This window comes from Martinezella sp. CNPSo 3732 (assembly GCF_057784515.1).
In genome coordinates, this window is sequence record NZ_JBXSOO010000008.1 from 57672 (window position 1) to 172555 (window position 114884).

The following is a 114884-nucleotide window of genomic DNA, read 5'->3' on the forward strand; positions in this document are numbered from 1 at the left end:
CAAGCGTGCGCAATGTGAGCTCGCCTCTCGGTTTGACGCTGTCATTCATTCTTCGGCTCCTGTTCACGGTCGATTCCGACAATCAGCCTATGCAATCCTGCCGCGATGGAAAAGCCATGCTGGCATTTCCATGGAGGACTCCTATGGGCCGCGTGCTTGCTTCATGCCATTCCAGGGCGACATGGTGCCGGCGTGAAGCAGCGAGATTCCCTGCGGTAAGCTTTCGTTCACCCTTCCCATTTAGGATTTGTAGTCGTTACCGACCGTGGCTGGGGCAGCGGATCAGGAGTATGACCATTTTACCCATTCTACGGCGGGCCGCGCTGCCATTGCTGTTGTCGTCTGCGCTGGTCGCCTGCACGGCAGATAGCCTCGTGCCGCCTTCCGGCATTGACAGTTCCTCGCGCGTCGGCTCCATCAAGCCGCATCGCAGCGTGCCGCAGCGGCAGTTTGCTTATCAGGGGGGGCAGGATCCCGTCGTTTCCGCATCGAGCAATTACAAAAGCGGCGGTCCCGTTCGTTCCAGTGCACCCGGCGAAGCCGTGACCACGACGGATGTCGAAGCCGGCTTAGCGCAGCAGTCGGATGCCCCCTCTCAGGGCGTTAACATGGATGCCGAGCTTGGCGTCGGGCCGAGCGAAGAGGCGCAATCCGCCTCGGTTGTCGGGTTGGCGCAGGAGGAGCAGCAGAACATCGCCGAAGGTCAGTCCGACCAGCCAGTGGTCGACGGCATCGGCACCGATGCGCCCGTACAGACCAACCGCTCCACCCTTCAGCGGCCGGCCGCCCAATCGGAAATCAGGCAGTCGCAGATACCGAGGCAGCAGCCAGGAACGCAGGTCGCGATGTTGCCGCGGGTCGAAAATCCGATACCGCGTCTCGATCAGCAGTTCGAAGCGCCGCAATCGACGCCGGGCATGATGCCGCCTTCGGAAATCGCCTGCCGCCAGGAATTGCAGCGGATGGGCGTCGTCTATACCGACAAGCCGGCGATCTCGAACGGTCCTGCATGTCAGGTTCCCTATCCGGTTTCGCTGAGCGGCCTTTCCGGCAATATCGCGGTCCGACCGGCGGTGACCTTGAATTGCCAGGTGACGCTCGCCTTCGCCAAATGGGTGAAGAACGAACTCGCCCCAGCCGCACGCACGCGCTACTGGACCGGCATCGGCACGATCGTACCGCTCGGCGGCTATTCCTGTCGGCGGATGAACAATAGCCGGCAACGCTATAATCCGATGTCGGAACACGCGCATGGCAACGCGATCGATGTTGGTACCTTCGTCCTGAAGAATGGCCATGTGATCGACGTGCGGAAGAAGGGCTTGTTTTCCTTCCGGGAAGGGCGGCTGCTCAAGGCGGTACGCAGCGACAGCTGCCGCTATTTCGATACTGTGCTCGGCCCCGGCAGCAATCCGGAGCACTGGAACCACTTCCATTTCGACCTCAGGGACCGAAAGGGCGGTCGGCGCTATTGCAGCCTTTGATTGGCCCTTTGCCGGAGCAGCATCCACCTTGCCAAATGGGAAAGCCGATTTACCTATCGGTGGAATCGCGCTTAATTGCGCGGGCCGCGGGCAGGAGAGGGTTCATGGAAGACGTACCAAGACGAAAGAGAAGCCTGGGAAGGGCACTCCTTGCCGCCCTGATTGCCATCATTATCGTCATCGGCGGCCGCTGGTATGCTTATGTCGCCTATGCCGACGATCCGTTCGATGAAGTCGGCATCGGTCTCAACTCCATGATGCCCGGACCCATCCGCGACAAGGGTTGTGCGATGCTGAAGGCACGTTTCGAGCACAAGACGCTGCCGCCCGCCGGTTGCGGCGTCAACGGCAACTGGTAGCGGTCGTTTTCCAGATCGTAAGCTGGCAAAAAGAAAAAAGCCGGCTGAGCCGGCTTGAGCGGAGCATGGCAACGACGGGGAATCCTTGCCAGCCCCAGAAAAGAACTTCATGTTGCAATGATGATGCACGCAATATGAATGCGAGGGCAATAAATCGGCCAGTACAACAGGCGCTGACGGTGCCGCCAAGAGGCGTTGGGCGGAGTTGCGACAAACGTTGCTCACCTAAGGAGCTATATGCCCGACGAAGGTCACGATTTGATGACAGCTTATTCCGCTTAAACGAACGCAGTGTTTCACTACCGTGGGGTGGTAAAAGCCCAGGACCGGCTATATAGCGGGCAAACGCCGCGAAATTCATCATAAAAGCCGGACTTTGCCTGACCATGGCTGCGATCATTTCCATACGCAATCTTACTAAAACCTATGCCAACGGATTTCAGGCGCTCAAGGGCATTGATCTCGACATCGAGCGGGGCGAAATCCTGGCGCTGCTGGGGCCGAACGGTGCCGGCAAGACGACGTTGATTTCCATCGTCTGCGGGATTGCCAATCCGAGCGGTGGATCTGTGACCGTCGGCGGTTATGACGTCGTGCGCGATTTTCGCGCCACGCGCAGCCTGATCGGCCTCGTGCCGCAGGAATTGACGACCGATCAGTTCGAAACCGTCTGGAATACAGTCAGCTTTTCGCGCGGGCTTCACGGCAAGAGGCCGGATCCCGAATATATCGAGAAGATATTGCGCGATCTCTCGCTCTGGGAGAAGAAAGACAACATGCTTCGCCAGCTTTCCGGCGGCATGAAGCGACGGGTGCTCATCGCCAAGGCGCTCTCGCATGAACCGGAGATCCTGTTCCTCGACGAGCCGACGGCCGGTGTCGACGTGACGCTGCGCAAGGATATGTGGCATGTGGTCGAGCGCCTGCGCGCGTCCGGCGTCACGATCATTCTCACAACGCATTACATCGAAGAGGCCGAGGAGGCCGCCGATCGCGTCGGCGTCATCAATGGCGGCGAGCTGCTGCTGGTGGAGGAGAAGAAGGCGCTGATGGCCAAGCTTGGCCGCAAGCAGCTCATCCTCGATCTGAACGAGCGGCTCGACGTCGTACCGGAGTCTCTCGACGGGAACGGGCTTTCGCTCGGTCCGAACGGCCTGACGCTGATCTATGATTTCGATGCCCAGCACGAACAATCCAGTATCGCGGCTCTGCTGTCGAAACTCGCTGCCGAGGGAATTCATTTCAAGGACCTCTCGACGCGCCAGAGTTCGCTCGAGGATATTTTCGTCTCGCTGGTGGAGGCAGGCAAATGAACTTCGAAGCGATAAAATCCATCTATTCGTTCGAAATGGCCCGTACGCGCCGCACCCTGTTGCAGAGCGTCGTCTCGCCAGTCATTTCCACGTCACTCTATTTCATCGTCTTCGGTGCGGCGATCGGTTCGCGCATCAACCTGGTCGAGGGCGTTTCCTACGGGGCGTTCATTACGCCCGGCCTGATCATGCTGACCTTGCTCGGCCAGTGCATCAGCAACGGCTCCTTCGGTATCTATTTCCCGAAGTTCACCGGTACGATCTACGAGGTGCTGTCTGCGCCTGTCGCCATGACGGAAATCGTTCTCGGTTATGTCGGCGCAGCCGCGACCAAGGGGATGCTGATCGGCCTGATCATCCTCGCGACCGCGAGTTTCTTTGTCGATATCAGGATCGAGCATCCATTGATGATGATCCTGTTTTTCGTGCTGACGGCGGTCACCTTCAGCCTCTTCGGTTTCATGATCGGCATATGGGCTGGGAATTTCGAGCAGCTGAACCTCATCCCGATGTTGATCGTGCCGCCGCTGACCTTCCTCGGCGGGAGCTTCTATTCGATCAACATGCTGCCGCCCTTCTGGCAGGCGGTCAGTCACCTCAATCCGGTCCTCTATCTGGTCAGCGGCTTCCGCTGGAGCTTCTATGGCATCGCAGATGTTAATCCGGGCTTGAGCCTTGCCATGATCACGCTTTTCCTCGTCGTCTGTCTGATCGTCGTGGGATGGATTTTTCGGACGGGATATCGCTTGAGAAATTGATGGCGATGCTTGACTTGTAGGCTTAAGAAGGCCTGCGGCTTTTGCAGCCGCAACAAAATGGTCCAGGAAAAGCATCCAATGTCGCAGGCGCCACTCAATCCTTCGCTGTCCCAGGTACTTTCCCGGCTCGATCAACTGACCAATTGGGAGCGTAAGCCGCGCGGGGAGATGCGGGTCGGTCTCGAGCCGATGCTTGATCTCATGCAGCGTCTGGGCAATCCGCATCGGAGCTTTCGCGCGATCCATGTCGCCGGCACCAAGGGCAAGGGGTCGGTTTCTGCGCTCCTCGAGGTTGGATTGCTGCGGGCTGGCTGGCGGATCGGACGTTATGGGTCGCCCCATGTCGATCGGGTGAATGAGCGTGTCAGCATACTTGGCCAGGAGGTCGAGGATGATGCCCTGGCGACGGCAATCACGCAGGTTCTGGACAGCTATGAGGACGCGAAGCGGGCGGCAACCGCGGCTGAGGACGCCACCTGGTTCGACGTGATAACGGCGGCCGCTTTCGTCGTCTTCAGGGACGCCGGTTTGAGCTGGGTCGTGGTCGAGGTCGGGCTAGGCGGCAGGCTGGATTCGACGAATGTGGTCTTCGGCGAAATCGCGATCGTCACGAATATCGACCTTGAGCACACGGAGATTCTGGGAAGCACGCGCGAGGCGATCGCGCAGGAGAAAGTCGGCATATTGAAGCCCGGCGCGACGCTTGTGACGACGCTTGCCGCCGGCGATGTCGCAGGACAGGTGTTGCAGCAGCGTGCCGATGAGCTGGGCTGCAAGGTGCTTCGAACCAATCTTCCAGACGATGAGACGATTGCCGCAACGAATATCGCCCTGGTCGGACTCGCGTTCGATCATCTGGGGCGGCAGGGTGAGAGTATGCGGGAGGGAGGCGAAAAGGGTCAGCCGATCGGTGCATGGCTGCTCGAAAAAGCTGTAATCGACAAGGCGCGTCTGCCGGGGCGGATGGAGCGTTTCGACGTCTCTCTGTCGCCTGTATTGGCAAAGGGGCGGCAAAGCCTGCCCATGATCATGGATGGGGCACATGTGCCGTTCAATATCGAGGCTGTGTTGCGCGATATCACGCGCTCCTCCTCGGTCAGCGGCGAATGTGTTGCCGTCGTCGCACTGGCATCCGACAAGGATGCGCCCGGCTTTCTGGATGTGTTATCGCGATACGCGGCTTATGCTGTCTTTACGGAAGCGTCCGGATCGGGGCGGGCCCATCCAGCGATCGAGCTGGAAGCGTTGGGGAGGTCCTTGGGTATGAGTTGCGAAGCCGAGCCCGACCCGCACAGGGCGCTGGATCGGGCGACGGTGAAAGCCGCTGAGCGCGGCGGCTGGATGCTTGTTACCGGTTCGCTCTATCTCGTCGGTGCGCTGCGTAGTACCGTCCTCAGAAATGCCCAATGATGACGGACATAGAGATCAGGCCCGCGCTCACCGGTGATGTTGCTGACATCGCCAGGCTTCATCGCGCGATCTGGTGCGATACCTATCGCGATCTGGCGCCCGCCGAAGTCTATCGAATCCTTGATGAAGATTACCGTCGCGCGCGATGGGCCGATATGCTGGCCACCCCGCGTCGGGATCAGCGTGTGTTCCTGGCTGAACAAGGTGCGCGACTTGTCGGCATCGGCGCGATTGCAGCTGCGTCCGAGCCAGCATTCGAGGGGCGCGGTGAGATAAAATCGCTCTACATCGATCCCTCCATCAAACGCCAGGGACTTGGCCGCCGGCTCATGCGGACAATGATGGAAGAGTTTGCTGCCATGGGATATTCGGGCGCCGCGCTCGGCGTTGTCGTCGGCAACGAGCCCGCGGTCGCCTTCTATCGCGCCCTTGGAGGGCAGCTGATCGGCCGTTACACCGATCCGGGACCTATCTGGCGCTCCGACAATCTCATTTTCGCATGGGACGATCTGTCTCTTCTAAGCTGAACGTCCCATGCAAGCGCTGAACGTGATTGCCTTTTCACGCCACGGCCTTCCTGCGCGGTGCGATGGTCATGGCCATGACACCTGCCACGGCGCAGACAAGACCGATGGCTGCCGTCGGGGAGAGAGGCTCGCCGAGGAAGGTAACACCGATGCCGACGCCGATCGGGACGCGAAGATAGGCCTGCGCCGTCGTGCCGACCGAGCCCAGGGTCTGGATAAGTCGGAAATAGATGCTGAAGGCAAGCGCGGTGGATACGACCGACAGGCCGAGCAGTGCCAGGATCGAGGCTGTCGACGGCGCAATCTGCCAGGGATGTTCGACAATCAGGCTCGCCGGGATCAGGAGAGCCGCACCGCAAAGCAGGGAACCGGCTGCCGGCATCATCGGGTCCAGCCCCTTGAAATTGCGGCCGAACAGGGCGGCACAGGCATAGCAGACCGATGCCGCGACGACGGCGAGCTGCGGCAGCAGTTGGCGGCCCATGCCATGCAGCGCATCGAGGCCGATGATCAGGCAGATACCGGCCATGCCGGCAATCACGCCGAGAAGCTTGCGGCTCGTCAGCGGTTCGCTGCGCAACAGAAAGGCGGCAATCAGAAATGCGAAAATCGGCGTCGTGGAATTCAATATGGTCGCGAGGCCGGCATCGACAGTCTGTTCCGCCCAGGCGATCAGCGTGAAGGGAATGGCGCTGTTGAGGCAGGATTGAATGAGGAAGCGCTTCCAGGTGCCGGCGTCGTGCGGCAGATTCAGACCACGCCAGCGAATGATCGCAAGCAGAACGAGACCGGCGATCAAGGTGCGGGCGGCGATCAGGGTGATCGGTGGAATGGTCGCAACACCGACGCGGATGAAGGTGTAGGAGGCGCCCCAGCAGGTGGCGAGGGCGAGGAGAAGCAGAAGTTCCGTCGTCAGATTAGGTCTCGCCGGCATCATCGTGTTCACTCTTATAAGGTTTGGACATGCCCTCTTTTAGAGTGAATAGACTGGCGAATGCTTCGCTCCCAGCCGAACTATCGCATGCGTGGTTCGTTAGTCGCGCAGCCGAAGCTCGTCGGTTTGCATCTGCAGCGATCCCAGGGTTTCGAGAAAGCTCATGCCGAGCAGGCTCTGATCGAGCCTGCCTGCTTCGGCCACGCTCGCTTCGACATCCCTGCGCTTGATGGGGCCGATTGCCACCGAGCCGAGTTCCACGGGAGCCGCCCTGGCGCGGCCGTTGGCGGTCAGTACCGTCTGCGAATAGGTGAGGTTCTCCGGAATGATGCCGACGCGTTCGGCGTCTTCCTGCGATAAGGCGATGGTGCTGGCGCCGGTGTCGATCAGCATATCGATCGGCTGGCCATTGATCATGACGCGCGCTTCGAAATGCCCGTTCGAGCGCTTGTGAAGGATGACTTCCTGACCGCCTTCGCTCGTCGTGACGACGACGGCGTGGCCGGGCATCAGGCCGGCGAAGACGCGGTTGCCAACCTGTTCGGCATCGCGGCGATAGATATAGACGGTTGCAAGCGCCATGATGATGACGAACCAGATCAGCAGGTTGCGGATCGACTGGCTGACCGTATGCCGGCTCGCCCAGACTGCGGCGCTCATCATCAGGGCGATCGGCAGGAGATAGACGACACGCGCGAAGTCGTCATTGCGCATGCCGAAGGTAGAGCCGGTATTATTGTTGAAGACGAGCAGTGCGAGGCCGATACCGAGAATGGCGAGAACGATGTTCAGGCGGTTCATACGGCACTGCGCTCCCGTGCCATCCTTTGGCGGCGGGTCTCCCGACGTGGCTTGCGCTCGACCTTGGTCAGGCGCTCCGGAAGCATTTCCATGATCTGACGCCGTTCGTCATCGCTATAGTTCATCCACGCGCCGATTTCGGCTGATGTGCGGCCGCAGCCGAAGCAATAGCCGGTATTCTGGTCGATGGAGCAGACGAGGATGCAAGGTGTCAGCATGGGATCATATATCGATGCTTCAAACGCACATGGCAAGGGTACAGAGCGACGCGATCTCGCAAATCTGCTGGGTCGCACCGATCGTATCGCCTGTATGGCCAGTCAATTTTTGACGGATATGTCGCGTGACCAGAAACGCCGCGACGCTTGTTGCAAGAAGGCAGCCAACCAGAGCCGGAACACCCATGGCAGGACCGACGAGCAGTATCGCAAGACCAAGTGTCGCGAGCAGCGCCAGCTGCATGGCGTCGCCATCCGGCTTGCCCGCCGATGCCGCGATCCCATCCGGTTTGGCTGGTGGCAGGGCGTACCAATGCCAGACTATGGCACCGCGGCTCAAGGTGGCGGCAGCGAGGATTGCGACAGCGGCGTCCTCAGGCGAAAGATGCCGGGCGATGGCGGCAAGTGCTGCCGCTCGCAATCCGAAGGACAGTATCAACGCTGCCGCCCCGTACGTGCCGATACGGCTGTCCTTCATGATTTCGAGCGCGCGTTCGCGGTCCTTGCCACCACCCAATCCGTCCGCCGTGTCGCTGAGCCCGTCTTCATGGAGGGCGCCGGTCAGGAGCGTGTGCACGGCAAGCGCAAGCAATGCGGCCATCAACGGATCGGCGTTCAGGGCAAGCAGAACGCTGAAGGTCAGTGCAGAGGGCAGGGCGATCAGCAGGCCGGAGACAGGAAAAGCGCGTGAAACACGCGAGAGCTTGCCGTCGTCGCCTTCGAAGAAGGACGACGGCACGGGAATGCGGCTCAAGAAAGCGACGGAGCGCGCGATGTCACGCATATATTCCCGCATTTCTTCTTCTCCCCGCCATACGCGCGACAGCATCGGGCGCTTTTGGAGTTGTTCACGCCGATTCCCAGGACTAATAGAGTCGCACGCAAAGAACCCGATTTGAGACCAAAAGACAAGGAACGCATTCATGAGCGTCAGCGGCCTCCCATTCGACGATTTCCGCGCATTGCTGCGCGACCTTCCAGGCCCGGATGCCCGGGCGCTCGTGGCCGCGCGCGAACGTGATGCGCAGCTCACCAAGCCGCCGGGCGCGCTTGGAAGACTAGAGGAAATCGCTTTCTGGCTGGCGGCCTGGACCGGACGTTCGCCGGCCGTGACCCGACCTCTGGTGGCAATCTTTGCCGGAAATCATGGTGTCACCAAGCAGGGAATTACGCCATTTCCGCCTTCCGTGACGCAGCAGATGGTAGAAAACTTCGCGGCCGGCGGTGCAGCAATCAACCAGATCTGCGTTGCCTATGACCTCGGCCTCAAGGTCTTCGACCTCGCGCTCGATTTTCCGACCGGCGATATCACGGAAGAGCCGGCGCTAAGCGAGCGCGACTGCGCAGCCACCATGGCCTTCGGCATGGAAGCGATTGCCGGCGGTACCGACCTGCTCTGTATCGGCGAAATGGGCATCGGCAATACTACGATCGCCGCGGCCATTCATTACGCGCTCTATGGCGGCAAGGCCGAAGACTGGGTCGGTCCCGGTACCGGCTCGGAAGGTGAGATGCTGAAGCGCAAGATCGCCGCTGTCGAGAAGGCGGTCGCGCTCCATCGCGATCATCTCTCCGATCCGCTGGAAATCCTGCGCCGCCTTGGCGGCCGCGAGATCGCCGCCATGGCCGGCGCCATCCTCGCTGCACGCATGGAACGTATCCCAGTCATCATCGACGGTTATGTCGCGACCGCCGCTGCCTCTATTCTCAAGGCTGCCAATCCCTCTGCCCTCGATCATTGCCTGATCGGACATGTCTCGGCCGAGCCGGGTCATCTCCGTTCGATCGAAAAGCTCGGCAAGACGCCGCTTCTGGCGCTCGGCATGCGGCTTGGCGAAGGTACGGGGGCGGCATTGGCCGCGGGTATCGTCAAGGCTGCGGCAGCCTGCCATTCGGGCATGGCGACGTTCGAAAGCGCCGGGGTTACGAACAAGCACTGAAAAGCGGAGCGGCGAGACATTGAAATAAGCGTTTCGCCGCTCAATTTCCTGTAGATGATCGGTTTTTCGTCATAAATCTGCAATGAATTCTGAGGCGACGAGGACGTGTCGCCTTGCTTCGCCCACGGTGAGGCGGTATTCGCAAGGCATCCAGATTGCAACCGGGACAATACGGGCGGAGCGCGAATGGCTGAGTTTTCAAAATCAGCGGTCAATAAGGAGACCGGGATTCGGCATTTTTTCGCCGCCGCCGGCTATTCCTGGGGCGGATTTCAGCGCCTGTTGCAGGAATCGGCCTTTCGCCAGGAACTCCTTTTTGCCGGAGTGGGACTGATCCTGTTGATCGCCGTCGGTGCGACCATCGGTGAGATCGTCATCGCGATGGTCTTGTTCCTCGCCGTCTTCGCAGTCGAAGCCATGAATACGGCGGTGGAAGAGGTGATTGACCGAATCTCGCCGGAGATTTCCAACGTCGGCAAGCACGCCAAGGATCTCGGCTCGTTTGCCGTTCTGTGCATGCTGGTCGCGTCCGGCATCTACCTTCTTTACGTTATCGGCAGCCATCTGCTGTTCCGCTAAAAGCAATTCCAGGAAAAGTGCGTAGCGGTTTTCCGTCCTCCAGCGATCAGCGTTTGGGCTTTGTTTAAGCGAAGCTCTTCTTGCGCCGCTCGGCGAGTGGGGCATCCTCGACCGCCGGCAGACTTTGCAGTACGCGCTTGGGCGGCAGGATGGCGATGACTTCCGTGCCTTCCCGCAGCTTGGATTTCAGCATGAACTGACCGTCGTGCTTGGCGAGAATAGCCTGTACGATCGGCAGTCCGAGGCCCGTGCCCTGTTCGGCGCTCTTGATGGCGATGGAGCCCTGGCCGAAGGCGGACAGGACAATCGGGATCTCCTCTTCGGGGATGCCCGGGCCGTTGTCCTTGATCGCTACATATTCTCCTCCGCCAGCCGTCCAGCCGACCTTGACGCTGATCTCGCCGCCTTGCGGCGTGAATTTGACCGCATTCGACAGGAGGTTGAGGATCACCTGGCGCATCGATTTCTCATCGGCCCAGACGGAAGGCAGCTGCGCTTCGAATTGCGATGAGATCGAAATGTTCTTGGCGCGGGCGCGCAACTGCACCATGCCGATGCAATCCTCGGCAATATCGAGGAGGGAAATCGCTTCTTCGTTCAGCTCGTATTTGCCGGCCTCGATACGAGAGAGGTCGAGGATTTCGTTGATCAGGTTGAGCAGGTGCTGGCCGGATCGATGGATGTCACTGGTGTATTCGCGATAGGTCGGGTTGTTGAGCGGCCCCATGACCTCCGCCGACATGACCTCGGAAAAGCCGAGGATCGCATTCAGCGGCGTTCTAAGCTCGTGCGACATGGAAGCAAGAAAGCGCGATTTGGCGAGGTTTGCTTCTTCGGCGCGCCGACGGGCCTCGTCAGACATCGATTTCGCGACTTCGAGTTCCGCGATAAGATCGTCCTTCTCCGATTGGAAAGAGAGAATCTTCAGGTTCGACTGATACATGCGGTTGGTGATGAAGCTGAAGAATATCACGGCAACCGAAATGGCGGCGGTGAGGGCGATATCGGAAGGCCTTCGCGTGAGGATCGCTGCCACGGCCAGTGCGACTGTCGCTGGTGCGAAGGAAAACGGAACGGCCCGCGGCAGCATGAAGCTGGACATGGCCGTAATGCAGATTGCCGCTAGCAGGGTCGTGCCCTTGTAGAAGGCGAAACTATCGCCGCCGCAGGCCGCACAATTTTGCATCGCAAAGAGCGCCCAACAGAAGCCGACGAGCAATTGCCCTAGCAAGAGCAGCTGTCGCCACTTTCTGGCGCTTTCGGCCGACATTTCCTGTTTCTTGGCGCGCCGCCCGATCAGCATGTTGATGGCATGTGCCGTCAGGATCGGAATAGTCCAGAAGAGAATACCCGCATCATGCGTCAGATAGACGCCGAGAACGGCAACGACGATGACGAAGATCGGCACGACGGCGGCACTCTGCCGCAAGGTGTCGATATGCATCATCATCAGTTCGCGGTCGAAATTGCGGCTATGGCCGCTTTGCAAGCGCTCGCGCGTTTGCCGCACGGCCTTCGACACAGCCCGGTTACGGTGACTGCGCGATCGGTCGACAATGTTTTTATCTGTCGATGTGCTGACGCCGGTGCTCATGGTTACATTGAAACTTGGCCTGCCTGAGGCTACACACTAGCGTTCAAATCTTAAGAAGATGCTGCGCCGAAATGATTTGTTTGCCATCTTCGCCAAGGATTTATTCTTAAAGGAGGCAACAACGTGATGCGGTCGCGCCGCCTGTTTCGTGACGGCGTGGTGACTTTCGCACTGCTTGCCATTCTTGCAATATTCGCGTTGAAGATGAACAATCGACCGGAAATCGTTCAAAACGGCAGCTTTTATGTCATTGACGGAGACACGCTTTCCGCCAATGGCGAGCGCTTGAGGCTGAAAGGTATCGATGCTCCCGAATATCGGCAGCACTGCCAACGCAATGGCGGGGATTGGGCCTGCGGCGAAGAAGCACGCAAGGCGCTTGCCACAATGATTAAGACCGGAGGGCCCGAATGCCGAGGGCGGGAGAGGGATCGCTATGGTCGCCTGTTGGTGACATGTGTCGCCGGCGATGTCGATATCAATGCCGCGATGGTGCGCAATGGTATGGCGATTTCCTATGGTGCTTATGCCAGCGAGGAGCGGAGCGCACGGCAGGCGAAGGCCGGGCTCTGGGCCAGTGATTTCGAGAAGCCTGGCGACTATCGGCGCGAGGAGCGTATGGCGCATGACAATAGCGATGATCCGATTGCCGGATGGTTCGGCTATTTGCGCCAGCTTGTCGGATGGAGCGCCCCATGAAGCAGGAGAGCGAATTGCAAATCGTGCGTTCGGCGATTGCGGCCTGCCGTCTCTGTCGGGACGCGCCGGTCAAGGGTGAGGCAAATCGCCTGCCGCATGAGCCGCGTCCGGTTGCGACACTATCGTCGACTGCGCGGATACTCATCGCAGGGCAGGCCCCGGGATTGCGCGTTCACGAGAGCGGCCTGCCATTTAACGATGCCTCGGGTGACCGTTTGCGTCAGTGGCTCGCCGTCGATCGCGAGAGTTTCTACAATCCGGATCATTTCGCCATCATGGGCATGGGCTTCTGCTTTCCGGGCTATGACAAGGCGGGAAGCGATCTGCCGCCGCGCAAAGAGTGCGCGCCATTATGGCGGCAGCGGGCGATGGATGCGATGCCGCAGATCGAGTTGATCCTGACGATCGGTCAATATGCGCAGGCTTGGCATCTTGGGGCGGGGCGCATGGGTTCGATGACCGAGACGGTCGCACAGTGGCGGCGCTACCTTCTAACCAACAGGTCGCCGTCGGTCCTGCCATTGCCGCATCCGAGTTGGCGCAACAGCGGCTGGCTGAAACGCAACCCATGGTTCGAGGCCGAGTTGCTTCCCGTTTTGCAACAACGTGTGAAAAGCCTGCTTCCTTGAGAAAAAGTTTCTTTTCTATCGCTAAAAATACGCTATAGAGAGAATATAATTCGAAGGGATGCTTTAAATGGACCGTCTTGACCGCAAAATCCTGCGCCTGCTGCAGGAGGATTCCACTCTGGCCGTAGCCGATCTTGCCAAGAAGGTCGGTCTCTCGACGACGCCCTGCTGGCGCCGTATTCAGAAGATGGAAGAGGATGGCGTCATTCGCCGTCGCGTGGCCTTGCTCGACCCCGAGAAGGTCAACACGAAGGTCACGGTTTTCGTGTCCATCCGCACCAACAGCCACTCGATCGAATGGCTGAAACGCTTTTCGGAAGTAATCGCCGATTTCCCGGAAGTGGTCGAATTCTATCGCATGAGCGGCGATGTCGACTATCTGCTGCGCGTCGTCGTCCCTGATATCGCTGCTTACGACGCCTTCTACAAGCGCATGATCGCCAAGATCGAAATCCGCGATGTCTCCTCGGCTTTCGCGATGGAGCAGATCAAGTATTCGACGGAACTGCCGCTTGACTACATGCTGCTGGAAAATGCCAAGTCCAACGAGGACTGACATAGACTGAGCGCCGCTCTCATGAGGCGCTCAGCAGAAGCTGTTGATTTCCCGGCAGCCTTTTACTTCTTGTCCAGGCGCGCGAGCAGCGAGGAGGTGTCCCAGCGATTTCCTCCCATCGCCTGGACGTCGCCGTAGAACTGGTCGACGAGGGCGGTGAGCGGCAGTTTGGCTTGGTTGCGGCGGGCTTCCTCCAGCACAATGCCGAGATCCTTGCGCATCCAGTCCACTGCAAAACCGAAATCATATTTGCCTGAATTCATGGTCTTGTGGCGGTTTTCCATCTGCCAGGAACCCGCAGCTCCCTTGGAAATGACCTCAACGACCTTCTCGATATCGAGCCCCGCCTGCTTGCCGAAGTGTATGCCTTCGGCTAGGCCCTGGACGATGCCGGCAATGCAGATTTGGTTGATCATCTTGGTCAGCTGTCCCGCGCCGACCGGCCCCATCAGACCGACCATGCGCGCATAGGCGTCGATGACGGGGCGGGCTTTTTCGAATACAGCTTCATCGCCGCCGCACATGACGGTCAGCACGCCGTTTTCCGCGCCTGCCTGTCCACCGGAAACCGGGGCGTCGATGAAGTCGACGCCCTTTTCCCCGGCGGCGGCATAGAGCTCGCGAGCGACTTCGGCGCTTGCGGTGGTGTTGTCGATAAGAATAGAACCCGCCTTCATTGTTGAAAGGACGCCGTTTTCACCCGTCGTCACCGAGCGCAGGTCGTCATCATTGCCGACGCAGGTGAAGACGAAATCGGCGCCTGCAGCGGCTTCGGCCGGAGTAGGGGCGAATTTGCCGTCATATTGCTTGGCCCATGCCTCTGCCTTGGCGGTGGTGCGGTTATAGACGGTGACATCATGCCCGCCTTTGACCTTCAAATGCCCGGCCATGGGATAGCCCATGACGCCCATGCCGATGAACGAGACCTTTGCCATTTCATAACTCCGTGACCGAATTTGTTTCGAAGGCTTAGCCGAAAGGCCAGGGAGACGAAAGACCGATTTGTCGGCCAACTTGTCACCATGGCATGTGATTTGAAATCTGATTTCCGTTTTATTCATTTATTGGAATGGAATTTCGCTGCTGTTGCGAATCTTCATAATTTCCTTTGTCGATATAATCTATGGATTTGCGATCTTAGGCTATCGACAACGAGCCGATGGCCGCGGAAGCGCCGGGGCCACATGAAAAGGGATCTTCGATGATTTCGCGCAGACAGACACTCGGCCTTCTCGGTGCGACGGCGGCTGCTTTCGCTTTGCCTTCCGCTCGACAGTCACGCGCGGCCGCGGCGACGACGCTTCGGATCGGCTGGCAGAAGAACGGCGTATTGGCATTGGCGAAGCGTCAAGGGGCATTGGAGAAGCGGCTTTCCGATCGCGGCATATCCGTGGAATGGTCGGAATTCACATCCGGGCCGCCGCTGCTGGAAGCTCTCGGCGCCGGTGCTCTCGATTTCGGCGCCACGGGCGACGTGCCGCCGCTGTTTGCGCAGGCTGCCAATGGCAATCTGCTCTATGTCGGCCTTTATACCGGCAGTCCCGAAAGCTCCGCCATTCTCGTGCGCAAGGATTCGCCGATCCAGACGCTTGCCGACCTCAAGGGAAAGAAGGTTGCCTTCAAGCGTGGCTCCAGCGCCCACAACGTCACCGTTAAGGCGCTTCGTAAAGGTGGGCTGACGATCACCGATATCCAGCCGCTCGATCTCGCACCGCCGGATGCGTCCGCTGCGTTCAAGACGGGCGCGATCGACGCCTGGTCGATCTGGGATCCCTATCTTGCCATTGCAGAGGCTGATCCGGATACGCGCATCCTGGCGACGGCGCGGGGCATCGTCGATTCCTTCAGCTATTTCCTGGCAAATGGCGATTTCGCCAAGCGCAACCCGCAGGTCATCATCGATGTCATCGATGAATTGGCCAAGGTCGGGGCCGCGGCGCAATCGAATCTGGACGGCACCGTTAAGGCCCTGTCCGAAATCACCGGTGTCCCGGCTGAGGTGACGCGGGTGACACTGACGCGTCCGGGTGCAAATCTTGGCGGCGTCTCCACCATTACGGATGCGGCGATCGCCTATCAGCAAGGGCTGGCTGACGAGTTCTATAATCTTGGCATCGTTCCGAAGAAGCTCAATGTCACGGACATCGTCTGGCGACCAAAGGCGAGCTGAGGCTGACCAGACCCATGGATATCGTCTGTGCCCGTCACACTACGGGCGTGGACTTTATGGGCAAAATATTTCGTCAAACGCCGACAATTAGAAAATCCATATTGTCGATGTAATCGATAGTCTATGCCATTATCCGGATCGAACATCGGGAGGTGGCTCCCGACCACGCGCATCCAGAAAGCAGGAAAGCTTCATGACCGCGACCGCAAACCCCATCGATTTTCTCTGGTTCATCCCGACCTCCGGTGACGGCACCTATCTGGGTACGGCCGATCTCAACCGCGGCCCGGAGATCGGCTATCTCCAGCAGATCGCGCAGGCAGTCGATCGGCTGGGTTATACGGGCGTGCTTTTGCCGACCGGTGTTTCCTGTGAAGAATCCTTCGTGACGGCTGCGGCGCTCTCGGCGCATACGCAGAAGCTTAAGTTTCTGGTCGCTATCCGCCCGGGTACGGCCTCGCCCGCCTATTACGCCCGTCTCGCCTCGACGCTTGATCGCGTTTCAAACGGCCGCGTATTGCTCAACATCGTCGTTGGCGGCAGCCCGGCAGAGCTCGCCGGTGACGGTATTCACCTCGAGCATGACGAACGCTACGCCCATGCCGATGAATTCTTCCATGTCTGGGAGGAGCTGTTGGAGACGGGGTCGTCCACCTTCGAAGGAAAATATATCAAGGCGACGAATGCGCGGCTCGGCCTGCCGCCGGTGCAGGCACCGCGCCCGCCGCTCTATTTCGGCGGATCGTCGGATGCGGGTATCGAATTCTCCGTCGGTCGCGTCGATAAGTACCTGACCTGGGGTGAGCCGCCAGCGCTGGTCGCAGAGAAAATCGCAAAGGTTCGCGCCGCAGCTGCCAAGCGCGGACGTGAGGTCAGCTTCGGTATCCGCCTGCATTTCATTGTTCGCGAGACGGACGAAGAGGCATGGGCTGCGGCCGACAAGCTGATTTCGAAGCTCGACGACGAGACAATCCGCGAAGCGCAGGAGCAATTCGTCAATCAGTCCGATTCCGTTGGCCAGAAGCGCATGGCCGCGCTGCATGGCGGTCGCCGCGACAAGCTCGAAGTTTCGCCGAACCTCTGGGCCGGTGTCGGCCTGGTGCGCGCCGGAGCGGGTACGGCGCTTGTGGGATCGCCGAAGACGGTGGCTGCAAGGTTGCGGGAATATCAGGAGCTCGGCATCGAAACCGTGATCGGCTCCGGCTATCCGCATCTGGAGGAAGCCTATCGTGTGGCCGAGCTGCTCTTCCCCGAGCTAGGATTGAAGCGTGACGAGCAGCGCGCCGGGTTCCGCAACGAGTTCGGCGCAAAGCAGATTTTCGCGGGCGGCAGCCATGGCGGCAATCTCAAGGTCGTGTCCGGCTCGTAACGCCAGATCAAAGGGAGATTCCCATGTCGGCATTCGACACGTCCTTCGCCCGCGTGGCCTCGGAACGACGCACGCGCCAGACCAGGGTCGCGCGGCAAGGCATCTCGTTCCAGAGATTCCTGCCCTTCCTGCTTCCTGTTGTCGTCATCGCGGCATGGCAGCTGGGTTCGTCGCTTGGATGGATCTCCAACCGCATTATGCCGTCGCCGGCGGCAGTCGTGGTCGCCTTCTGGCAAACCACGATCTCCGGGCAACTGCCGAACAATATCCTCGTCAGCGCCGGCCGCGCCTTTGCTGGCCTGCTGGTCGGCGGCTCGATCGGCTTCCTGCTCGGTATCGCCAACGGCGTGTCACGGCTGTCGGAGCAATTGACCGATACGACGTTGCAGATGCTGCGCACCATTCCGCATCTCGCCATGGTGCCGCTCGTCATTCTCTGGTTCGGGATCGGCGAGGAATCCAAGCTGTTCCTGACGGCGCTCGGCGTGCTTTTCCCGATCTATCTCAACACCTACCACGGCGTGCGCAATGTCGATCGCGGGCTGATCGAGATGGGACGGGTCTACGGCATGAGCAACTGGACGCTGTTCCGGAAGGTCATCTTCCCCGGCGCACTTCCGTCCATTCTCGTCGGCTTGCGCTTTGCTCTCGGCATCATGTGGCTGACGTTGATCGTCGCTGAATCGATCGCCGCATCGTCAGGCATCGGATATATGGCCAACAATGCCCGCGAGTTCGGCATGACCGATGTCGTGGTGCTGACGCTGGTCATCTACGCGATCCTCGGCAAGCTCGCCGATGTCGTTGCGCGGGCAATCGAGCGAAGGGCCTTGCGTTGGAATCCGGCCTATCAGAATTGAGGAGCTTCCGATGAGCGTCAACACACTCGATCGCCCACGGGCGGAAGATAAAAATGTCGCCTCGCAGGTTACGGGCGCTGCAGCCATCCATATCAAGGGTCTGGAGAAGAGTTTCGGCAACAACCGCGTCCTGCGTGGCATCGATCTTGATATTCCCGCCGGCCAATTCGTCGCCGTCATCGGTAAAAGCGGCTGTGGGAAGAGCACGTTGCTGCGCATTCTGATGGGGCTGGAAGAGCCGAGCGCCGGCCATTTGCGCTTCGAAGCGGTCGATGGCGGTGACACACAGCCCAATACCCGCATCGTCTTTCAGGAGCCGCGGCTGCTGCCCTGGCTTTCGGTCGCGGACAATGTTGCGGTGGGCCTGGGCGAGGGTGTGCCGCAGGATATCTCGCGCAAGGAGACGGCATCCGTTCTTTCCGAGGTGCAGCTTGCCGAGAAAGCCGGCGAATGGCCGTCCAGCCTTTCCGGCGGGCAGAAGCAGCGCGTGGCGCTGGCCCGAGCGCTCGTCAGCAAACCCGGTATCCTTGCCCTCGATGAACCGCTCGGTGCACTGGATGCTTTGACCCGCATCAGCATGCAGGAACTGCTGAACCGCGTCTGGCGTGAACTCGGCTTTACCGCTGTGCTCGTGACTCACGATGTCAGCGAAGCCGTGCATCTGGCTGATCGGGTCGTGGTGCTGGACGAGGGCAGGATCGTGCTCGATCTTGCCATTCCCTATCCGCATCCGCGCCGCCATGGCAATCCGGCGCTCGCAGAGCTCGAAGGGCAGCTGCTGGCGGCAATCCTCGGTGATGCACGGGGTTAGAGCTTTTCCGCTTTTCTTAATCGCGAAAACGCTCTAGCTCTTTGTTTTTACGCAATTCCGGACAGAAAACCGCTACGCACTTTTCCTGGAATAGCTTTAGTTCGGCCTGCTATCGTCTCCCTCGACATAGAGCTTGAGGTTGTCGAAGCCGATTTCCGTACCCATCAGCCGCGAGCCGTTGTCGCTGTAGCCGTCGAGGAACGCGACCTGTTCGACGAAGGTCATTTTCGTGCCGCCGGGCTCGGGAGCGAAGCTGACCGTTGCCAGCGATACCGAGATTCTGACGTCGCCGAGCATCATGTCGAAGGCATAGATGAAACGCTCGTTCTGGACGACGTCGATATAGCGCGCCTGATAGGCATGAATGACGCCCTCGGTTGAGGCGACGCGATTGCTTTCGCTGCCGCCGGCACGGAAATCTAGCTGGAACTCCAGCTGCTTCCAATCATCATGACAGCCGAACCATTGCCGCTTCTGCTCCGGTATTGCCCAGGCATTGAAGACCTTGGGCAGGGGTGCTTTGAAATGACGCTCTATGGTGATCGTCGTATGATCTGTGGATCTTATGCTCATTCGTCCGTCGTCTCCGTCGATGTATCAGCGAGAAAGAGGTCGAGCCGGTCGAAGGCCCGGTTCCAGGATGCCTTGCGCTCGGCGATCCAGCGCTCGATGGCTGCCAGCGCTTCCTTGCGCAGATGATAGGTGCGCACTCGTCCAGCCTTTTCCGACAGCACCAGCCCGCTCGTCTCAAGCACCTGCAGATGTTTCATCACAGTTGGCAGTGCCATGTCGAGCGGCTGTGCCAGTTCCGTGACTGAGGCCGGTCCACGTCCGAGCCGGTCGATCATGCCGCGCCGGCTCTGGTCGGAGAGGGCCTGGAACATGCGGTCGAGCGCCTGTGTTTCCTCAAGCATTCGGTTTTCCCGGCCGGAACGGCGCCGGCAGTTTGTCGCTATATGGGTACATATGGAAATAAGGCATTGCTTCCTGCAGGACGCGGGCGAAGGAGGGGCGCTCAAGGAGGCGCCGATAATAGGCCTTCAGCCGGCCATGCTCCTCGCCGAAGGGAACGAGCGTTTCGGCGTAAAATAGGGCCGGTGCGGCGGCGCAATCCGCCATGGTCACATTGTCTCCGGTGATCCAAGTTTTTCCGTTCAGCTGTTTTTCGATCATGCCATAAGCAGTGCGCAGCAAGGTCTCGGCTTCGGCGACGCTTTGCGGGCGTTGGTCCTGTTCCGCCCGGCGCACGTCGGCGACAATCGCTTGCATCGGCTCCTGCACATACAGGTCGAAAAAGCGATCCCAGAGCCTAACGCACAGGGCATCCGAAAGTTCGGTCGGCAACAGCTGCGTTGCGCCGGGATAATGCCGGTCGAGATATTCGATGATGATGCTGGTCTCGGGAACGGTGCTGTCGAGTGCTTCATCGCGCAGGACTGGAAACTTGGCGAGAGGCCAGAGGCGCACAAGCGAGGCGCGCGATTCCGCATTGCCGAGATCGATGATACGGCTTTTGAATGGCGTCCCGTTTTCATAGAGCGCCATCAACACCTTGTGGCAGAACGAGGCGAGGGGATGCTGGTAGAGAATAAGGGACATGCGGCGACCTTTCCGATATCAAGGTTCGAGCTGATACTTACCAGAATGGCTAAGTATCAGCTCGCCGGTCGCCGCGCAAGGAAATAGTTATCCAAATGGGTAACTATTTTCGATGTGATGTATTTCGCCTCAATCGGCGAGACGACGGGCGATGACCAGATGACCCGGCGTCGGCTGGCCATCTTCCATGCGGACGTTGATGTCGGTGATTTCGACGAGTTCGAAGCCGGTCGCAGTCAGCCGCTCGCGCACATAGGCTTCGGAATGGGCGAAGCGCTGATGCGGGCCGACCATATAGGGGCGTCCGGCCATGACCGCCTCAGGCAGGGTTTCCGAAGAGAAGATGAAGAGGCCGCCCGGCGTCATGTTTTCGGCTGTGCCGAAGAAGAGAGGCTCCAGCGCGCCGAGATAGGGCAGGACATCCGTCGCGGTGATGAGATCGAAGGCATCCTCATCGTTGTCGTCGAGGAAATCCTCGACTTCGGCGACGAAGAGTGTCTCGTAGATGTCCTTCTCATGGGCGACTTCGACCATGTTCTCGGAAATGTCGATCCCGGTGATATCCTCGACGATATCGCGCAGAGTGCCGCCCGTCAGGCCCGTGCCGCAGCCGAGGTCGAGCATGCGCTTGAAGGGGCCGAGGCCGAGGGCTTGCAGGCGCTGGCGAACGAGGACCGGAACATGGTAGCCGAGCTGCTCCACCAGCACATCTTCGAAAACTTCGGCATGCTGATCGAAGAGCGTCTCGACATAGGCGTCCGGCGCCTTCACCGGCGTCTCGCCGCGGCCCATGGAGGCAATGCGGACGGCCGCGCCGCCATGGTCTTCAGGGTCGAGGGCCAGCACCTTCTCATAGGCCTGAACGGCGGCGTCGATATCGCCCGCCTTCTCCAGTTCCAGTGCCCGGTTATAGGCTTCCGCAAGCGCGTCTTCGTCGATCTTCTTCTTTGCCATGAGTGACAGCCCTTCCATTCGTCACGCAGGCATTAAGGCGCTTGATCGGCTTTTGCAATGCTTGCCGTCTCGCCCAATCGGCGCACCGGTGTGCCAAAGGCTCAACGCGGCTAGTGCAGGATGAATTCGCCCTTCACAGCTCGCCATTCGGTCGCTGAAATCAGCTTGCGATGGACATAGCGCACGGAATGCAGCGGGCCATCCAGCGTTTCCTGCCAGAATTTCAAGAAGCCGCGCATTTCCGGGAAGTTCGGGGCGAGATCATAATCTTGCCAGATATAGGTCTGCAGGAATTGCGGATGATCGGGCAGGCGGTAGAAGATCTGCGCCGTCGTCAACCCATAACCCTGCAACTGCTTTTGCATGTCGTTATGCATGAGCTTTCTCTTTCCGTTCCCATTCTTGTTCGTGACTCATGGTCACTCAAATATGGAAACAGGAGATGGTAAACTCAAGCTTTATAAAAATGTCATGAAGGAAATTTATTCACAGAAATCAATGCATTAGCAGCGATTGTATGGGAGTGCTGCCAAGGCTGCGCCCAGGCGCAGCCTTGGCGGGATCAGCGCTTGAGGTGCCGTGTCAGCCCGCGTTCCATCCATGCCCAGCCGTTTCGCATGAGTTCGACGATCACGAGATAGAAGATCGCCGCCCAGAGATAGATCTGGTAGTCGTAGGTCCGCGAGAAGGCGTAGCGTGTTTCGCCCATCAGGTCTAAGACCGTGATAATGGAAACGGTTGCCGAACTCTTGATCAGCAGAATGATCTCATTGCCATAGGGGCGCAGCGCCACGATGAGCGCCTGGGGAATGATAATCTTGCGGAAGGCAATCCAGGTATGGATACCAAGCGCACTGGCCGCTTCCCGCTGGCCTTTCGGCACGCTCTGAATGGCGCCCCGGACGATTTCCGTCTGATAGGCGGCCGTATTCAACGTCATGGCGAAGACGCCGCAATAGAAGGGGTCCTTGAAGAACCACCAGAGGCCGACATCCTCGAAAAACCAGCGAAAGCTCGGAAAGCCGTAATAGACCATGAAAATCTGCGCCAGCAGCGGCGTGCCGCGAAACAGATAGACATAGCAATAGGTCAGCGTGCTCAGAAATTTGTTGCTCGACATGCGGGCGAAAGCCAGCGGTATCGAGAGGATCGCGCCTAGGATAAAGGATGTGGCGACCAGCTCGACGGTGATCCAGAGACCGTTGCGAAGCCTGGGTCCATATGTCATGACCTTATCGAGATCCCAGCCGAAGACGATCATTGCCAGCAGCGAAATACCGAGAATGGCCCAGAGGGTCAGAAAGAAATAACCGGCGATACGCGCCTTGGACAGCTTCGTGACCGTCTTCGGGGGTGCCGGCTGCGCGGCGATCAGAACTTCAGCATGGCTCATCGATGGACCTCCGCACGTTTAGCCCATCGATCGAGATAGAAGAGGCCGACGGAAGAGATGACGGCCAGCGTCAGATAAAACAGGCAGGCGATGGAATAGAAGGTGAAGGGCGCCTTGGTGGCACGGACGGCGATCCCTGTCTGCCTGATGATGTCGGCGAGACCGATGATGGACACGTAAGACGTATCCTTCAGCAGGTTCATCCAGAGGTTCCCGAGATTTGGCAGGGAAATACGCACGAGTTGCGGCACGATGATAAGCCGCATGGTTCGGGCCCTGTGGAATCCAAGGGCGTCGCCTGCCTCATACTGGCCTTTGGGAATGGCCTTGAAGGCAGAGAGGAGGACTTCCGAGCAATAGGCGGAAAAGACGATTGCCAGCGCCACCATGCCGGCCGCGAAGGCATTGATTTCAACGGGTCCGTTATAACCGAATTTGGCGAGCACGGACTGCAAGAGGATCTGCATGCCATAGTAGATGATGAAGAGCGTCAGCAGCTCCGGCAGACCACGGAAAATCGTCGTGAAGACACCGGCGGCGAGCCGCAGCGATTTCTCTTCAGATTGCTGCGCGAGCGCCACGAAGAAGCCGATGACGATGCCAAGCGGCAGCGTTAGAACCGAAACGGTGATGGTAATCTTCAACCCGCCGGCAAGCTCATCGCCCCATCCTGTGTCACCGCAGGCGAGCATCGTATTCTGACCGAACAGAGTGAACAGTCCGGCCGGACCACATAACGGGTCAAAAATCGTACTCAACCAGGTCCACAAGGAACCAAGGGCGGAAAACAATCCGCTCATGCTGTATTTCCCCTAGCGGCTTTTGCCGCGTTTCTGCTTATATTCTTCTCGTTGTCAAACAAAAACGGCGGAAGGGCAAGCTTCCGCCGTCGTCTTTTCCCAGGGAATCGACGGGCGATCAATCGCCGTAGACGTCGAAATCGAAATACTTGTCCTGGATCTTCTTGTAGGTGCCGTCGGCGCGGATCGCGGCGATCGCGGCGTTCAGCTTATCCTTGAGGGCTGTATCGCCCTTGCGGATGGCAATGCCCGCACCGACGCCGTTGATGACCGGGTCGCTTTTCAGCGTGCCGAGCATCTTGCAGCAATTACCTGCATCGGACTTCACCCATTCGGACAGCACGACGACGTCATCGATGGCTGCATCGATGCGGCCGTTGCTGAGGTCGAGCTTGTATTCATCGGCCGACGGATAGAGCTTGAGTTCGGCATCCTTCAGGTGGGCAGACGCATAGTTGGCATGGGTCGTGGAGGACTGTGCGCCGATCGTCTTGCCCTTCAGGGCTTCGTCGGTCGCTTCCTTGAGCGCGGAGTCCTTCGGAACAGCGATTGCCGGCGGCGTGTTGTAGATCTTGTTGGTGAAGTCGACGATCTTCTCGCGCTCGGGCGTGATCGACATGGACGAGATGATCGCGTCGAACTTCTTGGCCTGCAGGGCCGGAATGATGCCGTCGAAATCCTGGTTCACGAAGGTGCACTTGACCTTCATCTGATCGCAAAGCGCATTGGTTATATCGATGTCGAAGCCGATGAACTTGCCGCCGGCGTCAAGCGATTCGAAAGGCGGGTAGGTCGCGTCCGTGCCGAAGACGATCGTGTCGCCGTCGGCAAGTGCCGCACCGGCGACGAGCGACATTGCGGCGAAGGACGCGGCGGCAAGAAGACGAGTGGAGATGCGCATATTGACCCTCTCTGTTGGTGGCCGGCAGCCGATTATTGTTTTTGGCAGACGGCTCGAGTGGAGCGGGCCGGTGGCCCGCCTTGCGGCGATATTCGTACTTTTTTTCTGGAAAATGCAACTGGAATTACGAAGGCAATCTGCCTTTGCGCAATGCCGTCGCAATGCAAGCCCGCCACAGGGAAATCTGAACGAAAACCATCCGCTGCGTTCAGCCAGGGTTAATTGCGGCAACCTAATAGTGCGGGAACATATAGCGGCTTGCCGCGATTCAGCCTCATGAGAACCGAAAATTGGCCGGGTTCCTGAGGCAATCGCCTTGCCGCTGAGATTCGCAATTCGGCGGACAAAGATCATAAGAGGAGACCCCTATGGGAAAGCGATCCAGACTATTTGCCAGCGCCGCGTTTCCGCTGCTTTCGCTATCGCTCGCCTTCGAGCCGGCAGCGGCCGCGGCCCTTCGTGAACAGCCCATCGCACCGCCTAGCAATGGCATCGTCGACGTAGCCGCGACTGCTGCAGACGCAAGTTTCGAGGTAGCCCAACAGGAGGCGCCTGCAGCTCAGCCGGATGAAGAGCAGCTCAAGCACAAGAAGCCAGCTGAAGGTGGAGAGGGGCAGAAGCATCAAGGTGGCGGCGAGCAGCAGCACCAGATGAAGCAGGCCGAGCCAGAAGGCGAGCCGCAGCAGAAGGCGCCGAAGCAGCAACAGCCGGAAGCCCAGCCGCCGAAGGCCGAACACCAGCAGCCCGCGGAGCAGGAGCAGCCGAAGCCGCAGAAGCAGCAGCCGGCCGCAGAGGCTCCGCCCGAACCGAAGAAGCAGCGACAGCAACCGGCCGAACAGCAGCCTCAGGCACAGCCCGAAGCTAAACCGCAGCCTAAGGCAGTCGCTCCCCAGGCAGAGCCAGAAGCACCGCAGCCGAAGTCGAAGGCCAAGCAGCCTGAAGCCAAGCAGCCGGCCGAAGCGCCGCAGCCGAAGGTAGAGCAGCAGCCAGCTACGGAAGCGCAGCCGGAAGCCCAGCCGCCGAAGGCTAAGCCTGGTGCGAAGGCACAGCAACCGGCGCCGGCCGAGAAGCAAGCTCCCGCCGCCAGCGAACAGCCGAATCAGGAGGCCCAGCCTGGAAAGCAGGCACAGCCCGAACAGAACGCCCATCCTAAGCCGCAAGGTCAGACCGAGGCGCCGGCAAAGCAACCCGCCGAGCAGCAGCCGGCGCCCGCCGGTGAACCCGCTCAGGGACACAAGGCACAGCCGGGAACGCAGGCACAGCCTGAAACCCAGCCCGGGACGCCGGCGACTCCTGGCTCCCAGCAGGGGCAGAAGCAGGGTGGCGATAAAACTCACGGCAAACAGCCGCTAAATCAGCAGCCGGGCGAGCAGCCCACCACCAATCCGCAGCAGCCAGCCCAACAGGGCACGCCGCAGGGACAACCCGCACAGGCTGGTAACCCGGCAACGCCGCAGCCCGGCAAGCAGCAGCCGGCCAATGGCGCCGCGACGCCGGCACAGGGCGGCGCAACGCCTCCTGCCGCCAATGGCAATGCTCAGCAGGCCGGCGAAATCCAGGTACCTCCGGCCGAGCAGGTTTCGCCGCAGGAACTGGAACGCCGCAAGAAGATCGCCGAGAACCCGGCTTCCGCCAACGGCCCGGTCATCCTACCGGTCGAAAACGGCAGCGCGGTTCTCGACAGCCAGAAGGGGGCGGTTCGTCGGGGCGATCACCTGAACAATGGTCAAAATCCCGGTGCTCCGGGTGCGCAGGGTGGTCGCGGACAGGCGGGACAGGTCCAACCGAACGGGCAGGCTCAGAATGCCCCGGCTCAACAGCCGCCGGCCGCTTACACCAAGCCGCCGACTTCTGACGCCGAGGCGCAGCGCGCGGCAGCCGGCGGTCAGCCGCAACCTCCAGTCAAAATGGAAGCCGTGACCAGCGAGCAGGGTCGCCGCATCGATCGTCGGCCGGATTTCGTGCCGCCGCAGGGAACGACGGTCCAGACCATCATCAATCAGGATAACCGGACCATCGTGAATGTCGACAACACCTATGTCGTTCGCCACGATGATAGCGAGCGCTTCATTCGAGGCGGCGAGCGGCCGGTCTACGAACAACTGCCGCGTGACCGCTATCGCGAGACGATCGATCAGCCCGACGGCGATCGCGTCGTGACGATCCGCAACCGCTACGGCGACATCATCCAGCGCTCGCGCATTGACTCCAGCGGTCGCGAATATGTGCTGTTCTACTCGCCGGAACTGGAAAATCGTCCTGACAATGACGACTACTACCGCGATCCGGGTGAAGATCTGCCGCCGATGCGCCTGCTCATTCCGCTGAGCCAGTACATCATCGATACGGCATCGAATCGCAATGCCGACTATTACGACTTCCTGCGCGAGCCGCCGGTCGAGCCGGTCGAGCGTATCTATTCGGTCAACGAAGTCCGCTATTCGGCTCGTATCCGAGACAAGATCCGCCGTATCGACCTCGACACGATCACCTTCGCAACGGGCAGCGCCGAAATTCCGATGTCGCAGGCGAGCACCCTTCGCGGTGTCGCCGATGGCATGTCGAAGATCATCAAGCGCGATCCGACAGAAACCTTCCTGATCGAGGGGCATACGGATGCCGTGGGTTCGGCCCAGAGCAATCTGATCCTGTCGGACCAACGCGCGGAATCGGTCGCCAACGTGCTGACGGATGTCTACGGCATTCCTGCCGAAAACCTGGTCACCCAGGGCTATGGCGAGCAGTATCTCAAGGTGAATACGCTCGGCCCGTCGCAGGAAAACCGCCGCGTCACCATTCGCCGCATCACGCCGCTGGTGCGCCCGGTCGCGTCCAACCAGTAAATATCAGACCACATTAAGGGCAGGGCCGTCGGGAAACCGGCGGCCTTTCTCATTTCGGATGGTCGTCGAGACCTACTTTTGCAGCGATGAAATCGGTGATGGCAACCGTGTCGTCGAGGTTGAAAACGGCGAGCGAACCGGCGTCTTCAACTGGATGATCGGCAGCGATGGCGACGATGTGAGGGTCCTGCGGCGCGAGCGGTTCGCGCTTTGCCGCTTCCAGCCGGCGCGCCTCGATCTTCGGAATGGGTTCGCGCTTGTAACCCTCGATCAAAACAAGGTCGCAAGGGGCGAGACGTGCCAGTATTTCTTCGAAGCTCGGTTCGGGGGCGCCGCGCAATTCGTGCATGATGGCATAGCGCGTGCCTGAAACGATGGTGACTTCATGCGCGCCGGCCTCGCGATGACGAAAACTGTCGGCGCCCACCTTGTCAATATCGAAATCATGATGCGCATGCTTGATGGTCGAGATGCGATAGCCGCGCCGGGTGAATTCCGTGACCAGCCTCACGGCAAGCCCCGTCTTGCCGGAATTCTTCCAGCCGGCGATGCCGAAGATCTTGGGCCGAGATTTCGTCATGATGTGCGTTCCAAAGCTGCCAGCCATGTCTCCGCTTCGGCGAGATCGGCTGGTGTATTGATGTTGAAGAAGGGGTCGAGAGGCCCGATTGCCGTTTCGACCGTGGGAAACTTCACCCGCCACACCTTATGCCTGGCGAGGAAATCTCTCACGCGCCGCTTTTCGTCGGAAGCGATCCATTGTTCCAGATCTGCGGCTGCGGAAACGGGCCAGAGACCGAAAACAGGATGATCCTGACCAAGGGATGCGGCAATGGCAATCTCGTCGGGGCCATGAAGGACATCGGCAAGGCGCTGGACAAGGTCGGAAGGAAAGAAAGGGCTGTCTATGGGGATGGTAGCGATATGCGAGACCTCAGGGTAGCGCAATAGCGCGTCCTGCAGCGCGGTGAGCACACCTGCAAGCGGCCCTATCTTACCGGGAATTCTGTCCGGAATGAGCCGCATCCCTATGGCGTCAGGCCAATCGGCATCCGCATTCAGTGCGATCGGTTTGCGTTGCCGCTGCCCGATCTTCGACGCGATACGAACGAGCAAGCTTTCGCCGGCGAGTAGTGCAAAGGCCTTATTCGCGCCCATGCGGCTGGAGCGGCCGCCGGCAAGCAGAACGACGGGAATATCTTCCGGGTTGGAGATGAAGTCGGACATGATTGCGACCTTAGGCGGGAACGCGGGGTTCTGATTCCTGCGCGATGGGTTCCGCCGCCCGCCGTTTGCTTTCGCGATAGAAAGTATAGATACCGGAGGCGATGACAATCGTCGCGCCGAAGACAGACCATCCGTCCGGCACTTCGCCGAAGGCGATCAATCCGAGCAGGGCCGACCAGATGAGACTGAGATAACGGAACGGCGCGACGAAAGAGATTTCGCCGGTGCGCATGGCCAATATGACGCCCTGGTAGCCGATCAGCACCAGAACGGAGGCCAGCAGGATCTGCAGCAGCGATGTCGTGCTCACCGGCTGCCAGCCGCCGAAGGGGATGATGCACAATGCTCCGAATATGGAAATGGAAATAGCGGTGCAGAGCGTGACCATCAGCGACGGCACATTCTTGTCAATACAGCGTGTCGCCAGATCGCGGGCGGCGGTCGCAAACATGCAGGCGATTGCAAGGAGGGCAGCCGTCGTGAATCCGTCCCGGCCGGGCCTGATGATGATCAGCACGCCGACGAAGCCGACGGCGATGGCCGTCCATCGCCTCCATCCCACTGGCTCCTTCAAGAAAATCATCGCGCCAAGCGTCACGGCAAGCGGAACAGCCTGCTGGATAGCGGAGGCATTGGCGATCGGCATCATTCCAAGAGCGGTGATGTAGGTTGCTGCCGCCAGAGCTTCGCAGGCGATGCGCAATGCAATCATCGGCTGCAGGATGACGCGCCAATTGCGCAGGCCACCCATTCGCCGAGCGAGCAGGTAGACGAAAAAACTCGTGAACAAGCCGCGGATGAAGATGATCTCGCCTGCATTCATCGTGGCGATGACCGTCTTGGACAGCGCATCGCTGCAGGAGAAGCCGGCCATGGAGGCCGCCATGAAGAGCGCGCCCTGCGTGTTCTTGGTCAGTTGCATGAGAAAGATGAGTCCCCCGATATACCCATCTGGATTAGCGCCGTTTTCAGCAAATTGGAATCGGCTGTGTTTCGGCCGAAGTTGAAATCAGTTGAGCGGCAGTCAAATTCCATTGTGCATTGCGGGAGATCTGTCATCTATCGACGTAATTTTTCGCGCTGTGGTCGCGGAATGATACAGCGGTTGCATATTTTTTGCCGATGCAAAGGCTTTTAGGTCGGAGATTAATGCTTATTCAATCTTATTTCCCGAGGCTCTCTGCGGTTTTGCATGAGGCAGAAGCACCTACCGCAGCGCAGCAGGAATGACGATCCCGCCTTCGCTGGAGATTTTTATAATCCCGTTGAGGCGCCGCATGTTTTTCATTGATCGTCTTTTGCAAGGCCGCAGGATTGTCACCAAAGTCCTTATTTTCGTGGTGCCTCTGGTGGTTCTCATCGCTGGCGTCGGCCTGGTGGGCTATCACACGGCCAATATTCTGAACGGTCATATGACCGTGACGCGCGCCACGATCGAAAATATCAGCGACTTCGAGAACCTGCAGGCCGCCCTGCAGGAATTCACCGGGTCGCCTTCGGAGGAGACGCGTCAGGCGTTGGCCGACAAGATCGACGCCCAGGAACAGGGTGTCCGTCGCCTGAGCGGGTTGCTCAGTGACGATCAGCGCGCCAAGATCATTCCGGTTACCGAGCTTGCCGCCAAGATGCGCACGCAGGAAGCAACGCTCTGGTCTATCAAACAGAAGCAGGACAGCGACGTCGAAACCATCCGGAAGACGGTGCAAAACGTCGAGGCGACCGCCAAGGCCGCCGGCAAGCAGATCGACATCATCCGCAAGGATTTCAGCGACAAGGAAACCTTCGCCAAGGAGCTGCTTTACGATGCCGCCGCCTATAAGGGCCTGTCGGAGAAGATGAGCAATCTGCGCATCCAGGTGCAGATGGCTGCCGACTCCACCGAAGAGATTTCGGACGCGCGCACCTATGCCGATGCCATCCTGAAGCAGGTGACAGTCTCCAAGGCGCTGGTTTCCAAGCGCGGCGCCAGCCTCGTCGCCAATGCCTCCGATGCTGCAGACAAGCTCGATGCCGTATTGAAGGGCTCCGGCACGCCCGACCAGAAGGTCGAGGCGATGGGGCCGATCCTGCAGAGCTTCGTGAAGATCGAAGGCGAGATGACCCTGCAGTCGGCCAAGAACAGCGATACCGCCGCCGATCGTTTTGTCAGCCTGGACAAGATCATCGATGGCCAAAAGGAGCTTCTGGATCATGTCGATCAGGCGCTTAGTCTCGTCGATCGCCTGATATTGCATGCCTCGCGCATGGAAAACGTTCGCGATGCAGCCTCACGCGAACCGGTACTTGCGGATCTCAAGGATCTGCAGAGCATAGCTGCAAGGATTTCGGAGCTCGGCCCGACCAACGCCACCATGCGTGATTTTGCGGCTCACATGAAACCGCTGATCGAGGGCTTGACCAATGGATCGGCCGATCTGCTGCAGACGGCAGCCGACTGGAAGACGACGCGCATTCAGTCCAACAGCCTGCTGGCCGATGCGATGACCTCGTTGCGTGGTTTCGTTGCCCAGGCACAGGAACTCGGCAAGGAAGATAGCGAGCGCTCGGCCAATGTCTCGGTCATCGCCATGATCGTCGGCACGCTGCTTGCCATCATCGGCGGCCTCATGCTCGTGGAAACCCTGCGCGGTCCGCTGAAGCGCGTCGCCGACGTGATGACGCGCCTTGCGAGCGGCGACCTGGAAGTCGCGATCGACGGCCGCAATCGCGGCGATGAGATCGGCGACATGGTACGCTCCGTCAGCGTCTTCCGCGATGCCGCGCTTGAAAATGTCCGGCTGGAGCGGGAAGCCGAAAGCGCCCGTGCGCTCTCTGCGGAAGAGGCCGCGCGCCGCGCTGCCGAGCGCGCCCGCATCGAAGCCGAGCAGAAGCAGGCGCTCAATGCGCTGGCCGACGTTCTCGCCAAGCTTGCCGACGGCAATCTGGAAGAGGGCATGCGCGAGGACCTTTCGGCTGACTTCGTGGAAATGGCCTTCACCTACAATCACGCCGTCGAGGCTCTCCGTGAGACCCTGACGGACGTGCGCTACACGGCAGAGGAGATCAAGGGCGGCACCGGCAACCTCGCCGTGTCGGCCGATGATCTGGCGCGGCGCACCGAGCAGCAGGCTGCCGCCCTCGAGGAAAGCTCGCGGGCACTGCATCGCCTCAGCGACGTTGTGCGCTCGACCGCCGATCGTGCACGGCAGACGGCGACCTCCGTCAACGAGACGCAGGCCTATGCGACCCAATCGGGCGAAGTCGTTGCCAAGGCTGTGGGTGCCATGAGCGAGATCAACCGTTCGTCGGAGAAGATCGCCACTATCATCGGGGTCATCGACGAGATCGCCTTCCAGACTAACCTCCTCGCTCTGAATGCCGGCGTCGAGGCTGCCCGTGCCGGCGAGGCGGGTCGCGGCTTTGCTGTTGTCGCCCAGGAGGTGCGTGAACTTGCGCAACGCTGTGCCAATGCGGCGAAGGAGATCAAGGGCTTGATTTCCGCAAGCTCCACCCAGGTGCGGAACGGCGTTCATCTGGTCGAGCAGACCGGCGCAGCTCTGACCGAGATCATCAACCATGTCACCGGCGTTCAGAGGCTCGTTGCCGACATTTCGTCGGCGACCACCGAGCAATCGACCGGTATCGAGGAAGTCACCCGCGCGGTTTCCGAAGTCGAGCTGATCACGCAGCGGAACGCGGCGATGGTCGAGGAGAACAATGCGGAGATCCATGGCCTGCGCCAGCGCGTGGACATGCTTTCGGAAAAGATCGATCGCTTCCGCACCGGCGATGGCGAGGCGGAGCATGCGAGCTATGGCAATGCGGATGCACGTTACCGCGCTGCGTAAGGCTGCATCGATAGAAAGACCATCATGAATCGAAAAGCGCCGGGCCAATGGTCCGGCGCTTTTCGATTGAAGCTTGCTATCGCGACTGATGAATTGCGAGCGATTTACCGGCCGAGATGGAGCGTATCACCATCGGCAGGAATGAGCAGCCGCGAGGGATCGAGACCGCCTGCCTCTGCGGTTTGGCGAAGATCCTGGCGCGTGACGGTCGCGTGATCGAGTGCTTCCATATGAGTCGCGACGATGGTCGCTTGCGGGGCGAGGCGGCTGACTTCGAGCGTCTGTTTGTCGTCCATGACGATCAGGTCGCCATCCCAACGGGCGCCGCAGGAATGGGTGACGATGATATCGGGGGAGAATTCACGGATCGTTTCGGCGACCGGAGGGTAAAGCACGGTGTCGCCAGCCCAATAGACGGTGGGTTCGCCGGCAGCTTCCAGCGTGAAACCGATGACCGGCCCCATTTTTTCCACCACTGGCCCAACGCCGTGGCTGCCCTGCTTCGGCGTGATTGTCACGCCTTGCCAAACGATCGATTGCGCAAGCGGCGTGACGCTTGTGAAGCCGGCGTCGCGGATACGTCCTTCGTCACCGGGCTGGCACAGGATCGGCAGTGTTTTCGGCACGCGCTCCTTGGCCACGGCATCGAAATGATCGGTATGCAGATGCGATACGATCACCAGCTCGACGCCCTGGAGAATGTCGTCGATCGAGCGTGGCAGTTCCGTCATCGGATTGGCAGAGCGGCCGGTGAAGGGCGGGAGACTGTGGCGCGGTGCAAAGTAAGGGTCGATCAGCAACACCTGGCCGCCATAGGTGATCTTCAGCGTCGCGTTGCGAATAAGCTCAAGCTGCATGTAGATTGTCTCGATTTAATTCAGCCGCCGGTGACGCTCATGTGGCGCGCGACCGCTGGGCGGTTGTGCGTGCGGTCGATGATGAAGTCATGGCCCTTGGGCTTGCGCGTAATGGCTTCGTCTATCGCGGCATGGAGCAGGGCGTCATCGCCGCTCGCGCGCAACGCCGTGCGCAGGTCGGCCGCGTCGTTTTGCCCGAGGCACATATAGAGCGTGCCCGTGCAGGTGAGCCGCACGCGATTGCAGCTCTCGCAGAAATTATGGGTCATCGGCGTGATGAAGCCGAGGCGACCGCCGGTCTCTGTGACTTCGACGTAACGGGCAGGGCCGCCCGTCTGGTAGGGGATGTCCGTCAGCGTGAACTGACGCTCGAGATCAGCGCGCAACTGGGAGAGCGGGAGATATTGATCGGTGCGATCCTCGTCGATCTCGCCCATAGGCATGGTCTCGATGACGGTCAGGTCCATTCCGCGGCCATGCGCGAACCGCAGCAGGTCGGGAATTTCGGTATCGTTGAAGCCCTTGAGCGCGACGGCATTGAGCTTGATCTTCAGGCCGGCCTTCTGCGCTGCGTCGATGCCTTCCATGACCTTGGAGAAATCTCCCCAGCGGGTGATCGTGCGGAATTTATCGGGATCCAGTGTATCGAGCGACACGTTGATGCGCCGGACGCCGCTATCGTAAAGCTCTTCGGCGTGGCGGGCGAGCTGCGAGCCGTTTGTCGTGAGGGTCAATTCGTCAAGCGCGCCGTTCTGCACGCTCTCGCCGAGCTTGCGGACCAGAAACATGATGTTCTTGCGCACCAGAGGTTCGCCGCCGGTGAGCCTGATCTTGCGCACGCCCTTGGCGATGAAGGCGGAACAGAGCCGGTCGAGTTCTTCGAGCGTCAGCAGATCCTTCTTGGGCAGGAAGGTCATGTGCTCGGCCATGCAGTAGGTGCAGCGGAAATCGCAGCGGTCGGTGACGGAAACACGCAAATAGGTGACCGCGCGCCCGAAAGGGTCAATCATCGGGTTCTTGTCCGCAGCCAGCGGCGAGGCGCCGCCTATCGTACCAACAATGCTATTCACTCAAATCTCCATCACACTGCTAATGTGTGCATAGGCGATTGTTGCGTCAAGGAAAATGCCTTTCAATTATGCTTGCGTGTGAACGTGTAGCGGCATAATTCTCGGAAACACACTGAAAGACATGGGAAATTCGATGAGTGACGTTTGGCCGACCGAATTGCGGGTCTCTAAGGACCGCCATCACCTGCTGGTGACGTTCGACAACGGTGTGAGCTTCGATTTGCCGGCGGAGATGCTGCGGGTGCTGTCCCCCTCCGCGGAGGTCCAGGGACATGGACCGGGACAGAAGGTTACCGTGCCGGGCAAGCGCAATGTCGGCATCATGTCGATGACGCCGACCGGCAACTATGCCGTCCGCATCGGCTTCGACGACATGCACGACACAGGCATTTTCACATGGTCTTATCTGCGTGAGCTTGGAGAAAAGGGCCAGGAGCTTTTCGCGGCCTATGAGGCTGAGTTGAAGGAAAAAGGTCTCAGCCGCGACCCGGTTGGAAGGTCGCACTAGCAAACTCCAGTAACGGACGGGGACGCAAGCATGATCCTTGGGGGTAGGGAAAACTGGCTTCGCGCCAAGGGCAGCAAGAACGAGAGTAAGGTTTCCTTCGTCGAGCTGTTTTTCGACCTGGTCTTCGTTTTCTCGATCTCGCAGCTTGCGCATGCGCTGGCCGAGCATTTCACTCCACTGGGCGCGCTCGAAGCCATCATGCTGATCTTCGCGGTATGGTGGGTCTGGGTTTTCACCGCGTGGGTGACGAACTGGCTCGATCCGGACCGCATGCCGGTGCGCATCATGCTGTTTACGCTGATGTTTGCGGGACTTATCCTTTCCGCCGCTATTCCAGAGGCTTTTGGTGAGAAGGCAATTTTTTTTGCTGGCGCCTATGTCTTCATGCAGGTCGGGCGTTCGCTGTTTACGGTCTACGCCCTCAAGAATGCCAGCGCGGCCAACCATCGCAATTTTCTGCGCATCACCAGCTGGCTGATCCTGTCCGGCATCTTCTGGATATCAGGCGCGCTGATGGAAGGCGAGGCTCGTATTGGGCTTTGGCTGATCGCTCTCGTCATAGAATATTCGGCCCCTGCACTCGGCTTCCGGGTCCCCGGGCTTGGCAAATCGACGACGGCGGACTGGAATGTGTCGGGCGCGCATCTGGCCGAACGTTGCGCACTCTTCATCATCATCTGCCTCGGCGAAGCGGTGCTGCAGGCCGGCAAGACCTTTGCCGAGCAGCCGGTGACGCCGCTGATCGTGGCGGTGTTCGTCATTGCTTTCGTCGGTACGGTCGCACTTTGGTGGATCTATTTTCAGTTTGGTCATGAAAGGGCGGCTCATCGCATCGAACATGACGATACGCCCGGCAGCCTCGCGCGGCAGGCATTCACCTACGCGCATATTCCGATCCTCGCCGGCATTATCCTGAGCGTCGTCGGCGATGAATTCCTGTTCGCGCATCCCCGCGACGCGGCCGACATGCACGCGGCGGCCGCCATTCTGGGCGGACCGGCGGTCTTCCTGCTTGGAAATCTCTGGTTCAAAGGGGTGACCACCGGCCGGCCGCCGCTATCGCATATGGCGGGGCTCGTCGGGCTGGCGTTGCTGCTCCTCACCCTGCCGATGGTTGTGGTCTATCAGCTCGGCATTCTCGCCACGGCCGTGCTCGTCGTCGTTGCGATCTGGGAATTCGCCTCGTTGAACCGGGTCGTTCCTTCGGCGCGCTCCGCCGGCGATCATTGATCGCCAACGGGCTCCAGCGGTTCACGCTCTTCCTGCATCAGGAGGCTGACGACGCGCTCCATATGCACAGTGATCGCTTCGCACTCTTCGATCGGCGCATCCGAGAGCATCCGGTCGATGAGCGCGGTCTGGATGGTCATGGCTTCCTCAGTCACGCGCCGCCCTTCTTCGGTCAGGTAGAGGCGGAGCACCCGCTTGTCGAGACGATCGCCCCGCCGTTCGATCAGTCCCCGCTTTTCCATCTGCGGCAACAGCATGCTCATGTTGGAGCGACCGACCAATAGTTTGCGCGCAAGCTCCTGCTGGGAGATGCCTTCAAAGCGAAACAGGTTGACGAGAATGTCGAGGTGCGGCGGCTTGATGTCGAGATGCGCCAATGCCCGTCCGAGTGATTGTTGCATCAGCTGGCAGGCGCGCGCCACGGCGATCCAGCTTCGAAAACGCGGATGGTCCCAGGGAAGGGATTGATTTTTGTTCATCGTTGTACTTTATTGTTCATAGTTGAACATTATCGGATTCCCACTATGCCATCCTTTGCGCTCAAGGTCACCCGGTCGGGTCTCGCCGGTCTCGAAAGGCTGTCTCCGCGGCTCGCCGGCAAGGCGGCTTTCCGGCTTTTCTGTCTGACGCCATCGCGTCGGCCGCGTGGCTCGAAGGCCAAGGCGGCGCATATGGAGGGCAGGCAGCGTCTTCTCGCGGCAGAGCAGGTGATGCTGCCGTTTCCGGGCGGCCGCGCTGTGGCTTACCGTTTCAACGGCGGAGCCAAGGGACCGCGCAGGCGCTATCTCGTGGTCCATGGCTGGGGCTCCAGCAGTGAATACATGTCCGAACTGGCTGCATTCCTTGCCGATAGTGGTGCGGAAGTGATCTCACTCGATCTGCCCGGCCATGGTCGCTCGGGCGGGCGGTTCTTGAATGTGCGTTTGGCCGTCTCCACCATTGCCGCGGCGTCGGCCCGTTTCGGAGCCTTCGATGCCGTGATCGGGCATTCTTTTGGCGGTGCATCCCTGGCGCTGGCATCTGCAGGCTTTCTGCCTGATATCGAGCCGATTCGGCCAGGCAAGCTGGTGTTGATCGGTGCGCCGAGCGCCATGGGCTGGCTGTTCAAGGATTTTGGCCGTCTGATGCGGCTCGGGCCTGCGACCCAGGCGGCCCTGGAAGACGAGGTTCGCCTGATAACGGGCAGGACACTTGCTTCCTATGACCAGAAGCGCGGCCGGCTCGATCCAAGCCGGCCGGTTCTCGTCATCCATGCCGAGGACGACAAGGAAGTGAGCCCCGAGCATGCGCGCAGCTATGCCGCCGAGGGCGCGCATGTCCGTCTCTTCTGGGCCAATGGCTTCGGGCACCGGCGCATCGTCAGCGCCGCACCCGTGTTTGACGCCATCCAGAGCTTCCTTGCTGAAGACCTCGATGAGGAAAATCCGCTCGAAAATCATGACGGTACGGTGCTATCGTTTTACCGGACGCCGCTGCGCCGCTCGTCATAATAATGTCTGCGCCGCCCCGGATCCGAATGGAATGCCACAGAGAAGCGTGAGGCCGCATGCACATGGTCACATCCGTCGAGGAACTGAAGCAGCTCTATGGCGACGCCGGCGAGGCGTCGATCACCAAGGTCACGAGCGTCCTGACACCGCTCTATCGCCGGATGATCGAAGCATCGCCCTTCATGGCGCTGGCAACGGTCGGGCCTGAGGGGCTTGATTGCTCACCGCGTGGTGACTTGGGCGGAGTCGTTCGCGTCGAAAACGAAAAGACGCTGCTTCTGCCGGATTGGCGCGGCAACAACCGCGTCGACTCTCTTGCGAATATCGTGTGCGACCCGCGCGTAGCGCTGATGTTTCTCATTCCGGGATCGAATACGACGATGCGGCTCAATGGCCGGGCAGTCGTCTCGATCGACCCGGTCTTGCTCGACAGTTTCGAGATGGATGGCAAGCATCCGCGCTGCGTTGTCGTCATCACGATCGAGGAAGTCTATTTCCAGTGCGCGCGGGCAGTGATGCGGGCCGAGCTGTGGAATGCGGAACGGTTCGTCGATCCAGCAAGCCTGCCGAGCCCAGGCATGATGCTCAAGGCCGCAAAGGCCGATTTCGACCAGGAAACCTATGACCGCGAGGCGCCGGTGCGGGCGGCCAAGACGCTCTGGTAAACGAGCCGCCGGCATGCCTGGGAAAGCAGCGCCGGCGGTTGGTTGGCTTCGCTTCTAATTCTTGTAGATGAGCCAACTTTTGGTGAAGTCCTTCTGCATGCCATCCTGATAAATGCTGCTGCAATTGCGGCCGGCATTCTTGGCGCAGTAGAGCGCCAGATCGGCCTTGTTATACAGCTCTCCTGAATCGGCTGCTTCAGAAGCCATGCAGATACCGAGCGAGAGAGTGATCGGACCATAGTCGACCCTGGTGCGCGAATTCTTGAACGGCGTCGCCTCCAGACTGCGACGTATCCGTTCGCAAACCGTCGTAACTTCCTCGACACCGGTGGCTTCCAGAATGAGAGCGAATTCCTCGCCTCCGACGCGGGCGACGAAAACGTCGCGACGTACATTGGCGCGGATGATGGAGGCGACGGTGGCGAGAATCTTGTCGCCGACCGGGTGGCCGAACGTGTCGTTGACCCGCTTGAAGTGATCAATATCAGCAAGAACCAGAGCGGTCGTCGGCCGGGTAAGCTGGTTATCGAAGATGGAGATCAGCCGATCCTCGAAGGCGCGGCGGTTGGAAAGCCGGGTTAGCGAATCGGTGTTGGCGATGCGCTTGTATTCGTCCAACTCCTTGCGGACCAGATCCATTTCCTGGCTGCGCTCGACGACATGCTCGACGGTCTTTTCACCGTGAGCCATGGTGTCGCCTGTCGCTGCGGCGAGCATGTCGATGGCGCCGCGCAGCAGTTCGGCGCTGTGGTGGCTTCTGGAGCTTATGCTTTGGCTGGTTTCGCCGAGCAGGCGATTGTAGCTTTCGAGTGTTGTCTGTTCCTGACGCAGTGCACGCAGGACGGCATCGAGTTCGGAGGCGAGGCGGGAATGCGCCTCGTCGAAGACGCGACCTGCATGATGCGGAAAATACTTGGCGCCGATCTCGTCCAGCTCTTCCTGGGTGGCGCTCTTGCCGAGAGCTGCCAATTCACGGGTGAGAGCAAGATTGGAGCCGATATAGGCTTCGTAGAAAAGTTCGTAATTGCGCGGAATAGGTGCGACCCCCATGGATCGCATGGCGTAGGTAATTTGCCCTGCCACGTCGGGAATTTGCGCCTTCGGCGCAATCGCCGTACTCATCGGTGAGCTCCGTAACATGTATTTGTTAAATCTCTTCTTTATCTATGCAAAGATTCTTTGAGAAAATATTAAGAATGCGATTATGAAAAATCGTCTGTCACCATGGTTTTATTCAAAAATAATACAATTGAAGATGGTTTTACAGAAAGGGGCGCCGATGCGCCCCTTTTAATATACTCAATCCAAAGTAGCTATTCTATCCAAGGTTAAGTTCCTGAAAGAAATCATTGCCCTTGTCGTCAATGACGATAAAGGCGGGAAAATCTTCGACCTCGATCTTCCAGACAGCTTCCATGCCGAGTTCGGGGTATTCGAGAACCTCTACCTTCTTGATGCAATCCTGGGCAAGGCGGGCAGCCGGCCCGCCGATCGAACCAAGATAGAAGCCGCCATATGTCTTGCAGGCTTCCCGCACGGCGCGCGAGCGGTTGCCCTTGGCGAGCATGACCATGGAGCCGCCGAAGGATTGGAACTGGTCGACGTAACTGTCCATCCGGCCCGCAGTCGTCGGGCCGAACGAACCGGAGGCATAGCCGGCTGGCGTCTTTGCCGGGCCGGCATAATAGACCGGATGGTTCTTCAGGTACTCCGGCATGCCTTCGCCCTTTTCCAGGCGCTCGCGGATCTTGGCATGGGCAAGATCGCGCGCGACGATGATGGTGCCGGTGAGGGACAGGCGCGTTTTTACGGGATGTGCGGACAGTTCTGCCAGGATATCCGCCATCGGCCGGTTGAGGTCGATGCGGACCATGGATTCCGAGAGCTTGGCTTCGTCGATCTCCGGCATGTACTTGGACGGGTCGGTCTCGAGCTGTTCGATGAAGATGCCGTCGCGGGTGATCTTGCCCTTTGCCTGGCGGTCGGCGGAGCAGGAGACGCCGAGGCCGATCGGCAGCGAGGCGCCGTGGCGGGGCAGGCGGATGACGCGGACATCGTGGCAGAAATACTTGCCGCCGAACTGTGCGCCGACGCCTAGGCTCTGCGTGAGCTTGTGGATTTCCTTCTCCATTTCGATATCCCGGAAGGCATGTCCGCTTTCGGAGCCTTCCGTGGGAAGACAGTCGAGATATCGCGTCGAGGCGAGCTTGACTGTCTTGAGGTTCATTTCCGCCGAGGTGCCGCCGATGACGATGGCGAGATGGTAGGGAGGACAGGCAGCCGTGCCGAGCGTCAGAATCTTTTCCTTGAGGAAATCCAGCATGCGGTCGTGGGTCAGCAGCGACGGCGTGCCCTGATAGAGGAAAGTCTTGTTGGCCGAGCCGCCGCCCTTGGCGACGAAGAGGAATTCGTAGGCGTCAGTGCCTTCCTCGTAGATGTCGATCTGCGCCGGCAGATTGTTCTTGGTGTTCGTTTCCTCGAACATCTTGATCGGCGCGAGTTGCGAGTAGCGCAAGTTCTTCTTCTCATAGGCGTCGAGCACGCCCTTCGCCAGTGCGCCGCTGTCGCCGCCTTCGGTCCAGACGCGGCGGCCCTTCTTGGCCATGATGATGGCGGTACCGGTGTCCTGGCACATGGGAAGCACGCCGCCGGCGGCGATATTGGCATTCTTCAGCAGATCGTAAGCGACGAAGCGGTCGTTGTCGGTCGCCTCGGGGTCTTCCAGGATGGAGGCGAGCTGCTTCAGATGGCCGGGGCGCAATAGATGATTGATATCGGCAAAGGCCGTTTCGGCAAGCAGGCGGATGCCTTCGGGATCGACGGTCAGGATTTCCTGGCCCTTGAAAGTGTCGACGGAAACATAATCGCCGGAAATCTTGCGATAGGGGGTCGTGTCGTCGCCGAGGGGAAACAGATCGTCAGCCATATGGGAAACCTTTCAAGCCGGATGGCGGGGAAGATGTTTGGAAACGATCTAAATCCGGCTTGAGGCAAAAGCAATTGTTTGGCTGCTGGTCGAAATCTCAAAATGGGAGATTGTCGATGGGGCGATGCGCAGGACGGGTGAGTCTTTTGATGCTGAAGCCCTGTGCCCGGCCCCTCACCCTAGCCCTCTCCCCGCGTGCGGGGAGAGGGGACTTGTTCCGCATTTGCAGCACTGACTGAAGCTGCTGATCTTGCACGATAAACTCCCTCTCCCCGCAGGAGCGGGGAGAGGGTTGGGGTGAGGGGCCACGCACATGGCTGCGGCATTGGAGGATTATGCCTGGCAATCGCTGAAGGAGGAACTTACTTCGGGCCGATCATCGTTTCCGGCCGGACGATGGCATCATATTCTTCCGATGATACCAGCCCGCTCGCCAGGGCTTCTTCCTTCAGGGTCGTGCCATTCTTATGCGCCGTCTTGGCGATCTTGGCGGCGTTGTCGTAGCCGATCTTCGGGGCGAGCGCCGTCACCAGCATCAGCGAACGTTCGAGACCGGCCTTGATGTTGTCCTCGCGGGCCTCGATGCCGACGACGCAATTATCCGTGAAGGAGACTGCGGCGTCGCCGAGCAACTGCACAGACTGCAGGAAGTTGTAGGCCATCATCGGATTGTAGACGTTGAGCTCGAAATGGCCCTGGCTGCCGGCAAAGGTGAGGGCGGCATTGTTGCCGAAGATGTGGATGCAAACCTGCGTCAATGCCTCGCACTGGGTCGGATTGACCTTGCCCGGCATGATCGACGAGCCCGGCTCGTTTTCCGGCAGCGCTAGTTCGCCGAGACCGGAGCGCGGGCCGGAGCCGAGCAGGCGGATGTCGTTGGCGATCTTGAACAGAGCAGCGGCGGCGGCATTAATAGCGCCATGGCTGAAGACCATCGAATCATGGGCGGCCAGCGCCTCGAACTTGTTCGGCGCGGTAACGAAAGGCAGGCCGGTAATCTTGGCGATCTCGTCGGCGACCTTCTCGGCAAAGCCGATCGGTGCATTGAGTCCGGTTCCGACCGCGGTACCGCCCTGAGCGAGTTCGCAAAGGCCCGGCAGCGTCAGCTCGATGCGCTTGATCGAGGAGGCGACCTGGGCGGCATAGCCGGAAAATTCCTGGCCGAGCGTCAGCGGCGTTGCGTCCTGCGTGTGGGTGCGGCCGATCTTGATGATATGGGCGAAGTCGGCGACCTTCTTTTCCAGCACCGCATGCAAATGCCTGAGCGCTGGCAGCAAGTGATGGACAATCTGTTCGGCGCAGGCGATGTGCATGGCCGTCGGATAGGTGTCGTTCGACGACTGACTCATGTTCACATGATCGTTCGGGTGCACGGGCTTCTTCGAGCCCATGACGCCGCCGAGCATCTCGATCGCACGGTTGGAGATCACTTCGTTGGCATTCATGTTCGACTGCGTGCCCGAGCCGGTCTGCCAGACGACAAGCGGAAAATGGTCATTGAGCTTTCCGTCGATGACTTCCTGCGCCGCCGCAACGATCGCTTTGCCGAGGGCCGGATCCAACTGGCCGAGCTCCATGTTGGCGCGTGCGGCTGCCTGCTTGACGATGCCAAGGGCACGCACGACCGATAGTGGCTGCTTTTCCCAGCCGATCTTGAAATTGCCGAGCGAGCGCTGTGCCTGCACGCCCCAATAGCGGTCGCTGGCGACTTCGATCGGGCCAAATGTATCGGTTTCGGTGCGAGTGGACGTCATCTTCCTGGTCCTGCTTTCCGTTGAGACAGATAGCAGCTCATATAGGTCCGAAAGGGCCTCATGAAAATATCAAAGCGCCATTTGGTGACTATTTTAGTCATGTTTTACTTGGTGCGGCGTGCTCTTTTTAACACGCTGCGCATATATTAACGGACACGCATTTTCGGCGCTTAAAAAGTCTTCGAAAATTCAATAAACCGTTAACCAATAATTTCATATTTTTGTGTGGACTGAGCCGCGAAAGACGCCACCGCTTCGTCACATGAAGTTGAGGCATTGAACGAAAGGCGGGCCTCGCCGTTTTCATAGTGTGAGTATACGATGTCGAAGACATCGCGGCAGAGTTGAAAACAGCACCGTCAAGCTCGAAGTTACCGCACGATACAGGGACTGATTAGAGAATGAAACTTGCGTCCAAAGCCACAGCCTCCGTCCTGGCTCTTTCCTGTTGCCTTTCCTCGATAGGCGCAACCTCTGCAAGTGCCATGACCCTCATGGATTTCATCCGTGGCGGTCAGGGTCGTCAGCAGAGCACGCAGGTTTCGGCTCCGGTTCCCGTCAACCCGGCACAGACGCTGAACTCCGTTGAGCCTCCGCGGGCAAAGCAGCCGCTGCCAACCGTCGATGCGCCGAAATACTATACTTACAAGGCCGACCAGATGCGTCTGGTGTCGACGGTGCATTTCGCCGATCCGGTGGTGACCGGCGCCGTTGCTGACGCCTCTCCCACGCCGATTGCTGTCGATGCCGAGGTCTCGCAGCGCCGCTATCTCGCGGATGCGCGCGTCATGGCGACCAACGACATCGCCAAGGCGATCGAGTCTTATTACGCCGATCCGAGCAAGCCGCTTCTCTGGGTTGCCGACCATGCCGTCAGTGACAAGGCGAAAGCCGCCATGGCGGTTCTTGCCGATGCCGGTTCCGTCGGCCTCGACCCTGCCGATTATGCGGTGACGCTGCCGAGTGCCGACGCGGCAAATGCCGACCCGGTGATGCGCGATCGCGCGCTCATGCAGTTCGAACTCGCGCTGTCGAGCAAGATATTGATGTTCGTTCAGGATACGGTTCGTGGTCGTCTCGACCCGAACAAGATCTCCGGCTATCACGACTTCAAGCGCAAGGACGTCAATCTGACGGCCATGCTCGATGTGCTGCGCGCCAGCCCCGATATCGCCGCTTATATCAACAGCCGCAACCCCTCCAATCCGCAATTCATGGAATTGAAGGCGGAGTTGGCCAAGCTGCGCTCCGAGTCTGGAACGGACGGTAGTCACATTTCCGTTTCCCTGACCGGCACGCTGAAGCCAGGCGATAGCTCGCCGGAGATGGCCAATATCGTCAAGGCGATCGAGCATCGCGGCTCGGATGCACTGAAGGCGGCTCACGCCGATCTTTTCTCCGCCTATCTGGGCACGCCGAGCTATACGCCCGAGCTCGTGTCGCTGGTCGAGGACTTCCAGCGCGAAAAGGGTCTGACCGCTGACGGCGTGATCGGCCCGTCCTCCGTTCGCGCCATGGTCGGCGAGAACAACGATGTGAAGATCCAGAAGCTCGTCATCGCCATGGAGCAGCTGCGCTGGCTGCCGGACGAGCTTGGGCCGCGCTACGTCTTCATCAATCAGCCGGCCTTCATGGTCTATTACTACAATAACAACCAGGAGCAGCTGTCGATGCGTGTCGTCGTCGGCAGCAAGCAGCACCAGACCTTCTTCTTCGAAAATCAGGTGCAGACGGTCGAATTCAATCCGTTCTGGGGCGTTCCGCAGTCGATCATCATCAACGAGATGCTGCCGAAGCTGCGTTCCGATCCGAACTATCTCGATCGCATGGGCTATCAGGTCGAAGTCGGCGGCCGCGCCGTCGCTTCGTCCAGCGTCGACTGGTACGGCTCGACGAAGAGCATCTCGGTTCGCCAGCCGCCTAGCAGCGACAACGCGCTCGGCGAATTGAAAATCCTCTTTCCGAATTCGCATGCGATCTACATGCACGACACGCCGCAGAAGAGCTTCTTCAAGAAGGATATGCGCGCACTCAGCCACGGTTGCGTCCGTCTTGCCGATCCGCGCGCGATGGCGGCTGCCGTGCTGAACACCACGGTTGACGACGTCGCCAAGCAGATCGCCGCTGGCCAGAACAAGGCTGTGGCCGTGCCGCAGAAATTCCCGATCTACATCGCCTATTTCACCGCCTGGCCGAACAAGGACGGCGTCATCCAATACTTCAACGACGTCTACGATCGCGATGCTGCCACACTGAAGGCGCTCGATGCGACCTCAAAGGCACGCACTGCACAGATCTGAGTTTGATCAGTCAGGAAATACAAAAATGGGCGGCCATCGGTCGCCCTTTTTGTTGGCTTTCGTATGAGAATGTCACTCAATGTCAGCGGGCAATTCAGTTCAATTCTTCGCCTCGATCCGCCACTCCCGGCTGCCGAAGGTGACGTCGAAGCGCGAGAGGAAGGAACGACCGAGCAGCCCGTCGACTTCAGTGCCAAGCGCCGTGTCGTCGTCGAGAACCACGGCCGTGATATCGCTAGCCTGGACATGCCCGACCTTCACGGTAGTCGCCGTTGTGCGTGTGGCTTGAGAAACGCCGTTTGCCGTTTGGAGAGATATTCCATTGTTGCCGTTGGCCGGTAGCTTAGCTCGTGCGGCGAAGGCTTTGCTCACCGCCACGAAGCTTGCACCGGTGTCGACGATGAACACGCCCTCCGTGCCATTGACCGAGACCTTGGCAAGGATGACGTTCTTGCCCTGCGTCGGAAATCGATCGCTGCCAGTGGCATAGATCGAGGCGCATTTGCCCATCGTTTCATAGAGCTTGATGATCCCACGCACGACCGCTGTGTCGTTACGGTCGGGATTGGTGGAAACCCAAAGCTGAAGCGGCCCGATCGCCTCGCAATATTCACCAAGTTCGCGGTAGCTGGCGGAGATTCCCTCAAATACGGCGCTGTTCAGTATCGCGATATTGTCGGTAAGGCCGATGACCGAATAATAGTCATCGATGGCCTCCCGATATTTCTTGGCATTTTGGCGAATTCGCGCACGCTGGAAATAGAAATCGGGCATTCCAGGTGACATTGCTATCACTTGATTCGAGACTTTCAGCGCTTCGTCGAAGTCGCTGAGATCGTCCAGAATTTGGGCGGCTGAACTCAAGGCGATATTCGACGGCTTGCACTTGTTGGAGAAGGCAGTGAAGACTTTGGCCGCTTCGCGGCGATAGCCCTGCTTCGTTAGCTCATCTGCGAATTTGTAGACTGCATTCCAATCACAATGCTCTCGGCGCAACATATCGAGATCGGCTGCCATCGCAGGTCTGCCTGCAACAATGTTCGGCAAAGGTGCGATGTCGAAATTCTCATAGACCGCGGTCAGAGCGGGATCGGATTTGGCACCAGCTCCGGTTTCTGTCTCGACGTACCCTATAATGCGGTCGCCGTAGATGTAGAACCAAATACCTGCGCATAGTGCACCACAGATGATCAGTGTTCGGACAATAGGGGCAAACCACCCTCTGCGGCTTGGCAATCTACCGGCGTTACGGTCTTCGGGATCTGCTACGAGCAAGGGGGAGTGCTCCGCTATCGAGTGATCGTCCCACCTCGGCAACATCGCACAGCGTGGCTTTCCCTCGCGCGGTCATGGTACTGATAGTAGAACCTCGATAAGTTGTGGCGGAAGCGCGTGAATCACGCAAGGCCCGTTACAACCGCGCCGTTCGAACCAACAGGGATTTTAGTATTTTCAGGCCGCCAGCAATCCCTCGACCAGCTCCGGCGTCAGCTCATCATAGTGATAGATGATGCGGTTCGGGCCTAGCGTTTCGATGCCGACATCGGAGTAGCCGAAGGGGACCGCGATGGAGGGCACGCCAGCATTGCGGGCGACGAGGATGTCGTTGATGCTGTCGCCGATCATGATCGTCCGGGCGATGTCGCCGCCGGCGCGTTCGACTGTGCCGATCAGATGCTCGGCATTCGGCTTGCGGACGGTGAAGGTGTCGCCGCCGGTAATGGCCTCGAAGTAATGGGTCAGCTTCAGTCGTTCGAGCAGGGTACGTGCCAGCGATTCCATCTTGTTGGTGCAGACGGCGAGCTTATAGCCCTGGCTCCTCAGCGTATCGAGGGCTGCGAGCAGACCCGGGTAAGGCTGCGTGACGCCGGGCATGGTTTCGGAATAGTGAGTGATGAAGCGCTGCAGGAGGGCAGGCAATTCTTCCGATGTCAGCATATAGCCATGCAGCTTGCAGGCCCGCTCGATCATGACCTGCGCGCCGTTGCCGACGAGATGCGTCACGTCGTCGTAGCTGACCGGCGGAAGCTTGAGTGCGTCGATCGTATGATTCAGGCTGACGATCAGGTCCGCATGCGTGTCGAGCAGCGTGCCGTCGAGATCGAATACGACAAGGGGAGATTTCACGAGGAATCGGCCTTTGCAGAGAAAAGAGTGCGTCTTCCGGAGTTAAAAGATCGCGCGGGCAATTGCAACTGAAGTGCCGGAAAGCCTAGGCGGGAAGGCGCCGGGGATTTCTATATCATGCCGTTATTTTGGCTTTCGTTTGGCTGGAGAGCCGTGTAAACAGCAGACCAACGTAACAATGGGAGCAGGTGGCGCATGGACGCCCGCCAGATGAAAATCGAGGCTGCGAGAGCTGCGCTCGCCTATGTCGAAAGCGGCATGCGGCTCGGGATCGGCACCGGCAGCACGGCGGAGGAGTTCGTTCGTCTGCTGGCTGAAAAGGTCGCAGCCGGCCTCTCGATCCAGGGCGTTCCCACATCTGAAAGAACGGCCAAGCTCTGCGACGAACTCGGTGTACCGTTGAAGTCGCTCGACGAGCTTCCGGAACTCGATCTCACCATCGATGGCGCCGATGAGCTTGATGGTGCGCTGACGCTGATCAAGGGTGGTGGCGGTGCGCTGCTGCGAGAGAAGATCGTTGCGGCTTCCTCAGCCCGCATGATCGTCATCGCGGATCAAAGCAAGGTCGTCGAGACGCTCGGCGCATATCCACTGCCGATCGAAGTCAATCCCTTCGGTCTCGTTTCCACCCGCATCCTCATCGAGAAGGCCGCATCGCGTACTGGGCTCTCGGGCGCGCTCAACATGCGCCGCTCCGGTGACAGCCTCTTTGTGACCGATGGGGGGCACTACATCGTCGATGCATCTTTCGGCCGCATTCCTGATGCAGAGGCGCTGTCGAGCGAGCTCTATTCGATTCCCGGCGTTGTCGAACACGGGCTCTTTATCCATATGGCGACACAAGCGATCATTGCCGGCCCTGCCGGTGCGCGCACGTTGCAGGCGAACAATACATAGGAGCACTCATCTCATGATCAAATTTGCGGGTCTTGGCCGTCTTGCCGCTGCAACCATCCTTCTTTCCGGCATTGCTTTCGGTTCCGTCAACGCTCAGGAAGTTTCCGAGGATCAGATCAAGGCTGCGCGCGCCGCGATCAACGCTCTCGGCATCACCAACCAGTTCGACAATATCTTGCCTAATCTCGCCGAGCAGCTGAAGAGCACGATGATCCAGGCAAACCCGAATTTCGGCGATGCCATCAACTCGACCGTCGATGCGACCGCGCTCGCGCTCGCACCGCGTCGTGCCGATCTGGAGCGTGAAGCTGCCATCACCTATGCCAAGGCCTTCTCGGCCGACGAACTGAAGGCGATCGCCGATTTCTACGGTTCGCCGGCAGGCAAAAAGCTTCTCAAGGATGGTCCGCTCGCCACCCGCGAGCTTTACAAGGCGGCCGACATCTGGAGCCAGGGCATTTCGCGCGATCTCGCAAAGCAGAGCAACGATGCCCTGCAGAAGGTCGTCAAGCAGCCGGTCGTTACGCCGGATGCCGGTGCGGCCGCTCAGCCGGCGCCGAAGCAGTAGTCAATGGCTAGCTGCCGCAGCGGTTTTGAAAGCTAGGTTTGTTGTTTTCGGTATCTGCGGCAAGCAGTTACAAATTCGAAGCCCGGATCGATTCCGGGCTTTTCTTTTTGGGTCTCGGCTCCCTATATGAGTGCCGACCCCCAATGGCGCTTCGCGCGCAACTTGATGTCTACAGGAGCGATCCATGCCTTCGTTTGATTTCGACCTCTTCGTGATTGGCGGCGGCTCCGGCGGTGTGCGCAGCGCGCGCGTGGCCGCATCGCTCGGTAAGAAGGTCGGCATCGCCGAGGAGTATCGCTATGGCGGCACCTGCGTCATTCGCGGCTGCGTGCCGAAGAAGCTCTTCGTCTATGCCTCGCAGTATAGCGAGCACTTCGAGGACGCGGCCGGCTTCGGCTGGACGGTCGGCGAGAGCAGCTTCGACTGGAATAAGCTGATTGAGGCGAAGGACAAGGAAATCGCCCGGCTGGAAGGCCTCTACCGCAAAGGGCTCGACAATGCCAAGGCGGAGATATTCGATACACGCGCGGAGCTGTTGGATGCCCACACGATCAAGCTGCTGAAGACCGGCCAGACCGTGACCGCTGAGACCATCGTCATCGCAACTGGCGGCCGGCCGAACCTGCATGCGGCGCTGCCCGGCCACGAGCTCTGCATCTCCTCGAACGAAGCGTTCCACTTGAAGGAACTGCCGAAGTCGATCCTGATCGCCGGCGGCGGCTACATTGCCGTCGAGTTCGCCAACATCTTCCACGGGCTCGGAGTCGAGACGACGCTGATCTATCGCGGTGCCGAGATCCTGTCACGCTTTGATCACGACCTGCGCAAAGGCCTGCATGAGGCCATGGAGGAGAAGGGCATCCGCATTCTCTGCCACGACATCATCGAGCACGTCGAGAAGGCAGAGGGCAGGCTCAGCGTTCGGACGAAGAACGACAAGTCCCTGACGGTCGATACCGTCATGCTGGCGCTTGGCCGTACGCCGAATACCGAAAATCTCGGGCTGGAAGCGGCCGGCGTCGCGATCAACGAGCAGGGCGCTATCATCGTCGACGAATATTCGCGCACTTCCGTTCCGAATATCTTCGCTCTCGGCGACGTCACCGATCGGGTACAGCTGACGCCCGTGGCGATCCACGAGGCGATGTGCTTCATCGAGACCGTCTACAAGGACAATCCGACCCGGCCGGATCATGAACTCATCCCGACGGCCGTCTTCTCGCAGCCGGAGATCGGTACCGTCGGCCTGACCGAGGAGGACGCTGCCAAGCGCTATCCGGAGCTCGAGATCTATCGCGCCCAGTTCCGGCCGATGAAGGCGACGCTTTCGGGCCGAGCCGAGAAGATGATCATGAAACTGATCGTCAATGCCGCGGACCGCAAGGTCATCGGCGCCCATATTCTCGGCCACGATGCTGGCGAGATGGCACAGCTTCTCGGCATCACGCTGAAGGCCGGCTGCACGAAGGACGAGTTCGACCGCACCATGGCGGTGCATCCGACGGCGGCGGAAGAATTGGTGACGATGTATTCGCCGAGCTATCGCATCCGCAACGGCGAGCGCGTGTAACGCGCCTGTTTTGGCGCGGAGATCGACTGCACCATAAAAGATTCGCACAGTAGTTTGCCCGCCTTTGCAAGTGGGCGGCAAAGGTTTATAAGCGCGCGTTATTTACGATGACGGGACGCCCGACCAAGATCGGGCGCACAAGCAGGTGAGTGAGATGGCACAGAATTGGACACCGAGCAGTTGGCGGCAGAAACCGATCCAGCAGGTGCCGGATTTTCCGGACAAGGCAGCGCTGGCAGAGACCGAAGCCCAGCTTGCAAGCTATCCTCCGCTCGTTTTTGCCGGTGAAGCCCGTCGCCTGAAGGCGCATCTCGCCAATGTCGCCGAAGGCAATGGCTTCCTGCTTCAGGGCGGCGATTGCGCCGAAAGCTTCGCCGAACATGGTGCCGATACGATCCGCGACTTCTTCCGCGCCTTCCTGCAGATGGCTGTCGTCCTGACCTTCGGCGCGCAGTTGCCGGTCGTCAAGGTCGGCCGCATTGCCGGTCAGTTCGCCAAGCCGCGCTCGTCGAACATCGAAACGCAGAACGGCATCTCGCTACCGAGCTATCGCGGCGACATCATCAACGGCATCGATTTCACCGAAGAGGCACGCATTCCCAATCCGGAGCGTCAGATGATGGCTTACCGCCAGTCTGCCGCGACGCTGAACCTGCTGCGCGCCTTCGCGATGGGCGGCTATGCCAACCTTGAAAACGTGCAGAAGTGGATGCTCGGCTTCGTCAAGGACAGCCCGCAGGGCGAGCGCTACCGCAAGCTTGCCGATCGCATCGGCGAGACCATGGATTTCATGCGCGCGATCGGCATCACCGCCGAGAGCAATGCGAGCCTGCGCGAAACCGATTTCTTCACCAGCCACGAAGCGCTGCTGCTTGGCTATGAAGAAGCCTTTACCCGCGTCGATTCCACGACCGGCGATTGGTACGCGACCTCGGGCCACATGCTGTGGATCGGCGACCGCACGCGCCAGGCCGACCACGCCCATGTCGAATATTTCCGTGGCATCAAGAACCCGATCGGCCTGAAGTGCGGTCCTTCGCTGCAGGCGGACGATCTGCTTAATCTGATCGATATTCTGAACCCGCAGAACGAAGCCGGCCGCCTGACGCTGATCTGCCGTTTCGGTCACGACAAGGTTGCCGACAATCTGCCGCGCCTCATCCGCGCTGTCGAGAAGGAAGGTCGCAAGGTCGTCTGGTCCTGCGACCCGATGCATGGCAACACGATCACGCTCAACAACTACAAGACGCGTCCGTTCGAGCGCATCCTGTCGGAAGTCGAGAGCTTCTTCCAGATCCATCGCGCCGAAGGCACGCATCCGGGCGGCATCCACATCGAGATGACCGGCAAGGACGTGACCGAATGCACGGGCGGTGCTCGCGCAGTCGGTGCCGAGGACCTGCAGGATCGCTATCACACCCATTGCGATCCCCGTCTCAATGCCGACCAGGCGCTGGAACTTGCCTTCCTGCTCGCCGAGCGGATGAAGGGTGGCCGAGACGAGAAGCGGATGCGCGCACACGGCTGAGGAAAGCCGCATCCATGACTTATCGAACGGGCCGGTCTAACGCCGGCCCGTTGCTTTTTGGCTGGACCGATCAATCCAGCTGAAAGACGCTTCATTTCTTTGAAATTGACCCGAATGCCGTTCTCGGGAAGTTTGCCTCAAAACAAAGGGAGCGATGATGAGTGACGAACACACGGGAGCCTGCCTTTGCGGCAGCGTACGTTTCACGACACGCGGCAAGCTGCGTGAGGTCGTCGCCTGCCATTGTTCGCAGTGCCGCAAGCAGACCGGTCTCTATTACGCCGCAACCAACGTCGCGCGCGAAAATCTCGTCATCAAGGGGGAAGAGGCGATCACCTGGTATCGTGCCAGCACATTCGCGCGTCGCGGTTTCTGCAAGATCTGCGGCTCGGCTCTGTTCTGGGTCGCCGATAGCGCCGCTGAAATATCGATCATGGCCGGTCTGTTCGACCAGCCCAGCGGCCTCAAGATAGCTTATCATATCTATTGCGCCGACAAGGGCGACTATTATGAGGTCAGCGATGGACTGCCGCAATATCGGCAGGGGCGACCGGGATTGCTGACGGCCGGCCCCTCCGATTGACCCTCAGATGTTGCCTTTTTCGGTAACGAGCTTGCTGAGCTTGGCGAGCTCTTCCCGCACCACCGCAAGCTCGGTCAACACCTGCATATCGATCTTCTGGTGCAGCGATAGCACTTCCAGCTCGGATTTGAGATTGACCTCGTAATCCTTGGCCGCCTCGAAGCGATCCCGTTCCGCCTGCCGGTTCTGGGACATCATGATGATCGGCGCCTGGATCGCGGCGAGCATGGAGAGGACGAGGTTCAGGAAGATGAAGGGGTAGGGGTCGAAGGCGTTGGTGGTGAGGAGGATGGTGTTGATGATGCACCAGAAGACCAGAAACAACAGGAAGGCGATGATGAAGGACCAGGAGCCGCCGACGCGGGCTATGCCGTCGGCCAGACGCTCTCCCCTGGATGATTCCGCCGAGATGGCTGCATTGATATCGGTGGAGATGACCTTTCGCTCGTGCGCCTTTTTTAGAACGCGCTTTTCGATGTCGCCGAGCTGATCGGCTGTCTTGTCAAAATGCAGATGAACGAAGTTGGGAAGATTATGCATTGGGGGGGCTCCGAGGTCCTGGTGGCATTGAATGCAACTATTCGACCAAAGCGCAAAAATGCAACGAGGAAAGGGTTTCAAACTCGATTGAGCATGAAGCTGCGACGCGTACTGTTATCGCAAAAAACCACTGCACTCACTCATGTTTATAATGGGCTAGCTCTCCTCTTGGCCCATTAGCTCCGCATGCGACGGGAAGAAGCGCTCCAATCCATATTGGTGGCCGAACATCATGTCGTGCTGCAGATAGCGATAGTCGCGCACGGTCGGGTCCAGCTCCTGCTCCTTGCGCGCCCAATCGGGGAAGGTCTGGTTGTCGCGGGTTGCCAGCTGATAGCGGTCGACGATGTTGTATTTCTTCTGCACGCGGCCGAGAAAGCCCGTGTAGAAAGGATGTTCGTAGCCGGCGGTTTTAAGCAAGTGATACGGTAGTTGTGAGGGGCTGATGGTACCGATGTCCTTGCGAACGCCCTTCTTGCTCGACCAGACGACGAGCGGCGTTTCGTGCTCCTTCTTCATGACGTCGAGCGGCGCCTTGCGGGTCGCCACCTGCTGCGGCATGTAGCCGGTGTTCGGATAGACGCTGCCGAGCGGCGGCAGATGATCGCCCCAGAGGACGATGATGGTTTCGCGGTCGCGCTTTTCGGCCCAATCCATCAGCATCCTCAGGCTGTCATCGGCCTCTCGAACGCCTTGTGAATAGGTAGCGAGCGCCGCACGGTCATCGTCTTTCAAATTGCCGGCGATATCGACGGTATTCTCAGCATAGCGGTCGGCTTCGTAAGGCCCATGTCCCTGAAGAGTGACGGCAAAGAAGAAGAAGGGGCGCTCGGCGGCGTCTCCTTCGCGCATGATTTCCTTCATCAGAGAATCGTCGGCGGCGAACATGCCGCGCTTGTCCATTGGCGGCAGGGTTTCCTGGGTATGAAACTCCTCGAAGCCGAAGGCCTTGTAGACCTCGTTGCGGTTCCAGAACCAGCCGCTGAAGGGATGAAGGGCGCGCGCCATATAGCCTTCGCTGCGAAAGAAGGTGGCAAGCGACGGCAGCGGGCGGCGCACATATTGCTGATAGGGAATGCTGCCATAGGGAAGGAAGGCATTGGAAAAGCCCGTCAGTGCCTCGAACTCGACATTGGCGGTCATGCCGCCGAATTCCGGCGAGAAGACATATCCGGATTGTCTGGCGCGGATCGTCGGCATCGGATCGGGCGTAAAGGCGATGTTGGAAAGCCGCGTCGGATCCCAAAGGGATTCGCTCATCAGCATGATCACGTCTGGCTTTTGGCGTGGACCGGAGAGATAGCCGTAGTTTCTTGCGGGCATGGCGTCGATGGCGGCGGGGTCGTATCCAGCCGGTGACTTGACGTCCGCCATGGGCAGGTTCAGTGCGAAGGCGACGATGAAGCCGTTGTGGTTATAGTTTTCCGTCTGGTCCCAGACGATTGGGATGATGCCCAGCTTCTCGCGAAGAAGGGAATATTGAGTAGGGTCCATCTGCGAGGCGAAAAGCGCCGTCAGCGGCAGGCAGACCGAAAGCCGGCCGAAGCGCTCGTTTCGCGACAGCGAGATCGTGTGGCTCCGGAGATGGCGCCAGAGCAGGATCATGGCTGCCGTGCCGGCGATGATGCCGAATGCGAGTGCCATAGCCGTCCAGGGGCGATCGCGTACCATGACGGGCATCAATTCCATGATCTGCCGTCCAAACAGGAAGTCCGAAGGGTAGAGCGGATCGGAGAGAAAATTCTGCTTCTGGCTGGAAATGAACGCTGGGACGAGTAACAGCGGCGCTATGATCAAAGCGGACAGGTGCGCACGGCCGATCAGAGCATCCAGCGTCAGCATGGCTAAGATAACGATGCCGACGGTGGTGAGGCCGGGGCGGGACGGGGAAAGGAGATAGGTCCAAGCTGAGGCGAATTCGCCGCGCGCGACCCATTCAACCGTCATGACGATGGACAGGGAGAAAAGCAGGGTCAGCGTGAGGCTCAGAAGCAGGCGCAGAGCAGAGGACTTCTGTCTTGCTGTGCCGATCTTCTGGAAAAGGGCAAGCTTGCCCGCCAAGGCGGACTCGATGACCAATGCAACCAATGATTTCTCCAAAAGCTACAAAATATTCATATAAGTGTCATGCTTCTGTCATGAATGCGGCATGAACCGCAAGGCTAGCTTAGTATTTTTCCGGGCAAAAATACCGCCTATGCGGGTGGTGAAATCTTTGATGCGTGTGCAGGAAGGAAGGCGGTTGCGGAAGGAAGATGGCATCGCTAAATGTATGGCATGACAGAGCAAAGCCAGATTACCAACACCATTCGCATCGCCGTCGCGCAGCTCAATCCGACGGTCGGCGATGTCTCCGGCAATCTCGCCAAGGCGCGTGACGCCCGCGCCGAAGCCGCGCGCGAAGGCGCGCAGCTCGTATTACTGACGGAATTGTTCATTTCCGGCTATCCGCCGGAAGATCTCGTGCTGAAGCCGGCCTTCATTCGCGCCTGCTGGAAAGCGGTCGAGGCTCTGGCCGCGGATACGGCCGATGGCGGCCCCGGCGTCATTATCGGCTTTCCCCGACAGGACGAAACTGGGCGCTATAATTCGATTGCCGTGCTCGATGGCGGGAAGGTGATCGCGGTCCGTGACAAGGTAGACCTGCCGAACTACGGCGAGTTCGACGAGAAGCGCGTCTTCGATCAGGGCGCCATGCCTGGTCCGGTCAATTTCCGCGGCGTTAGGCTGGGTATTCCGATCTGCGAGGACATCTGGGGCGAACTCGGCGTTTGCGAAACGCTGGCCGAAAGCGGTGCTGAAATCCTTCTCTCGCCGAATGGCTCGCCGTACTATCGCGGCAAGGTCGACGTGCGCCATCAGGTCGTGCTGAAGCAGGTTATCGAGACCGGCTTGCCGATGATCTATGCTGCTCAGCTCGGCGGCCAGGACGAACTGGTTTTCGACGGAGCCAGCTTCGGCTTCAATGCCGACAAGACCCTGGCCTTCCAGATGAGCCAGTTCGAAACCGCGCTTGCAGTAACGACCTGGAAGAAGAACGGTGGTGGCTGGCACTGCGCCGAAGGTCCGAGGGCCCATATTCCGGAAGGCGAGGAGGCGGATTATCGCGCTTGCCTGCTGGGATTCCGCGATTATGTCAACAAGAACGGCTTCAAGTCGGTCGTGCTTGGTCTATCCGGCGGCATCGACTCGGCGATCTGCGCTGCGATTGCCGTCGATGCGCTGGGCGAAGAGCGTGTGCGCACCGTCATGCTGCCTTATCGCTATACCTCGCAGGATTCGTTGAAGGATGCGGCCGATTGCGCCAAAGCGCTTGGCTGCCGTTATGACATCGTACCGATCGAAGATCCCGTCACCGGCTTCACCTCGGCCTTGTCCGATCTCTTTGAGGGCACGGAAAGCGGCATCACCGAGGAAAACCTGCAGAGCCGCGCCCGCGGCACCATTTTGATGGCGATCTCCAACAAGTTCGGCTCGATGGTGGTGACGACGGGCAACAAGTCGGAGATGTCTGTCGGCTACGCCACGCTTTATGGCGATATGAACGGCGGCTTCAACCCGATCAAGGATCTTTACAAGATGCAGGTTTATGCGCTGTCGCGCTGGCGAAATCTGCATGTACCCCCCGGTGCGCTCGGGCCCTCCGGCGAGGTCATTCCCCACAACATCATCGACAAGGCGCCTTCGGCGGAACTGAGGCCGAACCAGACGGACCAGGATTCGCTGCCGCCCTATCCAGTGCTCGACGATATCCTCGAATGCCTGGTTGAGAAGGAAATGTCGGTTGAGGAAATCGTAGCGCGCGGCCATGATGTCGCGACCGTGCATCGCATTGAGCATCTGCTTTATCTCGCGGAGTACAAGCGCCGCCAGTCCGCACCGGGCGTGAAGATTACCAAGAAGAATTTCGGTCGCGACCGTCGCTATCCAATCACCAACCGGTTCCGCGATCGCTGATCGCGGTATCAGCGGCAAGGGAGAGGAAGAATGCGCAGCTCGGTCGAGATCTATAATATCCGCACGGGTGCAAACCGGATCGTCTGGCAAACGGACCAGCTGATCGAGGCGCCGAACTATTCGCCTGACGGCCGCTATCTTCTGCTGAATGGAGACGGGCTGCTCTATCGGCTACCACTGGATGGCAGCGGCATCGCCCAGGTCGATACCGGCTTTGCGACCCAGTGCAACAACGATCACGGCATTTCCCCGGATGGATCGCTGATCGCCATTTCCGACAAGACCCAGTACGGCAAATCCTGCATCTATGTTCTGCCGGCAGAGGGCGGTACGCCAAGGCAGGTGACCACCAATCTGCCCTCCTACTGGCATGGCTGGTCGCCGGACGGGAAGCGCTTCTCCTATTGCGGCATCCGCAGCGACGTTTTCGATATCTATACGATCTCGATCGATGGCGGCGAAGAGACCCGACTGACGCATGGCGAGGGCCGCAATGACGGGCCGGATTTCTCCGCCGACGGGCAATGGATCTATTTCAATTCGAGCCGCACCGGCCTCATGCAGATCTGGCGCATCCATCCCGACGGCACCGGCCTAGAGCAGGTGACCCATGACAACTACGGCAACTGGTTCGCCCATCCGTCGCCGAAAAACGACAAGGTCGTGCTGATCTCCTATGATCCCAATGTCTTCGATCACCCGCGCGATCTCAATGTGCGGATGCGGCTGATGGACATGGATGGCGGCAATATCACGACGCTGTTCGAGCTCTTCGGCGGGCAGGGATCGATCAATGTGCCGAACTGGTCACCGGACGGAGACGAGTTCGCCTATGTCCGCTATGAGCCGGCTTGAGCTCTGGACAGATCACAACCGACACGATAGATCTGGATGGGTTCTCAGGGCGCATCCGATCCGCGGGAAGGGCTAGGCCCACCTGATGCATATAAAGTGAGACTGCCACACCTCTTTTCAGTCTGTGGGCGCGGATACCGGACGTAAATGGAAGGAGGTCTATCGTGACCACGCGCTCTTTGGCTGTCGACGCCACTCTCGATTCCCTGAAAAAGCAGGCCAAGTCTTTCCTCAAGGCCGTCCAAGCCGGCGATGCTTCGGCGCATAGTCGCGTTGCGCCCTATTTTGCCGACGTCGCAGATGTGGGGCTGCAGGACATTCAGCTCGTTCTTGCCCGCGAATTCGGCTTTTCCAGCTGGACGAAACTCAAGGCATACCTGGAAAGCGACGATCGCAAGCATGTTCCACGGGATCAGCTCGCCAACCGTTTCCTGTCACTGGCGACGGTTTCTTACTTTGCCAATATTCCCGCCGATCCCGCGCGCTTCGATGAGGCGTTGCGACTGCTTGAAGACAATCCGGAGATTGCCGATGAAAGCATTCACGTCGCTGCTGCGCTTGGCGATGCCGACCGTGTAAGTCGCTGGCTTGATCGTCAGCCACAGCTTCTCGATCGCAAGGGCGGGCCGCATGATCTCACTCCGCTGATGTACGCGGCCTACGCTCGCGTGCCGGGTCGTTCCAGCCTGCCGGCAGCCCGCGAGTTGGTCCGGCGCGGGGCTGACGTCAACGCCTTCTTCCTCGATGCCGGCCAATATCGATTCACCGTCTTGACCGGTGTTTTCGGCGAGGGCGAGGCGGGGAAGGAGCGGCAGCCTCAGCATTCGGAATGCGTGACATTCGCGCGGCTGCTGCTCGATGCCGGCGCCGAGGCGAATGACAGTCAGGCGCTCTACAACCGCATGTTCGAACCGGACGATACATGCCTGAAATTGCTGATCGAATATGGCTTGTCCGCTAGGGATAAGAACAATTGGCTCGTGCGCGAGGACGGCAGGTTCGTCGAGAACACGCAAACCGTTTTCGACTATCAGCTTGCCTGGGCGCTGGAACATCGCATGGGCGAGCGGGTGCGCCTGCTGGTGGAAAATGGTGCTGATGTCATCAAACCGGTCAATGGTAGAACGCCTTTCGAATGGGCGCGGCTCAGCGGCGATAATGACTTGGCGCAATATGTTGTGCGCAAGGGCGGAGTAGCGGTTCGCCTGAAGCCGGAGGACGAGTTCTATATCGCGATTATGAACAAGGAAATTTTGCTCGAGGAGCTGCTTGCCATGCAACCGCTCGGCGTCATGTTGGCAGCGATGCGTAAAGCTCATCCGGCCATGCTGCATGATGCGGCTGGTGAAAATGATCTTGAAGCCGTGCGCCGGATGCTGGCTTTGGGCCTCGATGTCAACGCCATGACGAGCCGTACACCGCTGCATGAGGCGGCGCTGCATGGCCATATGGAGATGGCGAAACTGCTGATCGAGCGTGGAGCCGATACCACTATTCGCGATCCCAATTTTTATGCGCCGCCAATCGGTTGGGCCGAATATAATGGCAAGGATGAGATGGTCGAGTTTCTGAAAGCCTATCCGCTCGATATTTTCGCGGCGGCCGCTTTCGGCACAATCGATCAGCTAGCTGCCATTCTCGATAAGCATCCCGAGCGGGTGAATATCCGCTTTGGTGGGTTCCGCCCGCCTGGGCAGTCCACCGATCGCGATTGGATGACGCCGCTCGGGTTTGCCATTGTCAATCGGTGCGGTGAGGCGGTGCGCTTTCTGCTGGTGAAGGGTGCGGATCGCTCGCTCAGGGATGCCTCCGGACGATCTTACCGCGATCTTGCGCAGGAGACGGGTGACGAAGCCATTGCTTCCTTGCTGCGTCAGCCGGCAACGATCTGAAAATAGGGAGACAGGGCGGTCAGACGGAGATGAGAAGCGTCTGGCCGTGTATTATTGCGTCGGTTGCGGCCCGGCTTCTTTCGGGTGCTTGAGGTCGATGCTGCCCTGGTCGGTCGCGAGGAATTGCGGGCCGACCTGGCGCACCTTATGGGCCGAAGGATCATAGGGGCGATCCGGCGGAAATTGCTGCGGCTGCGCCTGTGTTATCTTGGGAACCGTCGCGGGCGCCTGCTTTTGTTCGAGGCTGGAATTCTTTTGGAGCCTTGGCGTCTCGATGACGGTGATGGAGCTTTCAGGCTTTGCTAGGGACTGCTCCTGCGGTGCATAGGCATCCATCTTCGTGTGGGTATCGATCACGATATCCGGGGTTGCCGAAGCCGGCAGGCTGCAGCCGTTGCGCTGCATCGTATCCAGCAACTGCCGGCGCTGCATGGCAACGGCATCGACGCGGCCGACGCTTTGCTCGCGCTGATCCATCAGCAGGGAGAGATCCTGCCGCATCTGATCGATCGATTGCCTGATGTCATCGCAGACGCCCTGATTGTCCTGGCCGCCAAATACGCCATCGTCGCCTTCGGCGCAGCCCTGGTTGCGCAGGTCGCTCATCGTCCGGCGGATCATCAGGTTCTGCTGCACGATGGCGCGCGAGAGCTGGCGTGTTTCCTGGCTGGCGCCGATCACTTCGTTGATGTCGACATAGCGGCCGCGCAGCTCGTCGCAGAGATCGGCCTGTGCGAGGGCCGGCGTGGCCGCCAGCAGGGAAAAGAGGGCAATGGAAGCTTGTTTTATGCCGCGGTTCACGGTTCTGCTCTCGAAAGCGGTTTTAAGTCGCTAAAGATTACACGCCGCAGCTTAACAACGTATCCATGAAAAAGCACGGATTTCGAGAGGATTTTCGTGAAATTGCAGCTTGCAGCCGCCGATAGCCAGGAGAGGGGCGGCACCGCGATTGCATGAAACGCGGTACCGTGCTGACGGCGGCAGCGAGGCGCAGTATCAGGCGATCTGTGAGGCCTCGACGACGGCGAGCGCCGCCATGTTGACCACGCCGCGGGAAGTGACCGACGGCGAGAGAATATGGGCCGGAAGCGCGGTCCCAAGCAGGATGGGACCGACATGCAGACCATCGGTCATGGTCTTGACCACGCCCAGTGTGATATTGGCTGCATCGAGATTGGGGAAGACCAGTAGATTGGCTTCGCCGGAAAGCGCGCTGTCTGGCATTACGTGGCGGCGCAGGCTCTCGGAAATGGCGCTGTCGCCATGCATTTCTCCATCGACCTCCAGATCCGGCGCTGCCTCGCGAATGAGAGCCAGCGCTTCGCGCATCTTCGTGGCGCTTTCCGACTCCCGGGAGCCGAAGTTGGAATGCGAAACGAGGGCGGCGCGCGGCTCGATGCCGAAGCGCTTGATTTCCTCGGCAGCCAGCCAGGTGGATTCCGCGATTTCCTCGGCGGACGGGTTAAACGTCACATAGGTATCGGTGTAGAAGGTCGCGCCGCGCTGCGAGATGAGCAGGCTCAGTGCGGAGAAATCGCGAACGTCGGGCCGCTTGCCGATGACCTGGCGAACGATGCGCAAATGACGCTCATACCGGCCTTCAAGGCCGCAGATGAGCGCATCGGCTTCGCCGCGCTTCAGGGCAAGTGCGCCGATGACGGTCGTGTTGGTGCGAACGATGGTGCGCGCTGCTTCGGGAATAACGCCTGCGCGGCCGACCAGCGAGAAATAGAGCTCGACATATTCGCGGAAGCGGGGATCGTCTTCCGGATTGATGACGGCAAAATCCGTATGCGGGCGGATCTTCAGGCCGTAGCGCTTCAGGCGCGTCTCGATGACGGACGGACGGCCAATCAGGATCGGAATGGCCGTGCCTTCCTCGAGCAGGACCTGGGCGGCGCGCAGCACGCGCTCGTCTTCGCCTTCGGAAAAGACGACGCGCTTGCGCTCGGCAATCTTCGCGGCCGCAAAGATCGGCTTCATGACGAAGCCGGAGCGGAAGACGAAGCGGTTGAGCTCGTCCATATAGGCGTCGAAATCCTTGATCGGACGCAGGGCGACGCCGCTGTCCGCTGCTGCCTTTGCCACGGCCGGCGCGATGCGCAGGATCAGGCGAGGATCGAAGGGCGAGGGGATCAGGTAGTTGGGTCCGAAGACCGGCGTTTCACCGGTATAGGCCCGCGCCGCGACGTCGGAAGGCTCTTCGCGGGCAAGTGCTGCGATGGCGCGCACGGCGGCCATCTTCATCTCTTCGTTGATCGTCTTGGCGCCGCAATCGAGCGCGCCCCGGAAAATATAGGGGAAGCAGAGGACATTGTTGACCTGGTTCGGGAAGTCCGAGCGGCCGGTGCAGATCATCGCGTCGGGGCGGGCGGCGCGGGCGAGATCCGGCATGATTTCCGGCGTCGGATTGGCGAGCGCCATGATCAGCGGCTTTTCGGCCATCTGCGCCAGCAGCTCAGGCTTCAGCACGCCGGCAGCGGAGAGGCCGAGGAAGACGTCGGCGCCGGGAATGGATTCGGCAAGCACACGCTTGTCGCTGTCCTGGGCGTAGACGGATTTCCACTCGTCCATCAGGACATTGCGGTCCTTGTAGACCAAGCCTTCGATATCATGGACCCAGATGTTTTCGCGTTTGGCGCCGAGAATGACGAGCAGGTTGAGGCAGGCGAGCGCCGCCGCGCCCGCGCCGGAGGCGACGATCTTGACCTCTTCGATCTTCTTGCCGGCCAGTTCCAGTCCGTTGAGGATGGCGGCGGCGACGATGATGGCGGTGCCGTGCTGATCGTCGTGAAAGACCGGAATTTCCATCTTCTCGCGCAGGCGGCGCTCGACGTCGAAGCATTCCGGCGCCTTGATGTCTTCGAGATTGATGCCGCCGAAGGTCGGCTCGAGCGCCGAAACCGTGTTGACCATCTCATCGACCGTCGGCGCTGCGATTTCGATGTCGAAGACGTCGATGCCGGCGAATTTCTTGAAGAGGACGGCCTTGCCTTCCATGACGGGCTTCGAGGCGAGCGGACCGATATTGCCGAGGCCGAGTACCGCCGAACCGTTCGAAATCACGGCAACGAGATTGGCGCGGGACGTATAGTCGGCTGCCGTTTCCGGGTTGTCACGGATGGCGATGCAGGGGGCGGCGACGCCGGGCGAATAGGCAAGCGCCAGATCGCGCTGATTGCCCAGCGGCTTGGTCGCCTGAATTTCCAGCTTGCCGGGGCGTGGATAACGATGGAAATAAAGCGCCTGTTCGTCGAAGTTTCCGCTCGCCATGTTCTTGGCTGCTTTCGAAGTGTCGTTCGTATCCAACTTGCGTCTCCATTCCTGCCTGCGCTTTGAGTCTTCTGCATACATCAATCGCTTCGCCTTCACAGTATGGAATTGAGGTCGCAAAGCGTTTTTGTCGTGGCGAAACTGAATTGCCTTTTTTGCGTGAATCAAGCGGCGCACGTCCTTTGGATCGAACGCTGCGCTCCGGGCTGGCCATGTTTCGCCTTGGTATCGCCAGCTTTACAAGCGATCGTCCTGACCTTGCCGTCGCTGCGAGACGCGGTTGAACCTCGCCGCCGAGCCGCCAAGCACAGGGTTTGTCATCTTCCTGAAACACGAGTCTGGTTTTGGAATAGCCAAGGTAGGATAGGGCACGGACATAAAGTTCGTGAATGAAAACATGGACCCCCGGCATTTCCGAACGTTATTCATTTCTGACGTGCACCTCGGCTCGAAGGCCGCCAAGGCGGACTACCTGCTCGATTTTCTCCGTTACCACGACGCCGAAACGATCTTTCTGGTCGGCGATATCGTGGATGGCTGGAGGCTGAAGCGGAACTGGTACTGGCCGCAGGATTGCAACGACGTGGTCCAGAAGCTCCTGCGTAAGGCGCGCAAGGGTACGCGCATCGTTTATATCCCCGGCAATCACGACGAATTCCTGCGTGACTTCCCCGGAATGCACTTCGGCGGTATCGAGGTGGCACAGCGCGCCATGCACGAAACGGCCGATGGCAAGAAATATCTCGTGCTGCATGGCGATGAATTCGACGTCGTCGTCCGCAATGCCCGCCTGCTCGCCTATCTCGGCGACTGGGCCTATGACATGGCCATCCTGATCAATATCGGCCTTGCTGCGGTGCGCCGCCGCCTGAACATGCCCTATTGGTCCTTCTCGGCCTGGGCGAAGCTGCAGGTCAAGCACGCCGTCAATTTCATCGGCGAATTTCAGCGTGTCGTCGCCGAAGAGGCCAAGCGTAACGATGCCGATGGCGTCATCTGCGGGCACATCCACCATGCGGTCATTGAGGATCTCGACGGCGTGCGCTACATCAATACCGGCGACTGGGTGGAAAGCTGCACGGCAATCGCCGAGCATGAGGACGGCACGTTCGAGCTGATCACCTGGCGGACTATTCTCGAGACGCAGCCGGTGGATTCTCCGGTCGGAGAATTGCCGCGGCCGATCGGTGCCCAGGCGGCGTAATTCCTGCGCATCTTCACGTGGCTGATAATGGCTTGTCATAATTATTGATCGCCGCGGGACCGCCCTGGCTTCGGATTTTTCCGAAACGTTACGGTTTTGGCCATTTCTCGCCATAGTCGTATTCTCGATAGCATGATAGGGACGAATAAGTTCCCCTTCAGGTCTGTCATGATTCCCGCGATCAAGTCCTTCCAGGGCGAGGGTGCGCCTCCATATTTCCGCCTGCGCACCGCTTTGTCCTATTGCGCTCCGTTGTTCGTCAACGGAATTGCCCTGCCGTTTTTTCCCGTCTGGTTGGCGGGGCTGAATTTCAACGATCATGAGATCGGCCTGGTGCTCGCCATTCCCATGGTGGTGCGCGTCCTCGTGACGCCCATCATCGCGGTGCTCGCCGATCATATGAGCGAGCGAGCCGATGTATTGTTGTGGTCGGGTGCCTTGTCACTGCTGACGGCAATCGCGCTCTACTGGACGAGCGACTTCTGGCCGGTGCTTCTAGTCTACGGCATTCAGGGCGCCACCTACGCGCCTTATGTGCCCGTGGTTGAGTCGATTGCCATGTCGGGCGTGCGCCGCTGGGGCTTCGATTATGGTTCCATGCGGGTCTGGGGATCGATCACCTTTATCCTGTCGACCCTTCTCGGTGGCCAGCTGATCGGCGTGTGGGGCGGTGCGACAGTATTGCCCGTGATGGTGGCGGGGTTCATTCTGACGACGCTGATGGGCTTTTTCGCACCGCGTATCGGGCCGACGCGCCGGCGCAATCAACCGATCAATCTGCAATCACCGACCGGAAATCTGCGCTCGCCGCAATTGCTTATCACCATGATCGGCGTGTCGATACAGCAATCGAGCCATGCGATGCTCTATACCTTTGCGTCGATCTACTGGCATAAGCTCGGTTTTTCTGGCGCACAAATTGCTGTCCTATGGAGCATCGGCGTTGCGGCCGAGGTTATGGTTTTCTTTCTGTCGAAGAGGCTCGGTCGGCGGTTCAGCGCCTGGACGTTGATCTTTTTCGGCGCGACTATGTGTATCCTGCGCTGGATCCTGTTTCCGATCAATTTCGGCTTCCTCGGCTATTTCATCCTGCAATGTTTTCATTCCTGCACCTATGCCTGCGTCCATACAGGCGTTCAGCGTCGTATCGTGGCGTCCGTCCATGAGGCGCAGGAATCATCGGCCCAGGGCGCCTATTATTTCTACAACGGCATGTTCCTGGGGTTGATGACGCTTGCATCCGGCTATCTCTACGCCTGGCTTGACCTGGCGAGTTACTACGTCATGGCCGGCATCGCCGCCTTCGGCCTTGCCATGGTCGTTTTCGCCTATGGGATGCAGGCGAGAAAGTCGGCAATCGGCGGAGGCGCTCACGGCGTATCCTGACGCGGTGCAACAAATTCATTTGGATATCAAAAAGCCGTGACATATGTTGGCGCCGGCGCGAGATGGAAATTCCATGCATAGTCGGTGTATTAAGCACTGACCATGCGGGCTCACCGAGTCGGCGTATGTTGTGCCAGATTTGAAAGACGCAAGAGTTTGAAAGCAGCCGAGCAGAGGTCCGATGCACCGAAGATCGATGATGCGCCCGAGGGCGCAGGCCATCGCTATCGGCTGGAGGGCAATTGGCGCAGCGCCAATGTGCACGGCGTGCTGCGCCAGATCGAGCAGCTGTCCAAGCGCAGTTCCGGCGGCGAAGTCGTGATCGATCTTTCCGGTCTTTCCGACGTCGATACGGCGGGCGCGCTGCTGATCCGCCGGCTGAAGGAAAGCCAGGAAGCGCATAAGGCCCATGTCACGATCGAGGGCTCCAATCCGCATATCGATGAATTGCTGACCGCCTTCGACGCGCATCCGGATGATGAGGCGGCCGCTGCAAAACCGAGGACATCATTGGCGGAGCGCATATTGGCGCCCATCGGCAAAACCGTCTACGAGATCTGGGGCAATCTCGTCGCAGCCATGTATATTCTGGGTTCCGCAGTGCGCGGCGCACAGCTCAAATTCGGCCGCGGCAGTGGTGTTTCGCCGGCGTCGATCATCAATCAGATCGACCACATGGCGGTGCGCGCCGTTCCGATCATCCTGCTGATGTCGTCGCTGATCGGCGCGATCATCGCTCAGCAGGGTGCTTTCCAGCTGCGCTATTTCGGCGCGGAAATCTTCGTGGTCGATCTCGTCGGCATCCTGCAATTGCGCGAAATCGGCGTGCTTCTGACCGCGATCATGATCGCCGGCCGTTCCGGCAGCGCGATTACGGCCGAAATCGGCTCCATGAAGATGCGCGAGGAGGTGGATGCGCTGAAGGTCATGGGTCTCAATCCCATCGGTGTCCTGATTTTCCCCCGGCTGGTGGCGTTGACGGTCGCTCTACCGCTGCTGACCGTTATTGCCAATTTCGCCGCGCTTTTCGGTGCTGCCGTGGTGTCCTGGGCATATTCCGGCATCACCTTTGCGACCTTCATCTCGCGACTGCACGAGGCCGTCAGCCTCTCGACGGTCATTTCGGGCATGATCAAGGCGCCGTTCATGGCGCTGGTTATCGGCATCGTCGCGGCGGTCGAAGGATTGAAGGTGGGAGGCAGTGCCGAGTCTCTCGGTCAGCATGTGACGTCATCGGTGGTGAAGTCGATCTTCGTCGTTATCCTCATGGACGGGCTCTTCGCCATGTTCTATGCGGCAATCGATTTCTGAGGGACGATAACGATGAGCGCGCTTCACTCGGAAATCCCGTTGGAAAAGGATGAGCAGGGCAGGGACATCGTGCTGTCGGCACGGGATGTCACCGTCGGCTTTGGATCGAAAATCGTCCTCGACAAACTGAACCTGAATATCTATCGCGGCGAGATCCTCGGTTTCGTCGGTGCTTCCGGCGCGGGTAAGTCCGTGCTGCTGCGCACTGTGCTGCGGCTGTTGCCGCGCCGCTCGGGCAAGATCGAGATCCTCGGCGAAGATTACGACAAGCTCGACGAAGAGGACCGCAACCGCCTGGACATGCGGCTCGGCGTCCTCTTCCAGCAAGGTGCGCTGTTTTCCTCACTGACGGTCAAGGAAAACATCCAGGTGCCGATGCGGGAATATCTGGACCTGCCCAAGGAGATGATGGACGAGCTGGCGCTGATGAAGATCCGCATGGTAGGTCTCGCCGCTGACGCCGCCGACAAATATCCTTCCGAACTTTCCGGCGGCATGATCAAGCGCGCGGCGCTTGCCAGAGCCCTGGCGCTCGACCCCGATCTCGTTTTCCTCGATGAGCCGACATCGGGTCTCGATCCGATCGGTGCGTCGGAATTCGACGAACTGATCGCCAAGCTGCGCGACACGCTCGGCCTGACCGTTTATATGGTGACTCACGACCTCGACAGCCTGTTTTCCGTCTGTGACCGTATTGCTGTCCTCGGACAGAAGCGGGTATTGGTGGAAGGTACGGTTGAGGACATGCTCGCCTGTGATGATCCCTGGGTGCAATCCTACTTCAGGGGCAAACGCGCACGTTCGATCGTGCCGCGCGAGGACATCAAGGGGCACAACGACGACAAAAGCGCAAGCGCCCACAGCCGCGAGAAGTGACTGGAGACAATGGAAACCAAAGCCAATTATACGATCGTTGGGTTCTTCACGCTGCTCGTCATCGCGGCTGCCTTCGGTTTCGTCTACTGGATGGCCGAGTATGGCCGCGGCGGCCCGATGGTCGAGCTTGTCGTGCGCATTCCCGGTTCGGCAAATGGTTTGAGCGTCGGCTCGCCGGTTCGCTTCAACGGTATTCAGGTCGGCTCTGTGCAGGGTCTGTCGATCGATGCCGATGATCCGAACTATTCGCTAGCCTTCACGCAGGTACGTGCCGATGCGCCGGTCTATACCTCGACCAAGGCCATTCTTGAGATCCAGGGTCTGACGGGAGCTGCCTATATCGAGCTTTCCGGCGGACGCAACGGCGACGAGAATATCTTGAAGCGTTCGATCGATACGGGTAAGCGGGCGGTGTTGCTTGCGGATCAATCGAGCGTGACCAATCTGTTGACGACGGCCGATAAGATCCTGAACCGGGCCAATGATACGATCGGCGATATTCAGGGCTTCGTCTCGGATTCGCGTGGGCCTTTGACGGATACCGTGCGCAATGCGCAGAAATTCTCGAAGGCCATTGCCGACAATTCCGACAATATCGACAAGTTCCTGGCAAGCGTCGGGCAGCTTTCCGATACCTTCAAGACAGTTTCGGTCCGCGTCGACTCGACGCTGGATGCGATCGAAAAGCTGGTGCGCGCGGTCGATGCGCAGAAGGTCAACGACGTCATCGCCAATGCTGACAAGATCACTGCCAATGTTGCCGACGCGACGACTGACCTGAAGGCAACGATTGCGAGCTTCAAGCAGACGGCCGACACCTATACGACGTTCGGTCAGAATGCGCAAAAGACGCTGGACCGCGTCGATGCGATCGTCGCGCAGATCGATCCGGCCAAGATCAAGGGATCGGTTGACGATATTGCCGACGTGACGAAACAGGCGCGCACGGCGGTCGCATCGATCCGCGACGTCGCCAATTCCGTGGCCGCGCATCAGCAGGATATCGATCAGACGATCGCCAATGCGCGCGACATCTCCACCAAGCTCAATGCGGCTTCCGGGAAGGTCGACGGCATCCTGACCAAGGTCAATTCCCTGCTCGGCGACGACAGCACCAAATCGCTGTTCGCAGAAGCCAAGGACACGCTCGAATCGTTCAAGAAGATGGCGGACAATCTCAATTCCCGCATTGGGCCGATCGCCGACAACTTGCAGAAATTTTCCAGCAGCGGCTTGCGCGATGCCCAGACCCTCATCAACGACATGCGGGGCACGGTTGACAACCTGAATAGTACAATCACTAATTTCGACCGCAATCCGCAGCGATTGATCTTCGGCGGGGATACGGTCAAAACTTATGACGGCCGCGCGCGGCATTGATGAATAGCGATATCTGGTCTCCAGGGGATAAGCGAAATATGGTCGGTTGCGTGTCGAGTGAGCGTCATCAGGTTTGGAAAGCTGTGATCGCGTTGCCGTTGCTCGCAGCTTTGCTGGGAGGCTGTGGGACCTCCTCCAACAACGATACCTACGATCTTTCCGCGTCGGCAAAGGCGAATGGACCTTCGGTCAAAAGCCGCCAGATTCTCATCCCGCCGCCGACCGCGCTGCAGGCGCTGGACAGCAATCAGATCGTCATTCGCGTCTCGCCCTCGGAAATTCAATATCTCGGCAAATCGCAATGGAGCGACAAGCTGAGCAAGATGGTGCAATCGAAACTGGTCCAAGCCTTCGAAAACACCGGCAAGCTCGGCGGTGTCGGCGTGCCAGGGCAGGGGCTTGCGATCGACTATCAGATCGTCACCGATATCCGCTCCTTCGAGATCAATGCGTCCGGCGGCCACAAGACGGCAATCGTCGAAATCTCGGAAAAGATCCTGAACGATCGCACCGGCACGGTGAAGGCCCAGAACGTGTTCCGGAAGGTGGTGCCGGTCAGCGGCGGCAGCAATCCCGATTTCGTGCGGGCGCTCGATGCCGCATTTGCCGGTGTGACAGGTGAACTGGTCGATTGGACGTTGCGCTCGCTGTAAGGGCGATCAGCGTTCCATCAATTCCTTCAGTGTCTTCAGATCGCGCATGACATGCGCGGCATCGGCTGCGAATTGTGCTTCCTCCATGCTTGGTAGCTGGAGTACGGTGAACATGACCTCGCAACCGTCACCGTTCGGTACGACGCGCAAGGCATTGTAGACCTGCAGATCGGATTCGAGCGTTACCCAATGATCGATAACGCCGAAGTCATTGCGAGGCGCGAAGCGCACCCGCGCAGTGCCTAGCGCGCCTTCGGCGATCCAATCATCCCCATCCTGTATCAGTCCCGTTGCCAGACCCGAGGCCCAGAAAGGCATGTTTTCCGGACGGCTGGCGTAGTCGTAGACCTCCCTCCAGTCGCGATCGATGGAGATATGCACGATCTTCGCATTCATGGTCGACATGGTGTTTTCCTCCTCTATATCACCGTCAAGGGACTGAGACCGGCTGAACAAGCCAGGGTTCCCACGCGAATGAATCGCCAATTCGGCAACATTGTTGCACAGTCCTGCAAAGGGAACGATTCACGGCTTTCGAAGGCTTGCCGTTTTCCGTCCGGAGTGCAACAACAGCCCCAACGCAGGGCTGCCGCCCGTCGCGCCGAGCGTCGGCGGCATTGCGTCACATCGGATGTTGCTGCGTCTTCAGGGTGGGCTGGGCGCAGTGAACGACTCATTGGAGGATTGTCGTGGAAAAGGCAGAAATCGGGCTGATCGGTCTCGCGGTGATGGGATCGAATCTGGCGCTCAACATCGCTGAAAAAGGCAACAAGATCGCGGTGTTCAACCGTACACCTCAGGTGACGGATGAATTCTATGCGAATGCCGGCGCGCTCAAGGACAAGATCATTCCCTGCAAGACGATCGAGGAATTCGTCGAGGCGATCCGCCCGCCGCGGCCGATCATCATCATGATCAAGGCCGGCGAGCCGGTCGATCAGCAGATGGCGGCCTTGCAGCCCTATCTCGACAAGGGCGACATCATGATCGATGCCGGCAACGCCAATTTCCGCGACACGATCTCCCGCTTCGACCGCCTCAAGGACACCGGCCTGACCTTCATCGGCATGGGCGTGTCCGGCGGCGAGGAAGGTGCGCGCCACGGCCCGTCGATCATGGTCGGCGGCACGGAAGACTCCTACAAGCGCGTCGAGAAGGTGCTGACCTCGATCGCTGCGAAATACAACGACGATCCATGCGTTGCCTGGCTCGGCAATGACGGCGCCGGCCATTTCGTCAAGACCATCCATAACGGCATCGAATATGCCGACATGCAGATGATCGCGGAAATCTACGGCATCCTGCGTGACGGTCTCGGCAAGAGCGCGGCCGAGATCAGCTCGATCTTCGGCGAATGGAACAAGGGACGCCTCAACTCCTACCTCATCGAGATCACCGAGAAAGTTCTTGCCGCGAAAGACCCGGCAACCGGCAGCGCCATGCCGGATATCATCCTCGACAAGGCTGGCCAGAAAGGCACCGGCAAGTGGTCTGCCATCGAAGCGCAGAACATGGGCATTCCAGCAACTGCGATCGAGGCTGCCGTTGCAGCCCGCAGTCTCTCGGCCATCAAGAGCCAGCGCGAAGCAGCCGAGAAGATTTTCGGCACGCCGGACTATAAGTTCCCGATCGCCTTCGGCCCCGACTTGCTGAAGGATTTGGAGTTGGCACTGTTCGCAGCGAAGATCGGTGCCTACGCGCAGGGCTTTGCCGTCATGGCCGAGGCCTCGAAGGAGTTCAACTGGTCGCTGCCGATGCCCGTCATCGCAAAAATCTGGCGTGCCGGCTGCATTATCCGTTCGCAGTTCCTCGACGAGATCACCAGCGCCTTCACCAAGACCCCGGATGCGGCGAACCTGATCGTCACCCCGGCCTTTGCCGAGATGGTCAAGGAATCGATCCCGTCACTGCGTCGCATCGTTTCGGCTGCGACAGCGTCCGGCCTCCCGGTTCCCGCACTCGCTTCGGCGCTGACCTATTTCGATGCCTATCGTCAGGCGCGCGGCACCGCCAACCTGATCCAGGCCCAGCGCGACTTCTTCGGCGCGCACGGTTTCGATCGTGTCGACGGTAAGGACATCCATCACGGCCCATGGGGCAGTGGCGCTCAGGGCTGACGGGTTTACTATCGCTTCAATAGGGAAAGCTCGCCGGACCCGTTCGGTGAGCTTTTTCCGTGGCCAGCTCGTCTGGCCAGACGGGCGGGCTGATGCTTTGCAGCAGTTCCGGTTCCACACCGTCGATACGGGCGATGACCGCCTTGGCGAGTTCCCGGCCCGCGTGGCGGAAATCCTCCGATACCGTGATGATCTCGGGCCTGATCCAGCTGAGGACGTCAGTCGATTGCTTGGCGACCATGTCGATATCGCGACCCAGGCGGAGGCCGGCCGCCTCGATGCCGGCATTGACGGCAATCGCGCCGCCGCTGCTGGAGCAAACGATCCCGTCAGGCGCATGCGTTGAGCGCATCAGCGCCTCGACCGTATCCTTGATATCGGCAAGCGCGTTGTCGGTGGTGATCCTGAGCGGGATTTCCTCGGCACCATATTGGTGCAAGCCGGTTTGGAAACCGATGCGGGTGTGCGAATAATAGGTCAGCTTGCTGGAGGGCTGCAGCAACGCCAGGCGGCGCCGACCTCTTGCGACCAGTGCCCGCACGGCCTCATGCGCGAAGGCCTCGTTGTCGAAGTCATGGAAGGGGTGGATGATGCCCATATCCGTCCGCCCATGCGTTGAGAAAGGCATGCCGCGTTCATGCATGAGCTCGACGCGCGGATCATCCGGCTCCGTACGCGATATGATGACGCCATCGGCCGAGCCGGTGTCGAGAATGTAGCGCACCGGCACCAATGGGTCCTTGCTGTGCGAATGCGGCGTGATGACCAGGTGATATTGCGTGCCGGCGAGAACTTCGGAAATGCCGAAGACGATGTGGCTGGTAAAGCCCATGATTTCTTCGTCGATGCTCAGCACCAGGGCGATCACATTGGTCTTGCCGGTCCTCAGGCGCACGCCCGCGCGGTTCGGTTGATAACCCAGCTGCCGGGCAACCATGCGCACCCGTTCCTTGGTCTCGGCGCCGATATCGGGGGCATCCTTCAATGCGCGAGAAACGGTGGTGATCCCCAACCCCGTCATGAAGGCGATTGTTTTCAATGTCGGCCGTTCGGGAGTGGATGGCGCTCCGCTCCCGGACATTTTCTTATTATCCATTTCGCTCACGCTTGCCTCCCGGCCGCCTCCCGCAGCCAATCCGCTTATATTGCCCACTTGCCCGCCGCAAGCATAGACGCCATGCGGTTTCGCCAATGCAATGAGAAAAACTGTAACGATACAGTTGAAAAGTCGAGCCTTATTTTGACGATGATTTTCATGTCCATTCCCTTGGTTGCATTCGTGATCCTTGTCTCGAAAATTGAGCTGGCCAAAATCATGCGCGATGGCTGGACGATTATGGTCTTTGGATAAATAGTTTTATATCAATTAGTTATGAGAGTTATCCAGGTTTTATGAAGACCCGTGTCGCGATGGAATGAAATTATCTTCCACAGGCAATATGTAATCAGTGATTGTATATTCGGGCGGTCATAAAAAATTTGTGGCCAAGCGGTTGCGTGTCGAAAATGATTCGACTACGTTTTTCCGGCAACGTTTCAGTGAGGGGAGGAGAACTCATGAATATTCGTTTGATGGCTGCCGCTTTGCTCGTATCTGTCGCGATTCCCGCTTTCTCAGCAAATGCGACCGATCTCGAGGTAACGCATTGGTGGACATCGGGCGGCGAAGCAGCTGCCGTGAAGGTTCTGGCTGATCAGTATAACGCGCTTGGCAACAATCACTGGGTCGACGGCGCCATCGCCGGGTCCGGTTCCACGGCAACGCCGCTGATCGTCAGCCGCATCCTGGGCGGCAATCCCATGGGTGCAACGCAGCTCAACACGGGCCGCGACGCCGAAGAGTTGGTCAAGGCCGGCCTGATGACCGATCTGACCGACCTTGCCGAGAAAGAACACTGGAAGGACATTATTCGTCCGGCCAGCCTCCTCAACTCCTGCACCTATGAGGGCCGCATCTATTGCGTGCCGCTCAACATCCATTCCTGGCAGTGGATGTGGGTCAACCGTCACGTCTTCGAAGACAACGGCATGAAGGTCCCGGCCAACTGGGATGAATTCGTGGCCGATGCGCCGAAGCTGCGCGAGAAGGGCATTACCCCGCTTGCGACCGGCGCTCCGTGGCAGGTCGACGGCATCCGCAATGTCATGCAGATCGGCATCGGCGGCAAGGAAACCTATCTGGCGATCTATCAGAAGAAAGACGCAGACGCTGTGAAGAGCCCCGAAAACCGCAAGGTCTGGGACGCTTTCTCGCAGGCTCGCGATCTGGTCGATGAAAGCTATTCCGGCCGCGACTGGAACGTCGCCACCAATATGGTCATCACAGGCAAGGCTGCCGCGCAGATCATGGGCGACTGGGCGCAGGGTGAGTTTGGCGTTGCCAAGCAGGTTGCCGGCAAGGACTATGATTGCCTTCCGGGCCTCGGCTTCCATGGCCTGCTCGATACCGGTGGTGATAGCTTCTACTTCCCAAAGAACAGCAATCCCGACATCACCAAGGCGCAGCTCGAACTTGCGAGCATGCTGGTTTCCAAGGAAACCCAGGTCAAGTTCAACCTCGCCAAGGGGTCGCTGCCGGTGCGTGGCGATATCGATCTGAGCGCGGCCAGCAGCTGCATGAAGAAGGGTCTGGAAATCCTGAAGAATCCGGACAACGTGGTGCCGGGCGTCACCCAGCTGATCGACCCGGATACGCGCGGCCAGATGACCGATCTCGGACTGCAATTCTTCTCGTCGAAGATGACCGTGGATGAGGCGATCGAAAAGCAGGCCGCCATCTTCAAGCAGGCGCAGTAAGCAAGACGACCATCTATCAATCGCGATGGCCGGCATCGGGACAGGCGAGGGATCTCGCCTGTCCTGTGCAGGTCACCAACGGAGGTATCGATGGCTAACGCTGTCCGGCCACTGGGTCTGTTCCGCAACCTCAATGCGAAGATCGCCGCCATCCCGATGGTGCTGACGGTGATCGTCGTCTTCGTCGGTTGCACGCTCTGGACCGTCATCTATTCGTTCACAGATTCAAGGCTGCTGCCGAGCTCCAATTTTGTCGGCCTGGCGCAGTATCAGCGCCTCTGGGGAACCGATCGCTGGAACATCTCGATCGGCAATCTTGCGACATACGGCATTCTCAGCCTGGTTTTCGCTTTCGTCGTCGGCTTCTTTCTGGCCGTGCTGATGGACCAGAAAATCCGCTTCGAGAATACGTTCCGAACCATTTTCCTTTATCCTTTCGCTCTGTCCTTCATCGTGACCGGCCTCGTCTGGCAGTGGATCCTCGATCCTGCGCTCGGGCTGCCGAAGCTGATGCAGGATATGGGCTTTACGTGGTTTAATTTCGCGCTGCTCGGCAATCAGAAGACTGTGCTCTATGCGCTCGTCATTGCCGGCCTCTGGCAGGGCACCGGCCTCGTCATGGTGCTGATGCTGGCAGGCCTGAGGGGGATTGACGGCGAAATCTGGAAGGCGTCGCGCGTTGACGGCATTCCAGCCTGGCGGACCTATATCTTCGTCGTCATTCCGATGATGCGCGGCGTCTTCGTCACCACGCTCGTCATCGTCGCTTCGGGTATCGTGCGCGTCTACGATCTCGTCGTCGCCATGACATCAGGCGGGCCGGGCTTCGCATCCGAAATGCCAGCCAAATATGTCTATGACTTCATGTTCCAGCGCTCCAATCTCGGTCAGGCGCTTTCCGCCTCCACCGTCATGCTGGTGACCGTGTTCATCTTCGTCGTGCCGTGGGCTCTCATCGAGTTCCGCCAGAAGCGTCGGTAAGGGAGGAAACCATGGCACTTGCCGCTACCATCGAACCTTCGGGCACCAAGCCCAGGCGCCGCTTTGCCCCGCGCACGATCATGCTCTATGGCATTCTCGGGCTGGCCGCGCTCTACTATCTCCTGCCGCTCTATGTGATGGTCGTCACTTCGCTCAAGGGCATGCCGGAAATCCGCATGGGCAATATCTTTGCTCCGCCCATGGAGATCACCTTCGAGCCCTGGGTGAAAGCCTGGTCGCAAGCCTGCACTGGCCTTTACTGCCATGGCATCCAGGTCGGCTTCTGGAATTCGGTGAAGATCCTCGTTCCGAGCGTCATCGTCTCGATCGCCATTGCGTCGGTCAACGGCTATGCGCTCGCCAACTGGCGCTTTAAGGGATCGGAAATCTTCTTCACGATCCTGCTGTTCGGCGCCTTCATTCCCTATCAGGTCATGCTCTATCCGCTCGTCATGGTGCTGCGCGAGCTTGGGCTGTTCTCGACGCTCGGCGGCATCGTCCTCGTGCACACGATCTTCGGCATGCCGATCAACACGCTGTTGTTCCGCAACTACTTCACCTCGCTTCCGCCTGAACTCTTCAAGGCGGCGCGCGTCGACGGCGCGGGCTTCTGGCAGATCTTCCTGCGGATCATGCTGCCCATGTCGCTGCCGATCTTCGTCGTCGGCATGATCATCCAGATCACCGGCATCTGGAACGACTTCCTGTTCGGTGTCATTTTCGCCGGCACGCAGAACTATCCGATGACCGTGCAGCTGAACAACGTCGTCAACGCCGTGCAGGGTGTCAAGGAATACAACGTCAACATGGCCGCAACGCTGCTGACGGGCGCGGTGCCGCTTATCGTCTATTTCGTGTCCGGGCGGCTCTTCGTCCGCGGCATCGCCGCCGGCGCAGTGAAGGGGTGATCCATGAACAGTAGCGTTTCCATCAAAGACCTTTCGCTGAATTTCGGTGCGGTCAACGTTCTGAAAAATCTCAATCTCGAGATCAACGACGGCGAGTTCCTGGTGCTTCTCGGTTCGTCGGGCTGCGGCAAGTCGACCTTGCTGAACTGCATTGCCGGCCTGCTCGATATCAGCGAGGGACAGATCTTCATCAAGGGCAAGAACGTCACCTGGGAAGAGCCCAAGGATCGCGGCATCGGCATGGTGTTCCAGTCCTATGCGCTCTATCCGCAGATGTCGGTCGAGAAGAACCTGTCCTTCGGCCTGCGCGTCGCCAAGGTGCCGCAAGACGAGATCAACAAGCGCATCGCGCGAGCGGCCGAGATCCTGCAGATCGAGCCGCTCCTTAAGCGCAAGCCGGCCGAGCTTTCGGGCGGCCAGCGCCAGCGCGTCGCGATCGGCCGTGCCCTGGTGCGTGATGTCGACGTCTTCCTTTTCGATGAGCCGCTGTCGAACCTCGATGCCAAGCTGCGCTCGGAGCTGCGCGTGGAAATCAAGCGGCTGCACCAGTCGCTGAAGAACACGATGATCTACGTCACCCACGATCAGATCGAGGCGCTGACGCTCGCCGACCGCATCGCGATCATGAAGAACGGCGTCATCATGCAGCTCGACGATCCTACGACAATCTATAACGAGCCGCGCAATCTCTTCGTGGCCGGCTTCATCGGATCGCCCTCGATGAATTTCCTCAAGGGCGAGCTGGTCAATCGCGAAGGCAAGGTCGTGTTCGCGACCAACGACGTGCTGTTCTCTCTGGATGGCTACAAGGCCGGCGAGGCGTTGCAGGCCGGCCGCAAGGTCGTGCTCGGCGTTCGTCCCGAGCACATCAAGGTCAATGAAGCCACCGCCCCCGGCGCGGAGGTTCACGATGCCACGGTGGATATCGAGGAGCCGATGGGTGCCGATAATCTGCTGTGGCTGAAGCATGCCGGCCATACGATGTCGGTTCGCGTCAACGGTGCCCGGCGCTTTGGCCCCGGTTCAGCCGTAAAGCTTAGCTTTGATATGTCTCTCGCATCGCTCTTTGATGCGCAGACAGAACTCAGAATATGATCCCATGCGCGGAGGCGGTCTGACCGCCTCCTTCTTTGCAGCGGTCCGGGGAGGTCCGATGTCGTCTTCGATCAATGATAATCTTGCCATCGATCTCGTCGGTTCGTGGAGGCTGACCTCTCCCGACAGCGATCATTCTCTCTCCATGTCGCTGCCCGGTGATATTCATTCCGCGCTACATGCGGAAGGGCTTATTCCCGATCCCTATTTCGCGCGCAACGAAGAAGTCGTGCAGTGGGTTGCCCAGCAGGATTGGGAGCTGACACGCAGCTTCGCGCTCGATGATGCCGGCGGCGACTGGTATCTCGATATCGACTATCTCGATACCGTCGCCAGCGTCTATGTCAACGATACGCTCGTGTTGGAGGCCAACAACTGCTTCCAGCGCTATCGCCCTGATGTTTCGAAGGCGCTGAAGACGGGCGAAAATACCATTCGCATCGTCCTGCATTCGAGCATTTCGGCTGGTGCTGCCCTTCAGGCGAAACAGCCTTTCTACATTCCCTACAGCACCGGCAATTCCCCGATCCCGAACGGCAACATGCTGCGCAAGCCGCAATGCCATTTCGGCTGGGATTGGAACATTGCGATTGCGCCGCTCGGCCTCTATGGCACGATCGCGTTGAAGAAGCTCGAGATCGCCCGTATCGAGAATGTCATCACGCAACAGATCCATAATGATGACGGCTCGGTCGACCTCAAGGTGACGGTAGCGCTATTTGCCAAGGGAACGGGGATTACGCAGCTCTATTTCTCGCTCGACGACGAGCGTGTGCGCCTCGATGTTGGCGTCAATGCCGGCGAGACCTCAATCACGCACTTCTTCTACATCGACAAGCCCAGGCTCTGGTGGCCGGCCGGCAATGGCGAGCAAGCACTTTATGCTTTGTCCGTGGAAACCAATTTCGAAACCGTCACGCGGCAGATTGGCCTTCGTACGGTTGAGCTGATCACCACCGAGGATGAAGCGGGCAGCCGTTTCGCCTTGAAGGTCAACGGTCGCGAGATCTTTGCCCGCGGGGCCAACTGGATTCCGGCCGACGCGCTGTTTTCACGCTCCAACCCGGCGGCGACCGGGGATCTGCTGCAATCGGCCGCCGCCGCCAATATGAATGCGATCCGCGTATGGGGCGGCGGCTTCTACGAGCATGATTGGTTCTACGACACCTGCGACCGCTTGGGGCTGATGGTGTGGCAGGACTTCATGTTCGCCTGCAATCTCTATCCGTCGACGGGTGATTTCCTCGAGAATGTCGAGGAGGAGGTCGGCTATCAGGTTCGCCGGCTTGCGACGCATCCATCCATCGTTCTCTGGTGCGGCGACAATGAGCTGGTGGGCGCGCTCACCTGGTTCGAGGAGTCCCGTAAAGATCGGGATCGCTATCTCGTCTCCTACGATCGCCTGAACAGGACGATCGAGACGGCTATGAAGAAGGCGCTGCCGGATGCGATCTGGTGGCCGTCGAGCCCGGCTTCGGGCTATCTCAATTTCGGCGATGCGTGGCATGCCGATGGTTCCGGCGACATGCATTACTGGTCGGTTTGGCACGAGAACAAATCCTTCGACAATTATCGTTCCGTGCGGCCGCGCTTCTGCTCGGAATTCGGTTTCCAGTCCTACACCTCGCTGCCTGTTATCAAGACCTATGCCGAGGCGAAGGATATGAACATCGCTTCTCCGGTCATGGAGCTGCACCAGAAGAATGCCGGCGGCAACGAGCGCATTGCCGGCACGATGTTCCGCTATTTCCGCTTCCCGAAGGATTTCCCGAATTTCGTCTATCTGAGCCAGGTCCAGCAGGGTCTCGCGATCAAGACGGCCGTTGAATATTGGCGGTCGTTGAAGCCGCATTGCATGGGCACGATCTACTGGCAACTCAACGACACCTGGCCTGTCGCCTCGTGGTCCAGTCTCGATTACGGCGGCCGATGGAAGGTGATGCACTATCTGGTGCGGCGCTTCTTCCAGCCGGTATCGGTCGCGGCAATTCCCTCCGGAGACAACAAGACGATCCGCTTCTCCCTGGTCAACGATACGAACGCCGATGTCACGGCCGATATCTCCGTCTCGCTGTTGAAGCTCAATGGCGAGCGCGTGCCGCTGACGACGGCGCATGCCGTGTGCACGCCGGATGCCGCCGTCACGGCGTTGTCGATCGATGCGGATCAGGTTCCCACCGATTGCCTGCTGGCGTGGCGCTTCACCGCATCGAACGGCATGGGTGGCGAGGGGCACTATGTCCACGGCACCTATAAGGCGCTCGAGCTTCAGCCCGCCGGCCTGACGGTGCTGCGGGAGGAGAAAGAGGAAAACGGGACGGTGGAACTCACCGTCACCGCAAAGGGACTTGCGTTGTTCGTGATGATCGAGAGCGAGGTCGAGGGACGTTATTCCGACAACGCCTTCGATCTTGCCGCCGGCGAAAGCCGCCGCATCGTCTTTACACCGGCCAAGCCTATTGCGGGCGGCGTTCCTGCCTTCCGCATCTATGATTTGCAATCCAGCCAGTCGGTGGACAGCTAGCCGGTGGCCAGCAACCGACGGATTGAGCTATCGCGTCGCAGTGGCGGCGCTTTCGGGGCCACAAGCCCAAGACAGACGGCCCGGAGGCCATTGGAGGACTATCGATGACGAAACTTGGATTTCAGCTTTATAGCGCCCGCAATTTCCAGCCCTATTCGGAGATCTTCATCAAGCTCGGCAAGGCCGGCTACGCCGAAGTCGAGGGCTTTGGTGGCATCTACGCCGATGTCGACGAGACTGGCCTCAAGAACTTGCGCGCCGAACTCGACAAGAACGGCCTGCGAATGGCAAGCGGCCATTTCAGCCCGGATTTCCTCGACGGGGAAGTGCAGAAGTCGCTGACCATCGCCAAGACCCTCGGCATGGATTCGATCTATGCGCCCCATATCGGCGCCGATCAGCGCCCGAAGGATGCCGCCGGCTGGCTCGCCTTCGGCAAGCGCCTGCATGAAATGAGCAAGCCCTATAAGGATGCAGGCTTCGAATTCGGCTGGCACAACCACGATTTCGAATTCGTCAAGCAGGCTGACGGCTCGCTGCCGATCGAACAGATCTTCGAAGGCGCTCCGGATATTTCCTGGGAAGCCGATATCGCCTGGGTCATCCGCGGCGGCGGCGATCCCTTCGCCTGGATCGAAAAGCTCGGCCCGCGCATCACTGCCGTTCACGTCAAGGATATTGCGCCGGCTGGCGAGAACAAGAATGAAGACGGCTGGGCCGATGTCGGTCACGGCACCGTTCCATGGGCAAAGTTGCTCAAGGCGCTCGCCGGCACAAAGGCCAAGCACTTCGTCGTCGAACATGACAATCCGAGCGATGTCGATCGCCTGATCACGCGCTCCATCGCATCCTTCAAGAGCTTTTGAGGCACTTCCACATGGCTAAGGAACTTGGCGTCGGCATCATCGGATGCGGCAATATCTCAACCACCTACTTCTCGCTCGCACCGCTCTTCAAGGGGCTGAAGGTGCTGGCCTGCGCTGATATCAACATGGAAGCGGCGCGTGCGCGCGCTGAGGAATACAAGGTAAAGGCCCAGACCATCGACGAGCTGCTTGCCAATGACGAGCTCGACGTCATCGTCAACCTGACCATTCCGGATGCGCATTTTCCGGTTTCCAAGCGCATCCTGGAAGCGGGCAAGCATGTCTACTCCGAAAAGCCGCTGGTGCTAACGCTGGAGCAGGGCGAAGAGCTGCGCCGCATCGCCAAGGAGAAGGGGCTGGCCGTCGGCTGCGCTCCCGATACCTTCCTCGGCGGTGCCCATCAGCTCGCCCGCAAGTTCATCGATGACGGCGGTATCGGTCGCGTCACTTCGGGTTCATGCCATGTAATGAGCCCGGGCATGGAAATGTGGCATCCGAATCCGGACTTCTTCTTCCTGCCCGGCGGCGGCCCGATCCTCGACCTCGGCCCCTATTACGTCGCGAACCTCATCAACCTGATCGGACCGGTGAAGCGCGTGGGTGCGATGACCTCTATGGCATCGCCGACCCGCACGATCACCAGCCTGCCGCGCAATGGCGAGATCATCCCGGTCAAGACGCCGACGACGATCCAGGCACTGCTCGAATTCGTCAGTGGCGCGCGGATCACGCTGACGGCGAGCTGGGATGTGTGGTCGCACCGCCATGCCAATATGGAGCTCTACGGCACCGAGGGTTCGCTCTACGTGCCCGATCCGAACTTCTTCGGCGGCACCGTCGAGGCAAGCGGCCGCGACAAGGACATCAAGCCGCTGGAAAACTGGGCGCATCCGTTCGGCATCGTCAATCAGGAAAGCCCGAGCGGTTCGCGCGCCAATTATCGCACGGCCGGGCTTGCCGACATGGCTGCATCGCTGATCGATGGCCGGGATGCGCGGTGCTCGCTCGACCGCACTTTGCACGGCGTCGACGTCATGACCTCTATCCTGAAGTCTGGCGAGGAGGGCCGCTTCATCGATCTCAGCACGACCTGCACGCAGCCGGCGGCCCTCGGCATCGAAGAGGCACAAGCGCTCTTGAAGTAAGCGCCGGAAGAGCTAGTTTGCGCGCGGGTAATCAACCCGCGCGCTTTTCATCTCGAAGGAATTCCATCATGGCCTGGCAACCGGCATCCGATCGTTATTCAAAAATGAAATACAACAGGACCGGCCGTTCCGGTCTGAAGCTGCCGGCGGTCTCGCTGGGGCTCTGGCACAATTTCGGCGGCGATACGCCGCATGACCGCAAGGTCGACATGTGCCGCACGGCCTTCGACCTCGGCATCACCCATTTCGATCTTGCCAATAATTACGGACCGCCTCCCGGCAGCGCCGAGACTGCATTCGGCGAGATTCTGCGTACCGATTTCGCCGGCTTGCGCGACGAGCTCATCATCTCCTCCAAGGCCGGCTACGACATGTGGCCGGGTCCCTATGGCGAGTGGGGCAGCCGCAAGTATCTGATCGCCTCCTGCGACCAAAGCCTGAAGCGCATGGGTCTCGACTATGTCGATATCTTCTATTCGCACCGCTTCGACCCGGATACGCCGCTGGAGGAGACCTGCGGCGCGCTCGACCATATCGTCCGCTCGGGCAGGGCGCTCTATGTCGGCATATCCTCCTACAACTCGCAGCGCACGCGCGAGGCTGCCGCCATCCTTAGGGAACTCGGCACGCCATGCCTGATCCATCAGCCGAGCTACTCCATGCTCAACCGCTGGGTCGAGGATGACGGTCTGGTGGATACGCTCGAAGATCTCGGCATCGGTTCGATCGTCTTCTCGCCGCTCGCTCAGGGCATGCTCTCGACTAAGTATCTCGGCGGTATTCCGGAAGACAGCCGTGCTGCGCAGAATCACTTCCTGAAGCGCGACTTCATCCGTCCGTCGATCATCGACAATATAAGAAAGCTCAACGAGATCGCCGAGAAGCGTGGCCAGACGCTGGCGCAGATGGCGATCGCCTGGGTTCTGCGCGGCGGCCGTATCACCTCGGCGCTGATCGGCGCCAGCCGTTCGTCGCAGATCGTCGATTGCGTCAAGGCGCTCGATAATCTCGACTTCACGGCCGAAGAGCTGAAACAGATCGATGTCTATGCCAAAGAGGCCGACATCAATCTCTGGGCCAAGTCGGCCGAACGCGATTGATCATCCTAAAACGCTCGGAACTGGTTTCCGGGCGTTTTTCTTATTGCCGCTTGCCGTGGTCTCCGGAGGAGAGAGTTCATGATCCGCAATCCGATCCTGCCGGGTTTCAACCCCGACCCGTCCATCTGCCGCGTCGGCGAGGACTATTATATCGCCACTTCGACATTCGAATGGTATCCGGGCGTGCAGATCCATCATTCGCGCGATCTCGTGAACTGGACGCTGGTAAGGCGGCCGCTGGAGCGCGCTTCGCAGCTCGACATGCGCGGCGAACCCGATAGCTGCGGCATCTGGGCGCCTTGCCTCTCCTATGCGGATGGCCTGTTCTGGCTCGTCTATACCGACGTCAAGCGCTATGACGGCAACTTCAAGGATGCCCATAATTACATCGTGACTTCGCCGACCATCGAAGGCGGATGGTCCGAGCCGGCTTATGTGAACTCGTCCGGTTTCGATCCATCCCTGTTCCACGACGACGATGGTCGCAAGTGGTTCGTCAACATGCAATGGAACCATCGCACGCAGAGCTATGGCGGCTCGCCGAAGACGCCGGCCTTCGATGGTATTCTGCTGCAGCAATGGGATCCGGCGACGAAATCCTTGAAGGGACCGATCAGGAACATCTTTGCCGGCACGGAGCTGGGACTGGTCGAAGGGCCGCATCTCTTCAAGCGTAACGGCTTTTATTATCTGACCACGGCGGAAGGCGGCACTGGTTACGATCATGCCGTGACCATGGCGCGCTCCCGCGACATTGCCGGGCCGTACGAACTGCATCCGAATAAATACCTGATTACGTCGAAGGACCATCCGGAAGCGGTATTACAGCGCGCCGGCCACGGACAATATGTCGAGACGCATGACGGACAGTTCTATCATACACATCTTTGCGGACGGCCTCTGCCTCCGCATCGCCGCTGCACGCTCGGTCGGGAGACCGCCCTACAGAAATGCGTCTGGAAAGAGGACGGCTGGCTCTATCTTGAAAATGGCACCGGTGTTCCCGATGTCGATGTCTCTGGCCTGAACGGCGCCCAGCGCATCGAAAAACCCCGGCGCAGCGGTTACAATTTCGATGAGCGCAAATTGCCGGCGGATTTCCAGTGGTTGCGCACGCCGCAACCGGAGCGCATCTTCAGCCTGACGGATCGCCCCGGCCATTTGCGGCTTTTCGCCCGCGAGAGCATCGGTTCCTGGTTCGAGCAGGCGCTCGTCGCCCGCCGTCAGGAGCATCACAGTTTTCGCGCCGAAACGGTCGTCGATTTCCAGCCCGATACCTATCAGCAGGTTGCTGGCCTGATCCATTACTACAATCGCTTCAAACTGCATGCCATCGCCGTGACCTTGCATGAGAAGCTCGGCCGCTGCGTCACTATCATGACCTGCCCGGGCGACTATCCGAACGGTCGCCTGAGTTTTCCGATCGAGGGCGGCGTCGCCGTGCCGGACGGGCGGATCCAGCTTGCCATGGAGGTGCGGGACAACGACCTGCAATTCTTCTGGCAAGCGGAAGGCATGGGCTCATGGCAGGCGATCGGGCCTGTCCTCGACGCCGGCGTCATCTCGGATGAGGGCGGGCGCGGCGAGCACGGCTCCTTCACCGGCGCTTTTGCCGGCATGTTTGCCTTCGATACCTCGGGGCGGGCGAAGACGGCGGATTTCGACTGGTTCAACTACGATGAGCTATAAGATTTCCAGCGGAGCAGGCGCCTGGCCGAACCGATCGCGTCCATTACGGAATTATAATTCGACTGTCAGACTCGTTTCATGTCTGTCACGATAAGTTCGCGTGCAGAGTCTGAAATGAGGAAACAACCAATGAGAAAAATCTTCACCGCCCTTCTTGCGGCCTCCGTTCTAGCGATGCCGCTGGTTGCGACAGCGCAGGTCAAACCGGCTCCTGCCGGCAAGCAGGCCGTTGTTCAGAAAGAGGTAGTGAAGAAGAAAGTCGTCATCCGCAAGGGCGGCTGGGTCAAGGGGCGTCGCCTGTCGGCTTCCGACCGCCGCCGCGCCACGGAGATAGACTATCGCGTCTATCAGCTGTCCACGCCCCCGCGCGGCTATCACTGGGTTCGCCTCAAGAACAATTTCCTCCTTGTGGGTATTACCAGCGGTTTGATCTCGAAGGTACATGAGGCGCGATAAGCCGGGCGGAGCTGCTGCCAAACAAAGCAAGGGCGGCTGAGCCGCCCATTTTCATACCATAAGATCCAAGAAATACCTTGAATCAAAATCCCCGGCATTTCTGCCGAGGATCGGTTATTCGTCCTCTGCCTATCTCAGCTCAGGCGGCCCGCTGCGTGCGCCAGCATGGTGTAGACCTTGCCGGTATCCGATGTGAGATAGGATTGTGTGGCCGTCTTGTCGCGATCGGTGCGAGCAACGTCGGTGAGCAGCTTTTCGAAATCGGCGATGTAGCGATCCACTGCGGTGCGGAATTCTGGTTCGCGGTCGTATTTGCGCTTGATCTCATCGAAGGTCTGCTGGCCCTTTAGTGTATAGAGGCGGCGCGTGAACACGTCACGTTCGCCACGCTGGTAACGGCGCCATAGATCGACCGAGGCGTCATGATCGATTGCGCGGGCGATATCGACCGAAAGCGAGTTCAGCGATTCCACGACATGGCGGGGGTTGCGTGCGGCAGGGGCAGGAGCCTGTTCCGCCGGCGCTTTCGCAGTCGGCTGACGTGCGGGCTGCAGACCGGCGTTTTCGTCACGCGAAGCGCCGCGAAGCAGATCGCTGATCCAGCCGCCGCCTGCTGCTTCCTGACGGGCCGGAGCTGCTGTTTCCGCCGGACGCTGCGGCTGTACCGGCGGGCGCTCGGCCGGGATCGACCCACGCAAGCCGAGCGACTCGATCGAAGGCTGCTGCGGCTGCGGTGCCGGGCGTTGTGCGGGCTGCTGGGCGACCGGCGACTGTTGCTGCGGAGCAGCTTGTTGCGGCCGCGGGGCTGCAGCCGCCGGGGCAGGTGCGGCAGGCTGCGGCCGTGGAGCGGGCTGTGCATCGGCCAGAGCACGGGCTGCAGGCTCGGAAATCTCCAGCTGCTGCGTCGAGCGGCCAACGATCTGCGAGATATCCTGCAGGGCCTTGATCTGTTCGGCAACGGCGCGACGCATGGCTGCGGCGCTTTCCTTTGCCTCTTCCGGAAGGTCGAAGGCACCGCGCTTCAGTTCGCTGCGGGTGAGGTCGAGCTCGCGGCGGATGTCGCCGGCCGAGCGGCGGATTTCGTCCGTCGCACCGGCGAAGCGGCCGATCGCGTCATCGACTGCAACGCGCAGCGTCTCCCGCAGCTGTTGGGCGGCTGTATCGGAGGTCTTTCCGGCGTCGGCGAGCATCTGCTCGACCTCGGACAGTGAGGCCGTCAAGCCGCCGCGCAGGCGATTGGTGAGATCGCTGGAACGGCGCTCGGCATTGGCGAATGTGTTTTCGATTGCCTGGTTCGCTTCCTCGCCGGCCTTCTGCAATGCGGAGCGCATGTTTTCCGCCGCATCTTCGGCGCGCTTCTCCGCGTCGGAGAGAACGCGGCCGATATCGCCGAAGGAAGACTGCACGCTCTGGCGGAGATTGCCGGTCACCTGGTTCGACCGCTGCTCCGCCCGGTCGAAGGCCGTTTCCACCATCGAGCCGAGGGCGCGCATGGTGTTCTCGATCTCTTCCGAGCGCTGAACGAGGCCAACGGCGAGGTTCTGCAGTGCCGTTTCGCGCTCTTCCAGCGTCGAGACGAGGTTCGACTGAGCGGCCCCCAGAAGCTGGGATGCCTGCGTCAGCACTTTGGAATGATCGTCGAAACGGCCAACGATGCTGCCCACCTGCGACAGGGTCTGGCCGGTGATCTCGGACAGCTTATCGACCTTGCCTTCGAGAAGACGGCTCGAGGCCGAGACCATCTCGCCGGCCTTCGCGGCAGATTCGGCGAAGCGCGAGGAGGTTGCGGTGAGGCGATCGTCGACGTTTGCGAATTCGGTGGCCGCGTTGGACAGCAGGCCGGCAATCGCCGAGTTATTGTCCGCCAGCCGGGCAATGATGCCGTTGACGCTTGCAAGCAGGTTGTTTTCGAGTGCGCTGACCGTGTTGACCGCGTGCTCGGTGCGCGATGAGATCGCGTTGATGAGGGCGGCGTTTTCAGCGCGCAAGCGTTCCGTGCTTTCCTGAGCTGCCGCAGAGATGAGGGCTGCCGCTTCTTGGCCCGTTGCCGCGTAGCGATCGACGATCGGGCGAGCCTTTTCGTCGATGAGGCGCGACAGCTCGGTGGAGCGTCCGGCAAGCATCGAATTCAGCTCGCGGGTGCGCTCGTCAAGCGAGGTGCGTATGGAGGAGCCACGGGCTTCCAGCGCCTTGTCGACATCGGCAAGCGTGGAGCCGATTTCACGGGCGCGCTCTTCCAGAGAACTGCGGATCGCCGTGCTGCGCTCGTCGAGCGCGCGCTCCACCTGAGCCATGGAGGCAGCAATCTGCTCGCTGCCGCCGGCAAGCGTGTTGCGAATAGCTGCGCCGCGGGCTTCCAGCGACTGTTCCGCGGAAGACAGAGCCTGCGAGATCGTATTGACCTGATTGCTGACGAGGCCCTCGGCTTCGGCGACCTTGTTGACGATCGCATTGCCTGCTTCCGAGAAGGTCTGGGCGACGGCCGCAGCCTGGCTTGCCAACCGGTTCTGCGTTTCCGAGACGCGGTTGACGAGGTCGTTGGAGCGCTCGGTCATTGCACGGGCGAAGGCATCGCTGTGATTGCCGAGGTTTTCGGCGAATTGCTGGCCAGTGTTGGCAAGCAGCTCGGCCGTACGCGTCGCTTCCGTGTCCATGCCTTGCGCGGCGTCGGCAACGGCTGTGCGCAGCGTGGTGGCCAGATTGGCGGCCTTGCCTTCGATCGTGCGATTGACGGCTTCGAGACCGACATTGAGGGCACGGTCCATGGTTGAAAGGCGCTCTTCGATGCGGGCGGATGCCTGGCTGCCGCTGTCGTCGATCTTTGCCGCGCCGCTCGCCAGCGTATCGGAGAGGCGGTTGCCGGCAGCGTCGACCTGGGCGGCGACGCCGGTAACGCCTTCATTGATGCGGTTTTCAAGAGCCGACAGGCTGGCCTCGACCCGCGAGCCGGTCTCAGCAAAGCGGTTCGTCATGCCGTCGATCGACTGGTTGAGGTTGGACGAGAAGGTTTCGGCCGAGCGTGCGATGTCGCCGGCGGCCTGCTGGATACGGCCGGCAATGTCGCCAGCACCGCTGTTCAGGCGCTCTTCCAGCGTCCTTGCGCTCGTGTCGATGGTCTGGCGCAGAGAAGCCTCGCGATCCTCGAGCGACATTTCCAGCATGCTGGCGCTGGTGGCGATCGAGGTGCCGATAGCGGTCGTCTGCTCCATCAGCGTGTTGTCGATCTGCGCATGCGCGTCGCGCAGGGCAAGATTGATCGCATTGCTGCGGTCTTCTAGTGTGGAGCGCATACGTTCATAGGCCGACGCCAGGTTCTGATCCATCTGCGACAGACCGGCACCGAGAGTGTTTTCGAGCTGACGGGTGGTGGTGCCGAGAATGGTCTCTACGCGATCGCTGTTGCTGCCGAGCATTTCGGAAAGAGCGCTCGTGTGGCCAGCGAGCGAGCGGTCAAGGCGATCCTGGTTTTCGCTATAGGCGGCACGAATGGCATCCGCCTTGTCGCCAAAGGCGCCGGCGACGCGGGACTCTGCGCCGGAGACGCTGTCCAGAAGTGCGTTGGCACGGTCTTCCAGGGCGCTTTCGAAACGGTTCTGGTTTTCGGCGAGCGAGATCGCGAAGGCCATGCTCTTGTCATCGAGCGTGTTGGTCAGTGCCTCATGACCGCTGGTGACGGTATGGGCAATGGCCTTGGCGCTGTTGGAAAGAGTGTCTTCGAGCTTCGCATGGCCTTCCGAAAGGGCGATAGCCAGGGCCATCGTCCGGTCGTCGAGGCTGTTGACAATCTTGTCGTGAGTGCCGGCAACCGTTTCGGAGAGGGCGTCGAGACGGCTCGATACCGCATCCTCGAGGCGTGACTGGGTGTCGGAGAGCGAAATGGCAAGAGCCATCGCCTTGTCGTCCAGTGCGTCTGCCAGCGCGTCGTGGTTGCTCCTGAATGCGTTGGTGATCGCCTCGGCGCGGTTGGCAAGCGTTGCTTCAAGGCGCGACTGGCCGGAGGTCAGCGCATCGGAGAGCGCCCGCGTCTTACCTTCGAGTGTATCGGCAACGCGCTCGGCGTGGCCGGAGACGGTATCCTCGAGACGGGCCTGGGCTTCCGACAGCGCAATGGCCAGCGCCATCGTCTTGTCATCCAGCGTGGCGCCGACGCTTTCCGCATGGCCGGAAACGGCGTTTTCAAGGCGAGCTTGGCTTTCGGAAAGGGCAATGGCCAATGCCATCGTCTTGTCATCCAAAGTGCTTGCTACGCTTTCCGCGTGTCCGGCGATAGTGCTTTCTAGGCGGGATTGGCTTTCACTGAGCGCAATGGCGAGCGCCATCGTTCTGTCGTCCAGCGCTTCGGCCAAAGCATTGTGATTGCCCGCAAATGCCTTGATGATCGCCTCGGCGCGGTTGGCGAGGGTTTCTTCAAGACGAGACTGGCCGGAGGTCAGGGCCGCTGCGAGCGCACTGGTCTTGCCTTCGAACGTGTCGGCGACGCGGTCGGCGTGACCGGCAACGGTTTCCTCCAGCCGGGCCTGGCTCTCGGAAAGCGCGATAGCGAGCGCCATCGTTCTGTCGTCGAGAGCGTTGGTGACGCTTTCGGCGTGACCGGAAACGGTGCTTTCGAGACGCGCCTGACCCTCGGCGAGCGCACGCGCAAGGTCCTTGGTCTTCGCATCCAGCGTGCCGGCAACGTGTTCAGCATGACCGGAAACGGTGTCTTCCAGACGGGATTGGCCTTCGGAAAGTGCAATAGCGAGCGCCATCGTCTTGTCGTCGAGCGTGTCGGCCAGCCTGCTATGGGTGTCGGCCATGGCGCTGTTGATGGCATCGGCGCGGCTCGCCAACGTGTTTTCGAGGCGTAACTGGCTTTCGGCCAGCGAAATGGCCAGCATCGAGGTGCGTTCGTCGAGGGCGGCGGTCAGATGCTCATGAGAACCGCTGACGGCATTGGTGATCGCTTCCGAACGCTCGGCAAGCGTCTGCTCGAAACGAGACTGGTTGTCTGCCAGTGCGCCGAAAAGCGCGCTGCTGCGAGCGGCCATCACGGCGTCGACGCGCTCATGGGCGGAACCCAAAGCCTGCGTGATCTCGCTGGTGCGGGCCGAGAGAGTATTGTTGATGTCATTGGCGCGGCCGGTGAAGGCCGAGGTCAGTTCTTCCGTGCCACTTTGCAGGGCGGCGGAGACGTCGCGCGTGACGCCCTGCACGGCGGAGGTGAAGGCGCCGGCATGCGATGCGAGCGTGGTGTTGAGTTCGCTCGTGCCCGAGGTGAGGGCCGAGGAAATGCCCGTCGTGGCGTTTTGCAGCGCCGACGTGATCTCGTTCGCCTTGGAACCGATGGCGCTTTCCAGCACCTCCTGTCCGGTCGCCAGCGTCGTTGCCAGAGCGAAGGACTGATCGGTGAGATGCGAACCCAGGCGCTCGATACTGGAGGTCAGGATGCCTTCCAGCGCATCGGAGTTGCTGCCGAGCGACTGATTGATGCGGGCGAGGCTTTCGGTGAGCTTGGTGTCCAGGGTGCCGGCGCGCTTGTCGAAGGCGGAGGTGAATTCCGATACGCGCTCGTCGAACGTCGTCGAAAGCTGTGCGATCGTCGACTGGAAGCGCTCGTCGAAGAAGCCAGAGCGCAGGTCGATGTCCATAATGGCGTCGTCGGCCGTCGACTGAAGGCTTTGACGGAAGCTCGCGCCCTTTTCGTCGAGGGCCGTGTTGAGGCGGGACAGAACATTGTCGAGCGTGCCGGTAATGGAGCGCTCGCCACCGGTGAGGCTCTCGCTGATTTCACGGGTGCGGGCCACCAGCGTCTCGTTGAGCTGGCGCGCACGTTCATTCAGTGCGGAGTTCAGCTTTTCGGTGTTCGCATCGAGCGTCGATGCGCGCGTTTCGAACTGGCCCAGCAGCGCGTTGCCGCGTTCGGCGAGAGTCGACGACAGGGATTCCAGGCGGGTGTCGAATTCATGGCTGAGAGCGAGGCCCGAGGCGTTGAGATTCTGCAGCAGGCTATCGGTCTTGGCGGAAAGCAGAGTGCCGAGGGCCTGGACGGCGGAATCCGACTTCTCCATCAGTGCCGCCGCACGCGTATCGATCATCGAAGCGAAGGCTTCACCCGAAGTGGAGAGGCGCACGGCGATTTCTTCGGTCGCCAGTGAGAGGTCTTCCTTGATCTGATCGTGTACGCCTGAGATCGACGAGCGGATCCGCTCGGCGTGATTGACGATGGCATCGCGCTCGGTACCCAGCTCGTGGACCAGGCTGCGCACGCGCAATTCATTGTCGGCGTAGCTGCGCTCCAGCGCATTGACTTCGGTATGGACGAGGGTTTCGAGCTCGGTGGCGCGCGCAATGGTGCGTTCGATGCCTTCGTTCATGGCCGAGACTTCGCGGCGCACGGCCTGACCGACCGTCATGATGCGCTCGGAAGCAACGGTTTCCGGCTCGACGAGACGCAGGGCGACTTCCGCCATGGAGCGGGCTGCATTGCGCATGTCGTGCGCACGCGAAATCATCATGCCGAAAGCATAGAACAGCAGCACCGGAACGATAATGCCGACGATGCAGGCGATGACGCCTGGAAGGGCTGCGAGATCCACGATCGAATGGATGTTTCGGATCTGCGTGCCGTAGAGCATGAAGGCGAGGCCGGCGCCACCGATGATCCAGAACAGCGAGAAGATCGTGGCGTTTCGCACCGCGTGGCTCTGCGAGGCTCCATCAAGCGCTCTCAATATGCTTGCGGAACTCGCCCGGCTGCCGTCATTGGCGGCTGCAAGGTTCGGGTTCTTAGGCGCCTCGGCGGAGCGGGGCGGGGTAGCAGGGGCGGCGGTGCTGCGTGCGCCGCCATTCTTGCGGGCGGCATCATCCCTAGTCTGCTTTATCGGCTGTTTCGGCGGCTCAGACACATTTCGCTCCGGGACATCGGGCGTAGTGCCGCTGCGGGACTCCAAGCTCTCGTCACTGAAATCGATCTGCAGAGCTTCGTCCAATGCCTGAAAGGCCTTGTCCTCGACCGACTCGATGTACTTTTTGTTCGCCATGCGGTTACGCCTCGTTACAACTCACTCGGGCTTGCCGTGTCTCTTCCGGTAATTCCGCCGCGTCCGGAAAAGACGAACCCTGCCTCCCGTGGGGTCTTCCGCCTTCGATCAACACCGAGCTTGGATTTCCCATTACATTCAGAGTGGATAACTGGTTTTTCAAACGGATGTTATGAAAACATTACCATCATCCACTTCCGGGGCAAAGGCATGTGCCATCTACCCAATTTACTAGTATCGTAGTGACACATTCCCCCAGTCATGACAATTAATTCCACCTTAAAGCCAGTGGATCGTTAAGGTCCCATTAACCCTGTTTGCCTGTTCAACGCCATGAAAAGCCAAGATTTTGAGCATGTTTAACGCACGTTAACCATGTCTGGAGTTTTCGGCCCTGAATGTGCCAAAATTTAACTGGATGGCCATGCCCGGGCCGCAACTATGCGGCAGGTCCATAAAACAGTCATAGATAAATGACGGGAGCATTGGCACATGGCAGCTTTGAACATCGCATTTGAATCTCCTGATAATTCGCGGGGCGCGGCCCCGTCGCGGGAGCGGGCGATCGATCTCGTCCATCTCGGCAAGCAGACGATGGGTGACAAGGCGCTTGAGGTCGAGGTCCTGCAGATGTTCGCAAGGCAGGCCCGTTCCTGCCTGCAGGAGATCGGCAGCGGCGATCCGAAGCGCATGGAGGCCGCATCGCACAAGCTGAAGGGTGCGGCCAGTGCCGTTGGCGCTTTCCGCGTGGCGGATGCGGCCGGAGCGCTCGAAAGCAATGTCGGCGACGCCACTCGCATGGCAGCGGTCACAACCAGCGTTATCGAGGCCGAAAACTTCATTTTGAAGCTTTCGCGCTGAGCCGATCGGCTCGAAGATCAATAATATGTACCCTTGCGCCGCCAGACGGGACAAACCGTTTCGGCGGCGCAAATGTTGACTGCCCCAGCGATTTGTTGGAAGTAAAATTCCGATCACCCTTCATTCACGAAATATCGGAATTCACCCACATGACCAAATTGACCATCGTCGCCTTCGACGGCACGCGCTTTGACCTCAACGTCGACGAGGGCTCCACAGTGATGGAAAATGCCGTACGCAACTCCGTCCCGGGCATCGAAGCGGAATGCGGCGGTGCGTGCGCTTGTGCCACCTGTCATGTCTATGTCGACGAGGAATGGACCGAGAAGGTCGGCGGCCCGGAAGCCATGGAAGAAGATATGCTCGACTTCGCTTTCGACGTCCGTCCGAACTCGCGCCTTTCCTGTCAGATCAAGATGAAGAGCGCGCTGGACGGCCTTGTCGTCCACGTGCCGGAGCGCCAGGCCTGACACCCGACCTCGGGCGCGTCCCGTCCGATCCGGTGCGATAATCCCGCCGAAGGTCGGATGCCAAAAAAGATGCCCCGCTCAGCTGGTGCAGCGAGCGAGGCGAGGCGGGCGCATCACCGCAGGCAAGGGAGGAAACACCTGCGGCTTCAGGACGCGCCAGGAGAACACTTAGCGCATGCTTTGAGAAACAAACCCCGACTGCGCCGAAGAGCGAGAAAACCCGCCAACGCAGGTACTCAAAATCGATCCTTTTGCGACATCCGCCCGGTCTTCTTCGAATCAACCAGTGCGTTTGTCTCTGTAATTGATAGGAAAAACCTATTTCAGATTCTCGTAAAGTTCAAAGAGCGACGAGATTAGACGATTCACAGGAATAGTGACGGATTTCCCACAGTTGGCGCTGCTGATCGCCTTTTGCGCCGAAAGGTAGTTTTTCGAAAGGCTACTGCCGGGCGCCTTGGCGGCTGCGATAGTCGAGCAGCCTCTGCATCCGGCTCGTGAAATTGATCGCTTCGATGCGGTCGAAACGCGCCTGATCGGCATCGTGCCGGTCTGTTTCCCGCGACGTTACTTCGTTTGCCTTTTCCTGAAGCGCATCACAATTGCTGGCTGACGGCAGAGCCAGGATCTGCCTTTCCATCTGCCGCGCATGTTGACGGGCGATTTCGACATGCCGGTCCTCATGGCGCCGGATATCGGCAGCCAAGGTATCCCAGATCATGGAAAGCTGCTTGCTGGCATGCCGCCGGTCACGCCAGCGAGGCAGAATGATTTCCGTATCGACCGTAACCTTGACGCCGGAAATATAGCAGCGGCCGTTTGCTTCACTGTAGGTCGCATTGCCGCCGAAGCGTATCTTTGTCGCACCGGGATGGTGACTGCTGGAGCCGATCGCCAGCGGTCCGCGCTGGTTCAGGGCGGCATCGAGCTCATCGGCAGTGCTGCCCTTTATGTCGAAATAGGAAATGGATTTGCGGGCGATGACTTCCGCGCCGGCTACATTGGGTATGCAGAATGCGAGCAGCAATGCACACGAAAGACTGAACTTATGGGATGCAAGCGGCATTCGTGTCGCTACCATGTTGAACTTCTGCGAACCTTGCGGCATAGCCACTGTGAGCGCAATATCAAGCGCGAGGTTTTTTCCTTTTCAATGGGATGGACGGTTCGTGACGGAGCTTCGCAGCCAAACCTGGCATGTCGCGCATGGCCGCAGTATCGATGTCGGCGGACAGAGCGTCATCATGGCTATCGTCAATGTGACGCCGGATTCCTTTTCCGATGGCGGTCACTATGAGGCCGTCGATGCGGCTGTTGCCCATGCGCTGGCCTGCATTGAGGATGGGGCCGGCATCATCGATATCGGCGGCGAATCGACCAAGCCAGGTGCCGCCGCCATAAATGCCAGCGAGGAGCAGGGGCGGGTGCTGCCCGTCATCGAAGCGTTGCGCGGCAGGACCGACGCGCTGATCTCGGTCGATACCTATCGCGCCGATACGGCGCGGCTGGCGATCGGAGCCGGCGCGCATATCGTCAACGACGTGTTCGGTCTGCAGCGCGAGCCAGATATTGCCACCGTGGCGGCGCAAACGGGTGCCGGCCTCTGTATCATGCATACGGGGCGTGAGCGGCAGAAGCTGCCTGATGTCATCGATGACCAGCTTTTCTTTCTCAATCGCTCGCTGGAGATTGCGGCTGCGTCCGGCGTCGACAGGCAGACGATCGTGCTCGATCCGGGTTTTGGCTTTGCCAAGGAGAATACCGAGGAAAATCTCGAGCTTATGACGCGTTTCAATGCTCTGCTGCGCTTTGAGTTGCCCCTGTTGGTCGGCACTTCGCGCAAGCGGTTCGTCGGCACTATAACGGGTCGCGACGCGGCCGATCGCGATGTCGGCACTGCCGCAACCAGCGCGATCCTGCGATTGCAGGGGGCTGCCATATTCCGCGTACACAATGTCGCAATCAACAGGGACGCGCTGGCGGTTGCGGATGCTATTCTCAGGACGCGCGCGAGACTTAAAGCATAATGCTCGAATCCAGGGAGCGGTTTTCGGACCCGATCGCGCCAGTTCGAAACGGAGAGACGCCATGAGCGCTGTGACATACACTATTACTTTGCAGAACTGCGCCTTCTTTGCTCGGCACGGCGTTCATGATGAGGAGGAATTCCTCGGTCAGCGCTTCTTCGTCGATGCCGAACTCGATGTTGAGGCCAGCGATGCGCTGGAGCGCGATTCGATCGACGACACCGTCAATTACGGTGTCGCCTTCAGCGTCATCGAGGAAATCGTGACTGGTCGCCGGCGTTATCTGATCGAGGCGCTGGCGCTCGATGTGGCGAAGGAACTATGCCGTCGTTTTCCGAGTATCCACCGCGCCAAAATCACGGTACGCAAGCCCAATGCCCCGGTTCCGGGCGTTCTCGATTATGTGCAGGTGAGCATTGAGCATTTTGCCTGAAGGTGTAGCCGTGCGGACGACGCTCGGTTTGGGTGGCAATCTGGACAACCCGGTCCGCGCCATGGCGCTCGCCTTGCGAACGCTGGACGCTCGCGGCGATTGTCAGGTGGTTTCGGTGTCGCGGCTTTATCGCACCCCGCCCTGGGGCAAGACGGACCAATCTTTCTTCTATAATTCCTGTGCTGCGGTCGATACGACGCTTTCGCCGGAAGCCTTGCTCGACGTGTGCCTCGATATAGAGCGGCAGATGAAGCGGGTGCGGATCGAGCGCTGGGGGCCGCGAACGATCGATATCGATGTGCTGACCTATGGCGATCTGGAACAGGCCGAGCCGCTGCTCACCATTCCGCATCCGCGAATGGTCGAGCGTGGTTTCGTGCTGATGCCGCTTGCCGATTTCGCCGGGGATCTCGTGGTCAAGGGTAGGGCAATCTCGGCTTGGCTGCAGGATGTTGATGTCGAAGGTATCGAGGTCGCGGACGAAAGCCGTGACTGGTGGCGGACGGCCTGAATTGGACTCCATGCATATATAAGACAAAGGCCAGCAAAGTTGCTGGCCTTTGTCTTTATAAATTCTCATCAATACTATTGGATCGACCCGACCGCCATCTGGTCGACGTCGGCGCGCTTTAGTGTGACGCCGATAACCGGTACCATCTGCTCGCCGACTTTCACCGAGATTGTGACATTCATCGACTTGTTGTCCGCAACGCGGGCGATCATGGCGCCGTTGAGCTTCTGGCGGATCAGTCCGAGAACGACGGTGTTGTCGTTGACCGCGCCGGACGTCACATCGAGGCCCTTACCGGCTGCGCCATCCAGGAATTTTCCGCTGTAGGAACTGCCGTTCTGTGTGATTTCGGCCGACATCGGTTGTTGGAAGACGCCGACGCGGCAGGTGCCGTCGAGCTTGACGCCGGCGCTGCTGCCATCGGATGGCTTGCCCGTAAGATTGCAGGTGAACTTCGTGCCCTTGTACTTGCCAGCAACAATCTCGCCGGGGCCGCTCCATGTGCCTGAGATCGACTGGAAGAACGCCTTGTCGCGGGGTGCCGCATCGGCTGATTGCGTCCAGACGCCGGTGGAGATGGCTGCGGCGGCAAGGCTGCTTACAAGAAGAAATCGACGCGAAAACATGGACATTCCCTAGCGAGGCGAAACCGTTAAACTGGTTGTCACTTTTGCCCTACAATGGTTAATGCTTGGTTTCCGAAGGTGCTGAAGTCCCTAATTTGCAGGTCATCACGCCGGGTTGCGGCCGGTGACATTCGGCGTGAGGTCGCCGGCGAAATCAGTAATGCCCGGTCGCTTGAGGGCCTTGAAGGGCAGCGGTCGGCAGAGATCCATGGCGGCTATTCCGATCCTTGCGGTCATCATGCCGTTGACGACGCCCTCTCCAAGACGCGCTGACAGTTTCGACGCCAGTCCGTGGCCGATCAGCTGCTGTACGATGCTGTCGCCGACGGCGATGGAGCCGGTGACGGCGAGGTGGGCAATCACATCTCGCATCAGCCTGACCATGCCGAGCGTGCCGGGTCTGCCGCCATAGAGTTCGGCCATGGCGCGGACCAGTTTGGCCGCTTCATAGAGAACATAGAGAATATCGACGAGGGCGCGGGGACTGACGGCTGTTACGACCGACACGCGTTTCGATGCGCCGAGGATCAGCGCCCGGGCGCGGCGGTCGAGCGGGCCGAGCAGCTCGCGTTCGGCAAGATCAATGAGCTGAGGCGCATCGATGATGTCGTCTTCTGCTGCCTTCAGGGTCGCGCGGCCTCTTGCGGTGTCTGGATTGGCTTCGAGTAGAGTGCAGAGCCGCTTGACCAATGCTTTGGCGCGCGCCGGTCGGGTTTCGACGATGGCAGCTTCCGCCTCCGCCTTGATGGTCTGCACGGCGGCGAGCCGCATCATTCCGGCAGTTTCGCGGATAACGATGGCGAGCACGGCCAGAATGCCGATGGCGACGACCGCAAGGGCGGTATAGCCAAGCCAGTCGGCTCGGCTGAATAGGTCGCGGATGAGCTGATCCGTCCAGAGACCGAAGGCGAGCGACACCAGAATGCCAAGCGCACCGAGCGCCACCTTGCCAAAGGAGAATCCCTTGCGGCGGGGCTTGGCGATGGCAGTTGCATCCGAATCGGCGCCGAGGGCCGGATTGATAAACGGATCTTCCGCGTCGGGCGTCAGCACGATGTCGGTATCGAAGCTCTGCGGCTTGCGAACCGCTGGCGGAGTTGCCTCTTTTCTGGAGGTTTCCGGTTCCACCGTGAAGGCACCGGGACGACGATCACCGTTCGGCTCGTTTTCGGTCGATTTCGTCATGCGAGACGGTCTCCGAACAGGAACTGCATGGCGCGGTCGAGGCGGATATGCGGCACCGAGAGCTTGATGCCTTCACCGGTTTCGTCGAGCTCCGGCGGGCGAAACCGGACAACGTTCACCTCGGGCAGATGGACCTTCGCCCCATCCGATTCAAGGGCTTCGAACAGCCAGCGCGGGTTTTCCGGCAGGTCGCCGGGGAAGACTGCCGTCTTGCGATTGCCGTCGAAGGTCTCGCCGGCAATGGTTTCGCCATCCATCGGCGTGCCAACGATGACGGGAAGCGTCTGCCGCTCGCGGGTCACGGTTGCCTCGCGGGTCGCCCGCACCGAAGCGATGGCCATGACATCGATGCCGGCACCGGCCATGCCGATGCGCTCTATGGCGCGGTCGACGAGACGGCGCGTCAATGCCTCCAGCCGGTCATGGCTTTCATGATGGAGATGGTCAGCCTTGGTCGCGGCGACCAGCACGCGATCGATGCGGCGGCCGAGCAGCGAGGAGAGGAGGGAGTTTGTGCCCGGACGGAAGCAGGCCAGCACGTCCGTCAGCGCCCGTTCCAGATCCTGCACGGCTTCCGGGCCGCGATTGATGGCCTGCAGGGCATCGACCAGAACGATCTGCCGGTCGAGACGGGCGAAATGCTCGCGGAAGAAGGGTTTGACGACGACGGACTTGTAGGCCTCGTAGCGGCGCTCCATCATCGCCCATAGAGAACCCTTCGGTGCATTGCCCTCCGCAGGCAGCTTCAGCGGTGCGAAGGTGAGGGCCGGCGAGCCGTCGAGATCGCCAGGCAGCAGGAAACGGCCGGGCGGCAATGTCGAGAGCGAGCGCTCATCGGATTTGCAGGCTTTGAGATAATCGGCAAAGGCGGCAGCGAGGTCGCGTGCCTTCATCTCATCCGCGGGTTCAGCGATATCTGCCGCTCCCGTTATGCCAAGCCAATGACGTGAAAGCTCGGCGCGGATGCCGGTCTCCGCCAGAGCCAGCGTTTCCTGGCTGAAGGTGCGGAAATCCTTTGCGAGCAGCGGCAGGTCGAGCAACCATTCACCGGGATAATCGACGATATCGATGGAGAGGCGACCGGGCGAAAACAGGCGGTTCCAGCCGCTGGCGCTTTGATAATCCAGCGTGATGCGCAGCTCGGAGATAGCACGCGTCGAATCCGGCCAGATGCGGTCTTTGACTAGGGCACGGATGTGGTCCTCATATTGAAAACGCGGCACGGCATCGTCCGGCTGCGGCTCGAGGCGAACGGCGGAGACACGACCGGACTGCACCGGCTCGAACAGCGGCAGACGTCCGCCATTCAGCAGATTATGTACCAGCGAGGAGATGAAGACGGTCTTGCCCGAACGGGAGAGGCCTGTGACACCCAGACGGATCGTCGGATTGACGAGGCCGGCGGCGCGATCGGCAAGATTGTCAAATGCAATGAGGGCGTCGTCGGTAAAAGAGGTCAGGCTCGGGGGCAAGGCGGGATCCCTGGATGACAGCGTGGCCGTGAATATAGGGATGGAAACTTGCGCCGAAAAGATGAGCGGATATGTGTCTGCAGCGGCGAGGGCGGTCGCCGCATATATCGGCGAAGTCTCTATTCGGTGACAAAGTCGAGCAGCACCCAGCCCGATGGCGTCGAACCGACTATGGCAAGCCCGGCTGTCGGAAAGCCGCGCGGCAGAGCGCCGGCCAGAGCCTCGCGTCCGATTAAGGCCGCAAGCGTCAGTTCGATGACCGGGTTATGCGCGATTAGCATGACCGAGTCCTGATCGGTCTGCGCGGCGATGAGTGACAGATAGACATCCGGTGAGCCGTTATAGAGTTCGTCGACAAAGCGGAATTCCGTCGACGGGGTGACGACGCGGCGTATAGCCTCGGCGGTCTGGCGGCAGCGCAGCGCGGTGGAGGAAATGACGAAGTCGGGCTTGTAGCCTTTATCGGCTGCCTCGTCGGCGACTATCTCGGCTGCGGCGTAGCCATTGTCGCTCAAGGGACGGTCGAAATCTCTTTGCCCGGGTACAGCCTGTAGGGCCTCGGCGTGGCGCAGAAGATAGATCCGCGAGGGCGGCGGCGAAATGCTGATCATGGCAAGATCCCGAGGCTCCATTTCACTCAAGAGGTAACGTCTCTTCATCGGTGCCGTCAACTGCTGCGCGATCCGTCAGAAGGCGAAATGCTCCATCATCACGGGAAGGTTACGAGAGGCGCGAATCTGGCTCGATGAGAAGAAGTGATGAAAAAATAGACCCTTAGCCGAATTTTATGACAAATTTAAAAATCAGTTGACAGCATCTATTTGGCTTGAATCGGCACTATTGGTTGGGATATACAGCCCAGCCATATGAGATGTTCTTCAGGAGAATCGCGTTGAGTGAGAAGATCGATCTTAGCAATTATGTGCCCTCGGAAGACGAGGAGTTCATGAATCTGAACCAGCGAGCTTATTTTCGAGCGAAGCTGGTAGCATGGAAAAACGATATCCTTAGAGAAGCGCGCGAGACCCTGGATCATCTGGCAGAGGAAAGCGCAAACCATCCCGATCTTGCTGATCGGGCATCTTCGGAAACAGATAGAGCCATCGAGCTTCGGGCTCGCGATCGCCAGCGTAAACTCATCTCCAAGATCGATGCCGCCTTGCAGCGTATTGAAGACGGTACTTACGGCTATTGCGAAGAAACCGGCGAGCCGATCGGCTTGAAGCGTCTGGACGCTCGTCCCATCGCCACTTTGTCGATCGAAGCACAGGAACGCCACGAGCGCCGCGAGAAGGTTTATCGCGACGAGTGAATGGTGGTTCGGTTTCGACCGGGCTTATAGAACAAAGGCACGATGGATATCCGTCGTGCCTTTTTCGATTCCGGCGTTTGAGAGGCCGCGCCCTATTTGTCGCGGCTGACGCTCATTTCCCCGAAGATGCGAGCGACTTCTTTCTGAAGGGCGCTGTCGGCTCCGGTCAGCGGTGCAAGTTCGGGTTCGACGCGTTTTGCCGGGCCTGGGTTTGGGGATGGCGCGGCATTTGGCTGTTGCTGCACCTGCCGCGGCGCCGGCGCGTTCGGAATGATCCGTTCGGCGGTCAGGTTCTTCGACATTTCAGCTTCCAGTATGCGCTGGAAATCATTGTCGGGTTCGGCAGCAGGCGTCGGCGCCGGTGCGACGGTAGGTTCGACTGCCGCCTGGCGCACGGGAGCGGGCTGCTGCTGCGGCAGGACAACGTGGCGAGCAGCATCCAGTATATCGGCTGCTTCAGCCTCGCTGATTGCCGGAGTGGGCTGAGGGGCCGGCTGCGGCGGCTTGACAGCGGCGGCTTGTGGGCGTTCGGCTGCCTGCGGCTCTGGAGCGGGTTCCGGTGCAGGCGCAAGGCGGGGTTCGTTGCGCAAATAGGCTTCAATCTTGTCTTCGGCGGATTGTTGGCGTTGCGGGAGCGCTGCGGGAGGAGCTTCCACCGCAGTCGCCTTCTGCTGCTGCTGCTGCCGCTCTTCAAATGCCATGGGGATCCCGACCGGCGTCGCGACGGTTCCAGCCCGGGTGGCATCGGAAATGCCTGACTCGATGACGATGTCCGTCGGGCCGCCGATCATGATCAGATGCTCGATTCCATCGCGTCGCACGAGCACGAGACGGCGGCGAGCATCGACGGCGGCGGCATCCAGCACCTGCAGGCGAGGCTGACGGTTCTTGCCGCCGCGCACGAAGGGGGAAGGCGCTCGGTTGCGCATGATCCACAGAATGCCGATGAGCACGAGCAGGGCAATGCCAACTCCACCGGCTGCGAGAAAGAAACGGCTGCCATAGGCTCCGGCGATATCGTCCAACATATCGAGATACTCCGTAATTGTCCCCGATGTCGCGGTTTACAGCGCCGTGCGTCACATGTGACGCACAAAGGTCGCTGTAGTGCTTTAAATCCGCTGCATAATTTTATCCTTAAATCGAATCCTATTTAAGGAATTATGCAACAGGCGCAACTGTTGCGGGTAATGCTTTGACCGTGACCCTTCTATACGGTGATCATATGAACAGGATTGCGCCGGAGACAAGATGCGATTGCGGGCTGTTGTATTCTATTGCTTGTGAATTCAAGCCTTTCTGGCCCGGCAAAGCTTTTTGCGGATGACGCAAATTGATAAAGAAGATTCGAAAGGTCCGACTCCGGCGACCCCCAACGTGTATGACATGTCGCGAGGAGAACGGCTGATACGAGGGGTTTATGACGAAGCAGCGTCCATCCGACGAGTATAGCGTGCCGCTGGTGGATCGCGGGGTTCGTTCGGGAACCGTGCTGCGCATCATCCTGCTTGCGCTCGTGCTCGTGGCCGCGGCAGCGGCCTTTGTCGTCTTCAAGAACCAGCTCGACAATGAAGCGGTTCTCGGCGGTCTCGGCATTCTTGCCATGGTTGGCATCTTCTTCCTGGTCTCCTCAATCATCGGTTTCGTCGAGGTCATGCCGCAGCCGCAGTCTGACAGCTTGGCGCGCTCCTTCCTCAACAGCCATCCCGACGGGACGCTGATCACTGATGAGAAGGGCCGTATCGTCTACGCAAATACCGCTTACGGCCGCCTGACCGGTGCGACGAAGGCGACGGAAGTGCAGTCGCTGGAAATGCTGCTATCGCGAAATCGCGAGTCCAACGAGGCTCTCTATCGTCTTGCCAATGGCCTGCGCGACGGCAATGAGGGATCGGAAGAGTTCCGCCTGCTGAAGCCGCTCGGTCCGGTGGACGGAAGCGGCAATGGTGCGCACTGGTACCGGCTGAAGGCGCGGGTGCTGCCGCCGGAGCAAGGCAGCAGCAAGGTACTGCATATCTGGCAGGTCACCGACATCACCTCCGAGCGTGACGATCAGGAACGCTTCTTCAAGGAATTGCAGAACGCGATCGACTATCTCGACCACGCGCCGGCCGGCTTTTTCTCCGCCGGACGCAAGGGCGAGATCTTCTATCTCAATGCGACGCTTGCCGAATGGCTGGGCCTCGATTTGACCAAGTTCGTGCCGGGCTCGATGACCATAGGCGATCTCGTCGCCGGTGAGGGGCTGGCGCTGATCCAATCGGTACAGGCGGAACCGGGTCTCAAGAAGACGGTGACGCTCGATCTCGATCTGCGCCGGTCCAATGGCCAGAGCCTGCCGGTTCAGATCGTCCACAGCGTCACGTCGATGCGCGACGGCGCTCCCGGCGAGAGCCGCACCATCGTCCTGACCCGACAGAACGGCGCGGATACAGAGCAATCAGCCTCGGCCGCTGCGATGCGCTTCAGCCGCTTCTTCAACAATACGCCGATGGCGATCGCATCAGTCGATGGCAATGGCCGTATTCTTAGGACGAATGCGCCCTTCCTCAAGCTCTTCTCGGATTTAGTCTCGCGTGATGATATCGAGCGCGGTGCTGCCCTGGAGAGTGTCGTCAACGAAAGTGATCGGCCGCAGCTGCAGCAGGCGCTGGCGGCCGCCAAGGATCGGCAGGGCGACATTCCGCCGATCGATTCCCGCAATCCGAAAGACGAAACGCGGCATTTCCGCTTCTACGTCAATGCCGTCATCGACCAAACCGACGAGGCGCCGGAAGAGGCTGCCATCGTGTATGCGGTCGAGGTGACCGAGCAGAAGGCGCTCGAGACCCAGATGGCGCAGACGCAGAAGCTCAATGCCGTCGGCACGCTTGCTGGCGGCATCGCGCATGACTTCAACAACGTTCTGACCGCAATCCTTCTGTCTTCCGACCATCTCCTGCTACAGGCGCGACCTTCGGACGCCAGCTTTGCGGATTTGATGGAAATCAAGCGCAATGCCAATCGTGCGGCGGTGCTGGTGCGGCAGTTGCTCGCCTTCTCACGCAAGCAGACCATGCGGCCGACGATCCTGAACCTGACAGACGTGATCGGCGATCTGCGCATGCTGGTTGATCGGCTGCTGTCCGGTACGCATGTCAAACTCGACGTCGATTACGGGCGCGACCTGTGGCCCGTGAAAACCGATCTCTCACAGTTCGAGCAGGTGCTGATCAACCTCTGCGTCAATGCCCGCGATGCCATGCCGGGCGGCGGCACGCTGACGCTGCGCACCCGCAATCTGCTTGCGGCCGATGTTAGTGCGTTCAACTATCCTTACCTTCCGCATGAAGATATGGTGCTCGTCGAGGTCAGCGATACCGGAACCGGTATCGCGCCTGAGATCATGGACAAGATTTTCGAGCCCTTCTTCACGACCAAGGAAGTTGGCAAGGGCACCGGTCTCGGCCTTGCGATGGTCTATGGCATCATCAAACAGTCCGGGGGTTATATCCAACCGGAATCGGAAGTGGGCAAGGGAACGACCTTCCGCATCTTCCTGCCGCGTCACATCGTCGAAATGCCTGCCGTGACGGAAGCGAAAGTGGCGGAGAGCCGCGATGTTACTGCCATGGACCAGAGTGCGGGTGTCGCCGCGTCTCCGGAAGAGCCGGCCGATCTCACAGGCAAGTCCGCTGTCGTGCTGCTTGTCGAGGACGAAGAGGCTGTCCGCCGCGGTGGCAAGCGCATGCTTGAGACGCGAGGCTATACCGTCCACGAGGCCGGCTCCGGCGTCGAGGCGCTCGACATTATGGAGGAGCTCGACGGCCAGGTCGATGTCGTCGTCTCCGATGTCGTCATGCCTGAGATGGACGGGCCGTCGCTGCTGCGCGAACTGCGCAAGAAATATCCGGATCTGAAGTTCATCTTCGTTTCGGGGTATGCCGAGGATGCCTTTGCCCGCAACCTGCCAGCGGACGCCCAATTCGGCTTCCTGCCGAAGCCATTCTCGCTAAAGCAGCTTGCCGTCGTCGTGCGCGAGACCCTGGACAAGAATTAGGTGAGGGGCGTTTTGCGCCTCTCCATGTTGCCGATTACGGCGCAACGGTGTAATCAACCGCCCATGATCGACCTTGCCAGGCCCAATTGCCAAAAGTGGTGGCGCTCCTTTTAGGAGCGGCAGTCGTCATGTCTTGAAATCGACCCTGCCGCCGTGATCCGGCAGGCATTGGTCTATTTCTATTTTCCTTCCCCGATTGCGGCGGCTCCTTTTTGCGGAGCTAAAGAATGCATTCCGATACCAATATTCGTCCCGTCATCCTGACGGGCGACCGGACTACTGGTCCACTTCACCTTGGTCACTATGTCGGCTCGCTGAAAAGCCGCGTTGCACTTCAGCACAGCCATGAGCAATTCCTGCTGCTGGCGGATACGCAGGCACTGACCGACAATGCGCATGATCCCGAAAAGGTCCGGCGCAATGTGCTGGAAGTCGCGATCGACTACCTCGCGGTCGGCATCGATCCGACACTGACGACGATCTGCGTTCAATCGGCCTTGCCGGCGTTGGCGGAGCTGACGATGCTCTACCTGAATTTCGTTACGGTCAGCCGTCTCGAGCGCAACCCGACGATCAAGACGGAGATCCAGCTGCGCGGCTTCGAACGCGATGTGCCGGCTGGCTTTCTCTGCTACCCGGTGGCGCAGGCCGCCGATATCACCGCCTTCAAGGCGACGGTCGTTCCCGTCGGCGAGGATCAGGCGCCGTTGATCGAGCAGACCAACGAGATCGTTCGCCGTCTCAACCGCCAGATCGGGCGAGACGTTCTGGTGGAGGCTGCAGCGATGGTGCCGAAGGTCGGGCGCCTGCCTGGGGTCGACGGCAAGGCGAAGATGAGCAAATCACAGGGCAATGCGATCCCGCTTTCGGCATCGCCGGATGAGATCAGGGATGCCGTCCGGCGAATGTATACCGATCCGGATCACTTGCGTGTCAGCGATCCCGGCAAGATCGAGGGAAATGTGGTCTTCACTTATCTGGATGCCTTCTGTGAGGATCGGCAGCTGATCGAAGAGCTGAAGGTGCATTATCGCGGCGGCGGGCTTGGTGACATAACCTTGAAGAGATATCTCGAGGATATTCTGCAAGCGCTGCTCGCACCGATCCGCGAGCGCCGTCGGCGTTATGCCGCAGAGCCCGACCATGTTTTGGGGATAGTGCGTGAGGGGACGCGAAAGGCGAGGGAGCGAACGGAGGCAACGCTTGCCGAATTGCGGTCTGCTCTGGGTCTGTTCGTCCTGACCTGAAACAAAAAAGAACGGCCAGGCGATTGCGTACCCGGCCGTTCCTGTGATTAGGGCTTTGATTATTTGATTAGTCTGCCAGAGCGACGGCGATTTCCGCGGCCAGGCGCGCATTGTTTTCGACAAGCGCGATATTGGTCTTGAGGCTGCGGCCTTCGGTGATGTCGAAGATCGTGCTCAGCAGATAAGGCGTAACCGCCTTGCCGGTGATCTCGTCGCGCTCGGCACTGTCGAGGGCCCGCTCGATATAGATTTCCATCTCCTCACGCGGGATCTCGTCGGCTTCCGGAACCGGATTGGCGATCAGCATGCCGCCATCGATGCCGAGCTGTTCGCGCGTCGTCTGGAAGTTGGCGATCGCAGCGGGGCTGTTCAGCGTCAGCGGGCTCGTCAGACCGGACGAGCGCGACCAGAAGGCCGGGAATTCGGTGCTGTCGTAGGTCACGACGGGAACGCCGCGGGTTTCCAGCACTTCCAGCGTCTTCGGAATATCGAGGATCGCCTTGGCGCCGGCGCAAACGACGATAACGCCGGTACGGGAAAGCTCTTCAAGATCCGCCGAAATATCGAAGCTCTCTTCGGCACCACGATGCACGCCGCCGATGCCGCCGGTGGCGAAAACCTTGATGCCGGCGCGGGCGGCCGCGATCATCGTGGCGGCAACGGTGGTCGCACCGGTGCGGCGTTCGGCGATCGCAAAGGCGATGTCGGCGCGAGAAACCTTCATCGCACCTTCCGTCTTGGCCAGTGATTCCAGCTCTTCCGGCTCGAGGCCGATATGCAGGGTGCCATGGATGACGGCGATGGTCGCGGGTACCGCGCCTTCCTGCCGGATGATCGCTTCGACGCTGCGGGCCATCTCGATATTGCCTGGATAGGGCATGCCGTGGGTGATGATCGTCGATTCCAGAGCGACGATCGGCGCACCACGCAGCTTGGCGGCGGCGACTTCCTTCGAATAGGAGATCGGAAGCAGGGGCGAGATAGGCTGGGTCATTGTCGTTTCCAATTCACTGAAACAATATATGCGTCTTGAGCAGGCTTCATGACAGAATTTCGGCCTCGGGAACAAGGGCCAGGGCCGCGTTTAGCAGCTCGGGAGAGAGATTTTCTGCCGTTGCATAGGGAGACTGGACGGTGATTGCCGCTGCCGCCGCGCCATGACGTATGGCTTCCGCGAGATCGTAGCCGGCCATCAGCGCCGACAGAACGCCGGACGCAAGCGAATCTCCCGCACCGGTGACATCGGCGACATCCTCGACGATAGGCGGCTGCAGGCCGACGATGGCATCACGCGAGAATGCGATCAGGGGGCGTTTCCCGCGGGTGATCACGCCGTTGCGCAGGCCGAGCGCCCGCAAAGCACTCACCCATTCGCGCGGATCCTCCGGACGGATTTCAGTCAACGCCGTGGCTTCGGCTTCGTTGAGGAACAGGTGACCGATGCCGGCAAGGCTCGGCTTCAGTCGCACGACCTTTGCCGGCGAGATGGCGATGGCGGCGACCGGTTTTCCGCATAGGGCAGCTCTTGCCGCAATCGCGCCTAAGGTTTCGGCAGGCAGATTGGCGTCGCAGAGAATGAGGTCGGTCTCATCGAAGGCATCGCGAACGGCGCGAATCGCCAGGCGTCGCGGAACGAAGAGTTTGTAGAGCTCCATATCCGCGAGCGCGATGACAAGATTGCCGTCATTCTCAAGAATGGCCGTATAGCTCGGCGTTTTGCGATCGAGGAAGACGAAGGGCTTGTCGTCAATGCCGGCGTGGCTTGCGGCCTCGGCCACCATCTCGCCGCAGGGATCGCCGCCGCGCGGCGAGATCAGCTTTACGTCAAAGCCCAGACGGGCAAGATTTCGGGCCGCATTGAAGCCGCCGCCGCCAGGCTCCTCGAACCATGCGCCGGGGTTGCTGGCGCCGGACACCGTGTCGCCGAAGATGCGGCCGCGACGATCGATATGGGCGCCACCAAGAACGAGAATCTTTTTCGCCATAGGGTTATCCTCAGCAGCCTAAAAGGCGAATCGAGCGAGCCGCAAACATCTCGCAATTCACCGTTTCGGGCATGTAAGTGCCTGGGAAGAAAGAAGAAAACAAAAATAGAACAGAATTCATTTTACCTTTTTCTTTCAATCGCTTGTTGTGCTCTTGCGATATGAGAACAAATCGAGTACACAATTCTCATCAGCGGCGACATTGCTAGAGCGGCTTCAATAACCTAAAGGTGGATCGAATGTCTCAGAATTCTTTGCGGCTTGTAGAGGACAAATCGGTGGATAAAAGCAAGGCACTTGAAGCGGCACTCTCTCAAATTGAGCGGTCGTTCGGCAAGGGCTCGATCATGAAGCTCGGCTCTAACGAGAACGTGGTCGAAATCGAAACGGTTTCCACCGGCTCTCTGAGCCTCGATATTGCCCTCGGCATTGGCGGCTTGCCGAAGGGGCGCATCATCGAAATCTACGGGCCGGAAAGCTCGGGTAAGACGACCCTGGCGCTGCAGACCATTGCAGAAGCCCAGAAGAAGGGTGGCATCTGCGCCTTCGTGGACGCGGAACATGCGCTCGATCCGGTCTATGCCCGCAAGCTCGGCGTCGACCTGCAGAATCTTCTGATCTCGCAGCCCGATACCGGCGAACAGGCGCTCGAAATCACCGACACGCTGGTGCGCTCCGGCGCTATCGACGTTCTGGTCGTCGACTCCGTTGCGGCTCTGACACCGCGCGCCGAAATCGAAGGCGAAATGGGCGACAGCCTGCCGGGCCTGCAGGCCCGCCTGATGAGCCAGGCACTGCGTAAGCTCACGGCTTCGATCTCCAAGTCCAACTGCATGGTGATCTTCATCAACCAGATCCGCATGAAGATCGGCGTCATGTTCGGCTCGCCGGAAACGACGACGGGCGGTAACGCGCTGAAATTCTACGCCTCGGTTCGCCTCGATATCCGCCGCATCGGCGCGGTCAAGGAGCGCGAAGAGGTGATCGGCAACCAGACGCGCGTCAAGGTCGTCAAGAACAAGATGGCGCCGCCCTTCAAGCAGGTCGAATTCGACATCATGTATGGCGAAGGCGTTTCCAAGACCGGCGAGCTAGTCGATCTCGGCGTCAAGGCGGGCATCGTCGAAAAGTCCGGTGCCTGGTTCTCCTATAACAGCCAGCGCCTCGGTCAGGGCCGCGAGAACGCGAAGATCTTCTTGCGCGACAATCCGGATTTGTCTCGTGAGATCGAGCTGTCGCTACGTCAGAATGCCGGCCTCATTGCCGACCGCTTCCTGCAGAATGGCGGTCCCGATTCCGGCGACGACGGCGATGCTTCCGGCGAATAAGGATTTTCAGGAGCAATTCCCGGCTTAAGACTGAAGCTAAAAAATCGAAACCGGCCGTATTGTCCAAGGGATGTGCGGCCGGTTTTGTTCGTGCGGCTGGACAGCGCCGGGAGCGGACGATAAAAGCCACTGACTTTGATGCAAGTTGCTGAGCGCAGGACTGAAGGGCCCCATATGAGCGGTGTGAATGAAATCCGGTCGACCTTCCTCGACTATTTTAAGAAAAACGGCCACGAGATCGTGCCGTCGAGCCCGCTGGTGCCGCGCAACGATCCGACATTGATGTTCACCAATGCCGGCATGGTGCAATTCAAAAACGTGTTCACTGGCCTGGAGCAGCGTCCCTATACGACGGCTTCGACCGCGCAGAAATGCGTTCGCGCCGGCGGCAAGCATAACGACCTCGACAATGTCGGCTACACCGCCCGCCATCACACCTTCTTCGAGATGCTCGGCAACTTCTCCTTTGGCGATTACTTCAAGGAGCGCGCCATCGAGCTTGCCTGGAACCTGATCACCAAGGAATTCGGCCTCGACGCTAAGCGCCTGCTGGTCACGGTCTATCATACCGATGACGACGCCTTTAACCTGTGGAAGAAGATTGCCGGCCTTTCCGACGACCGGATCATCCGCATCGCCACCAGCGACAATTTCTGGGCGATGGGCGATACCGGTCCGTGCGGCCCTTGTTCCGAAATCTTCTATGATCACGGCGATCACATCTGGGGTGGCCCTCCCGGCTCTCCGGAAGAAGACGGCGACCGCTTCATCGAGATCTGGAATCTCGTCTTCATGCAGTTCGAGCAGATCACCAAGGAACAGCGCGTCGACCTGCCGCGTCCGTCGATCGACACTGGCATGGGCCTCGAGCGTGTTGCCGCCGTGCTGCAAGGCAAGCATGACAACTATGACATCGACCTGTTCCGCGCGCTGATCGAAGCTTCGGAAGAGGCAACGGGCGTGAAGGCCGAGGGTGAGCACCGTGCCAGCCATCGCGTCATCGCCGATCACCTGCGTTCCTCCGCTTTCCTGATCGCCGATGGCGTGCTGCCATCGAACGAAGGCCGTGGCTACGTGCTTCGCCGCATTATGCGCCGCGCCATGCGCCACGCGCAGCTGCTTGGTGCCAAGGAGCCGCTGATGTGGAAGCTCCTGCCGGCGCTGATCCAGCAGATGGGCCGTGCCTATCCGGAGCTGGTGCGTGCCGAGGCGCTGACTTCCGAAACGCTGAAGCTTGAAGAGACCCGTTTCCGCAAGACGCTGGAACGCGGCCTGTCGCTGCTCAACGACGCCACTTCTGACTTGCACAAGGGCGACAGCCTCGACGGCGAAACCGCCTTCAAGCTCTACGACACCTATGGTTTCCCGCTCGATCTGACGCAGGACGCGCTGCGCGCTCGCGGCATCGGCGTCGATATTTCCAGCTTCACGGATGCCATGGAGCGGCAGAAGGCTGAGGCGCGCTCGCATTGGACCGGTTCCGGCGACAAGGCAACCGAGACCATCTGGTTCGAGCTCAAGGAAAAGAACGGTGCGACCGAGTTCCTCGGCTACGACACGGAAACCGCTGAAGGCGTCATTCAGGCGATTGTCAGGGACGGTATGGCCGTCGACAGCGCCGCTGCCGGCGACAAGGTGCAGATCATCGTCAACCAGACGCCGTTTTACGGCGAATCCGGTGGCCAGATGGGCGATACCGGCGTGATATCAAGCGATCACGGCAAGCTCGCCGTTAGCGATACGCAGAAGAAGGGCGAGGGCCTTTTCGTTCACAACTCGGAGGTGTCGGAAGGCAAGATCACAGTTGGCGACGCCGTCGTGCTGACCGTCGATCACAACAGACGCTCGCGCCTGCGTGCCAATCACTCTGCCACCCATCTGCTGCACGAAGCTCTCCGCGAAGTGCTTGGCACCCATGTGGCTCAGAAGGGCTCGCTGGTTGCGCCCGAGCGCCTGCGTTTCGACGTTTCCCATCCGAAGCCGATGTCGGCCGAGGAGCTGAAGGTCGTCGAAGAGATGGCGAACGAGATCGTTCTGCAGAATTCTCCGGTCACGACCCGCCTGATGAGCGTCGATGATGCGATCGCGGAAGGCGCGATGGCGCTGTTCGGCGAGAAGTATGGCGACGAAGTCCGCGTCGTGTCGATGGGGCAGGGTGTGCGTGGTGCCAAATCTGGCAAGCCTTACTCGGTCGAGCTTTGCGGCGGCACGCATGTCTCCGCTACCGGCCAGATCGGTCTCGTGCGCATTCTCGGCGAAAGCGCCGTCGGTGCCGGCGTTCGCCGCATCGAAGCCGTGACCGGTGAATCCGCGCGTGATTATCTCGCCGAACAGGATGACCGCGTAAAGAGCCTTGCCTCGACGCTCAAAGTTCAGCCGGGCGAAGTCGTTTCCCGCGTCGAAGCGCTGATGGACGAGCGCCGCAAGCTGGAGCGCGAATTGGCTGATGCCAAGCGCAAGCTCGCCATGGGCGGCAGCCAAGGCGGCTCCGCTGATGCGGTCCGTGAAGTCAACGGCGTCAAATTCCTCGGCAAGCCCGTTTCCGGCGTCGACCCCAAGGACCTCAAGGGTCTGGCGGATGAGGCGAAGGCGAGCCTCGGATCAGGCGTCGTGGCGCTGATCGGCGTCTCGGATGATGGCAAGGCCAGCGCCGTCGTCGCCGTCACGGAGGATCTGGTTGGCCGCTTCAGCGCCGTCGATCTCGTCCGCGTCGCTTCAGCTGCCCTCGGCGGCAAGGGCGGCGGCGGCCGTCCCGACATGGCGCAGGCCGGAGGCCCTGATGGTGCCAAGGCCGATGAGGCGATCGAGGCGATTGCTGCGGCGCTTGCTGGCTAAGACGCTGAATTCCGATTGGTGATCATGGATGGCGGATGCTTCGGTGTCCGCCATTTTCTTTGTCCGGACAACTCCGCAGGATTTGTCAAATCGGGTTATGCTCTTGTCGGGCCGGTCGATTTGCAAGAGGTTTGACATGAGTGGCGGAACGGCGTGGACGCTTTACGAGACCCGGTTGCGGCGGGTTTCGGCCTATATCCATGAGCATCTGGACGATGAACTCGATATGGAAAAGCTCGCCGAGATCGCCTGCATGTCCAGCTATCACTGGCACAGGATTTATCGGGCGATCTACGGCGAGACGGCGGCGGCGACCGTCAAGCGGCTGCGGCTGCATCGTGCCGCCGGCGATCTCGTCAACACCCGTCTATCTATCAGCGACATTGCAAAGCGGTCGGGCTATCCCAACCTCCAGTCGTTCAACCGCATCTTCAGATCCGCCTACGGCATGCCGCCGGCGCGATATCGGAATGAGGGAAGCCATACGATCTTCGAACCCAGTACCCAAGGAAGGATCACGGTCATGTTCGACGTTACGCTTCGCACTATCTCTCCGATGTCACTGATCGGTGTCGCCCATCGCGGCTCCTATATGCAAATCGGCCAGGCATTCGAAACACTCTTTGGCACCATCTTTGCCCGCGGCCTTGCCGGGCCGGACATGCGCATGATCGGTGTCTATCTCGATGATCCGGATGTGGTGGAAGCGGACAAACTGCGCTCCTACGCCTGCGTCACCGCTGGCGAGGCCGTCGTTGCCAATGCTCCGCTGGAGCGGCGTTCGCTCGACGGCGGCGAGTACGCCGTGCTGCGCCACAAAGGGCCTTATGCAAACATGCATAAGGCCTATCAGTGGCTCTATGCGCAGTGGCTTCCGGCTTCCGGGCGGCAGCTGCGCGATGCCGTGATGTTCGAGGAATATATCAACAATCCGCGCGACGTCCCGCCGACAGAGCTTTTGACCGATATCTATATGGCGCTGCAATAGCGGCATATGAGCGCGATCGAAGATATCCTCTTAGTGCTTTGTATTGTCAGGTATTACAGCGCCGCGCGTCATGCATGACGCGCAAAGGTCGCTGTAACGCTATTAATCTGCTGCATAATTTTATCCTTAAATCGATTCCGATTTAAGGAATTATGCAGTAGCCGGCTTCGGCATGGCTGCATTGTCAATCTCGTTGCCGCGGCGATAGGCGTCGCGGTCGCTGACGCGGCTCCAGTAGTCGACGAATGCCGGCCGTTTTTCGATGGTACCGAAATTAAGGCCCCAGCCGACATGCGAACCGACATAGACGTCGGCTGCCGTAAAGCGGTCGCCGGCGATGAACGGCGAGGTCGTGACGGCGTACTCCATCGCATCAAGCACATTCGCAAAGCTGCCGCAGCCGGCCATGCGCAGGCGTTCCGGCGGGACTTCGAAGCCGAGGGCGCGATTGGTGATCGCCATCTCGAACGGCCCGGCCGCAAAGAACATCCAGCGGAAATAGCGGCCGCGCTCGGCAGCCGTCGGAGCAAGCCCCGCCTGCGGAAAAGTTTCGGCCAGATAGGCACAGATGGCGGCACCTTCGGTGACGACGGTATCGCCATGCTTGATGGCCGGTACCTTGCCCATCGGGTTGACCGCGAGATATTCCGGCGATTTCATCGTCGTGCCGTAGTCGAGATATTCGGTGCGGTAGGGCTGGCCGATTTCCTCGAGCATCCAGCGGGCGATGCGTCCGCGCGACATCGGATTGGTATAGAAAACGAGTTCTTCAGCCATCTGCCTCTCCCCTTTGTTGCGGGCATTTTTGCCACCGGTTCGCCCCGGCGGCAAGATTCAACGCAAAAGAAAACCCGGCGTTGAGGCCGGGTTTTCGTGTCTGCTCATGTCGGCAAGGCTTAGGCAGCCATGGCCTT

General features: G+C 59.7%; 101 protein-coding genes (2 of these 101 cut by a window edge). 58 read left to right on the forward strand and 43 right to left on the reverse strand.

Translation table 11 applies throughout. The features are described from left to right. A protein-coding gene (locus AC13RM_RS15875) for an acyl-CoA thioesterase (RefSeq protein WP_374817286.1) crosses the window boundary here: on the reverse strand, positions 1 to 49 show its start. The gene continues 341 nt to the left of window position 1, outside the view; 49 of the gene's 390 nt are visible here — the first part of the coding sequence; it begins with the start codon at positions 47 to 49; its stop codon lies off the left edge, out of view. 241 nt (positions 50 to 290) lie between these two features. Here AC13RM_RS15875 and AC13RM_RS15880 point away from each other — a divergent pair, with 241 nt between their 5' ends. The 6 genes from AC13RM_RS15880 to AC13RM_RS15905 all read left to right on the forward strand — a co-directional run bounded on the left by AC13RM_RS15880 (position 291) and on the right by AC13RM_RS15905 (position 5851). Continuing rightward, a complete protein-coding gene (locus tag AC13RM_RS15880) occupies positions 291 to 1484 on the forward strand; it encodes an extensin family protein (protein ID WP_374817283.1) in 1194 nt (397 codons plus the stop codon). A 104-nt stretch (positions 1485 to 1588) separates the two neighbouring features. Then, a complete protein-coding gene (locus AC13RM_RS15885; protein WP_113230666.1) occupies positions 1589 to 1843 on the forward strand; it encodes a hypothetical protein in 255 nt (84 codons plus the stop codon). Positions 1844 to 2229: 386 nt separating this feature from the next. Further along, a complete protein-coding gene (locus tag AC13RM_RS15890) occupies positions 2230 to 3156 on the forward strand; it encodes an ABC transporter ATP-binding protein (protein WP_113230667.1) in 927 nt (308 codons plus the stop codon). Beyond that, the gene (locus tag AC13RM_RS15895) at positions 3153 to 3914 is read left to right on the forward strand and encodes an ABC transporter permease (protein ID WP_374817279.1); all 762 of its coding nucleotides are present in this window, start codon (positions 3153 to 3155) and stop codon (positions 3912 to 3914) included. Before AC13RM_RS15890 ends, AC13RM_RS15895 begins: the two co-directional genes overlap by 4 nt. Positions 3915 to 3992: 78 nt before the next feature. Beyond that, positions 3993 to 5324 carry a bifunctional folylpolyglutamate synthase/dihydrofolate synthase gene (locus tag AC13RM_RS15900; protein WP_374817277.1) on the forward strand — a complete coding sequence of 444 codons (1332 nt, stop codon included), beginning with the start codon at positions 3993 to 3995 and terminating at the stop codon, positions 5322 to 5324. Beyond that, positions 5321 to 5851 carry a GNAT family N-acetyltransferase gene (locus AC13RM_RS15905; RefSeq protein WP_374817275.1) on the forward strand — a complete coding sequence of 177 codons (531 nt, stop codon included), beginning with the start codon at positions 5321 to 5323 and terminating at the stop codon, positions 5849 to 5851. Before AC13RM_RS15900 ends, AC13RM_RS15905 begins: the two co-directional genes overlap by 4 nt. A gap of 34 nt (positions 5852 to 5885) precedes the next feature. Here AC13RM_RS15905 and AC13RM_RS15910 read toward each other — a convergent pair whose 3' ends face one another. From AC13RM_RS15910 to AC13RM_RS15925, 4 genes are all read right to left on the reverse strand, one after another. Continuing rightward, positions 5886 to 6788, reverse strand: a complete 903-nt coding sequence (locus AC13RM_RS15910) for a DMT family transporter (protein ID WP_488555267.1) — start codon at positions 6786 to 6788, stop codon at positions 5886 to 5888. 96 nt (positions 6789 to 6884) lie between these two features. Then, positions 6885 to 7586, reverse strand: coding sequence for a TIGR02281 family clan AA aspartic protease (locus tag AC13RM_RS15915; protein ID WP_488555268.1), 702 nt, complete (start codon positions 7584 to 7586; stop codon positions 6885 to 6887). Further along, positions 7583 to 7804 (reverse strand): DUF1289 domain-containing protein, encoded by a 222-nt coding sequence (locus tag AC13RM_RS15920; protein ID WP_112398367.1) that lies wholly within the window; start codon positions 7802 to 7804, stop codon positions 7583 to 7585. The genes AC13RM_RS15915 and AC13RM_RS15920 overlap by 4 nt, the downstream gene beginning before the upstream one ends. A 19-nt stretch (positions 7805 to 7823) precedes the next feature. Further along, complete coding sequence (locus AC13RM_RS15925) at positions 7824 to 8600, reverse strand: adenosylcobinamide-GDP ribazoletransferase (RefSeq protein ID WP_488555269.1); 777 nt, start codon at positions 8598 to 8600, stop codon at positions 7824 to 7826. Positions 8601 to 8727: 127 nt separating this feature from the next. Between AC13RM_RS15925 and cobT the strand changes: the two genes are divergently transcribed. Next, positions 8728 to 9744, forward strand: coding sequence for a nicotinate-nucleotide--dimethylbenzimidazole phosphoribosyltransferase (gene cobT / locus AC13RM_RS15930; RefSeq protein ID WP_488555270.1), 1017 nt, complete (start codon positions 8728 to 8730; stop codon positions 9742 to 9744). A 186-nt stretch (positions 9745 to 9930) separates the two neighbouring features. Beyond that, positions 9931 to 10323 (forward strand): diacylglycerol kinase, encoded by a 393-nt coding sequence (locus AC13RM_RS15935; protein ID WP_092716218.1) that lies wholly within the window; start codon positions 9931 to 9933, stop codon positions 10321 to 10323. A 64-nt stretch (positions 10324 to 10387) separates the two neighbouring features. On the opposite strand, the gene AC13RM_RS15940 is transcribed toward AC13RM_RS15935, so the two are convergent. Beyond that, on the reverse strand, positions 10388 to 11917 hold the full coding sequence (locus AC13RM_RS15940) for a sensor histidine kinase (RefSeq protein WP_488555271.1): 1530 nt from the start codon (positions 11915 to 11917) through the stop codon (positions 10388 to 10390). Between the two features lie 123 nt (positions 11918 to 12040). On the opposite strand from AC13RM_RS15940, the gene AC13RM_RS15945 reads away from it, so the two are divergent. The 3 genes from AC13RM_RS15945 (at position 12041) to AC13RM_RS15955 (ending at position 13801) form a co-directional block, all read left to right on the forward strand. Then, the gene (locus AC13RM_RS15945; protein WP_113230677.1) at positions 12041 to 12616 is read left to right on the forward strand and encodes a thermonuclease family protein; all 576 of its coding nucleotides are present in this window, start codon (positions 12041 to 12043) and stop codon (positions 12614 to 12616) included. Next, the gene (locus AC13RM_RS15950) at positions 12613 to 13245 is read left to right on the forward strand and encodes a uracil-DNA glycosylase family protein (RefSeq protein ID WP_488555272.1); all 633 of its coding nucleotides are present in this window, start codon (positions 12613 to 12615) and stop codon (positions 13243 to 13245) included. Before AC13RM_RS15945 ends, AC13RM_RS15950 begins: the two co-directional genes overlap by 4 nt. Positions 13246 to 13312: 67 nt before the next feature. After that, positions 13313 to 13801, forward strand: a complete 489-nt coding sequence (locus AC13RM_RS15955; RefSeq protein ID WP_069613098.1) for an Lrp/AsnC family transcriptional regulator — start codon at positions 13313 to 13315, stop codon at positions 13799 to 13801. Between the two features lie 62 nt (positions 13802 to 13863). On the opposite strand, the gene AC13RM_RS15960 is transcribed toward AC13RM_RS15955, so the two are convergent. Beyond that, the gene (locus AC13RM_RS15960) at positions 13864 to 14862 is read right to left on the reverse strand and encodes an NAD(P)-dependent oxidoreductase (protein WP_285174025.1); all 999 of its coding nucleotides are present in this window, start codon (positions 14860 to 14862) and stop codon (positions 13864 to 13866) included. A 140-nt stretch (positions 14863 to 15002) separates the two neighbouring features. Here AC13RM_RS15960 and AC13RM_RS15965 point away from each other — a divergent pair, with 140 nt between their 5' ends. From AC13RM_RS15965 to AC13RM_RS15980, 4 genes are all read left to right on the forward strand, one after another. After that, on the forward strand, positions 15003 to 15971 hold the full coding sequence (locus tag AC13RM_RS15965) for a sulfonate ABC transporter substrate-binding protein (protein ID WP_285174024.1): 969 nt from the start codon (positions 15003 to 15005) through the stop codon (positions 15969 to 15971). 193 nt (positions 15972 to 16164) lie between these two features. Next, complete coding sequence (gene ssuD / locus AC13RM_RS15970; RefSeq protein WP_285174023.1) at positions 16165 to 17340, forward strand: FMNH2-dependent alkanesulfonate monooxygenase; 1176 nt, start codon at positions 16165 to 16167, stop codon at positions 17338 to 17340. A gap of 23 nt (positions 17341 to 17363) precedes the next feature. Next, a complete protein-coding gene (gene ssuC / locus AC13RM_RS15975; protein ID WP_285174021.1) occupies positions 17364 to 18200 on the forward strand; it encodes an aliphatic sulfonate ABC transporter permease SsuC in 837 nt (278 codons plus the stop codon). A gap of 10 nt (positions 18201 to 18210) precedes the next feature. After that, positions 18211 to 19011, forward strand: coding sequence for an ABC transporter ATP-binding protein (locus tag AC13RM_RS15980; protein WP_285174020.1), 801 nt, complete (start codon positions 18211 to 18213; stop codon positions 19009 to 19011). A 96-nt stretch (positions 19012 to 19107) separates the two neighbouring features. Here the strand turns inward: AC13RM_RS15980 and AC13RM_RS15985 are convergent, their stop codons facing one another. The 8 genes from AC13RM_RS15985 to AC13RM_RS16020 all read right to left on the reverse strand — a co-directional run bounded on the left by AC13RM_RS15985 (position 19108) and on the right by AC13RM_RS16020 (position 24658). Next, positions 19108 to 19584, reverse strand: a complete 477-nt coding sequence (locus AC13RM_RS15985; RefSeq protein WP_488555273.1) for an SRPBCC family protein — start codon at positions 19582 to 19584, stop codon at positions 19108 to 19110. Beyond that, a complete protein-coding gene (locus tag AC13RM_RS15990) occupies positions 19581 to 19925 on the reverse strand; it encodes an ArsR/SmtB family transcription factor (protein ID WP_374817251.1) in 345 nt (114 codons plus the stop codon). The genes AC13RM_RS15985 and AC13RM_RS15990 overlap by 4 nt, the downstream gene beginning before the upstream one ends. Then, on the reverse strand, positions 19918 to 20610 hold the full coding sequence (locus AC13RM_RS15995) for a glutathione S-transferase family protein (protein WP_374817249.1): 693 nt from the start codon (positions 20608 to 20610) through the stop codon (positions 19918 to 19920). Before AC13RM_RS15995 ends, AC13RM_RS15990 begins: the two co-directional genes overlap by 8 nt. Before the next feature lie 129 nt (positions 20611 to 20739). Continuing rightward, complete coding sequence (locus tag AC13RM_RS16000; RefSeq protein WP_285174016.1) at positions 20740 to 21564, reverse strand: class I SAM-dependent methyltransferase; 825 nt, start codon at positions 21562 to 21564, stop codon at positions 20740 to 20742. A gap of 110 nt (positions 21565 to 21674) precedes the next feature. Then, positions 21675 to 21941, reverse strand: a complete 267-nt coding sequence (locus AC13RM_RS16005) for an usg protein (RefSeq protein WP_112334673.1) — start codon at positions 21939 to 21941, stop codon at positions 21675 to 21677. A 185-nt stretch (positions 21942 to 22126) separates the two neighbouring features. Beyond that, the gene (locus tag AC13RM_RS16010) at positions 22127 to 22957 is read right to left on the reverse strand and encodes an ABC transporter permease (RefSeq protein ID WP_113229689.1); all 831 of its coding nucleotides are present in this window, start codon (positions 22955 to 22957) and stop codon (positions 22127 to 22129) included. Next, entirely contained in the window at positions 22954 to 23757 is an 804-nt protein-coding gene (locus AC13RM_RS16015; RefSeq protein ID WP_113229690.1) for an ABC transporter permease, read from the reverse strand. The genes AC13RM_RS16010 and AC13RM_RS16015 overlap by 4 nt, the downstream gene beginning before the upstream one ends. Before the next feature lie 118 nt (positions 23758 to 23875). After that, positions 23876 to 24658 (reverse strand): lysine/arginine/ornithine ABC transporter substrate-binding protein, encoded by a 783-nt coding sequence (locus AC13RM_RS16020; protein WP_113229691.1) that lies wholly within the window; start codon positions 24656 to 24658, stop codon positions 23876 to 23878. Between the two features lie 368 nt (positions 24659 to 25026). Here AC13RM_RS16020 and AC13RM_RS16025 point away from each other — a divergent pair, with 368 nt between their 5' ends. Further along, positions 25027 to 27501: an OmpA family protein gene (locus tag AC13RM_RS16025; RefSeq protein ID WP_488555274.1), complete on the forward strand. Its 2475-nt coding sequence runs from the start codon at positions 25027 to 25029 to the stop codon at positions 27499 to 27501. Positions 27502 to 27550: 49 nt separating this feature from the next. Here AC13RM_RS16025 and mobB read toward each other — a convergent pair whose 3' ends face one another. The 3 genes from mobB to AC13RM_RS16040 are packed head-to-tail and all read right to left on the reverse strand — an operon-like array spanning position 27551 to position 29650. Further along, positions 27551 to 28081 (reverse strand): molybdopterin-guanine dinucleotide biosynthesis protein B, encoded by a 531-nt coding sequence (gene mobB / locus AC13RM_RS16030; RefSeq protein ID WP_285174009.1) that lies wholly within the window; start codon positions 28079 to 28081, stop codon positions 27551 to 27553. Continuing rightward, a complete protein-coding gene (gene mobA, locus AC13RM_RS16035) occupies positions 28078 to 28728 on the reverse strand; it encodes a molybdenum cofactor guanylyltransferase MobA (RefSeq protein WP_285174008.1) in 651 nt (216 codons plus the stop codon). The genes mobB and mobA overlap by 4 nt, the downstream gene beginning before the upstream one ends. A 10-nt stretch (positions 28729 to 28738) precedes the next feature. Beyond that, the gene (locus tag AC13RM_RS16040) at positions 28739 to 29650 is read right to left on the reverse strand and encodes a DMT family transporter (protein WP_285174007.1); all 912 of its coding nucleotides are present in this window, start codon (positions 29648 to 29650) and stop codon (positions 28739 to 28741) included. A 355-nt stretch (positions 29651 to 30005) separates the two neighbouring features. Between AC13RM_RS16040 and AC13RM_RS16045 the strand changes: the two genes are divergently transcribed. Further along, complete coding sequence (locus AC13RM_RS16045; RefSeq protein ID WP_440477722.1) at positions 30006 to 32555, forward strand: methyl-accepting chemotaxis protein; 2550 nt, start codon at positions 30006 to 30008, stop codon at positions 32553 to 32555. Between the two features lie 104 nt (positions 32556 to 32659). Here AC13RM_RS16045 and AC13RM_RS16050 read toward each other — a convergent pair whose 3' ends face one another. Together AC13RM_RS16050 and moaA are read right to left on the reverse strand one after the other, a co-directional pair. Beyond that, positions 32660 to 33412 (reverse strand): MBL fold metallo-hydrolase, encoded by a 753-nt coding sequence (locus tag AC13RM_RS16050; protein ID WP_374817234.1) that lies wholly within the window; start codon positions 33410 to 33412, stop codon positions 32660 to 32662. A 20-nt stretch (positions 33413 to 33432) separates the two neighbouring features. Beyond that, positions 33433 to 34482 carry a GTP 3',8-cyclase MoaA gene (gene moaA / locus AC13RM_RS16055; RefSeq protein WP_113229698.1) on the reverse strand — a complete coding sequence of 350 codons (1050 nt, stop codon included), beginning with the start codon at positions 34480 to 34482 and terminating at the stop codon, positions 33433 to 33435. 133 nt (positions 34483 to 34615) lie between these two features. Between moaA and AC13RM_RS16060 the strand changes: the two genes are divergently transcribed. Together AC13RM_RS16060 and AC13RM_RS16065 are read left to right on the forward strand one after the other, a co-directional pair. Continuing rightward, positions 34616 to 34990, forward strand: a complete 375-nt coding sequence (locus tag AC13RM_RS16060; RefSeq protein WP_113229901.1) for a gamma-butyrobetaine hydroxylase family protein — start codon at positions 34616 to 34618, stop codon at positions 34988 to 34990. A gap of 30 nt (positions 34991 to 35020) precedes the next feature. Further along, on the forward strand, positions 35021 to 36220 hold the full coding sequence (locus AC13RM_RS16065; RefSeq protein ID WP_374817231.1) for a low temperature requirement protein A: 1200 nt from the start codon (positions 35021 to 35023) through the stop codon (positions 36218 to 36220). Here AC13RM_RS16065 and AC13RM_RS16070 read toward each other — a convergent pair. Next, complete coding sequence (locus AC13RM_RS16070) at positions 36214 to 36699, reverse strand: MarR family winged helix-turn-helix transcriptional regulator (RefSeq protein WP_285173998.1); 486 nt, start codon at positions 36697 to 36699, stop codon at positions 36214 to 36216. The genes AC13RM_RS16065 and AC13RM_RS16070 overlap by 7 nt on opposite strands. 45 nt (positions 36700 to 36744) lie before the next feature. On the opposite strand from AC13RM_RS16070, the gene AC13RM_RS16075 reads away from it, so the two are divergent. Continuing rightward, positions 36745 to 37710, forward strand: coding sequence for an alpha/beta hydrolase (locus tag AC13RM_RS16075; protein ID WP_374817229.1), 966 nt, complete (start codon positions 36745 to 36747; stop codon positions 37708 to 37710). 56 nt (positions 37711 to 37766) lie between these two features. Continuing rightward, positions 37767 to 38375, forward strand: coding sequence for a pyridoxamine 5'-phosphate oxidase family protein (locus AC13RM_RS16080; protein ID WP_374817227.1), 609 nt, complete (start codon positions 37767 to 37769; stop codon positions 38373 to 38375). 54 nt (positions 38376 to 38429) lie between these two features. On the opposite strand, the gene AC13RM_RS16085 is transcribed toward AC13RM_RS16080, so the two are convergent. The 3 genes from AC13RM_RS16085 to fumC form a co-directional block, all read right to left on the reverse strand. Then, entirely contained in the window at positions 38430 to 39497 is a 1068-nt protein-coding gene (locus AC13RM_RS16085; protein WP_488555275.1) for a GGDEF domain-containing protein, read from the reverse strand. 196 nt (positions 39498 to 39693) lie between these two features. After that, the gene (locus AC13RM_RS16090; RefSeq protein ID WP_488555276.1) at positions 39694 to 41301 is read right to left on the reverse strand and encodes a fumarate hydratase; all 1608 of its coding nucleotides are present in this window, start codon (positions 41299 to 41301) and stop codon (positions 39694 to 39696) included. 362 nt (positions 41302 to 41663) lie between these two features. Continuing rightward, positions 41664 to 43055, reverse strand: coding sequence for a class II fumarate hydratase (gene fumC, locus AC13RM_RS16095; RefSeq protein WP_488555277.1), 1392 nt, complete (start codon positions 43053 to 43055; stop codon positions 41664 to 41666). A 401-nt stretch (positions 43056 to 43456) separates the two neighbouring features. Between fumC and AC13RM_RS16100 the strand changes: the two genes are divergently transcribed. Then, entirely contained in the window at positions 43457 to 45355 is a 1899-nt protein-coding gene (locus tag AC13RM_RS16100) for a L,D-transpeptidase family protein (RefSeq protein ID WP_440479261.1), read from the forward strand. Between the two features lie 99 nt (positions 45356 to 45454). Here AC13RM_RS16100 and AC13RM_RS16105 read toward each other — a convergent pair whose 3' ends face one another. Continuing rightward, positions 45455 to 46372 carry a TIGR02281 family clan AA aspartic protease gene (locus tag AC13RM_RS16105; protein ID WP_285173990.1) on the reverse strand — a complete coding sequence of 306 codons (918 nt, stop codon included), beginning with the start codon at positions 46370 to 46372 and terminating at the stop codon, positions 45455 to 45457. Positions 46373 to 46807: 435 nt separating this feature from the next. Further along, complete coding sequence (locus AC13RM_RS16110; RefSeq protein WP_113229708.1) at positions 46808 to 47482, reverse strand: HAD family hydrolase; 675 nt, start codon at positions 47480 to 47482, stop codon at positions 46808 to 46810. A gap of 195 nt (positions 47483 to 47677) precedes the next feature. On the opposite strand from AC13RM_RS16110, the gene rpiA reads away from it, so the two are divergent. From rpiA to AC13RM_RS16135, 5 genes are all read left to right on the forward strand, one after another. Further along, entirely contained in the window at positions 47678 to 48379 is a 702-nt protein-coding gene (rpiA, locus tag AC13RM_RS16115) for a ribose-5-phosphate isomerase RpiA (RefSeq protein WP_488555278.1), read from the forward strand. A 13-nt stretch (positions 48380 to 48392) separates the two neighbouring features. Beyond that, positions 48393 to 48947 (forward strand): DUF2059 domain-containing protein, encoded by a 555-nt coding sequence (locus tag AC13RM_RS16120; protein ID WP_488555279.1) that lies wholly within the window; start codon positions 48393 to 48395, stop codon positions 48945 to 48947. A 184-nt stretch (positions 48948 to 49131) separates the two neighbouring features. Continuing rightward, positions 49132 to 50517, forward strand: coding sequence for a glutathione-disulfide reductase (gene gor / locus AC13RM_RS16125; RefSeq protein WP_440479263.1), 1386 nt, complete (start codon positions 49132 to 49134; stop codon positions 50515 to 50517). A 154-nt stretch (positions 50518 to 50671) separates the two neighbouring features. Continuing rightward, positions 50672 to 52045, forward strand: a complete 1374-nt coding sequence (locus tag AC13RM_RS16130; RefSeq protein ID WP_069613067.1) for a class II 3-deoxy-7-phosphoheptulonate synthase — start codon at positions 50672 to 50674, stop codon at positions 52043 to 52045. A 157-nt stretch (positions 52046 to 52202) separates the two neighbouring features. Beyond that, positions 52203 to 52628 carry a GFA family protein gene (locus AC13RM_RS16135; RefSeq protein ID WP_440479265.1) on the forward strand — a complete coding sequence of 142 codons (426 nt, stop codon included), beginning with the start codon at positions 52203 to 52205 and terminating at the stop codon, positions 52626 to 52628. Between the two features lie 3 nt (positions 52629 to 52631). Here AC13RM_RS16135 and AC13RM_RS16140 read toward each other — a convergent pair whose 3' ends face one another. Together AC13RM_RS16140 and AC13RM_RS16145 are read right to left on the reverse strand one after the other, a co-directional pair. Then, the gene (locus tag AC13RM_RS16140; protein ID WP_440479266.1) at positions 52632 to 53168 is read right to left on the reverse strand and encodes a DUF1003 domain-containing protein; all 537 of its coding nucleotides are present in this window, start codon (positions 53166 to 53168) and stop codon (positions 52632 to 52634) included. A 156-nt stretch (positions 53169 to 53324) separates the two neighbouring features. After that, complete coding sequence (locus AC13RM_RS16145; protein ID WP_374817207.1) at positions 53325 to 55256, reverse strand: LTA synthase family protein; 1932 nt, start codon at positions 55254 to 55256, stop codon at positions 53325 to 53327. A gap of 189 nt (positions 55257 to 55445) precedes the next feature. On the opposite strand from AC13RM_RS16145, the gene AC13RM_RS16150 reads away from it, so the two are divergent. The 3 genes from AC13RM_RS16150 (at position 55446) to AC13RM_RS16160 (ending at position 59872) form a co-directional block, all read left to right on the forward strand. Then, positions 55446 to 57125, forward strand: a complete 1680-nt coding sequence (locus AC13RM_RS16150) for an NAD+ synthase (protein ID WP_285173983.1) — start codon at positions 55446 to 55448, stop codon at positions 57123 to 57125. Positions 57126 to 57155: 30 nt separating this feature from the next. After that, positions 57156 to 57980, forward strand: a complete 825-nt coding sequence (locus AC13RM_RS16155) for a TolB family protein (protein ID WP_374817205.1) — start codon at positions 57156 to 57158, stop codon at positions 57978 to 57980. 164 nt (positions 57981 to 58144) lie between these two features. After that, positions 58145 to 59872: an ankyrin repeat domain-containing protein gene (locus tag AC13RM_RS16160; protein ID WP_374817203.1), complete on the forward strand. Its 1728-nt coding sequence runs from the start codon at positions 58145 to 58147 to the stop codon at positions 59870 to 59872. 51 nt (positions 59873 to 59923) lie between these two features. On the opposite strand, the gene AC13RM_RS16165 is transcribed toward AC13RM_RS16160, so the two are convergent. Both AC13RM_RS16165 and AC13RM_RS16170 read right to left on the reverse strand, forming a co-directional pair. After that, entirely contained in the window at positions 59924 to 60673 is a 750-nt protein-coding gene (locus AC13RM_RS16165) for a hypothetical protein (protein WP_374817201.1), read from the reverse strand. 195 nt (positions 60674 to 60868) lie between these two features. Next, positions 60869 to 63145 (reverse strand): NADP-dependent malic enzyme, encoded by a 2277-nt coding sequence (locus AC13RM_RS16170; protein WP_113229904.1) that lies wholly within the window; start codon positions 63143 to 63145, stop codon positions 60869 to 60871. A 397-nt stretch (positions 63146 to 63542) separates the two neighbouring features. Between AC13RM_RS16170 and AC13RM_RS16175 the strand changes: the two genes are divergently transcribed. The 6 genes from AC13RM_RS16175 to AC13RM_RS16200 all read left to right on the forward strand — a co-directional run bounded on the left by AC13RM_RS16175 (position 63543) and on the right by AC13RM_RS16200 (position 69955). Continuing rightward, the gene (locus AC13RM_RS16175; protein WP_113229717.1) at positions 63543 to 64349 is read left to right on the forward strand and encodes a UDP-2,3-diacylglucosamine diphosphatase; all 807 of its coding nucleotides are present in this window, start codon (positions 63543 to 63545) and stop codon (positions 64347 to 64349) included. Between the two features lie 168 nt (positions 64350 to 64517). After that, entirely contained in the window at positions 64518 to 65735 is a 1218-nt protein-coding gene (locus AC13RM_RS16180; RefSeq protein ID WP_374817199.1) for an MFS transporter, read from the forward strand. 102 nt (positions 65736 to 65837) lie between these two features. Further along, a complete protein-coding gene (locus AC13RM_RS16185) occupies positions 65838 to 67046 on the forward strand; it encodes an ABC transporter permease (protein ID WP_285173976.1) in 1209 nt (402 codons plus the stop codon). Positions 67047 to 67058: 12 nt separating this feature from the next. Further along, entirely contained in the window at positions 67059 to 67922 is an 864-nt protein-coding gene (locus tag AC13RM_RS16190; protein WP_374817197.1) for an ABC transporter ATP-binding protein, read from the forward strand. Positions 67923 to 67931: 9 nt separating this feature from the next. Beyond that, positions 67932 to 69302, forward strand: a complete 1371-nt coding sequence (locus tag AC13RM_RS16195) for an MlaD family protein (RefSeq protein WP_095435055.1) — start codon at positions 67932 to 67934, stop codon at positions 69300 to 69302. A gap of 38 nt (positions 69303 to 69340) precedes the next feature. Continuing rightward, on the forward strand, positions 69341 to 69955 hold the full coding sequence (locus AC13RM_RS16200; protein ID WP_488555280.1) for an ABC-type transport auxiliary lipoprotein family protein: 615 nt from the start codon (positions 69341 to 69343) through the stop codon (positions 69953 to 69955). Between the two features lie 6 nt (positions 69956 to 69961). Here the strand turns inward: AC13RM_RS16200 and AC13RM_RS16205 are convergent, their stop codons facing one another. Further along, on the reverse strand, positions 69962 to 70360 hold the full coding sequence (locus AC13RM_RS16205; protein WP_374817193.1) for an SRPBCC family protein: 399 nt from the start codon (positions 70358 to 70360) through the stop codon (positions 69962 to 69964). Positions 70361 to 70644: 284 nt separating this feature from the next. Between AC13RM_RS16205 and gndA the strand changes: the two genes are divergently transcribed. Then, positions 70645 to 72072: an NADP-dependent phosphogluconate dehydrogenase gene (gene gndA / locus AC13RM_RS16210; protein ID WP_113229722.1), complete on the forward strand. Its 1428-nt coding sequence runs from the start codon at positions 70645 to 70647 to the stop codon at positions 72070 to 72072. 16 nt (positions 72073 to 72088) lie between these two features. Here gndA and AC13RM_RS16215 read toward each other — a convergent pair whose 3' ends face one another. Further along, the gene (locus AC13RM_RS16215; protein ID WP_488555312.1) at positions 72089 to 73168 is read right to left on the reverse strand and encodes a LacI family transcriptional regulator; all 1080 of its coding nucleotides are present in this window, start codon (positions 73166 to 73168) and stop codon (positions 72089 to 72091) included. Between the two features lie 461 nt (positions 73169 to 73629). Between AC13RM_RS16215 and AC13RM_RS16220 the strand changes: the two genes are divergently transcribed. The 10 genes from AC13RM_RS16220 (at position 73630) to AC13RM_RS16265 (ending at position 85632) form a co-directional block, all read left to right on the forward strand. Further along, positions 73630 to 74868 (forward strand): ABC transporter substrate-binding protein, encoded by a 1239-nt coding sequence (locus AC13RM_RS16220; protein WP_488555281.1) that lies wholly within the window; start codon positions 73630 to 73632, stop codon positions 74866 to 74868. A 90-nt stretch (positions 74869 to 74958) separates the two neighbouring features. Further along, positions 74959 to 75849: a carbohydrate ABC transporter permease gene (locus AC13RM_RS16225; RefSeq protein WP_113229725.1), complete on the forward strand. Its 891-nt coding sequence runs from the start codon at positions 74959 to 74961 to the stop codon at positions 75847 to 75849. Positions 75850 to 75860: 11 nt separating this feature from the next. Continuing rightward, a complete protein-coding gene (locus AC13RM_RS16230) occupies positions 75861 to 76757 on the forward strand; it encodes a carbohydrate ABC transporter permease (protein ID WP_488555282.1) in 897 nt (298 codons plus the stop codon). 3 nt (positions 76758 to 76760) lie between these two features. Then, the gene (locus tag AC13RM_RS16235; RefSeq protein ID WP_488555283.1) at positions 76761 to 77852 is read left to right on the forward strand and encodes an ABC transporter ATP-binding protein; all 1092 of its coding nucleotides are present in this window, start codon (positions 76761 to 76763) and stop codon (positions 77850 to 77852) included. Between the two features lie 58 nt (positions 77853 to 77910). Beyond that, entirely contained in the window at positions 77911 to 80376 is a 2466-nt protein-coding gene (locus AC13RM_RS16240) for a beta-mannosidase (RefSeq protein WP_488555284.1), read from the forward strand. 104 nt (positions 80377 to 80480) lie between these two features. Then, complete coding sequence (locus AC13RM_RS16245) at positions 80481 to 81242, forward strand: sugar phosphate isomerase/epimerase family protein (protein ID WP_488555285.1); 762 nt, start codon at positions 80481 to 80483, stop codon at positions 81240 to 81242. A gap of 11 nt (positions 81243 to 81253) precedes the next feature. Further along, a complete protein-coding gene (locus AC13RM_RS16250; RefSeq protein ID WP_488555286.1) occupies positions 81254 to 82387 on the forward strand; it encodes a Gfo/Idh/MocA family protein in 1134 nt (377 codons plus the stop codon). 68 nt (positions 82388 to 82455) lie between these two features. Further along, positions 82456 to 83487, forward strand: a complete 1032-nt coding sequence (mgrA, locus tag AC13RM_RS16255) for an L-glyceraldehyde 3-phosphate reductase (RefSeq protein ID WP_488555287.1) — start codon at positions 82456 to 82458, stop codon at positions 83485 to 83487. 78 nt (positions 83488 to 83565) lie between these two features. Further along, positions 83566 to 85176, forward strand: a complete 1611-nt coding sequence (locus AC13RM_RS16260) for a glycoside hydrolase family 43 protein (RefSeq protein WP_488555288.1) — start codon at positions 83566 to 83568, stop codon at positions 85174 to 85176. Between the two features lie 129 nt (positions 85177 to 85305). Beyond that, positions 85306 to 85632: an RcnB family protein gene (locus AC13RM_RS16265; protein ID WP_374817179.1), complete on the forward strand. Its 327-nt coding sequence runs from the start codon at positions 85306 to 85308 to the stop codon at positions 85630 to 85632. A 134-nt stretch (positions 85633 to 85766) separates the two neighbouring features. Here AC13RM_RS16265 and AC13RM_RS16270 read toward each other — a convergent pair whose 3' ends face one another. After that, on the reverse strand, positions 85767 to 92651 hold the full coding sequence (locus AC13RM_RS16270; RefSeq protein ID WP_488555289.1) for an apolipoprotein A-IV repeat region-like domain-containing protein: 6885 nt from the start codon (positions 92649 to 92651) through the stop codon (positions 85767 to 85769). A 492-nt stretch (positions 92652 to 93143) separates the two neighbouring features. Here AC13RM_RS16270 and AC13RM_RS16275 point away from each other — a divergent pair, with 492 nt between their 5' ends. Together AC13RM_RS16275 and AC13RM_RS16280 are read left to right on the forward strand one after the other, a co-directional pair. After that, entirely contained in the window at positions 93144 to 93512 is a 369-nt protein-coding gene (locus AC13RM_RS16275) for an Hpt domain-containing protein (RefSeq protein ID WP_440479810.1), read from the forward strand. Between the two features lie 149 nt (positions 93513 to 93661). Next, positions 93662 to 93982, forward strand: a complete 321-nt coding sequence (locus AC13RM_RS16280; protein ID WP_015340086.1) for a 2Fe-2S iron-sulfur cluster-binding protein — start codon at positions 93662 to 93664, stop codon at positions 93980 to 93982. Between the two features lie 442 nt (positions 93983 to 94424). On the opposite strand, the gene AC13RM_RS16285 is transcribed toward AC13RM_RS16280, so the two are convergent. Then, positions 94425 to 95048 (reverse strand): DUF922 domain-containing Zn-dependent protease, encoded by a 624-nt coding sequence (locus AC13RM_RS16285; protein ID WP_488555313.1) that lies wholly within the window; start codon positions 95046 to 95048, stop codon positions 94425 to 94427. 103 nt (positions 95049 to 95151) lie between these two features. Here AC13RM_RS16285 and folP point away from each other — a divergent pair, with 103 nt between their 5' ends. The 3 genes from folP to folK all read left to right on the forward strand — a co-directional run bounded on the left by folP (position 95152) and on the right by folK (position 96953). After that, positions 95152 to 96009, forward strand: coding sequence for a dihydropteroate synthase (gene folP, locus AC13RM_RS16290; RefSeq protein WP_488555290.1), 858 nt, complete (start codon positions 95152 to 95154; stop codon positions 96007 to 96009). Positions 96010 to 96070: 61 nt separating this feature from the next. Further along, the gene (gene folB, locus AC13RM_RS16295) at positions 96071 to 96442 is read left to right on the forward strand and encodes a dihydroneopterin aldolase (protein WP_285173954.1); all 372 of its coding nucleotides are present in this window, start codon (positions 96071 to 96073) and stop codon (positions 96440 to 96442) included. Next, positions 96435 to 96953, forward strand: coding sequence for a 2-amino-4-hydroxy-6-hydroxymethyldihydropteridine diphosphokinase (gene folK / locus AC13RM_RS16300; protein WP_488555314.1), 519 nt, complete (start codon positions 96435 to 96437; stop codon positions 96951 to 96953). Before folB ends, folK begins: the two co-directional genes overlap by 8 nt. Positions 96954 to 97027: 74 nt before the next feature. Here the strand turns inward: folK and AC13RM_RS16305 are convergent, their stop codons facing one another. The 4 genes from AC13RM_RS16305 to AC13RM_RS16320 all read right to left on the reverse strand — a co-directional run bounded on the left by AC13RM_RS16305 (position 97028) and on the right by AC13RM_RS16320 (position 100847). Then, positions 97028 to 97579, reverse strand: a complete 552-nt coding sequence (locus AC13RM_RS16305) for a hypothetical protein (RefSeq protein WP_285173952.1) — start codon at positions 97577 to 97579, stop codon at positions 97028 to 97030. 105 nt (positions 97580 to 97684) lie between these two features. Continuing rightward, positions 97685 to 98764 carry a YcjF family protein gene (locus tag AC13RM_RS16310; RefSeq protein ID WP_488555291.1) on the reverse strand — a complete coding sequence of 360 codons (1080 nt, stop codon included), beginning with the start codon at positions 98762 to 98764 and terminating at the stop codon, positions 97685 to 97687. Continuing rightward, positions 98761 to 100236 (reverse strand): YcjX family GTP-binding protein, encoded by a 1476-nt coding sequence (locus AC13RM_RS16315; protein WP_488555292.1) that lies wholly within the window; start codon positions 100234 to 100236, stop codon positions 98761 to 98763. Before AC13RM_RS16315 ends, AC13RM_RS16310 begins: the two co-directional genes overlap by 4 nt. 119 nt (positions 100237 to 100355) lie before the next feature. Beyond that, a complete protein-coding gene (locus AC13RM_RS16320; RefSeq protein ID WP_488555293.1) occupies positions 100356 to 100847 on the reverse strand; it encodes a SixA phosphatase family protein in 492 nt (163 codons plus the stop codon). Positions 100848 to 101128: 281 nt separating this feature from the next. On the opposite strand from AC13RM_RS16320, the gene dksA reads away from it, so the two are divergent. Further along, the gene (gene dksA, locus AC13RM_RS16325) at positions 101129 to 101548 is read left to right on the forward strand and encodes an RNA polymerase-binding protein DksA (protein WP_015340076.1); all 420 of its coding nucleotides are present in this window, start codon (positions 101129 to 101131) and stop codon (positions 101546 to 101548) included. Between the two features lie 92 nt (positions 101549 to 101640). Here the strand turns inward: dksA and AC13RM_RS16330 are convergent, their stop codons facing one another. Beyond that, a complete protein-coding gene (locus AC13RM_RS16330; RefSeq protein WP_488555294.1) occupies positions 101641 to 102576 on the reverse strand; it encodes a flagellar biosynthetic protein FliO in 936 nt (311 codons plus the stop codon). A gap of 392 nt (positions 102577 to 102968) precedes the next feature. On the opposite strand from AC13RM_RS16330, the gene cckA reads away from it, so the two are divergent. Next, positions 102969 to 105587, forward strand: a complete 2619-nt coding sequence (cckA, locus tag AC13RM_RS16335; RefSeq protein ID WP_488555295.1) for a cell cycle histidine kinase CckA — start codon at positions 102969 to 102971, stop codon at positions 105585 to 105587. 227 nt (positions 105588 to 105814) lie between these two features. Further along, entirely contained in the window at positions 105815 to 106834 is a 1020-nt protein-coding gene (gene trpS, locus AC13RM_RS16340) for a tryptophan--tRNA ligase (RefSeq protein ID WP_488555296.1), read from the forward strand. A gap of 67 nt (positions 106835 to 106901) precedes the next feature. On the opposite strand, the gene AC13RM_RS16345 is transcribed toward trpS, so the two are convergent. Both AC13RM_RS16345 and AC13RM_RS16350 read right to left on the reverse strand, forming a co-directional pair. After that, positions 106902 to 107828: a pseudouridine-5'-phosphate glycosidase gene (locus AC13RM_RS16345; protein ID WP_488555297.1), complete on the reverse strand. Its 927-nt coding sequence runs from the start codon at positions 107826 to 107828 to the stop codon at positions 106902 to 106904. A gap of 46 nt (positions 107829 to 107874) precedes the next feature. Then, positions 107875 to 108819: a carbohydrate kinase family protein gene (locus tag AC13RM_RS16350; RefSeq protein ID WP_488555298.1), complete on the reverse strand. Its 945-nt coding sequence runs from the start codon at positions 108817 to 108819 to the stop codon at positions 107875 to 107877. 239 nt (positions 108820 to 109058) lie between these two features. Between AC13RM_RS16350 and recA the strand changes: the two genes are divergently transcribed. The 3 genes from recA to AC13RM_RS16365 all read left to right on the forward strand — a co-directional run bounded on the left by recA (position 109059) and on the right by AC13RM_RS16365 (position 113970). Then, positions 109059 to 110147, forward strand: a complete 1089-nt coding sequence (gene recA, locus AC13RM_RS16355; RefSeq protein WP_047633095.1) for a recombinase RecA — start codon at positions 109059 to 109061, stop codon at positions 110145 to 110147. 174 nt (positions 110148 to 110321) lie between these two features. Further along, positions 110322 to 112982, forward strand: coding sequence for an alanine--tRNA ligase (alaS, locus tag AC13RM_RS16360; RefSeq protein WP_488555299.1), 2661 nt, complete (start codon positions 110322 to 110324; stop codon positions 112980 to 112982). Positions 112983 to 113118: 136 nt separating this feature from the next. Next, positions 113119 to 113970, forward strand: a complete 852-nt coding sequence (locus AC13RM_RS16365) for an AraC family transcriptional regulator (RefSeq protein ID WP_488555300.1) — start codon at positions 113119 to 113121, stop codon at positions 113968 to 113970. 150 nt (positions 113971 to 114120) lie between these two features. On the opposite strand, the gene AC13RM_RS16370 is transcribed toward AC13RM_RS16365, so the two are convergent. Continuing rightward, positions 114121 to 114747, reverse strand: a complete 627-nt coding sequence (locus tag AC13RM_RS16370; RefSeq protein WP_285173938.1) for a glutathione S-transferase family protein — start codon at positions 114745 to 114747, stop codon at positions 114121 to 114123. A 119-nt stretch (positions 114748 to 114866) separates the two neighbouring features. Continuing rightward, on the reverse strand, positions 114867 to 114884 hold the end of the coding sequence (locus AC13RM_RS16375; RefSeq protein ID WP_285173937.1) for an NADP-dependent isocitrate dehydrogenase. Its footprint extends 1197 nt past the window's final position; 18 of the gene's 1215 nt are visible here — the last part of the coding sequence; its start codon lies beyond the right edge, outside the window; the stop codon is at positions 114867 to 114869.

Coding starts and splice junctions, on each gene's coding strand:
- AC13RM_RS15880 (WP_374817283.1), top strand. CDS start 291: ATGACCATTTTACCCATTCTACGGCGGGCCGCGCTGCCATTGCTGTTG.
- AC13RM_RS15885 (WP_113230666.1), top strand. CDS start 1,589: ATGGAAGACGTACCAAGACGAAAGAGAAGCCTGGGAAGGGCACTCCTT.
- AC13RM_RS15890 (WP_113230667.1), top strand. CDS start 2,230: ATGGCTGCGATCATTTCCATACGCAATCTTACTAAAACCTATGCCAAC.
- AC13RM_RS15895 (WP_374817279.1), top strand. CDS start 3,153: ATGAACTTCGAAGCGATAAAATCCATCTATTCGTTCGAAATGGCCCGT.
- AC13RM_RS15900 (WP_374817277.1), top strand. CDS start 3,993: ATGTCGCAGGCGCCACTCAATCCTTCGCTGTCCCAGGTACTTTCCCGG.
- AC13RM_RS15905 (WP_374817275.1), top strand. CDS start 5,321: ATGATGACGGACATAGAGATCAGGCCCGCGCTCACCGGTGATGTTGCT.
- AC13RM_RS15910 (WP_488555267.1), bottom strand. CDS start 6,788: ATGATGCCGGCGAGACCTAATCTGACGACGGAACTTCTGCTTCTCCTC.
- AC13RM_RS15915 (WP_488555268.1), bottom strand. CDS start 7,586: ATGAACCGCCTGAACATCGTTCTCGCCATTCTCGGTATCGGCCTCGCA.
- AC13RM_RS15920 (WP_112398367.1), bottom strand. CDS start 7,804: ATGCTGACACCTTGCATCCTCGTCTGCTCCATCGACCAGAATACCGGC.
- AC13RM_RS15925 (WP_488555269.1), bottom strand. CDS start 8,600: ATGCGGGAATATATGCGTGACATCGCGCGCTCCGTCGCTTTCTTGAGC.
- cobT (WP_488555270.1), top strand. CDS start 8,728: ATGAGCGTCAGCGGCCTCCCATTCGACGATTTCCGCGCATTGCTGCGC.
- AC13RM_RS15935 (WP_092716218.1), top strand. CDS start 9,931: ATGGCTGAGTTTTCAAAATCAGCGGTCAATAAGGAGACCGGGATTCGG.
- AC13RM_RS15940 (WP_488555271.1), bottom strand. CDS start 11,917: ATGAGCACCGGCGTCAGCACATCGACAGATAAAAACATTGTCGACCGA.
- AC13RM_RS15950 (WP_488555272.1), top strand. CDS start 12,613: ATGAAGCAGGAGAGCGAATTGCAAATCGTGCGTTCGGCGATTGCGGCC.
- AC13RM_RS15955 (WP_069613098.1), top strand. CDS start 13,313: ATGGACCGTCTTGACCGCAAAATCCTGCGCCTGCTGCAGGAGGATTCC.
- AC13RM_RS15960 (WP_285174025.1), bottom strand. CDS start 14,862: ATGAATAAAACGGAAATCAGATTTCAAATCACATGCCATGGTGACAAG.
- AC13RM_RS15965 (WP_285174024.1), top strand. CDS start 15,003: ATGATTTCGCGCAGACAGACACTCGGCCTTCTCGGTGCGACGGCGGCT.
- ssuD (WP_285174023.1), top strand. CDS start 16,165: ATGACCGCGACCGCAAACCCCATCGATTTTCTCTGGTTCATCCCGACC.
- ssuC (WP_285174021.1), top strand. CDS start 17,364: ATGTCGGCATTCGACACGTCCTTCGCCCGCGTGGCCTCGGAACGACGC.
- AC13RM_RS15980 (WP_285174020.1), top strand. CDS start 18,211: ATGAGCGTCAACACACTCGATCGCCCACGGGCGGAAGATAAAAATGTC.
- AC13RM_RS15985 (WP_488555273.1), bottom strand. CDS start 19,584: ATGAGCATAAGATCCACAGATCATACGACGATCACCATAGAGCGTCAT.
- AC13RM_RS15990 (WP_374817251.1), bottom strand. CDS start 19,925: ATGCTTGAGGAAACACAGGCGCTCGACCGCATGTTCCAGGCCCTCTCC.
- AC13RM_RS15995 (WP_374817249.1), bottom strand. CDS start 20,610: ATGTCCCTTATTCTCTACCAGCATCCCCTCGCCTCGTTCTGCCACAAG.
- AC13RM_RS16000 (WP_285174016.1), bottom strand. CDS start 21,564: ATGGCAAAGAAGAAGATCGACGAAGACGCGCTTGCGGAAGCCTATAAC.
- AC13RM_RS16005 (WP_112334673.1), bottom strand. CDS start 21,941: ATGCATAACGACATGCAAAAGCAGTTGCAGGGTTATGGGTTGACGACG.
- AC13RM_RS16010 (WP_113229689.1), bottom strand. CDS start 22,957: ATGAGCCATGCTGAAGTTCTGATCGCCGCGCAGCCGGCACCCCCGAAG.
- AC13RM_RS16015 (WP_113229690.1), bottom strand. CDS start 23,757: ATGAGCGGATTGTTTTCCGCCCTTGGTTCCTTGTGGACCTGGTTGAGT.
- AC13RM_RS16020 (WP_113229691.1), bottom strand. CDS start 24,658: ATGCGCATCTCCACTCGTCTTCTTGCCGCCGCGTCCTTCGCCGCAATG.
- AC13RM_RS16025 (WP_488555274.1), top strand. CDS start 25,027: ATGGGAAAGCGATCCAGACTATTTGCCAGCGCCGCGTTTCCGCTGCTT.
- mobB (WP_285174009.1), bottom strand. CDS start 28,081: ATGACGAAATCTCGGCCCAAGATCTTCGGCATCGCCGGCTGGAAGAAT.
- mobA (WP_285174008.1), bottom strand. CDS start 28,728: ATGTCCGACTTCATCTCCAACCCGGAAGATATTCCCGTCGTTCTGCTT.
- AC13RM_RS16040 (WP_285174007.1), bottom strand. CDS start 29,650: ATGCAACTGACCAAGAACACGCAGGGCGCGCTCTTCATGGCGGCCTCC.
- AC13RM_RS16045 (WP_440477722.1), top strand. CDS start 30,006: ATGTTTTTCATTGATCGTCTTTTGCAAGGCCGCAGGATTGTCACCAAA.
- AC13RM_RS16050 (WP_374817234.1), bottom strand. CDS start 33,412: ATGCAGCTTGAGCTTATTCGCAACGCGACGCTGAAGATCACCTATGGC.
- AC13RM_RS16060 (WP_113229901.1), top strand. CDS start 34,616: ATGAGTGACGTTTGGCCGACCGAATTGCGGGTCTCTAAGGACCGCCAT.
- AC13RM_RS16065 (WP_374817231.1), top strand. CDS start 35,021: ATGATCCTTGGGGGTAGGGAAAACTGGCTTCGCGCCAAGGGCAGCAAG.
- AC13RM_RS16070 (WP_285173998.1), bottom strand. CDS start 36,699: ATGAACAAAAATCAATCCCTTCCCTGGGACCATCCGCGTTTTCGAAGC.
- AC13RM_RS16075 (WP_374817229.1), top strand. CDS start 36,745: ATGCCATCCTTTGCGCTCAAGGTCACCCGGTCGGGTCTCGCCGGTCTC.
- AC13RM_RS16080 (WP_374817227.1), top strand. CDS start 37,767: ATGCACATGGTCACATCCGTCGAGGAACTGAAGCAGCTCTATGGCGAC.
- AC13RM_RS16085 (WP_488555275.1), bottom strand. CDS start 39,497: ATGAGTACGGCGATTGCGCCGAAGGCGCAAATTCCCGACGTGGCAGGG.
- AC13RM_RS16090 (WP_488555276.1), bottom strand. CDS start 41,301: ATGGCTGACGATCTGTTTCCCCTCGGCGACGACACGACCCCCTATCGC.
- fumC (WP_488555277.1), bottom strand. CDS start 43,055: ATGACGTCCACTCGCACCGAAACCGATACATTTGGCCCGATCGAAGTC.
- AC13RM_RS16100 (WP_440479261.1), top strand. CDS start 43,457: ATGAAACTTGCGTCCAAAGCCACAGCCTCCGTCCTGGCTCTTTCCTGT.
- AC13RM_RS16105 (WP_285173990.1), bottom strand. CDS start 46,372: ATGGCAGCCGATCTCGATATGTTGCGCCGAGAGCATTGTGATTGGAAT.
- rpiA (WP_488555278.1), top strand. CDS start 47,678: ATGGACGCCCGCCAGATGAAAATCGAGGCTGCGAGAGCTGCGCTCGCC.
- AC13RM_RS16120 (WP_488555279.1), top strand. CDS start 48,393: ATGATCAAATTTGCGGGTCTTGGCCGTCTTGCCGCTGCAACCATCCTT.
- gor (WP_440479263.1), top strand. CDS start 49,132: ATGCCTTCGTTTGATTTCGACCTCTTCGTGATTGGCGGCGGCTCCGGC.
- AC13RM_RS16130 (WP_069613067.1), top strand. CDS start 50,672: ATGGCACAGAATTGGACACCGAGCAGTTGGCGGCAGAAACCGATCCAG.
- AC13RM_RS16135 (WP_440479265.1), top strand. CDS start 52,203: ATGAGTGACGAACACACGGGAGCCTGCCTTTGCGGCAGCGTACGTTTC.
- AC13RM_RS16140 (WP_440479266.1), bottom strand. CDS start 53,168: ATGCATAATCTTCCCAACTTCGTTCATCTGCATTTTGACAAGACAGCC.
- AC13RM_RS16150 (WP_285173983.1), top strand. CDS start 55,446: ATGACAGAGCAAAGCCAGATTACCAACACCATTCGCATCGCCGTCGCG.
- AC13RM_RS16155 (WP_374817205.1), top strand. CDS start 57,156: ATGCGCAGCTCGGTCGAGATCTATAATATCCGCACGGGTGCAAACCGG.
- AC13RM_RS16170 (WP_113229904.1), bottom strand. CDS start 63,145: ATGGCGAGCGGAAACTTCGACGAACAGGCGCTTTATTTCCATCGTTAT.
- AC13RM_RS16175 (WP_113229717.1), top strand. CDS start 63,543: ATGGACCCCCGGCATTTCCGAACGTTATTCATTTCTGACGTGCACCTC.
- AC13RM_RS16180 (WP_374817199.1), top strand. CDS start 64,518: ATGATTCCCGCGATCAAGTCCTTCCAGGGCGAGGGTGCGCCTCCATAT.
- AC13RM_RS16185 (WP_285173976.1), top strand. CDS start 65,838: ATGCGGGCTCACCGAGTCGGCGTATGTTGTGCCAGATTTGAAAGACGC.
- AC13RM_RS16190 (WP_374817197.1), top strand. CDS start 67,059: ATGAGCGCGCTTCACTCGGAAATCCCGTTGGAAAAGGATGAGCAGGGC.
- AC13RM_RS16195 (WP_095435055.1), top strand. CDS start 67,932: ATGGAAACCAAAGCCAATTATACGATCGTTGGGTTCTTCACGCTGCTC.
- AC13RM_RS16200 (WP_488555280.1), top strand. CDS start 69,341: ATGGTCGGTTGCGTGTCGAGTGAGCGTCATCAGGTTTGGAAAGCTGTG.
- AC13RM_RS16205 (WP_374817193.1), bottom strand. CDS start 70,360: ATGTCGACCATGAATGCGAAGATCGTGCATATCTCCATCGATCGCGAC.
- AC13RM_RS16215 (WP_488555312.1), bottom strand. CDS start 73,168: ATGGATAATAAGAAAATGTCCGGGAGCGGAGCGCCATCCACTCCCGAA.
- AC13RM_RS16220 (WP_488555281.1), top strand. CDS start 73,630: ATGAATATTCGTTTGATGGCTGCCGCTTTGCTCGTATCTGTCGCGATT.
- AC13RM_RS16225 (WP_113229725.1), top strand. CDS start 74,959: ATGGCTAACGCTGTCCGGCCACTGGGTCTGTTCCGCAACCTCAATGCG.
- AC13RM_RS16230 (WP_488555282.1), top strand. CDS start 75,861: ATGGCACTTGCCGCTACCATCGAACCTTCGGGCACCAAGCCCAGGCGC.
- AC13RM_RS16235 (WP_488555283.1), top strand. CDS start 76,761: ATGAACAGTAGCGTTTCCATCAAAGACCTTTCGCTGAATTTCGGTGCG.
- AC13RM_RS16240 (WP_488555284.1), top strand. CDS start 77,911: ATGTCGTCTTCGATCAATGATAATCTTGCCATCGATCTCGTCGGTTCG.
- AC13RM_RS16245 (WP_488555285.1), top strand. CDS start 80,481: ATGACGAAACTTGGATTTCAGCTTTATAGCGCCCGCAATTTCCAGCCC.
- AC13RM_RS16250 (WP_488555286.1), top strand. CDS start 81,254: ATGGCTAAGGAACTTGGCGTCGGCATCATCGGATGCGGCAATATCTCA.
- mgrA (WP_488555287.1), top strand. CDS start 82,456: ATGGCCTGGCAACCGGCATCCGATCGTTATTCAAAAATGAAATACAAC.
- AC13RM_RS16260 (WP_488555288.1), top strand. CDS start 83,566: ATGATCCGCAATCCGATCCTGCCGGGTTTCAACCCCGACCCGTCCATC.
- AC13RM_RS16265 (WP_374817179.1), top strand. CDS start 85,306: ATGAGAAAAATCTTCACCGCCCTTCTTGCGGCCTCCGTTCTAGCGATG.
- AC13RM_RS16270 (WP_488555289.1), bottom strand. CDS start 92,651: ATGGCGAACAAAAAGTACATCGAGTCGGTCGAGGACAAGGCCTTTCAG.
- AC13RM_RS16275 (WP_440479810.1), top strand. CDS start 93,144: ATGGCAGCTTTGAACATCGCATTTGAATCTCCTGATAATTCGCGGGGC.
- AC13RM_RS16280 (WP_015340086.1), top strand. CDS start 93,662: ATGACCAAATTGACCATCGTCGCCTTCGACGGCACGCGCTTTGACCTC.
- AC13RM_RS16285 (WP_488555313.1), bottom strand. CDS start 95,048: ATGCCGCTTGCATCCCATAAGTTCAGTCTTTCGTGTGCATTGCTGCTC.
- folB (WP_285173954.1), top strand. CDS start 96,071: ATGAGCGCTGTGACATACACTATTACTTTGCAGAACTGCGCCTTCTTT.
- AC13RM_RS16305 (WP_285173952.1), bottom strand. CDS start 97,579: ATGTTTTCGCGTCGATTTCTTCTTGTAAGCAGCCTTGCCGCCGCAGCC.
- AC13RM_RS16310 (WP_488555291.1), bottom strand. CDS start 98,764: ATGACGAAATCGACCGAAAACGAGCCGAACGGTGATCGTCGTCCCGGT.
- AC13RM_RS16320 (WP_488555293.1), bottom strand. CDS start 100,847: ATGATCAGCATTTCGCCGCCGCCCTCGCGGATCTATCTTCTGCGCCAC.
- AC13RM_RS16330 (WP_488555294.1), bottom strand. CDS start 102,576: ATGTTGGACGATATCGCCGGAGCCTATGGCAGCCGTTTCTTTCTCGCA.
- cckA (WP_488555295.1), top strand. CDS start 102,969: ATGACGAAGCAGCGTCCATCCGACGAGTATAGCGTGCCGCTGGTGGAT.
- trpS (WP_488555296.1), top strand. CDS start 105,815: ATGCATTCCGATACCAATATTCGTCCCGTCATCCTGACGGGCGACCGG.
- AC13RM_RS16345 (WP_488555297.1), bottom strand. CDS start 107,828: ATGACCCAGCCTATCTCGCCCCTGCTTCCGATCTCCTATTCGAAGGAA.
- AC13RM_RS16350 (WP_488555298.1), bottom strand. CDS start 108,819: ATGGCGAAAAAGATTCTCGTTCTTGGTGGCGCCCATATCGATCGTCGC.
- recA (WP_047633095.1), top strand. CDS start 109,059: ATGTCTCAGAATTCTTTGCGGCTTGTAGAGGACAAATCGGTGGATAAA.
- alaS (WP_488555299.1), top strand. CDS start 110,322: ATGAGCGGTGTGAATGAAATCCGGTCGACCTTCCTCGACTATTTTAAG.
- AC13RM_RS16365 (WP_488555300.1), top strand. CDS start 113,119: ATGAGTGGCGGAACGGCGTGGACGCTTTACGAGACCCGGTTGCGGCGG.
- AC13RM_RS16370 (WP_285173938.1), bottom strand. CDS start 114,747: ATGGCTGAAGAACTCGTTTTCTATACCAATCCGATGTCGCGCGGACGC.